This window comes from Sphingomonas sp. GW821-FHT02B09 (assembly GCF_059421875.1).
This window is the reverse complement of the sequence record NZ_JBWKVV010000001.1, coordinates 115,344-228,109: the sequence shown is the minus strand read 5'-3', so window position 1 is coordinate 228,109 and position 112,766 is coordinate 115,344. Positions and strand designations below refer to the sequence as shown.

General features: G+C 65.5%; 111 protein-coding genes, 2 tRNA genes, 1 pseudogene and 1 riboswitch (2 of these 115 cut by a window edge). Of the genes and pseudogenes, 49 read left to right on the top strand and 65 right to left on the bottom strand.

Going from position 1 to position 112,766, the window contains the following annotated elements; all coding sequences use genetic code 11:
- Positions 1–480: the 3' end of a DUF3772 domain-containing protein gene (locus tag AC07U4_RS01025; RefSeq protein WP_495194127.1), read on the top strand. The gene continues 1,914 nt to the left of window position 1, outside the view; 480 of the gene's 2,394 nt are visible here — the last part of the coding sequence; the start codon falls outside the window, past its left edge; its stop codon occupies positions 478–480.
- A 229-nt stretch (positions 481–709) separates the two neighbouring features.
- Here AC07U4_RS01025 and AC07U4_RS01020 read toward each other — a convergent pair whose 3' ends face one another.
- Together AC07U4_RS01020 and AC07U4_RS01015 are read right to left on the bottom strand one after the other, a co-directional pair.
- A complete protein-coding gene (locus AC07U4_RS01020) occupies positions 710–1,312 on the bottom strand; it encodes an RNA polymerase sigma factor (protein ID WP_495194126.1) in 603 nt (200 codons plus the stop codon).
- Between the two features lie 119 nt (positions 1,313–1,431).
- Complete coding sequence (locus AC07U4_RS01015; RefSeq protein WP_081974294.1) at positions 1,432–2,133, bottom strand: TetR/AcrR family transcriptional regulator; 702 nt, start codon at positions 2,131–2,133, stop codon at positions 1,432–1,434.
- Positions 2,134–2,267: 134 nt separating this feature from the next.
- Here AC07U4_RS01015 and AC07U4_RS01010 point away from each other — a divergent pair, with 134 nt between their 5' ends.
- Entirely contained in the window at positions 2,268–3,659 is a 1,392-nt protein-coding gene (locus AC07U4_RS01010; protein ID WP_495194125.1) for an FAD/NAD(P)-binding protein, read from the top strand.
- A 17-nt stretch (positions 3,660–3,676) separates the two neighbouring features.
- On the opposite strand, the gene AC07U4_RS01005 is transcribed toward AC07U4_RS01010, so the two are convergent.
- The 3 genes from AC07U4_RS01005 to AC07U4_RS00995 form a co-directional block, all read right to left on the bottom strand.
- Entirely contained in the window at positions 3,677–6,187 is a 2,511-nt protein-coding gene (locus AC07U4_RS01005; protein ID WP_495194124.1) for a TonB-dependent receptor plug domain-containing protein, read from the bottom strand.
- 618 nt (positions 6,188–6,805) lie between these two features.
- The gene (locus AC07U4_RS01000; protein ID WP_495194123.1) at positions 6,806–7,504 is read right to left on the bottom strand and encodes a M24 family metallopeptidase; all 699 of its coding nucleotides are present in this window, start codon (positions 7,502–7,504) and stop codon (positions 6,806–6,808) included.
- A gap of 34 nt (positions 7,505–7,538) precedes the next feature.
- Complete coding sequence (locus tag AC07U4_RS00995) at positions 7,539–8,411, bottom strand: EamA family transporter (protein WP_495194122.1); 873 nt, start codon at positions 8,409–8,411, stop codon at positions 7,539–7,541.
- 83 nt (positions 8,412–8,494) lie between these two features.
- Here AC07U4_RS00995 and AC07U4_RS00990 point away from each other — a divergent pair, with 83 nt between their 5' ends.
- Positions 8,495–8,977 carry an Lrp/AsnC family transcriptional regulator gene (locus AC07U4_RS00990; RefSeq protein ID WP_495194121.1) on the top strand — a complete coding sequence of 161 codons (483 nt, stop codon included), beginning with the start codon at positions 8,495–8,497 and terminating at the stop codon, positions 8,975–8,977.
- A gap of 4 nt (positions 8,978–8,981) precedes the next feature.
- Here the strand turns inward: AC07U4_RS00990 and AC07U4_RS00985 are convergent, their stop codons facing one another.
- The 6 genes from AC07U4_RS00985 to AC07U4_RS00960 form a co-directional block, all read right to left on the bottom strand.
- Entirely contained in the window at positions 8,982–9,311 is a 330-nt protein-coding gene (locus tag AC07U4_RS00985) for a DUF423 domain-containing protein (protein WP_495180443.1), read from the bottom strand.
- Entirely contained in the window at positions 9,308–11,074 is a 1,767-nt protein-coding gene (locus AC07U4_RS00980) for a cation:proton antiporter domain-containing protein (protein WP_038666208.1), read from the bottom strand. The genes AC07U4_RS00985 and AC07U4_RS00980 overlap by 4 nt, the downstream gene beginning before the upstream one ends.
- A complete protein-coding gene (locus tag AC07U4_RS00975) occupies positions 11,067–11,504 on the bottom strand; it encodes an iron-sulfur cluster assembly scaffold protein (RefSeq protein ID WP_038658722.1) in 438 nt (145 codons plus the stop codon). The genes AC07U4_RS00980 and AC07U4_RS00975 overlap by 8 nt, the downstream gene beginning before the upstream one ends.
- Entirely contained in the window at positions 11,501–12,070 is a 570-nt protein-coding gene (locus tag AC07U4_RS00970; RefSeq protein ID WP_495194120.1) for a CvpA family protein, read from the bottom strand. Before AC07U4_RS00970 ends, AC07U4_RS00975 begins: the two co-directional genes overlap by 4 nt.
- A gap of 446 nt (positions 12,071–12,516) precedes the next feature.
- Positions 12,517–13,887 carry a DNA repair protein RadA gene (radA, locus tag AC07U4_RS00965; RefSeq protein ID WP_038658717.1) on the bottom strand — a complete coding sequence of 457 codons (1,371 nt, stop codon included), beginning with the start codon at positions 13,885–13,887 and terminating at the stop codon, positions 12,517–12,519.
- 366 nt (positions 13,888–14,253) lie between these two features.
- Complete coding sequence (locus AC07U4_RS00960; protein ID WP_495194119.1) at positions 14,254–14,952, bottom strand: glutathione S-transferase N-terminal domain-containing protein; 699 nt, start codon at positions 14,950–14,952, stop codon at positions 14,254–14,256.
- Positions 14,953–15,023: 71 nt separating this feature from the next.
- Between AC07U4_RS00960 and AC07U4_RS00955 the strand changes: the two genes are divergently transcribed.
- Positions 15,024–16,166, top strand: coding sequence for a glycosyltransferase family 4 protein (locus AC07U4_RS00955; RefSeq protein ID WP_495194118.1), 1,143 nt, complete (start codon positions 15,024–15,026; stop codon positions 16,164–16,166).
- A 432-nt stretch (positions 16,167–16,598) separates the two neighbouring features.
- Here the strand turns inward: AC07U4_RS00955 and AC07U4_RS00950 are convergent, their stop codons facing one another.
- Both AC07U4_RS00950 and AC07U4_RS00945 read right to left on the bottom strand, forming a co-directional pair.
- Positions 16,599–16,889, bottom strand: coding sequence for a DUF2218 domain-containing protein (locus AC07U4_RS00950; protein ID WP_495180447.1), 291 nt, complete (start codon positions 16,887–16,889; stop codon positions 16,599–16,601).
- A complete protein-coding gene (locus tag AC07U4_RS00945; protein ID WP_495194117.1) occupies positions 16,886–17,485 on the bottom strand; it encodes a PadR family transcriptional regulator in 600 nt (199 codons plus the stop codon). Before AC07U4_RS00945 ends, AC07U4_RS00950 begins: the two co-directional genes overlap by 4 nt.
- A gap of 165 nt (positions 17,486–17,650) precedes the next feature.
- On the opposite strand from AC07U4_RS00945, the gene AC07U4_RS00940 reads away from it, so the two are divergent.
- Together AC07U4_RS00940 and AC07U4_RS00935 are read left to right on the top strand one after the other, a co-directional pair.
- A complete protein-coding gene (locus tag AC07U4_RS00940; protein ID WP_495194116.1) occupies positions 17,651–18,979 on the top strand; it encodes a replication-associated recombination protein A in 1,329 nt (442 codons plus the stop codon).
- Positions 18,980–19,011: 32 nt separating this feature from the next.
- A tRNA-Thr gene (locus tag AC07U4_RS00935) sits at positions 19,012–19,087 on the top strand.
- Positions 19,088–19,183: 96 nt separating this feature from the next.
- On the opposite strand, the gene AC07U4_RS00930 is transcribed toward AC07U4_RS00935, so the two are convergent.
- Positions 19,184–19,810, bottom strand: coding sequence for a hypothetical protein (locus tag AC07U4_RS00930; protein WP_495194115.1), 627 nt, complete (start codon positions 19,808–19,810; stop codon positions 19,184–19,186).
- 315 nt (positions 19,811–20,125) lie between these two features.
- Here AC07U4_RS00930 and AC07U4_RS00925 point away from each other — a divergent pair.
- Positions 20,126–20,202: transfer RNA gene (locus AC07U4_RS00925), tRNA-Pro, on the top strand.
- Between the two features lie 97 nt (positions 20,203–20,299).
- On the top strand, positions 20,300–20,992 hold the full coding sequence (locus tag AC07U4_RS00920) for a hypothetical protein (protein WP_495194114.1): 693 nt from the start codon (positions 20,300–20,302) through the stop codon (positions 20,990–20,992).
- 106 nt (positions 20,993–21,098) lie between these two features.
- On the opposite strand, the gene AC07U4_RS00915 is transcribed toward AC07U4_RS00920, so the two are convergent.
- Positions 21,099–22,208 (bottom strand): alkene reductase, encoded by a 1,110-nt coding sequence (locus AC07U4_RS00915; RefSeq protein ID WP_495194113.1) that lies wholly within the window; start codon positions 22,206–22,208, stop codon positions 21,099–21,101.
- A gap of 356 nt (positions 22,209–22,564) precedes the next feature.
- Between AC07U4_RS00915 and AC07U4_RS00910 the strand changes: the two genes are divergently transcribed.
- The gene (locus AC07U4_RS00910; protein WP_495194112.1) at positions 22,565–23,671 is read left to right on the top strand and encodes a helix-turn-helix transcriptional regulator; all 1,107 of its coding nucleotides are present in this window, start codon (positions 22,565–22,567) and stop codon (positions 23,669–23,671) included.
- Positions 23,672–24,017: 346 nt separating this feature from the next.
- On the opposite strand, the gene AC07U4_RS00905 is transcribed toward AC07U4_RS00910, so the two are convergent.
- Positions 24,018–24,938: an alpha/beta fold hydrolase gene (locus tag AC07U4_RS00905; protein WP_495194111.1), complete on the bottom strand. Its 921-nt coding sequence runs from the start codon at positions 24,936–24,938 to the stop codon at positions 24,018–24,020.
- A 4-nt stretch (positions 24,939–24,942) separates the two neighbouring features.
- A pseudogene (locus tag AC07U4_RS00900) lies at positions 24,943–25,074 on the bottom strand (helix-turn-helix transcriptional regulator); the annotation flags it as partial.
- Between the two features lie 161 nt (positions 25,075–25,235).
- On the opposite strand from AC07U4_RS00900, the gene AC07U4_RS00895 reads away from it, so the two are divergent.
- The gene (locus AC07U4_RS00895) at positions 25,236–25,739 is read left to right on the top strand and encodes a homogentisate 1,2-dioxygenase (RefSeq protein WP_495194110.1); all 504 of its coding nucleotides are present in this window, start codon (positions 25,236–25,238) and stop codon (positions 25,737–25,739) included.
- 39 nt (positions 25,740–25,778) lie between these two features.
- Here the strand turns inward: AC07U4_RS00895 and AC07U4_RS00890 are convergent, their stop codons facing one another.
- Positions 25,779–27,128, bottom strand: a complete 1,350-nt coding sequence (locus AC07U4_RS00890; RefSeq protein WP_495194109.1) for a sensor histidine kinase — start codon at positions 27,126–27,128, stop codon at positions 25,779–25,781.
- The gene (locus AC07U4_RS00885; protein ID WP_495194108.1) at positions 27,125–27,799 is read right to left on the bottom strand and encodes a response regulator; all 675 of its coding nucleotides are present in this window, start codon (positions 27,797–27,799) and stop codon (positions 27,125–27,127) included. Before AC07U4_RS00885 ends, AC07U4_RS00890 begins: the two co-directional genes overlap by 4 nt.
- A 152-nt stretch (positions 27,800–27,951) precedes the next feature.
- Between AC07U4_RS00885 and AC07U4_RS00880 the strand changes: the two genes are divergently transcribed.
- Positions 27,952–29,157 carry a glycosyltransferase family 4 protein gene (locus tag AC07U4_RS00880; RefSeq protein ID WP_495194107.1) on the top strand — a complete coding sequence of 402 codons (1,206 nt, stop codon included), beginning with the start codon at positions 27,952–27,954 and terminating at the stop codon, positions 29,155–29,157.
- The gene (locus AC07U4_RS00875; protein ID WP_495194106.1) at positions 29,154–29,858 is read left to right on the top strand and encodes a hypothetical protein; all 705 of its coding nucleotides are present in this window, start codon (positions 29,154–29,156) and stop codon (positions 29,856–29,858) included. Before AC07U4_RS00880 ends, AC07U4_RS00875 begins: the two co-directional genes overlap by 4 nt.
- A 262-nt stretch (positions 29,859–30,120) precedes the next feature.
- On the opposite strand, the gene AC07U4_RS00870 is transcribed toward AC07U4_RS00875, so the two are convergent.
- The 10 genes from AC07U4_RS00870 to AC07U4_RS00825 form a co-directional block, all read right to left on the bottom strand.
- The gene (locus AC07U4_RS00870) at positions 30,121–30,384 is read right to left on the bottom strand and encodes a hypothetical protein (protein WP_495194105.1); all 264 of its coding nucleotides are present in this window, start codon (positions 30,382–30,384) and stop codon (positions 30,121–30,123) included.
- Positions 30,381–30,896, bottom strand: a complete 516-nt coding sequence (locus AC07U4_RS00865; protein ID WP_495194104.1) for an SAM-dependent methyltransferase — start codon at positions 30,894–30,896, stop codon at positions 30,381–30,383. The genes AC07U4_RS00870 and AC07U4_RS00865 overlap by 4 nt, the downstream gene beginning before the upstream one ends.
- Before the next feature lie 12 nt (positions 30,897–30,908).
- On the bottom strand, positions 30,909–31,172 hold the full coding sequence (locus AC07U4_RS00860) for a hypothetical protein (protein ID WP_495194103.1): 264 nt from the start codon (positions 31,170–31,172) through the stop codon (positions 30,909–30,911).
- Between the two features lie 145 nt (positions 31,173–31,317).
- Positions 31,318–32,286 carry a magnesium and cobalt transport protein CorA gene (locus tag AC07U4_RS00855; RefSeq protein ID WP_495194102.1) on the bottom strand — a complete coding sequence of 323 codons (969 nt, stop codon included), beginning with the start codon at positions 32,284–32,286 and terminating at the stop codon, positions 31,318–31,320.
- Positions 32,287–32,617: 331 nt separating this feature from the next.
- Positions 32,618–33,166, bottom strand: a complete 549-nt coding sequence (locus AC07U4_RS00850; protein ID WP_495194101.1) for a DUF2188 domain-containing protein — start codon at positions 33,164–33,166, stop codon at positions 32,618–32,620.
- Between the two features lie 502 nt (positions 33,167–33,668).
- Positions 33,669–34,055 carry an IS5 family transposase gene (locus AC07U4_RS00845; RefSeq protein WP_495194988.1) on the bottom strand — a complete coding sequence of 129 codons (387 nt, stop codon included), beginning with the start codon at positions 34,053–34,055 and terminating at the stop codon, positions 33,669–33,671.
- A complete protein-coding gene (locus AC07U4_RS00840) occupies positions 34,016–34,318 on the bottom strand; it encodes a transposase (RefSeq protein WP_495194100.1) in 303 nt (100 codons plus the stop codon). Before AC07U4_RS00840 ends, AC07U4_RS00845 begins: the two co-directional genes overlap by 40 nt.
- A 276-nt stretch (positions 34,319–34,594) precedes the next feature.
- The gene (locus AC07U4_RS00835) at positions 34,595–34,978 is read right to left on the bottom strand and encodes a hypothetical protein (RefSeq protein ID WP_495194099.1); all 384 of its coding nucleotides are present in this window, start codon (positions 34,976–34,978) and stop codon (positions 34,595–34,597) included.
- Positions 34,979–35,033: 55 nt separating this feature from the next.
- A complete protein-coding gene (locus tag AC07U4_RS00830) occupies positions 35,034–35,948 on the bottom strand; it encodes an alpha/beta hydrolase (RefSeq protein WP_495194098.1) in 915 nt (304 codons plus the stop codon).
- 24 nt (positions 35,949–35,972) lie between these two features.
- Positions 35,973–38,051, bottom strand: a complete 2,079-nt coding sequence (locus AC07U4_RS00825) for a beta-glucosidase family protein (protein ID WP_495194097.1) — start codon at positions 38,049–38,051, stop codon at positions 35,973–35,975.
- A gap of 250 nt (positions 38,052–38,301) precedes the next feature.
- On the opposite strand from AC07U4_RS00825, the gene AC07U4_RS00820 reads away from it, so the two are divergent.
- A complete protein-coding gene (locus AC07U4_RS00820; protein ID WP_495194096.1) occupies positions 38,302–40,650 on the top strand; it encodes a TonB-dependent receptor in 2,349 nt (782 codons plus the stop codon).
- Between the two features lie 57 nt (positions 40,651–40,707).
- Positions 40,708–41,346: a TetR/AcrR family transcriptional regulator gene (locus AC07U4_RS00815; RefSeq protein WP_495194095.1), complete on the top strand. Its 639-nt coding sequence runs from the start codon at positions 40,708–40,710 to the stop codon at positions 41,344–41,346.
- A gap of 7 nt (positions 41,347–41,353) precedes the next feature.
- On the opposite strand, the gene AC07U4_RS00810 is transcribed toward AC07U4_RS00815, so the two are convergent.
- Both AC07U4_RS00810 and AC07U4_RS00805 read right to left on the bottom strand, forming a co-directional pair.
- A complete protein-coding gene (locus tag AC07U4_RS00810; RefSeq protein ID WP_495194094.1) occupies positions 41,354–42,160 on the bottom strand; it encodes an SDR family NAD(P)-dependent oxidoreductase in 807 nt (268 codons plus the stop codon).
- An 11-nt stretch (positions 42,161–42,171) separates the two neighbouring features.
- Positions 42,172–43,647 (bottom strand): flavin-containing monooxygenase, encoded by a 1,476-nt coding sequence (locus AC07U4_RS00805; protein ID WP_495194093.1) that lies wholly within the window; start codon positions 43,645–43,647, stop codon positions 42,172–42,174.
- Positions 43,648–43,722: 75 nt separating this feature from the next.
- On the opposite strand from AC07U4_RS00805, the gene AC07U4_RS00800 reads away from it, so the two are divergent.
- Positions 43,723–44,361: a TetR/AcrR family transcriptional regulator gene (locus tag AC07U4_RS00800; RefSeq protein ID WP_495194092.1), complete on the top strand. Its 639-nt coding sequence runs from the start codon at positions 43,723–43,725 to the stop codon at positions 44,359–44,361.
- Positions 44,362–44,548: 187 nt separating this feature from the next.
- On the opposite strand, the gene AC07U4_RS00795 is transcribed toward AC07U4_RS00800, so the two are convergent.
- The 6 genes from AC07U4_RS00795 to AC07U4_RS00770 all read right to left on the bottom strand — a co-directional run bounded on the left by AC07U4_RS00795 (position 44,549) and on the right by AC07U4_RS00770 (position 51,305).
- Complete coding sequence (locus tag AC07U4_RS00795) at positions 44,549–45,802, bottom strand: TolC family outer membrane protein (protein ID WP_495194091.1); 1,254 nt, start codon at positions 45,800–45,802, stop codon at positions 44,549–44,551.
- Positions 45,795–48,233: an FtsX-like permease family protein gene (locus AC07U4_RS00790; RefSeq protein WP_495194090.1), complete on the bottom strand. Its 2,439-nt coding sequence runs from the start codon at positions 48,231–48,233 to the stop codon at positions 45,795–45,797. Before AC07U4_RS00790 ends, AC07U4_RS00795 begins: the two co-directional genes overlap by 8 nt.
- A gap of 16 nt (positions 48,234–48,249) precedes the next feature.
- A complete protein-coding gene (locus AC07U4_RS00785) occupies positions 48,250–48,936 on the bottom strand; it encodes a head GIN domain-containing protein (protein ID WP_495194089.1) in 687 nt (228 codons plus the stop codon).
- 12 nt (positions 48,937–48,948) lie between these two features.
- Positions 48,949–49,629, bottom strand: coding sequence for an ABC transporter ATP-binding protein (locus AC07U4_RS00780; protein ID WP_495180946.1), 681 nt, complete (start codon positions 49,627–49,629; stop codon positions 48,949–48,951).
- Between the two features lie 11 nt (positions 49,630–49,640).
- Positions 49,641–50,924 carry an efflux RND transporter periplasmic adaptor subunit gene (locus AC07U4_RS00775; protein ID WP_495194088.1) on the bottom strand — a complete coding sequence of 428 codons (1,284 nt, stop codon included), beginning with the start codon at positions 50,922–50,924 and terminating at the stop codon, positions 49,641–49,643.
- Positions 50,925–50,993: 69 nt separating this feature from the next.
- Entirely contained in the window at positions 50,994–51,305 is a 312-nt protein-coding gene (locus AC07U4_RS00770) for a UrcA family protein (RefSeq protein ID WP_495194087.1), read from the bottom strand.
- A 210-nt stretch (positions 51,306–51,515) separates the two neighbouring features.
- Between AC07U4_RS00770 and AC07U4_RS00765 the strand changes: the two genes are divergently transcribed.
- Positions 51,516–52,886 carry a sigma-54-dependent transcriptional regulator gene (locus AC07U4_RS00765; protein ID WP_495194086.1) on the top strand — a complete coding sequence of 457 codons (1,371 nt, stop codon included), beginning with the start codon at positions 51,516–51,518 and terminating at the stop codon, positions 52,884–52,886.
- A gap of 2 nt (positions 52,887–52,888) precedes the next feature.
- Positions 52,889–54,268: a sensor histidine kinase gene (locus tag AC07U4_RS00760; RefSeq protein WP_495194085.1), complete on the top strand. Its 1,380-nt coding sequence runs from the start codon at positions 52,889–52,891 to the stop codon at positions 54,266–54,268.
- A 155-nt stretch (positions 54,269–54,423) separates the two neighbouring features.
- Here AC07U4_RS00760 and AC07U4_RS00755 read toward each other — a convergent pair whose 3' ends face one another.
- Entirely contained in the window at positions 54,424–55,536 is a 1,113-nt protein-coding gene (locus AC07U4_RS00755; RefSeq protein ID WP_495194084.1) for a hypothetical protein, read from the bottom strand.
- 557 nt (positions 55,537–56,093) lie between these two features.
- A riboswitch (cobalamin riboswitch) is annotated at positions 56,094–56,329 on the top strand.
- A 167-nt stretch (positions 56,330–56,496) separates the two neighbouring features.
- Here AC07U4_RS00755 and AC07U4_RS00750 point away from each other — a divergent pair.
- Positions 56,497–58,668, top strand: coding sequence for a TonB-dependent receptor (locus AC07U4_RS00750; protein WP_495194083.1), 2,172 nt, complete (start codon positions 56,497–56,499; stop codon positions 58,666–58,668).
- 52 nt (positions 58,669–58,720) lie between these two features.
- Positions 58,721–60,112, top strand: coding sequence for a PepSY domain-containing protein (locus AC07U4_RS00745; protein ID WP_495194082.1), 1,392 nt, complete (start codon positions 58,721–58,723; stop codon positions 60,110–60,112).
- Between the two features lie 133 nt (positions 60,113–60,245).
- On the opposite strand, the gene AC07U4_RS00740 is transcribed toward AC07U4_RS00745, so the two are convergent.
- From AC07U4_RS00740 to glsA, 4 genes are all read right to left on the bottom strand, one after another.
- Positions 60,246–61,049 (bottom strand): hypothetical protein, encoded by an 804-nt coding sequence (locus tag AC07U4_RS00740; protein ID WP_495194081.1) that lies wholly within the window; start codon positions 61,047–61,049, stop codon positions 60,246–60,248.
- On the bottom strand, positions 61,046–61,495 hold the full coding sequence (locus tag AC07U4_RS00735) for a DUF2306 domain-containing protein (protein WP_495194080.1): 450 nt from the start codon (positions 61,493–61,495) through the stop codon (positions 61,046–61,048). The genes AC07U4_RS00740 and AC07U4_RS00735 overlap by 4 nt, the downstream gene beginning before the upstream one ends.
- Before the next feature lie 155 nt (positions 61,496–61,650).
- Positions 61,651–62,394, bottom strand: coding sequence for a LytTR family transcriptional regulator DNA-binding domain-containing protein (locus AC07U4_RS00730; protein WP_495194079.1), 744 nt, complete (start codon positions 62,392–62,394; stop codon positions 61,651–61,653).
- Between the two features lie 244 nt (positions 62,395–62,638).
- Positions 62,639–63,568 (bottom strand): glutaminase A, encoded by a 930-nt coding sequence (glsA, locus tag AC07U4_RS00725; protein ID WP_495194078.1) that lies wholly within the window; start codon positions 63,566–63,568, stop codon positions 62,639–62,641.
- Positions 63,569–64,006: 438 nt separating this feature from the next.
- Here glsA and AC07U4_RS00720 point away from each other — a divergent pair, with 438 nt between their 5' ends.
- The 3 genes from AC07U4_RS00720 to AC07U4_RS00710 all read left to right on the top strand — a co-directional run bounded on the left by AC07U4_RS00720 (position 64,007) and on the right by AC07U4_RS00710 (position 67,641).
- Entirely contained in the window at positions 64,007–65,500 is a 1,494-nt protein-coding gene (locus AC07U4_RS00720; protein WP_495194077.1) for a serine hydrolase domain-containing protein, read from the top strand.
- A gap of 175 nt (positions 65,501–65,675) precedes the next feature.
- Positions 65,676–67,127 (top strand): hypothetical protein, encoded by a 1,452-nt coding sequence (locus AC07U4_RS00715; RefSeq protein WP_495194076.1) that lies wholly within the window; start codon positions 65,676–65,678, stop codon positions 67,125–67,127.
- Positions 67,128–67,359: 232 nt separating this feature from the next.
- Positions 67,360–67,641, top strand: a complete 282-nt coding sequence (locus AC07U4_RS00710) for a hypothetical protein (protein ID WP_495194075.1) — start codon at positions 67,360–67,362, stop codon at positions 67,639–67,641.
- A 305-nt stretch (positions 67,642–67,946) separates the two neighbouring features.
- Here the strand turns inward: AC07U4_RS00710 and AC07U4_RS00705 are convergent, their stop codons facing one another.
- Positions 67,947–68,213 carry an antitoxin gene (locus tag AC07U4_RS00705; RefSeq protein WP_495194074.1) on the bottom strand — a complete coding sequence of 89 codons (267 nt, stop codon included), beginning with the start codon at positions 68,211–68,213 and terminating at the stop codon, positions 67,947–67,949.
- 183 nt (positions 68,214–68,396) lie between these two features.
- On the opposite strand from AC07U4_RS00705, the gene AC07U4_RS00700 reads away from it, so the two are divergent.
- The gene (locus AC07U4_RS00700; protein ID WP_495194073.1) at positions 68,397–68,684 is read left to right on the top strand and encodes a hypothetical protein; all 288 of its coding nucleotides are present in this window, start codon (positions 68,397–68,399) and stop codon (positions 68,682–68,684) included.
- 81 nt (positions 68,685–68,765) lie between these two features.
- Here the strand turns inward: AC07U4_RS00700 and AC07U4_RS00695 are convergent, their stop codons facing one another.
- Genes AC07U4_RS00695 through AC07U4_RS00685 form a run of 3 tightly spaced genes read right to left on the bottom strand, consistent with a single transcriptional unit; the run spans position 68,766 to position 70,766 of the window.
- Positions 68,766–69,746, bottom strand: coding sequence for an MBL fold metallo-hydrolase (locus AC07U4_RS00695; RefSeq protein ID WP_495194072.1), 981 nt, complete (start codon positions 69,744–69,746; stop codon positions 68,766–68,768).
- Positions 69,747–69,749: 3 nt separating this feature from the next.
- Positions 69,750–70,376 carry an SOS response-associated peptidase family protein gene (locus AC07U4_RS00690; RefSeq protein WP_495194071.1) on the bottom strand — a complete coding sequence of 209 codons (627 nt, stop codon included), beginning with the start codon at positions 70,374–70,376 and terminating at the stop codon, positions 69,750–69,752.
- A 12-nt stretch (positions 70,377–70,388) separates the two neighbouring features.
- Positions 70,389–70,766 carry a hypothetical protein gene (locus AC07U4_RS00685; RefSeq protein WP_495194070.1) on the bottom strand — a complete coding sequence of 126 codons (378 nt, stop codon included), beginning with the start codon at positions 70,764–70,766 and terminating at the stop codon, positions 70,389–70,391.
- A 115-nt stretch (positions 70,767–70,881) separates the two neighbouring features.
- On the opposite strand from AC07U4_RS00685, the gene AC07U4_RS00680 reads away from it, so the two are divergent.
- From AC07U4_RS00680 to AC07U4_RS00665, 4 genes are read left to right on the top strand one after another with little or no spacing between them, the layout of a single operon-like run.
- On the top strand, positions 70,882–71,604 hold the full coding sequence (locus AC07U4_RS00680; protein ID WP_495194069.1) for an ImuA family protein: 723 nt from the start codon (positions 70,882–70,884) through the stop codon (positions 71,602–71,604).
- The gene (locus tag AC07U4_RS00675; RefSeq protein WP_495194068.1) at positions 71,522–73,312 is read left to right on the top strand and encodes a Y-family DNA polymerase; all 1,791 of its coding nucleotides are present in this window, start codon (positions 71,522–71,524) and stop codon (positions 73,310–73,312) included. The genes AC07U4_RS00680 and AC07U4_RS00675 overlap by 83 nt, the downstream gene beginning before the upstream one ends.
- The gene (locus AC07U4_RS00670) at positions 73,312–76,584 is read left to right on the top strand and encodes an error-prone DNA polymerase (protein ID WP_495194067.1); all 3,273 of its coding nucleotides are present in this window, start codon (positions 73,312–73,314) and stop codon (positions 76,582–76,584) included. The genes AC07U4_RS00675 and AC07U4_RS00670 overlap by 1 nt, the downstream gene beginning before the upstream one ends.
- A 3-nt stretch (positions 76,585–76,587) precedes the next feature.
- Positions 76,588–76,851, top strand: a complete 264-nt coding sequence (locus tag AC07U4_RS00665; protein ID WP_137898897.1) for a hypothetical protein — start codon at positions 76,588–76,590, stop codon at positions 76,849–76,851.
- 23 nt (positions 76,852–76,874) lie between these two features.
- Here AC07U4_RS00665 and AC07U4_RS00660 read toward each other — a convergent pair whose 3' ends face one another.
- Positions 76,875–77,951 carry an aldo/keto reductase gene (locus tag AC07U4_RS00660; RefSeq protein WP_495194066.1) on the bottom strand — a complete coding sequence of 359 codons (1,077 nt, stop codon included), beginning with the start codon at positions 77,949–77,951 and terminating at the stop codon, positions 76,875–76,877.
- Between the two features lie 94 nt (positions 77,952–78,045).
- On the opposite strand from AC07U4_RS00660, the gene AC07U4_RS00655 reads away from it, so the two are divergent.
- The 3 genes from AC07U4_RS00655 (at position 78,046) to AC07U4_RS00645 (ending at position 80,937) form a co-directional block, all read left to right on the top strand.
- Positions 78,046–78,939, top strand: coding sequence for a LysR family transcriptional regulator (locus tag AC07U4_RS00655; protein WP_495194065.1), 894 nt, complete (start codon positions 78,046–78,048; stop codon positions 78,937–78,939).
- Positions 78,940–79,297: 358 nt separating this feature from the next.
- The gene (locus AC07U4_RS00650; RefSeq protein WP_495194064.1) at positions 79,298–79,588 is read left to right on the top strand and encodes a hypothetical protein; all 291 of its coding nucleotides are present in this window, start codon (positions 79,298–79,300) and stop codon (positions 79,586–79,588) included.
- Positions 79,589–80,607: 1,019 nt separating this feature from the next.
- Entirely contained in the window at positions 80,608–80,937 is a 330-nt protein-coding gene (locus AC07U4_RS00645; protein ID WP_495194063.1) for a hypothetical protein, read from the top strand.
- Between the two features lie 103 nt (positions 80,938–81,040).
- Here the strand turns inward: AC07U4_RS00645 and AC07U4_RS00640 are convergent, their stop codons facing one another.
- From AC07U4_RS00640 to AC07U4_RS00625, 4 genes are all read right to left on the bottom strand, one after another.
- The gene (locus AC07U4_RS00640; RefSeq protein ID WP_495194062.1) at positions 81,041–81,391 is read right to left on the bottom strand and encodes an XRE family transcriptional regulator; all 351 of its coding nucleotides are present in this window, start codon (positions 81,389–81,391) and stop codon (positions 81,041–81,043) included.
- A 64-nt stretch (positions 81,392–81,455) separates the two neighbouring features.
- Positions 81,456–82,907: a tetratricopeptide repeat-containing sulfotransferase family protein gene (locus tag AC07U4_RS00635; protein ID WP_495194061.1), complete on the bottom strand. Its 1,452-nt coding sequence runs from the start codon at positions 82,905–82,907 to the stop codon at positions 81,456–81,458.
- Positions 82,908–82,958: 51 nt separating this feature from the next.
- Complete coding sequence (locus AC07U4_RS00630) at positions 82,959–86,171, bottom strand: TonB-dependent receptor (RefSeq protein WP_495194060.1); 3,213 nt, start codon at positions 86,169–86,171, stop codon at positions 82,959–82,961.
- Positions 86,172–86,576: 405 nt separating this feature from the next.
- Positions 86,577–86,732, bottom strand: coding sequence for a hypothetical protein (locus tag AC07U4_RS00625; RefSeq protein ID WP_495195031.1), 156 nt, complete (start codon positions 86,730–86,732; stop codon positions 86,577–86,579).
- A 146-nt stretch (positions 86,733–86,878) separates the two neighbouring features.
- Here AC07U4_RS00625 and AC07U4_RS00620 point away from each other — a divergent pair, with 146 nt between their 5' ends.
- The 4 genes from AC07U4_RS00620 (at position 86,879) to AC07U4_RS00605 (ending at position 88,011) form a co-directional block, all read left to right on the top strand.
- Entirely contained in the window at positions 86,879–87,154 is a 276-nt protein-coding gene (locus AC07U4_RS00620; protein ID WP_495194059.1) for a hypothetical protein, read from the top strand.
- A gap of 201 nt (positions 87,155–87,355) precedes the next feature.
- Complete coding sequence (locus AC07U4_RS00615; protein ID WP_495194058.1) at positions 87,356–87,574, top strand: type II toxin-antitoxin system RelE/ParE family toxin; 219 nt, start codon at positions 87,356–87,358, stop codon at positions 87,572–87,574.
- Positions 87,574–87,867, top strand: a complete 294-nt coding sequence (locus tag AC07U4_RS00610) for a helix-turn-helix domain-containing protein (protein ID WP_495194057.1) — start codon at positions 87,574–87,576, stop codon at positions 87,865–87,867. The genes AC07U4_RS00615 and AC07U4_RS00610 overlap by 1 nt, the downstream gene beginning before the upstream one ends.
- 18 nt (positions 87,868–87,885) lie before the next feature.
- Positions 87,886–88,011, top strand: a complete 126-nt coding sequence (locus tag AC07U4_RS00605) for a hypothetical protein (protein ID WP_495194056.1) — start codon at positions 87,886–87,888, stop codon at positions 88,009–88,011.
- 565 nt (positions 88,012–88,576) lie between these two features.
- Here AC07U4_RS00605 and AC07U4_RS00600 read toward each other — a convergent pair.
- Positions 88,577–89,989, bottom strand: coding sequence for a glucuronyl esterase domain-containing protein (locus tag AC07U4_RS00600; protein ID WP_495194055.1), 1,413 nt, complete (start codon positions 89,987–89,989; stop codon positions 88,577–88,579).
- Positions 89,990–90,274: 285 nt separating this feature from the next.
- Between AC07U4_RS00600 and msrB the strand changes: the two genes are divergently transcribed.
- Positions 90,275–90,709, top strand: coding sequence for a peptide-methionine (R)-S-oxide reductase MsrB (msrB, locus tag AC07U4_RS00595; RefSeq protein WP_495194054.1), 435 nt, complete (start codon positions 90,275–90,277; stop codon positions 90,707–90,709).
- Positions 90,706–91,236, top strand: coding sequence for a peptide-methionine (S)-S-oxide reductase MsrA (gene msrA / locus AC07U4_RS00590; RefSeq protein ID WP_495194053.1), 531 nt, complete (start codon positions 90,706–90,708; stop codon positions 91,234–91,236). Before msrB ends, msrA begins: the two co-directional genes overlap by 4 nt.
- Before the next feature lie 264 nt (positions 91,237–91,500).
- Here the strand turns inward: msrA and AC07U4_RS00585 are convergent, their stop codons facing one another.
- Positions 91,501–91,812, bottom strand: a complete 312-nt coding sequence (locus AC07U4_RS00585; protein ID WP_038658507.1) for an ArsR/SmtB family transcription factor — start codon at positions 91,810–91,812, stop codon at positions 91,501–91,503.
- A 132-nt stretch (positions 91,813–91,944) separates the two neighbouring features.
- Between AC07U4_RS00585 and AC07U4_RS00580 the strand changes: the two genes are divergently transcribed.
- Positions 91,945–92,679: a 3-oxoacyl-ACP reductase family protein gene (locus AC07U4_RS00580; RefSeq protein WP_038658504.1), complete on the top strand. Its 735-nt coding sequence runs from the start codon at positions 91,945–91,947 to the stop codon at positions 92,677–92,679.
- Between the two features lie 212 nt (positions 92,680–92,891).
- Positions 92,892–93,437 carry an EF-hand domain-containing protein gene (locus AC07U4_RS00575; RefSeq protein ID WP_495194052.1) on the top strand — a complete coding sequence of 182 codons (546 nt, stop codon included), beginning with the start codon at positions 92,892–92,894 and terminating at the stop codon, positions 93,435–93,437.
- Between the two features lie 137 nt (positions 93,438–93,574).
- Here the strand turns inward: AC07U4_RS00575 and AC07U4_RS00570 are convergent, their stop codons facing one another.
- Positions 93,575–94,495 (bottom strand): VOC family protein, encoded by a 921-nt coding sequence (locus AC07U4_RS00570; protein ID WP_495194051.1) that lies wholly within the window; start codon positions 94,493–94,495, stop codon positions 93,575–93,577.
- Between the two features lie 385 nt (positions 94,496–94,880).
- Between AC07U4_RS00570 and AC07U4_RS00565 the strand changes: the two genes are divergently transcribed.
- Both AC07U4_RS00565 and AC07U4_RS00560 read left to right on the top strand, forming a co-directional pair.
- Positions 94,881–95,513, top strand: a complete 633-nt coding sequence (locus AC07U4_RS00565) for a tyrosine-type recombinase/integrase (protein WP_495194050.1) — start codon at positions 94,881–94,883, stop codon at positions 95,511–95,513.
- A 256-nt stretch (positions 95,514–95,769) separates the two neighbouring features.
- Positions 95,770–96,549: an SDR family oxidoreductase gene (locus AC07U4_RS00560; RefSeq protein ID WP_495194049.1), complete on the top strand. Its 780-nt coding sequence runs from the start codon at positions 95,770–95,772 to the stop codon at positions 96,547–96,549.
- A gap of 112 nt (positions 96,550–96,661) precedes the next feature.
- Here AC07U4_RS00560 and AC07U4_RS00555 read toward each other — a convergent pair whose 3' ends face one another.
- From AC07U4_RS00555 to AC07U4_RS00545, 3 genes are read right to left on the bottom strand one after another with little or no spacing between them, the layout of a single operon-like run.
- Positions 96,662–98,140, bottom strand: coding sequence for a deoxyribodipyrimidine photo-lyase (locus AC07U4_RS00555; RefSeq protein WP_495194048.1), 1,479 nt, complete (start codon positions 98,138–98,140; stop codon positions 96,662–96,664).
- Positions 98,134–98,628 (bottom strand): DUF427 domain-containing protein, encoded by a 495-nt coding sequence (locus AC07U4_RS00550; protein WP_495194047.1) that lies wholly within the window; start codon positions 98,626–98,628, stop codon positions 98,134–98,136. The genes AC07U4_RS00555 and AC07U4_RS00550 overlap by 7 nt, the downstream gene beginning before the upstream one ends.
- A complete protein-coding gene (locus tag AC07U4_RS00545) occupies positions 98,625–99,257 on the bottom strand; it encodes a hypothetical protein (protein WP_495194046.1) in 633 nt (210 codons plus the stop codon). Before AC07U4_RS00545 ends, AC07U4_RS00550 begins: the two co-directional genes overlap by 4 nt.
- A gap of 246 nt (positions 99,258–99,503) precedes the next feature.
- On the opposite strand from AC07U4_RS00545, the gene AC07U4_RS00540 reads away from it, so the two are divergent.
- Positions 99,504–100,082 carry a hypothetical protein gene (locus AC07U4_RS00540; protein ID WP_495194045.1) on the top strand — a complete coding sequence of 193 codons (579 nt, stop codon included), beginning with the start codon at positions 99,504–99,506 and terminating at the stop codon, positions 100,080–100,082.
- A gap of 308 nt (positions 100,083–100,390) precedes the next feature.
- Here AC07U4_RS00540 and AC07U4_RS00535 read toward each other — a convergent pair whose 3' ends face one another.
- Both AC07U4_RS00535 and AC07U4_RS00530 read right to left on the bottom strand, forming a co-directional pair.
- Positions 100,391–100,699 (bottom strand): hypothetical protein, encoded by a 309-nt coding sequence (locus AC07U4_RS00535; protein WP_495194044.1) that lies wholly within the window; start codon positions 100,697–100,699, stop codon positions 100,391–100,393.
- Positions 100,700–100,704: 5 nt separating this feature from the next.
- Positions 100,705–101,622, bottom strand: coding sequence for a DUF2254 domain-containing protein (locus AC07U4_RS00530; protein ID WP_495194043.1), 918 nt, complete (start codon positions 101,620–101,622; stop codon positions 100,705–100,707).
- Between the two features lie 160 nt (positions 101,623–101,782).
- On the opposite strand from AC07U4_RS00530, the gene AC07U4_RS00525 reads away from it, so the two are divergent.
- The 3 genes from AC07U4_RS00525 to AC07U4_RS00515 are packed head-to-tail and all read left to right on the top strand — an operon-like array spanning position 101,783 to position 103,643.
- Positions 101,783–102,634 (top strand): YihY/virulence factor BrkB family protein, encoded by an 852-nt coding sequence (locus AC07U4_RS00525; protein ID WP_495194042.1) that lies wholly within the window; start codon positions 101,783–101,785, stop codon positions 102,632–102,634.
- Entirely contained in the window at positions 102,631–102,828 is a 198-nt protein-coding gene (locus tag AC07U4_RS00520) for a hypothetical protein (protein ID WP_495194041.1), read from the top strand. The genes AC07U4_RS00525 and AC07U4_RS00520 overlap by 4 nt, the downstream gene beginning before the upstream one ends.
- A complete protein-coding gene (locus AC07U4_RS00515) occupies positions 102,822–103,643 on the top strand; it encodes an AI-2E family transporter (protein WP_495194040.1) in 822 nt (273 codons plus the stop codon). Before AC07U4_RS00520 ends, AC07U4_RS00515 begins: the two co-directional genes overlap by 7 nt.
- A 153-nt stretch (positions 103,644–103,796) precedes the next feature.
- On the opposite strand, the gene AC07U4_RS00510 is transcribed toward AC07U4_RS00515, so the two are convergent.
- Positions 103,797–104,180, bottom strand: coding sequence for a calcium:cation antiporter family protein (locus AC07U4_RS00510; RefSeq protein WP_495194987.1), 384 nt, complete (start codon positions 104,178–104,180; stop codon positions 103,797–103,799).
- On the bottom strand, positions 104,087–104,875 hold the full coding sequence (locus AC07U4_RS00505; protein WP_495194039.1) for a calcium:cation antiporter family protein: 789 nt from the start codon (positions 104,873–104,875) through the stop codon (positions 104,087–104,089). Before AC07U4_RS00505 ends, AC07U4_RS00510 begins: the two co-directional genes overlap by 94 nt.
- Before the next feature lie 300 nt (positions 104,876–105,175).
- Here AC07U4_RS00505 and AC07U4_RS00500 point away from each other — a divergent pair, with 300 nt between their 5' ends.
- Both AC07U4_RS00500 and AC07U4_RS00495 read left to right on the top strand, forming a co-directional pair.
- On the top strand, positions 105,176–105,889 hold the full coding sequence (locus tag AC07U4_RS00500; protein WP_038658594.1) for a bacteriorhodopsin: 714 nt from the start codon (positions 105,176–105,178) through the stop codon (positions 105,887–105,889).
- Complete coding sequence (locus AC07U4_RS00495) at positions 105,886–106,734, top strand: Brp/Blh family beta-carotene 15,15'-dioxygenase (RefSeq protein ID WP_081974282.1); 849 nt, start codon at positions 105,886–105,888, stop codon at positions 106,732–106,734. Before AC07U4_RS00500 ends, AC07U4_RS00495 begins: the two co-directional genes overlap by 4 nt.
- A 133-nt stretch (positions 106,735–106,867) precedes the next feature.
- On the opposite strand, the gene AC07U4_RS00490 is transcribed toward AC07U4_RS00495, so the two are convergent.
- From AC07U4_RS00490 to AC07U4_RS00475, 4 genes are all read right to left on the bottom strand, one after another.
- Positions 106,868–107,521, bottom strand: a complete 654-nt coding sequence (locus AC07U4_RS00490; RefSeq protein ID WP_495194038.1) for an OmpA family protein — start codon at positions 107,519–107,521, stop codon at positions 106,868–106,870.
- Positions 107,518–109,353, bottom strand: coding sequence for a cation:proton antiporter (locus AC07U4_RS00485; protein WP_495194037.1), 1,836 nt, complete (start codon positions 109,351–109,353; stop codon positions 107,518–107,520). Before AC07U4_RS00485 ends, AC07U4_RS00490 begins: the two co-directional genes overlap by 4 nt.
- 435 nt (positions 109,354–109,788) lie before the next feature.
- Positions 109,789–110,211, bottom strand: coding sequence for a hypothetical protein (locus tag AC07U4_RS00480; protein ID WP_495194036.1), 423 nt, complete (start codon positions 110,209–110,211; stop codon positions 109,789–109,791).
- A gap of 16 nt (positions 110,212–110,227) precedes the next feature.
- Positions 110,228–111,169 carry a methyl-accepting chemotaxis protein gene (locus tag AC07U4_RS00475; RefSeq protein WP_495194035.1) on the bottom strand — a complete coding sequence of 314 codons (942 nt, stop codon included), beginning with the start codon at positions 111,167–111,169 and terminating at the stop codon, positions 110,228–110,230.
- Positions 111,170–111,475: 306 nt separating this feature from the next.
- Between AC07U4_RS00475 and AC07U4_RS00470 the strand changes: the two genes are divergently transcribed.
- The 3 genes from AC07U4_RS00470 to AC07U4_RS00460 form a co-directional block, all read left to right on the top strand.
- Positions 111,476–111,637 (top strand): hypothetical protein, encoded by a 162-nt coding sequence (locus tag AC07U4_RS00470; RefSeq protein WP_495194034.1) that lies wholly within the window; start codon positions 111,476–111,478, stop codon positions 111,635–111,637.
- A 264-nt stretch (positions 111,638–111,901) separates the two neighbouring features.
- Positions 111,902–112,024, top strand: coding sequence for a hypothetical protein (locus AC07U4_RS00465; protein ID WP_495194033.1), 123 nt, complete (start codon positions 111,902–111,904; stop codon positions 112,022–112,024).
- 51 nt (positions 112,025–112,075) lie between these two features.
- Positions 112,076–112,766: the 5' portion of an aminotransferase class I/II-fold pyridoxal phosphate-dependent enzyme gene (locus tag AC07U4_RS00460; RefSeq protein ID WP_495194032.1), read on the top strand. 503 nt of this gene lie beyond the right edge of the window; only the first 691 of its 1,194 coding nucleotides appear in the window; it begins with the start codon at positions 112,076–112,078; the stop codon falls past the right edge of the window.

Below are 112,766 nucleotides of genomic sequence, written 5' to 3'. Positions count from 1 at the left end.
GACCTGATCCGCGTCGGCACCGACGAGGGCGACGTCAAGCGGATCAGCGTGCGCTCGACCGAGATCGAGCTGGCGGATCATTCGACGCTGATCGTGCCCAATTCGGAGCTGATCACCAAATCGGTGCTCAACAAGACGCTCGCCGGGCCGATGGGGCGGATCCAGATCCATTTCTCGGTGCCGATCGCCAGCGATGCCGACCGGGTGCGGGCGATCGTGCTCGAGACGTTCGTCGCCGAGCCGATGGTGCTCGACGCGCCGGCGCCGGCGGTGCTGATCGACGGGATCGGCGACGGCCGCATCCTGTTCAACTGCCTCGCGCACGTCGCCAGCCCGCGCAGCACCGGCGAGGCGCGCAGCAACGTGCTGCTGACGCTGCTACGGCGGATGCGCGACGAGGGGATCGAGCTGGGGACGGTGCCGCAGCGGGTCGAATGGGTGACGGTGCCGCCGCAGCTCGGCGATGCCGCGGCGGGTTGAGGACAACGCGCGACGCGCGTTCCGATGGCGCTTCCACGGCCCTTCTCACCGGCACCCAACATTCGCGGTTATTCGAAAATTCCTTCCCCGCCAGGGGGAGGTGGCGCGGCGAAGCCGTGACGGAGGGGGAGGACACGGAACAGACGTGTCACTTACCTCCCCCTCCGTCATGCCTGCGGCATGCCACCTCCCCCTGGCGGGGGAGGAATTTTGCTAATGTCGTCCGGTCCTAGCCGATCATGCCGGTGCCGGCGTGCTTCCAGCGGCGGTAGCCCTCGCCCATCGCCGGCGGCGGCGGGAGCGTCGCCGGGGTCGGCGCGGTGCCGGCGAGACGGTCGATCACCGCGGCGCGGGCGCGGAAGACGCGGCTGCGCACCGTGCCCATCGGCACGCCGAGGCGGATCGCGGCCTCCTCGTAGGACAGGCCCTCCTGTGCGACGAGCACCAGCGCTTCGGCCTGACCCGGGGTGATGCTGTCGAGCGCGGCGTCGAGGTCGGCGAGCATGACGCCCGATTCCTGATCGGCCGGGGTCACCAGACGGTCGTCGTCGATATCGGGGTTCCACGACACGCTGCGGCCGCCGCGGCGGCGGTCGCTGAGGAACAGGTTGCGCAGGATGCGGAACAGCCAAGCGCGGAAATTGGTGCCCGGCTGGAAGCGGGTCCGCGCCGCCCAGGCGCGCGCCATCGTCTCCTGGACGAGGTCGTCGCCGTCACCCTGATCGCGGCTGAGATGGCGGGCGTACCGCCGGAGCGACGGCAGCACCGCGTCGATCGCGGCGACGAAGCCGCGTTCGGTGAGCACGTCGGACGGCAGAGCGGCGGTGGTCATGCGGTTCATCACTCGACACGAGACAGACTGGACGGGCGCGGCGACGAACGGTGTCGGCGCGGGCGTCGCGAGCCCATAGAGGCAGGTATCGAACGATTACAATACTGACCGGTTCCTTTTTATTTTGCGGTGCAGCATGCCGGCAACACCGGCGCGTAGAGGCGCAGGAAGACGTCGAAGCGCGCGGCGAACGCCTGATCCTCGCACAATCCCTCCAGCGCGACGTCGGGCGCGACGCTGTAGCGCATGCGATTGACCGGACCGGCGAGCAGGTCGAACAGCATGTTGACCTTCCCCTCGACGTCGCCCGCGTCGAGCAGGCCCTGCGCCTGCGCGGTGGCGATCGCGCTCTTCATCGGCGCCATCAGCATGACGTGCCATTGCTGGCGGCGGCGCGCGAAGGCGGCGTCGGTCAGCGAGGCGTGGTCGATGAAGATCGCCAGCCCGACGTTTTCGGGCTTGAGCATCATGTCGAACATGTGGCGGGCGAAGGTGCGCAGGCTGGCGATCGGTTCGGCGACGCTGTCGGCGGTGTCGCGGGCGAAGGCGTGGATCTGGTCCATCTTGTGGCGGATCGCGGCGTCGATCAGCGCGTCCTTGCTGGGAAAGCGGCGGTAGATCGTCTGCTTGGTGACGCCGATGTCCTGCGCCAGCGCATCGATCGACAATGTCGCATAGCGGGCGTCGCGCATCGCCGCGATCGTACCGTCGAGGATCAGCGCCTCGATCGCCTGCGCCTCCTTACGGCTCGGCCGGCCGGCGCGACGCTGCACGGCGCCGCCTGCGCCCGCCCGCACCCCGTCATCCGTCGTCACCGTCATCCGCGCGAGTCCTGCTCCGTTTCCTTCGTCCCTACCGCCGCCACCATGGCCACCGTCCCCGGCGATGTCCACCGCCCGCCCGTTGCCGCGATGGCACACAAGGATTAGGGGGCGGGCTTGCAGGAGACAGGCCAGTGCCAGTGACAGTGACGGCGACGACCGACGCGGCCAGAGCCGGCGATCACGTCGCGATCATCGGCGGCGGCTTTTCGGGGACGCTGCTCGCGATCAACCTGATGCGCCACGACGGACCGCGCGCTACGCTGATCGAACGCCGCCCGGCACAGATGGCGCGCGGCGTCGCCTATAGCGCGGCGCACGAGGAGCATCTGCTCAACGTCCGCGCCGGCAACATGAGCGCGCTGCCCGACGATCCAGGCCATTTCGTCCGCTGGCTGGAGGGCAAGGCGCTGGGCGATGCCAAGACCTTCGTGTCGCGGCGGATCTATGGCGCCTATCTGCGCGAGATGCTCGACGCGGCGGTGGCGGCGAACCCCGGGCGGCTGGCCTTGGTCGAGGGCGCGGTGGTGGCGCTGGCACGCGGGGCGGAGGAGGTGACGCTGACGCTCGACGCCGGCGCTGCGATCGCCGCCGACGTGGCGGTGCTGGCGATCGGCAACCTGCCGCCGCATACCCCGCCGGGCCTCGATCCGGCGGTGCTGCCGGCGGGCTGTTATCGCGCCGATCCGTGGGCGGGCGACATCACCGAGGGGCTGGGGCCGGACGACGCGGTGGTGCTGATCGGCACCGGGCTGACCGCGATCGACGCGGCGCTGCTGCTGGAGGCGGCGGGGTTCGGCGGGCGCGTGGTCGCGATCTCGCGGCGCGGGCTGGTGCCGCGGCCGCATGCCGATACGCCGCCGCAGCCGGGCCTGCGCGAGCGACCGGCGGGGACGCTGTCGCGGCTGGTGCGCCATGTCCGGGACCGCGCCGCGACCGTCGGCTGGCGCGCCGCGGTCGACGAGCTGCGGCCGATCACGCAGATGATGTGGGGAGCGGCGGACGCCGCGACGCGGGCGCGGTTCCTGCGCCACCTGCGGCCCTATTGGGACGTGCATCGCCATCGGCTCGCGCCGGCGGTGGCGGCGCGGGTCGACGCTTTGTGTACGGCCGGACGGCTCGGCTTCACCGCGGGCAAGCTGGTCGGGGCGAGCGCGGACGGCAGCGGCGCGCGCTTGTGCTGGCGGCCGCGCGGGTCCGACGATCGGGTCGAGACGCGGGTGGCGCGGATCGTCAATTGCACCGGGCCGCAGGGCGATCTGATGCGCTCCGACGAGCCGCTGCTGCGCGACCTGCTCGACCACGGGCTGATCCGGCCCGACCCGCTGCGGATCGGGCTCGACGTCGATGCGCAGTCGCAGGTGATCGGCCGCGACGGGATCGCCGATCCGCGCCTGTTCTGCATCGGCCCGATGACGCGCGGCGGACTGTGGGAGGTGGTCGCGGTGCCCGACATCCGCCAGCAGAACTGGACGCTCGCGCGGCGGCTGGCCAATGCGCAATGGGTGGGGGGCGAGGGCCTGTAGCCCCGCCCCCCTGCCCTCTACCAGTTGAGGCCGGCGCGCGCGTAGAGATAGCGGCCGTTGAAGCCGAACGGCGAATAGGACGGAAAGCCGAGCACGCCGGTCGAATTGTTCGCCGCGATCGTCCGGTCGGGGTAGACGTCGAACAGGTTGCTGACGCCGAGCCCGATCTGCGCGCCCTTGGGCGTGGCGTAGCGCAATTCGAAATCGGTGATCGCGTGCTTGCCGGTGTGGACGTCGCCGCTGACCAGCGTCCCCGGCTGGTTGACGTCGCCATAATAGGTCACGCGGGCGAGCGCGCCGAGCCGGTCGAGCGACCAGTCGATCTGCCCCGTCACCTTCTCGCCCGGCGTGCCCTGTTCCAGCGTCAGGATGCGGCTGCGCGCGAACAGCGTCGGCGCCGGGTTGAGCGTCGCGGTCGAGGTCGGCACGCGCGTCACGTCGACCTTGTTGACGTTGCCCGCCAGCGTCAGGTCGAACGCGCCAACGGTGTCGGTCGCCAGCCGGTAATGCGCGACCGCGTCGATGCCCTTGGTGGTCGAGGCGAGGCCGTTGATGAAGAAGCGCGCCGCCGCGGCGCCGGTATTCGTCGCCGCGAGCAGGCGGGCGATCTCGGCGTTGACGGCAGGCGACGGGCTGGAGGACGTCGTGATGTTCTCCGACAGGCCGATCTGGTTGCGGATATGGATGCGATAGGCATCGATTGTCAGGTCGAAGCCGCCTGCGCGGATCACCGTGCCGGCCGAGAGGTTGGTCGACTTCTCGGGTTCGAGCGGCAGGCCGCCGAGCGCGGTGCCGACGGGGCTGGTCGACGGATAGGTGCCGGTCAGCACCGGCACGCCGTTGGTGACGACCGAGGCGATCTGGGTGAAATATTGCTGCTGGAGCGACGGCGCGCGGAAACCGGTCGAGGCGGTGCCGCGCAGCGCGAACCACGGCGTGATGTCGTAGCGTGCCGAGGCCTTGCCCGTCGCGGTCGAGCCGAAGTCCGAATAATCCTCGAACCGGCCGGCGAGACCGACGAGGAACTGGTCGGTGACCTGCGCCTCGAGGTCGAGATAGGCGCTGCCGTTGCGGCGGCTGCGCTCGGTCCGGTTGAGCGGCGAGAAGCCGCCGAAGCCTTGCGCGCCCGGCGTCGCATTGGTCGTCGTGGTGGGGATGCCGGTGAAGGTACCGTCCACCGGATAATCATAGGAGGCGCGCTCACCGGCGAGGATCTTATAGCCCTCGCGGCGTACCTCGACGCCGAAGGCGACGTTGAGCGACTGCAAGACGTCGAACTGGCGGGTGACGTCGAGTCCGGCGACATATTGATCGTAGATCGTCGCGCCGTCGTAGAAGTTGCGCGGCGTCGCAGTGCCATAGGCATAGTTCGCCGAGTTCAGCGTACGATAGTCGATCCGGTTGCGGCCGTAGCTCAGAGAGAGGTCGATATTGAAACCGCCGACGTCACCGCGGATGCCGGCGGCCGAATTGATATCTTTCGACTTGGTGTTGATGATCGGCAGGAACCCATCGGGATAGCCCGCGCGGGTAAGCAGCGCGAGCGCGGCGGCCGACGCAGCGGGGGTGACCGACACCACGCGCGGGAAGGCCGCGCTGCGGCTGTCGCGATCCTGATAGCCGCCGAAGGCGTAGAGCTTGAGACTGTCGGTCAGCGAGGTGCCGGCGTTGACGAAGCCGGTATATTGCTCGACCTCGGGATCGCCGTAGCGACCGGTGACGCGGCGCGGCGAGACGCGGGTGTCGATGTCGGCGCGATTGGTCGGCTGGCGCTTGGTATATTCGCCCGATACGGTGATGAAGCCGTCGTCGCCGAAGCCGATCCCCTGCCACGCCGTGGCGGTGACCGCGTGCTCGCCCTTCACCTCGCGGCGGTTGTTGGCGGTGTCGACCTGCGTGTCGTAGAAGCCGTAGGTGACCGAGCCGCCACCGCCGCTGCGCGCCTCGCGCAGGCGCAGGTTGATGACGCCGGCGATCGCATCCGAGCCATATTGCGCCGAGGCGCCGTCGCGCAGCACCTCGATCCGGTCGAGCGCGACGGTCGGCACGGTGTTGAGATCGACCGCCGCCGAACCGCGGCCGACGCTGCCGTTGGTGTTGACCAGCGACGAGGCATGCGCGCGGATGCCGTTGATCAGCACCAGCGTCTGGTCGGGCGACAGGCCGCGCAGCGTCGCCGGGCGGATCGCATCGGTGCCGTCGGTCGCCGACGGCCGCGGGAAGTCGATCGACGGTGCGATCGCGGCGAGCGCGCTCGCCAGTTCGGTCGTCCCCTGCCGCTGCAGGCTGGCGCCGCTCAGCACGTCGACCGGCGCGACGCTGTCGAGGCGACTGCGCCCGGCGCTGCGGGTGCCGGTTACGATGATGTCGTCGCCCTCGTTGGACTGCGCCGCGGCGTCGGCGACGGGCGCAGCTTGCGCCGGTTCGGCGACCGCGGGGGGCTGGTCCTGCTGGGCGGGCGCGGGAGCGGCTTGCGCCGCGAGCGCGGCGGAACTCGCCGCGAGCAGAAGTTCGCTGATAATCGTCACGATCGACCCCCTATACTGGTCCGTATTCGGTGCGCTGTTGCGCGTGCAGCGCAGCATAGCCGAATAAGCCCATGACGACGGGCGAAGAAAAACTTTGCGGTGGGTGAGGCCGGCGTGGGGGATGCGATGTCTCGCGCCGACGTTCGCCGCCTGCCGCCGTTCGGCAACACGCCACATGCACCCCGGCGAAGGCCGGGGCCCAGTTGGGAAAGCCGCCGTAAGTGACGACGAACGTCACCCAACTGGGCCCCGGCCTCCGCCGGGGTACGGCCCTGATACGGCTCGCATCGCCGCCGACGCGGCGTGTCCATGGGTCCCGGCGTTCGCCGGGATGACGATCTCTCCCGAGTGCGAAGGCGATCCCCGTCAGCGCGGCCACGACGTGATCGGGTTTCGCGCAGAGGCGCAGAGACGCAGAGATGTTGCGTTCGACGTCGCGACCCGCGCCCCGCGAGCCGTTGAGATCGCAGGTGAGATTGCCTCACGGGCTACCCCTCCGCGCCTCCGCGCCTCCGCGCGAAACATTCCTTCTTCGAAGGATCGACGGCGATCCGGCGGGCGAGGCAAGGCAAGGCAGCAGATCTTCACCCGCGTCCGCATCTCAGCCCCCCCCACCGCTCACCCGCGCGCCAGCCGCTCGTAGAAGCCGCCGAACGTGCCGTCGGGGGTGACCAGATGGACCTCGATGATCCAGTGGCGCCGCCGTCCGAAGGCGTCGGGATCGCTCAGCGGCAACGGATTGGCCGGGCTGATATGATGCGCCTGCCGCTCGCCGGGCAGCCGCGCGTGCGGGAATTCGGCGACGATATGTCCGGCGATCCGCCCGCCGAAGCGATAGCCCGCCGCCGCCGCGCCGGCGCAGGCATATGCGTAGAGCGCCGCGCCGGTGATGTCCGGCTCGGCCGCCAGCCGCTGCGCGATCGCGGCGAACTGGCGCGGCAGTTCGGCGACGAGCGCCTGCTTGGCGGGATCGTCGCCGACCGCATAGCTCTGCCCGACATCCGCCTCCCAGGTGCCGAACACCGGGCCGAGATCGACGAAGACGATATCGTCCGGCTGCACCGTCACGATCGGCGGATTGTCCGCGGCGATCGCCAGCGTGTTCGGCCCGGCGCGGACGATGCGCTTGTGCCAGTCGCGCTCGACGCCGAACGCGTCGCGCGCGATGCCGCGGATATCCTGCTCGATCTCGCGCTCGCTGCGTCCCGGCCGGATCAGCCCGCGCGCCTCGATCATCTCGAGCAGCGCCAGCGCCCGGTCCTCCGCCGCCAGCAACGCGGCGAGGCGCGTGTCCTCGGCTTCATTCATCTCGTCCATCGCTTCACCCCCCAGTTGAAAATCCGGAACCGGTTCACCGCGCGGGCGCATCGCTCGCCGCGATCATGCCGATCGATGCGGTCATCACCATCGCGATCGCGCCCCATTGCGCCGGCGTCAGCGTCTCGCCGAGCAGCGCCACGCCCGCCACCGCCCCCACCGCCGGCTCCAGACTCAGCAGCACGCCGAGGCTGTGCGCCGGAATGTGTTTGAGCGCGATCATCTCCAGCGAATAGGGGATGGCGCTCGACAGCAGCGCGGCGATCAGCCCCAGCCCGAGCCACGCCGGGGTGAGCAGCGCCGTCCCCGCCTGCGCGACGCCGATCGGCACGACCAGCAGCGCCGCGCTCGCCATGCCGAACGCCACCGCCTGTCCCGCGGGCAGATGCGCGGTCCGCTTGCCGAAGACGATGTAGCAGGCCCAGCCGGTCGCCGCGCCGAGTGCGAACAGGATGCCGACCGGATCGAGCGCCTGCGTGCCGACGCGCAGCGGCAGCAGCAGCGCCAGCCCCGCGACCGCCAGCGCCGCCATCGCGACATGCACCGCCCGGCGCGCGTGGATTAGCGATACCGCCAGCGGCCCGAGAAACTCGATCGCGATCGTCGGGCCGAGCGGCAGCGTGCGCAAAGCCATGTAGAAGCACAGGTTCATCGATCCGAGCGCGACGCCGTAGCGGACGATCCGCGCCGCATCCGCCCGCGCGAGTCCGAATCGCCACGGCCGCACCACCACGAGCAGGACGATCGCCGAAAAGCCGACGCGATACGCGCTCGTCCCCTCGGCGCCGACCAACGGGAACAGCCGCTTGGCGAAGGACGTGCCGACGCAGAAGGTCATGATCGACGTGATGAGCGCCGCATAGGGCAGCAGGCGGTGCCGCGCGCCGGGTGGATATCGGGTCTCCATAGCGACCTTCTAGCGGCGGTCGGGCGACGGCGGTCGTCCTAATCTGGCATCGCGCGGCGGATCGCGGCATAATCTGACCGAACATGACCGAAACCGTCGCCCTTGATCCCTTCGACCATCGGCTGCTCGACCTCGTCCGGCGCGACAATCTGCTGCCGGCGCGGGTGCTAGCCGACCGCGTCGGACTATCCGAAAGCGCCGTCCTGCGGCGGCTGCGACGGCTGCGCAGCACCGGGGTGATCGTCGCCGATGTCGCGGTGATCGATCCCGCCCGGCTTACCCCGTCGATCACGATCCACGTCCTCGTCCAGCTCCACCAGAGCAACCTGCGCGCCGAAACCGCCTTCGCGCAGCGGATGCAGGCGCGATCCGAGGTGGTCGGCGCCTGGAACGTCACCGGCCGCACCGACTTCCTGCTGATCGTCGCGGTGCCGACGATCGCGGCCTATCAGCATTTCGCCGATACGATGCTGGCGGCGGACGACGCCGTGCTGCAGTTCGAGACGTTGGTCACGCTGCGCGAGATCGTCCGCTACGACCCGGCGCGCGGCCGGCCGCTGCTCTGACGGGTCAGGCGCCGCGCAGCGTCCAGGCCAGCCACAGCCAGCCGCCGATCAGCAAGGCGCCGCCGACCGGCGTGATCGCGCCGAACCAGCGCGGCGCGCCCAGCGCCATTAGATACAGCGTCCCCGCGAAGATCGCGCCACCGACGACGAACAGCCACGCCGGCCCGCGCGCCTCGAAGCGCAACGCGACCAGCGCCGCTACCGCATGGATCAATTGGTAATGGCTGCCGGTCTTGAGCCAATCGACCGCCGGGCCGCTCGCGCCATGCGCACCGAACGCGCCCGCCGCCACCGCGATCGCGCCCGACAGCGCCGCCAGTATCGCCACGATCATCGCGGATCATTCCCCCATGGCTGTTGCTCGGCGACCATCGACCGCGCCGCGCGGATATCCCCCGCCTCGATCTGGATGCGCAGCCGCTCCTTGTCGCGCGCACGATAGGCCTCTTCGGCACGATCGATCTCGGCGCCGGCGATGCCGAGGTCGCGCATCGCGACGCGCGCCATCTTCACCGCCGATTCGAGCACCTCGCGCACGACGAACACGCCCGAGGACTTCTTGAGCTTGACCAGCGCGCGCCGGTCGAACGCGCGGACGTAGATGGCGGCATCGGGAAACGCCTCGTGCACCCCCTCCAGCGTATCGGGCTCGATCTGGTCGCCATCGATGCAGAACAGGATCAGCTCCGCCTCCGCTGCGCCCGCCTGACGGAGCAGGTCGAGCCGCGTGCCGTCGCCGTAATAGACCTTGGCGCCGAATTCGCCGGCGATGTCGATCATCTCGATATCGCGGTCGATCAGCGTCACCGGGATCTTCTGCGCGAGCAGCATCTGCCCCACCGTCTGGCCGAATCGGCCATAGCCGACGATGATCGCATTGGCGCCGTCGGCCTTGGGTCCGTCGCGCGCCTGGTCCTTGGCGACCGGCTCCTCGCGGAAGCGGCGGGTGGCGCCCATCAGGAACGGCGTCGTCGCCATCGACACGGTGATGATCGCGCCGAACAGGCTCGCCGCCTCGGGCGCGACGAGCAGCCCCTGCTGCGCCTGCGCGAACAGCACGAAGCCGAATTCGCCGCCCTGGCTGAGCAGCACGCCGAGCGCCAGCGCGCTGCGCCACGTCATCCTGAAGGCGAGGCCGATCCCCATGATGACCGCGGTCTTGGTCGCGATCAGCGCCAGCGCCATGCTCGCCACGAACAGTGGCCGTTCGGAAATCGCATGCAGGTCGAGCATCATGCCGACCGCGAGGAAGAACAGGCCGAGCAGGATCGAGCGGAACGGCTCGACATCCGCCTCCAGCTCGTGCCGATAGGGGCTGTCGGCGAGCATCACGCCGGCGATGAACGCGCCCAATGCGGTCGACAGCCCCAGCGCCTCCATCACCGCCGCGCTGGCGATGACGGTGAACAGCGCGGCGAAGACGAACATCTCGCGCTCGCCGAGATTGCCGATCAGCCGGAACAGCGGCCGCAGCACGAACCGGCCGACCAGGATCAGCCCGGCCACCGCGCCCACGGTATAGAGCGCGAGCAGCCAGCCCGGCGGTCCGCCCGCATCGGCGGGGTTGCGGCTCATCGCCGCGACGATCGTGATCAGCGGCACGATCGACAAATCCTGGAACAGCAGGATCGAGAACGCCCGCTCGCCGAACGGCGTGCGCAACCGCCCCGACGATTGCAGCAGCGGCAGCACCTGCGCGGTCGACGACAGCGCCAAGGGCAGCCCGAGCGCCAGCGCCGCGGTCGGCGAGAAATGTGCGGCGCCCCAGACGACCGCGGTGATCGCCAGCCCGCACACCACCACCTGGATCAGCCCGAGCCCGAAGATCTCCTGCTTCATCCGCCACAGCCGCGTCGGGTTGAGCTCGAGCCCGACGATGAACAGCAGCAGCGTGATGCCGAGCTCGGCGACCCCGATCTTCGCCTCGGCATCGCCGACGAGGCCGAGCAGATGCGGCCCGACCACCGCGCCGGCGACGAGGAAGCCCAGCGTCGCACCCAGCCCGAGTCGCCGGAACAGCAACACGAAGCCCAGCCCGAACCCCAGCAGGATCACCCCGTCGCGCAGCATCGACGCGCCGCCGGCCGCCTCATGCATCGGCATGCGCCTCGCGCGCCGCGAACGCCGCCTCGGCCGCCGCCTCGAACGCCAGCCGGATCGACGGATGCCGCGCGGTATAATCGAGCGCCGGCGCGAACACGTCGAGCCCCGGCCAGTCCGGCATGTCGCCCTCGCGCGCCAGCCAGGCGGTCAGCGCATCGCGCGCCGCCGCCAGCTCCTCGGGCGTCTTGCCGAGGATGTCGCGCGCGAGCAGCGACGCGGACGCCTGCCCCAGCGCGCAGGCGCGCACCAGCAGCCCGACCTCGCTCACCCGGCCGTCGTCGCCGACGCCGACGTCCACCGTCACCCGGCTGCCGCAGATCGGCGAGCGTTTCTCCGCGGTGGCCTGCGCATGGTCGAGCCGCGCATGATGCGGGATCGACGCCGCGAGCCGCAGGATCTCGGCATTGTAGAGGGGCGCATTCATCGTGGACTGCTCGCATTGTCGGAGGCATCGGACCGGAGGCTCTGGCGCGCGCCGAACACCGGCAGGCCGCGCCGTCGCCGGTCGACGAAATCGGCGATCCCCGCGCTGGTCGCGTTGAGGAGGTTGTAGCAGCGCGACTGCGTCATCCAGTCGGGCCGCTGCGCCGGGCCGCCGCGCGCGGTATCGACCAGCAGCGCCGCGACGAGGAAACCGAGGCTGGCGATGATCAGCCCCTTGAGCGCGCCGAAGCCGAAGCCGAGTGCGCGGTCGACGGGGCCGAGGATCGACTGCCGCGTCCGCTTGCCGATCGCATTGGCGACGAGCTTGCCGCCGACATAGGTGCCGCCGGCGATCACCACGAACGCCGCCACCGCCGCGCCCGACGCGGTGCCGATCGTGCCGGCGAGCTTGGCGGCGAGCGCGACATGGAACAGCTTGAGCATCGCGACGATCGCCACCCAGGCGAACAGCGACAGCACTTCGGTGACGAAGCCACGCTTGAGCCCGAGCAGCGCCGCGCCCAGCACGGCGACGAGTACGATGATGTCGAGAGCGGTCAGCGCCATGCCCAAGGGAATAGGGATGCGCGGGCGGGGGCGCTAGTCCTTGGTGGTCGTGGACCGCCCTTCCCCCTTGCTGTCAGCCCGCCCCCGACTTCGTCATCCCGGCGAAAAGACAAGTTCAGGATCGATCGACATTCAGGGTCCAGCAGAATTCTTCCCCCGCCAGGGCAGGGCTGTCGCATATGGCTGCGGTGATGAGGCTCGATCGGTTTCCTGATAAGATTCGTCACCCCGGACTTGTTCCGGGGTCCACCGGGCCGCGAGAGAATGGTTCCGGATCAAGCCTTTCTCCTCGCCGCAGGGTGGACCCCGGAACAAGTCCGGGGTGACGGGGTGGGCTTGGACGACGACAGGTTCGCACGAGCGTCCATATGCGATAGCCCTGCTCTGGCGGGAGGAATTCGCTAGACTCCTGAATGTCGATTGGCTTGAGGACGAAGCCCCCCCGATCACCGCCCCAGCATATGATCCACGAACTCGCCCAGCGTCCGGAATCCCGTCATCCGCAGCGTGCTCTCCTCCTTCGCCACCGCCGCCGGCACCAGCGCGCGCTCGAACCCCAGCTTGCCCGCCTCCTTCAGCCGCAGCGCGCCATGCGCCACCGGCCGGATCTCGCCCGACAGCGCGACCTCGCCGAACGCGACCGCGTCGATCGCCACCGGCCGCTCGGACAGCGCCGAGACCAGCGCCGCCGCCACCGCCATGTCCGCCGCCGGGTCCTGCACGCGATAGCCGCCGGCGATGTTGAGATAGACCTCGGCATTGGAGAAGCTCAGCCCGCAGCGCGCCTCGAGCACCGCGAGGATCATCGCCAGCCGCCCGCTGTCCCAGCCGACCACCGCGCGGCGCGGCGTCGCCCCGCTCGCCAGCCGCACCACCAGCGCCTGGATCTCGACCAGCACCGGCCGCGTCCCCTCCAGCGCGGGGAACACCGTCGTCCCCGTCACCCCCTCGTCGCGCTGCGTCAGGAACAGCGCGGAGGGATTGGACACCTCCGCCAGCCCCTCGCTCTGCATCGCGAACACGCCGATCTCGTCGGTCCCGCCGAAGCGGTTCTTGATCGCGCGCAGGATGCGATATTGGTGGCTGCGCTCGCCCTCGAAGGCGAGCACGGTGTCGACCATATGTTCGAGCACGCGCGGGCCGGCGATCGATCCGTCCTTGGTGACGTGGCCGACCAGCACCAGCGCGGTGCCGCGCTCCTTGGCGAAGCGGATCAGCTCCTGCGACGAGGCGCGCACCTGGCTCACCGTGCCGGGCGCACCCTCGATCAGGTCGGAATGCATCGTCTGGATCGAATCGATCACGAGCAAGGCCGGCGGCGGCCCCATCGACAGCGTCGTCAGGATATCGCGCGTCGAGGTCGCCGCGGCGAGCTGTACCGGCGCATGGCCGATGCCCAGCCGCCGCGCGCGCAGCCGCACCTGATCGGTCGCCTCCTCGCCCGAGACATAGGCGACGCTCTTGCCGGCGAGCGCCAGCTTGGCGGCCGCCTGCAGCAGCAGCGTCGACTTGCCGATGCCGGGATCGCCGCCGATCAGCGTCGCCGACCCTTCGACGAAGCCGCCGCCGAGCGCGCGATCGAGTTCGGCGATGCCCGTCGCCATCCGCTCGGGCAGGACGATATCGGCGTCGAGCCCGACCAGTTCGAACGATCGCCCGCCGGTGCGCAGGTCGTGCTTGGCCTGGAACGGCGTGACCACCGCGCTCGCCTCTTCGACCAGCGTGTTCCACTCGGAGCAATCGGCACATTGTCCTGCCCAGCGATGCGACACTGATCCGCACGCCTGGCACACATATCGTTTCTGCGGTTTCGCCATGCCGCGCGATATAGGCAAAGGAGAACGGGAAGGGAACAGATTTCGGGTTGCGTCGCGCGGACCGCGGTAGGGAGGAACGAGCCCAAGTCCTCACCCGCCATGGGAAGGCTATGTTATATGGACGCTCGTGCGGGCCGGTCGTCTTCCATGCTTGTTCCGTCACCCCGGACTTGTTCCGGGGTCCACCCTGCGGCGAGGAGAAAGGCTTGATTTGACACCGTTCCCCTGCGTCTCGGTGGACCCCGGAACCAGTCCGGGGTGACGCATCTGATGAGGAAACGGATCGAACCTCATCACCGCAATCATATGCGATACCCCTCCCCGCAAGGGGGAGGATTTGGGCGCGGTCATGCGGCGCACTCGAGATCACCCCGGAATCGCCAACCCCCGCTGCACTGCCGGCCGCGCCAGCCCGCGCGCGAGCCACGCCGCCACGTTCGCGAACCGCTCGAACCCGACCAGCTCGCCCGCGTCGTAGAAGCCGACCAAAGCATTCACCCAGCCGAGATGCGCGATGTCCGCCACCGAATAGTCCGCCCCCAGCAGCCAGTCCCTGCCCGCCAGCGCCGCGTCGAGCACCCCCAGCAACCGCACCACCTCGGCGACGTAGCGGTCGCGCGGCCGTTTGTCTTCGAAGTCGCGTCCGGCGAATTTGTGGAAGAAGCCGAGCTGCCCGAACATCGGGCCGACGCCGCCCATCTGGAACATCAGCCACTGGATCGCCTGCCACCGCCCGGCCGGGTCGGTGGGCAGGAACCGTCCGCTCTTCTCCGCCAGATAGAGCAGGATCGCACCGCTCTCGAACAGGCCGAACGGCGCTCCGCCCGGCCCGTCGGGATCGATGATCGCCGGTATCTTGCCATTGGGGTTGAGCGAGACGAACGCCGCCGACTTCTGCTCGTCCTGGCCGAAGTCGATCCGGTGCGCCTCGTATGGCAGCCCCGTCTCCTCCAGCATGATCGACACTTTGACGCCGTTGGGCGTCGGCAGCGAATAGAGCTGGATACGCTCGGGATGCTGCGCCGGCCAGCGCTGCGTGATCGGAAAGGCGGACAGATCGGTCATCGGCGACACCCTTGGCTGTTGAACCGCCGACATAGTCACGCCGCAATCGCGCCGCTATGGCCGGCGGCAGCATGCAACCCTCCGATCTTCGTGTCGCGCTGTTCAGCGGCAATTACAATTACACGCGCGATGGTGCCAATCAGGCGCTGAACCTGCTCGTCGCCCATCTGCTGGCGCAGGGCGTTACGGTCCGCATCTATTCGCCGACGATCGATCCGCCCGCCTTCCCGCCGACCGGCGACCTCGTCTCGGTGCCGGCGATCCCGATGCCGGGCGGCCGCGCCGAATATCTGCTCGGCCGCTATCTGCCCGCCAGGACCCGCGCCGATCTCGAAGCCTTCGCCCCCAATCTCGTCCACGTCTCCGCGCCCGACCTGCTCAACCATGGCGCGGTGAGCTGGGCGCGGCGCAACGGCATCCCCAGCCTCGCCTCCTTCCACACCCGGTTCGAGACCTATTTCCGCTATTACCGGATCGGCTTCGTCGAACCGTGGATCAAGGCGCTGATGCGGCGCTTCTACAATCGCGTCGACCGGGTGATGCCGCCGAGCCCCAGCATGGGCGCGCTGCTGCGCGAATGGGGGGTGACGACGCCGATCACGATCTGGTCGCGCGGCATCGACCACGATCGCTTCGTGCCCGAACGGCGCAGCCTCGCCTGGCGGCGCGCGCTCGGCATCGGCGACGACGAGATCGCGGTCGGCTTCCTCGGCCGGCTGGTCAAGGAAAAGGGGCTCGACGTCTTCGCGGAGGTGATCAAGGACCTCACCCGGCGCGGCGTGCCGCACAAGGTGCTGGTGATCGGCAAGGGGCCGGCGCAGGACTGGTTCGCGCAACAGGCGCCGGGCGCGATCTTCGCCGGCTTCCAGTCGGGCGACGACCTCGGCCGCGCGGTCGCGTCGATGGACGTGTTCTTCAATCCCTCGGTGACCGAAACGTTCGGCAACGTCACCACCGAGGCGATGGCCGCCGGCGTGCCGGTGGTGGCGGCGCGGGCGACGGGTGCGGTCGATCTCGTCGAGCATGGCGTGACCGGATTTCTGGTCGAGCCGACCGATATCGCCGGCTATGCGGATGCGATCGAGCGGATCGTCACCGAACCGGGGCTCAAGGCGCGAATGGGCGCGGCCGGTCTGGCGCGCGCCGCGACCTATCGCTGGGACACCGCCAACCAGACCGTGCTCGACACCTATCTGGAACTGGTCGACCGCTAAGGTTTCCCACCGCCCGGGGGATGGCAGTGAGGATCGAGCCGCTTCCACATTTTCTCCGTCACCCCGGACTGGTTCCGGGGTCCACCGGGCTGCAAGAGGATGGTCTCACCTCAAGCCGCTTTCCTCGCCGCGGGGTGGACCCCGGAACCAGTCCGGGGTGACGGGGATGGTTTGGCGAGCGACGGACTCACTTGGAGGTTCATATGCGGCGTCCCCCATGCGGGGCAGCGCTATCGCATATGGCCGTCTGAATGCTTCGGATGACAGTCCAAAACCCGCTCCGTCACCCCGGGCTCGACCCGGGGTCCCGCTTCTTCCGACACGAAGAAGCGGGATGCCGGATCAAGTCCGGCATGACGGGGATATAACGGTCATCGCAATACCCCGATCGATTACATCCGGTCCCCCTCCCCCTTGCGGGGAAGGACGCCCCTACCCCGCCCGCCAGTCGAAGGTCAGCGGCGCCTCGCGGAAGGCGAAACGGTCGAGATGGCTCGCCACCACCTCGCGCATCCGGCTCTCGTCCTCGCCCTCCGGCACGGTCAGCACCAGATCGAGGCTGTCGCTGTCCGCCTTCATCGCCAGCAGCGATCCGTTGGGAAAGGCGATACTGCCCTCCTCGGCGGTGAAGCTGACCGCCATCTTGTGGCTCCAATGCTTCGCCAGTTGCTGGAGATAGCGGCTCGCCGACCCCGTCGGCACACGCGCGACCGAGACGCTCACTTGAGCCGCTCGATCTTCTGAGCGGCGTCATCGAGGATCGCGGCGATCTCGAACAGGGCCTCGTCGTCGTCGCTACCCTTGGGGAGGCGATGCTGGATCGCGTGGCGCAGATTGCCCATCGCGCGCTGGATCGGCGCCCGCATCCAGCCGACCCGGTTGCGTTCGGTGCCCGCCTCGGCCAGCCGCGCCATCAGCATCGCGACCTGCTCTTCATGCTCGGCGAGATGCGCCTCGCCCGCCGCGGTGACGACGAAGCGCTTGCGCGCCGTCTCCAACGGCTGTTCGGCGATCATCTCCATCTCGGCGAGCATCGTCAGCGCCGGATAGACCATCCCCGGCGAGGGCGCATAGGCGCCGCCGGTCAGTTCCTCGACCGCCTTGATCAATTCATAGCCGTGGCGCGGCTCGTCGGCGATCATCCGCAGCAGCACCAGCCGCAGTTCCCCACCGTCGAACATCCGTCGCCGGCCGCCGCCGCCGCCACGTCCTTCGTGGCGAAAGCCCTCGAACCGTCCCTCGGCCTGCGCCGCCCACCGATCCCAGCCGCCGCGCGGCCCGCAGCCGCGTCCACCGCGGCCATGCATATGTCCAAACATCGTCATTCCTTCTGCTATCACGATGCACCAAAGATATATCTTGAGAAGACGAGCGCAAGAGCCTTCCAAGATATATTTTGGCTGCGGAAGGGTAGCGCCTCAGCGTCAGGTTAGCGAAGTTAGCAGGGGGGTGACGCGCCCGCCCCGCCCGCCTATCTCGGCGCGATGGCAGACCTGCTCACCGGCCTCGAACCGGAGCCGACCCCCCACCTCCCGGGCGCCGACGCCCCCCTCGCCGACCGGCTGCGCCCGCGGACGCTCGCCGACGTCGTCGGGCAGGAGCATCTCACCGGCCCCGACGGCGCGATCGGCCGGATGGTCGCGGCGGGGCGCCTGTCCTCGATGATCCTGTGGGGCCCGCCCGGCACCGGCAAGACGACGATCGCGCGGCTGCTCGCCGCCGCGGTCGACCTGCGCTTCGTCGCCATCTCCGCGGTCTTCTCGGGCGTCGCCGACCTCAAGAAGGCGTTCGCCGAGGCCCGCGAGCACGCCCGCATCGGCAAGCGCACCTTGCTGTTCGTCGACGAGATCCACCGCTTCAACCGCGCCCAGCAGGACGGCTTCCTGCCCTTCGTCGAGGACGGCACCGTCATCCTCGTCGGCGCGACCACCGAAAACCCGTCGTTCGAGCTCAACGCCGCGGTGCTCAGCCGCGCGCAGGTGCTCATCCTCCACCGCCTCGACGCCACCGCGCTCGCCAGATTGCTCGACCGTGCCGAGGCCGCCGAGGGTCGCCCGCTGCCCCTCACCCCGCCGGCACGCGACGCCTTGCTCGCCAGCGCCGACGGCGACGGCCGCTTCCTGCTCAACCAGGCGGAGACGCTTTTTTCGGTCGCGATCGACGCGCCGCTCGACCCCGCCGGCCTGTCGAGCTTCCTCCAGCGCCGCGTCGCGGTTTACGACAAGGATCGCGAGGGTCATTACAACCTCATCAGCGCGCTCCACAAAAGCATCCGCGGCTCGGACCCGCAGGCAGCGCTCTATTATCTCGCGCGGATGCTTACCGCCGGCGAAGAGCCGCTCTACCTGCTCCGCCGCCTGACCCGCGCCGCGGTCGAGGACATCGGCCTCGCCGATCCGCAGGCTTTGGTCCAATGTATCGCCGCCAAGGACACCTACGACTTCCTCGGCTCGCCCGAGGGCGAATTGGCGATCGCGCAGGCCTGCCTCTATCTCGCCACCGCCCCCAAATCGAACGCCGCCTATATGGCGCAGAAGAAGGCGTGGCGCAGCGCGAAGGAGACGGGCTCGCTGATGCCGCCCGCCAACATCCTCAACGCGCCGACCAAGTTGATGAAGCAGATCGGCTATGGCGCCAATTACGCCTATGACCACGACACCGACGACGCCTTTTCGGGCGCCAATTACTGGCCCGACGAATTGCCGCCGCAGACCTATTACGAACCGAGCGGTCGCGGCTTCGAGGCGCGGCTGCAGGAACGGCTGGCGCATTGGGACGCGCTGCGCCGGCAACGGCAAAGCCCTCTGGACTAGCCGCATCGCTTGATCCATGGAGTGCGCCGATTGCCGGTTTAGCTCAGCTGGTAGAGCAGCGGTTTTGTAAACCGAAGGTCGCGGGTTCGATTCCTGCAACCGGCACCATCGTCATCCCCGCAGGATCTGCCGTCCGAAGCGACCCGGTACGTCGCGCAACGCTCTTAGGCGGCGATCCCGACGCGCGGGATCGCCCTCCCGGCGTTATTTCCCCGCGGGCGCCGGTGCCGCCGGCGAGACCTTGATCGGCGCCACCACCGCGGCCGGAGCCGCTGGTGCGACTACCATCGCCGCTGGCGCGCCACCGGCAAAGGCGACCGGCACGTCCTCATCGATGAACCCAGTCGCTGGCGCGCCGAGCGGAATGTTGGCGCTCGTACCGGTGACGAAGAAGCCTGCGACCGGGATGACGGCGATCGCCCCGACCACGCCCACCGTTCCGGTCGTGCCCTTGTCGTCCAACTGGCCGGACATGCGGATCTGGCGACCGTTCGCCCGCACGAACAGCACGCGAGCGTTAATGCGGCCGGACTTGCCCCACATGCCCTTGTTGCGCACCTCGGTGACCTCGCCGGTCACCGGGCTGCCCGCCGGGATGACGGTCATGCCGTTGATCGCGACCGGCTCGGCGGTCTGCAACTGAAAGCGCTGCCCGACCTTGAGCTTCTTGCCGTTGGTGGTCAACGCTTCCGCCATCTTCAGCGGCACGCTGGTTCCCGCGCGCAGAACCGCCGCGTCCGGTGCGCCGGCGATGATCGGCATCGCCGTCTGCGCCGTCGCAGGCGCGCAAACAAGAAGCGCGCCCGACAGCGCGCACATCAACATCTTCATGATCACTCCCCTCGATTCGACTTTCCCCGGTCGATCAACAAATTAGAGGATGGATGCAGCACGCCGTCAAGTCGGCCGTCATTGGTATGCGAACTATATCCGTGCCATTTGCAGACGGATCATCGTCTGTCGGACGCGCCATTAACTTCTACTCAATCAACCAAAATGGTTGCATATGCTTCGATGGCGCGCTCGGCCGCGGCTTGGTGGACGACCATCGGCAAACAGGGGGGTCGCTGCGATACGGGATCGTCGCCGGAAGATCGGATTGCCGCTTGCGTCCCGCCTCGCCCCGCGCCTAAGGGAGCCACGCGTCGGGGAGTGGCGCAGTCCGGTAGCGCGCCTGCTTTGGGAGCAGGATGTCGCAGGTTCGAATCCTGTCTCCCCGACCATCCGCTTACGTGCCTTTGATTTCGCGTCTTAACGACGGCGATCAGGGACGGTTGTACCCCCAACTTTACCCCTCGCTGTACCCCTTGGGGTGGCGAAATGGGCTTTGCTAACGTGGCGCTGCGCGGCAGCCGCTATTGGTGGCGGAGGAAAATGACGGTTGCGGGCGTGCGGTTAACGCTGGCGTTACCGTTGGGCGCAATGAGCTTCGCAGACGCGCGGGTCATTGCCTTGCATCTCGGTTCTGCGACGGAAGCATTGCGCATGGGTTACGGTCAGTCGTCGTCGGGGGTGAACCCCGAGCTCAAAAAGGTGTTCAGCGACGCGCTGCGCTGGCAGTTGCAGCGTATTCTTCAGGATCAGGTCGCCAGCAGCAGCCCCGCCATCGATCATGCCAGCCTCGACTATCGCTATGCCGAGGCGTGGACCTTTCTGTCGAAGCGTGGCGTCGATGCGAAATGGTCGCTCGATGATCACGAGCGCCTGATCGACAACGGCTGGAACAGTCGCGAGGCGAAGGCCGTCGCCGATACGGTCTTCGACCTTCAAGGTGGTAGCCCCGTCTCCGGGCAGCAGATCGAAAGCTGTGTCGCTACCTTCGGGATCGCCCCGACGACCATAGCCGTCGGCCGCGGTGCGGGACTTGCCGGCGCCGCCTTGCGGGGTATCGGGGATACGCCGATCGGCAGGTCTTCGGCATGGGCCGGTTCACGCCGAGGGTGGTTTCGAGAAGCCAGCGTCAACGTCTGCCCGGTCGGCGTGAACGCCGTTTTCGCGACCGATCAAGCGTAAACTGCCGCCGCAGCCCCGATTTCGCACTTCAACCTCCAAAATCCCCGCCGACGATCGAGCCTTCGAATGGGCTCGATCCTACAGCGGCTTCAGAAGCTGGGTCGGTTCAGCCGCGATCCCGTTCGCCGCGCATCGTCGGCCAGTCGGAATAGCCGACCGAGCCGCCGCCATACCAATATTCCTTGGGTGCCTCCGCGAGCGGCGCGCCGGTGCGCAGGCGATCAACGAGGTCGGGATTGGCAATGAACGGTCGCCCCATGCTGAACAGGTCGGCATCGCCCCGCGCCAGAACCTCCTCGGCCAGCGCAAGCGTGTACTGGTTGTTCGCGATGTACGTCCCGTCGAAGCGCTTGCGCAGCGCGGCGAAATCGACGCCGTCCGCGTCACGCGTCTGCTGCGTTACGCCCTCGATGTCGTGGACATAGAGCAGCTCGCGCTGCGACAGCGCATCGACATAGGTGCCGAAGGTTTCCATCACCATGCTGTCGAGGGGCGTCTCGCCGGGCATCGTCGTCGCCGGCGACAGCCGGATGCCGACACGCCCCGCGCCCCACACGCCGATCACCGCGTCAACGACTTCAAGCGGGAAGCGCAGACGGTTCTCGATCGATCCGCCATAGCGGTCTGTGCGCTGGTTGGTGCTGTCGCGGACGAACTGTTCAAGCAGATAGTTGTTCGCCGAATGGACCTCGACCCCATCGAAGCCAGCCGCCTTGGCGTTGCTGGCGGCGCGGCGGTAGTCCTCGACGATGCCTGGAATCTCGTCGGTCTCGAGCGCGCGTGGCGTGACGTGGTCCTTCATCCCGTCCTTGGTGAACGCCTGGCCGACCGGCTTGATCGCCGACGGCGCAACCGGCAGTTCCCCACCCTGCAAGTCCGGATGGGAGATGCGCCCGGTGTGCCACAACTGAAGGAAGATCACGCCACCGCGATCATGGACAGCCTGCACGATCGGGCGCCATGCCTCGACTTGCTCATCGTTCCAGATCCCCGGTGTCAGCGCATAGCCGACCGCCTGCGGCGAGACGTTGGTCGCCTCGCTTATGATGATCCCGGCGTCAGCACGCTGCGCGTAATAGTCGGCGGCGAAAGCGGGCGGGATCCCGTCGTCGTCGGACCGGCTGCGCGTCAGCGGCGCCATGACGATGCGGTTGCGCAGCGACAAGTCGCCGATCTGGACGGGCTGCAATATGGGCGATGCGGAATGGTCAGGCATGGTCGGTGATGTCCAGCAAGCGGTAGCAGATGAGGAGCGCTGAACGGACAAGCTGCCATTACGGTCCGGAATTCGGCCGAAATTACTAATGGCTCTCTCGATCACGACACGACGCAGCTGTCGCGTCGGCGATCGTCTATCGCCCCCTATGCCACCGTGACCTGCGTTTGGTCGCTCACCGGTGGTTCATCGCCCACCAATCCCCGAAGTTCATCAGCGCCCGCAGGCCGGCCCGACCATGGCCTCTTCGGCGATCTCCGCATGCCGCCGGAACAGACTGGTACCCTGTCAGAGTGCTAGCGCGGCACCATAATGTTAGAGTTGGTACTTCGCCCATAGGCGTTACCATAAGCTGCATGAAGACAGACGGGATAGACGACAACATGCGGGCTGCAATCCGGCGCCTGACGGACGGCGAGCGGGAGTGTTTGAGGCGTTGTCTGACCCATCAGACAGCTAAGGAAATGGCGATCGATCTGGGCGTTTCTCCACACGCTGTCGAAAAGCGCCTGAAGATGGCGCGTGCCAAGCTGGGCCTGTCGTCTTCGCTCGAGGCTGCCAGGCTGGTGGCCGCGGACGACGAGTCCAACCGCCTGGTACCCGAGACGTCCGGCCTGTCCCGAGCCACTGCGATCGGGGAGGAGGTTCCCGCGGCCTTCTCTCCCCCGTCGAGCACAAGGGGGGAGCGGCGCAACTCCATCTACATCACTCCGGGAGCGATCCTTATGATCTTAGTCGCGGCAGCCGCCCTTCTCGTCTGGCTTCAAGCATCTGGCCATGCCGGCCAACAGGCACTTCAGCCCGGTGCCGGCGATGCGCCGTCTGCAGTATCAACAACCGCAGCGCCGCTACCAGGCACTGAAGATGCGCTCCGGCAGCTTGTCGCCGGTCTCGCGAGTGGCTCACCGAATTACGAGAAACTGTCGCCGGAATTCGCCGCGATTGTTCGCCGAGATCTTCCCATGACACGCCCCATGTTCCAGGCTCTCGGCGAGCTGAAATCTGTAACGTTTCGCTCGCGCGGCATGAAGAACGATGACGTCTACAATCTCGTTTTCACCAATGGCGAGGTCTTGATGTCGGCCGCACTCGATGCGGAGGGCAGAATGGCCGGCGGCATATTGCAACCGGGCAACCGCATTCCTTCTGCGACGACGCCATCACCGGGCACTGAGGCTGCGCTAAGACGCTTGGTCGCCGGCTTGGCAAGCGGCTCGCCGGACTACGACAGGCTTGCCCCCAAATTCGGTGATCTGGTGCGCCGAGATATGCCGATGTCACACCCCATGTTCAAATCCATGGGGGAGCTCAAGTCGATTACCTATCGGGGCAAGGGCAAGATGGGGGATGACGTTTACGATCTTGTATTTGCCAATGGTGGCGTGTTGATGTCTGCGGTTATCGACGCGAATGGCCGTATGGCCGGAGGATTTATCGCTCCACCTGGCACACCTCTTCCTTAAGCCTACGAAATTACGCAGCGGCAGCTCTCATAGATCTGACCGCTCACGCATCCGGGGCGAGGTCGCGTCTCATAAATGGGCCTCGACCTCGCTTGTTCGCTCAAGGATCGGATATCATAGGCTGCGAGATGCCCGTCACCGCCCGCGTAGCACATGCGATGACAGCAATAGCGTCGAATATCGATCGAACGCGCCAGAAGCGGGGGCGGTAGTCAGAAATACGGGTCCGCGGTCGTCCGCTGCGACACCCACCAGATGTTGCCCGCGGGGTCGCGAACCCCGCCCTGTCGATCGCCGTAGGGCATGTCATCGGAAAGACCATGATCGATCCGTATACGTCGGCAGCCTATCTGGCGTTCGCGAACGCCGTCACCGCCGCCTGAAACGCGGCGGGCTGGTCGAGCATCACGAAGTGCGCAGCGTCGCCAATGTCGATGAAGGTCACCTGTGGCGCATCGGCGTAAGCGCCCTTGTACATTGCTTCGGCCAAAGGCTTGGTCTGCCCGCCGGCGCCCCATGGATAGACCATCGTGATCGGCGCCGTAATGTCCTTCATGACGGGACGAAGGTCGGTGGTCAGATCCTCGTACATCGCCTGTCCAGACACACGTGGGTCGGCGGCCTTGGCCCAGGCGGCAACCTTGGCGCGCGATTCCGGCTTGGCGGCGAGCCGGTCGGCGATCGCGGCCGCCGCCGCCTCGTTCACAGGCTTGCCGTAGCTCGCGACCTGCGCTTCGCGCATGGCGCGCGCCTGCGGCTCGATCAGCGTGGTGGTCGCGGCGGGGGAGTAGAGCGTGCCGATGAACGGCAGCGAATCGACGATCATCAGCTTGCCCGCGTCGGTCGGATGCGCTTTGGCCAGCATCAGCGCGGCGAGCCCGCCCATCGAGTGCCCGACCACTGCGGCGCCGGCGATCTTCTCCTTGGCGATGAAGGCGTGGAGGTCGGCGACGATTCCGTCGAGCACTCCCGGTGTCAGGTTCGCGCCCGGCGCGTCGCCACCGAAGCCGTTGACTTGGACGACGAAGACGCGGTGGCTCTTCGCGAGCCCCGGCACGACGCCGTCCCATACGGCGCGTGGGGAGGACAGCCCCGGGATCAGGATCACCGGGCTGCCCCCGCCGGTGGCTACGATGGAGATGTGGTCCATCCGGACCTCGGACAATCGAGCGGGTGCAGCGGGCGAGGCATGGCTTGGCGATGGCTGGAGGACGACGCCGAGCGTGAAGGCGACGGCGGCAAGGCGAAGGCCGAATATGCGGTTCATGGATTTACTCCTTCGACGGACTGATGAAGATGGTTTCGATGGGAAACGCGAAGAGTTCGGCGATGCGGAAGGCGAGCGGGAGCGAGGGGTCGTAGCGCCCGGTCTCGATCGCGTTGACGCTCTGCCGACTGACCTCAGGCATTACGAAGCTCCTTCGAATCGCTGTGAAGGACGCTTTACATGGCAAGCATGCTTTACGTCAAGCGTGCTTGACGAACCTTGCGAACGAAGAGACCGTATCTGGTCAGATACTAAGCTCGCTCGTATGCATCGCCATCGCCCAACGGAGAAGACGCCATGCCGCTCGCTCTCGCCCTCCTGCTCGCCACACCACAGTCGATGGCCATGCCGATGCAGACCACACCCTGTACCGGGGGTCCCACAGCGTTGCCGGCAGGTATGGGAGGATGGGCGCAAGCGCAGCCAGCAAAAGCGGCCGCACGTGGCGAGGCAGCACCGGCGCTGACGCTCGGCACTGGTATAACCGCGACGCTGCTGCCGATGTCGAAAATTACTTTTGCCATTCGTCCGGAGAAGCCCGGTGACTCGACTAGTAACGGCGGGATCTTTGCGTTCGTGGTGCCGACCGCCGGTCGCTACCGCATAGCCCTCGGGGCCGCTGCCTGGATCGACGTTCTGCGCGGGATCACGCCGGCCACATCGGTTGCCCATGGCCATGGTCCTGCCTGCTCGACAGTTCGCAAGATGGTCGACTTCGATCTGCAACCAGGACGGTATCTGTTGCAGGTTGCTGGAAGTGATGCGGCGTCGTTGCGGCTGATGGTGTCGCGCCTTTCCTAAGCGTTGTCACACTGTCGCGAAGCGGCCTGAGCGCACGTATCACGCCTGTTTCTTGAATTGGATCGTGAATCGTGTCTGCCCTGGCTGCGAGTCCAGAACGACCCTCCCGCCGTGGATTTCCGCGACGCGCTGCACGATCGCCAATCCGAGTCCGGCGCCTACCGCCGAGCTGCGATCACGTCGCCAAAATCGCCGAAAGACTTCATCCTGTTCGGCCTGCGGAATACCGGGACCGTCGTCGGTGACGGAGAGGCTGGTGGGACCAAGACGGACATCGATCCGCGTGCCCGCAGGCGTATGCTTGACCGCATTTTCGAGCAGCGCCCCCAGGGCGCGGGCGATGAATTGCGGTTGCGCGAGGATGACGACCGGCTCGTCGGCATCGTGCAACGCGATCGACTTGCCGCCGCGAAAAACCAAAGGTGCAATCCCGGCGATGCTCTCCCGTGCGAGTTGCGACAGGTCGACCCTTTCCAGCGGCAGTGTATCGACCGAGTCCATCTCGGCGATATCGAGCAGATAGCCGACGGTCCGTGTCAGCGAGTCGAGATCGCCGATCAATGCATCGCGCAGCGCCGCATCGGCGATTTCACCGGCGCGGACGCGCGCGACGGTGATCGGCGTGCGCAGCTCATGCGCAGCGTCGGCGGTGAAATCGCGCTGCATCCGCAGGCTGTCGGTCAGGCGGTCGAGCGCAACGTTGACCGCCTCGGCGAGCGGGCGGACCTCGAGCGGGAGGCGAGGATCGGTCAGCCGCACGTCGAGCCGCGTCGGCGCGATGGTGCGAACCAGTGCCGAGGCGCGGCGTACCGGGCGCAGTGCCTGCCGCACGATCAGCGCGTCGATCGCGAGCAGGATCAGCAGCAGCGGCAGCACGATCAGCACGCCATAGAACAGGAACTGTCGCACGATATCATCGACGATATTGGCGGGATGGTCGAGATTTTGCGTCGCTACCAGCCACATCGACCGCCCCCTCACGACGACCGGTACGCTCAACCCCGAATAGACGCTGTGACGCGAGCGACGGGAGAAATAGGCGGCCTCCGCCTCGCGCGGTATGTGGCGGAACATGATCGGCGGCGCGGGGGACGAGGCCAGCAGCGCGCGGCCGCTACGATCGACCACGACATAGCCCATCCCCGCCGCCGTGCCGGGCGCGATCGCATCGCGCGGTATCGCGATGCCCGGCCTGCCGGTGCCGTCGATAACGAGCGCGCGCTGCACCGCCAGCGCCTGGGAGCGCAACGTCTGCCGTTCGAGATGGTCCGCGGTGGCTTCGAGAAACAGGTAGACGCCGAGCGATACGGCGAGCGCGGTGACGATCACCGCCACCCCGTGCCACAACAGGATGCGCGACAGCAGCGAGCGGGGGCCGACGATCCTCACGCCGATGCGACCAGCATATAGCCAACTCCGCGGACCGTGACGATCTGCGCGCTCGCCGCCGCCTCGGCCAATCGGCGGCGCAGGCGGTGGACATACACCTCAAGCGCGTTCGAGCCGAGTTCGTCGCCCATGCCGAACAATTGCGCTTCGAGCTGGCTCTTGGCGACGACGCGGTCGTGGCGGTGAATGAGCGCTTCCAGTACGCTGAGCTCGCGCGCCGACAGCACCGTCACGACGCCGGCGATGCGGACGTCGCGTGATGCCGGGTCGAAAACGATATTGCCGCAGACGATCTCGCGATGCGCGACCATCCCGCTCCGCCGCAGCAGCGCCTGGACGCGTGCGACCAGTTCCTCCGGCGCGAACGGCTTGACGAGATAGTCATCGCCACCGGCATCGAAGCCGGACACGCGGTCGGCGACGCTGCCGCGTGCGGTCAGCAGGAGGACCGGGGTCGGATCGTCGCGCATCCGCATCGCCCGCGCCACCTCGCGCCCGTCGCGATCGGGCAGACCGATGTCGAGGATGACCGCGGCATAATGACCGACATCGAGCATCAGCAGGCCGTCCTCCGCGGTGCCGGCATGATCGAGTGCGAGCCCCGCGCCTTCAAACACGCGGCGCAGCATCCGCACCAGATCGGCACTGTCTTCGATGATCAACAAGCGCATCGTTGCTCCGGCTAGCCCAGTTGCCCCGCCCTGTCTTCGTCGGCGCGACGTAAGGTTCACGTAATCCAGCGGATTTAGCCGATCTCCAGCACCCGCGCCGCCATCGCTGCGGCGACGGCCGATCCTTCGCTTTCGAGATGGAGTTTTCGACAATGGCGATCGCCGCCCCCCGCGCGCGTCCGATTCCGCTTGATCCAATGCCCGGCGCGCAGACCCGGCCCGCCATCCGCATCGCGCTGTTCTCGGGCAATTACAATTATGTCCGCGACGGCGCCAATCGCGCGCTCAACCGGCTTGTCGACGACCTCGAACAGCGAGGCGCACAGGTTCGCGTCTATTCACCCACCGTCCCCGATCCCGCCTTCGCGCCTAGCGGCACACTGGTCTCCGTGCCATCGATCCGTCTTCCCGGACGCGGCGACTATCGCCTCGGCCTTGGCCTGTCCTCCCGGCTGCGGAACGACATCCACAGCTTCAAACCGGACCTGATCCACGTTTCGGCGCCCGACTGGACAGGGCTCGCCGCGCAGCGCCTCGCGCGCGCACTGCACGTGCCACTCGTCGCCAGCCTGCACACCCGGTTCGAAACCTACGCCCGATTTTATGGTGCAGGCCTCGTCCGTCCGGCGATCGAACGCCATCTCCGGCGCTTCTATCGCAAGTGCGACTGTGTTCTTGTGCCGACCTACCCGATCCTTGACGAATTCGCCGCCGAAGGTCTCGGCGAGGTGGCGCGACTGTGGAGCCGCGGCGTCGACCGTCATCAGTTCGATCCCGCCCGCCGTGACCTATCGTGGCGGCGCGTCAACGATATCACCGGCGACGACTGTGCCGTCCTGTTCTTCGGCCGCCTCGTCCGGGAAAAGGGGCTGGCGGACTATGTCGAGGTCATCGACCGGCTGGCCGGTGCCGGCGTCGCGGTCAAACCGCTCGTCATCGGCGATGGACCGGAGCGCGAATGGCTGCGGCAGCGGCTGCCGGCCGCGCGACTGACCGGCCATCTTGACGGCGCCGCGCTCGGCCGCGCTGTCGCCAGCGCCGATATCTTCTTCAATCCAAGCGTCACCGAGGCGTTCGGCAACGTCACGCTGGAAGCCATGGCGAGCGGCCTACCGACCGTCAGCGTCGATGCGCCGAGCGCCGCGGCCTTGCTCGATCACGGCGGCGGTCTCCTTTATCCGGCGGGCGATCTCGATGCCGCGACCGAAGCGCTCGCCCGTCTCGTCATGTTTCCCGAGCGGCGCCGAGCGATCGGCCGGCGGGCGCGCGAGGCAAGCGCCGGCTATAGCTGGGATCGCGCCTCCGCCATGGTATGGGACGCCTATACCGAATTGCTTGCGCGCGGGGCGACGCGATGACCCGGCTGTGGTTCGGTCTCCTGCTGCTCGCGGCTTTCCCCGCCGATGCCGAAGCACAGGACGCGCCGGTGATCGCCGAGCCGATGGTCTTCGACCTCGTTCGCCCGCTCGGCGCCCGGCGCGGCGAACTGGAGGTCAACGCCTTGGCGCAGCGCAGCCTGTCCGGTCCGCATCGGACGGTCGAATGGGCGCCCGAAATCGAATATGCCTTTGCCGATAATATGGCGATCGAGCTCGAGCTGCCGTTCGAGGATCGCCGCGTCACCGACTATAAGCTCGGCCTGCAAGGGACGTTCGGCCAGTTCAATCGGGGCCGCGGCATCCACGGCGTCCAATATCTCGGCCTGTGGAACCGCGAGCATCGTCGCTTCCAGAGTTCGGTGCTGTACGTGGTCGGCAATCGGTTCGGACGCAGGACCAGCACGCTGACGATGGTCGGCATCGGCGATGTCGGCGCGGCAGGCGCCGAGACCCGCGCGTTGCTGATCAACCATACCAGTTTCTACGATATCGCCGCCGCGAGTACCGCGGGGGTCGAGGTCAACCTGAGGATCGGCCGCGCGCGTTCGACGCTGGTGATGCCGCAGCTGCAACAGGGCCTGAGCCGGCGGATTCAGCTGCAGTTCGGCCTCGGGGCGGCACGCGACGAGGACAGCGCGTGGCGGCCCCGCGCCGGGCTTCGGATGGTGCACCAGCTATGAGCATGCCTGCCGGCTATGCCGCCCGACCGGCCCGGCTTGCGATGACGCTCTGTCGTCTTGCGGCGCTCATCGGCACGGGTTGCGCGGTTCAACCTGCCTCGGCAGCGCTGCCGGGCGATGGCCGTTGCGTCGCCGGCGCGGGGCCGTTCGTCACGGTCCGGGTCGAGGGCCTCCATGGCGCCAAAGGGCGGTTGAAGCTCGAACTGTATCCGGCGGACGATGCTGATTTCCTGCGCAACGACGGCGATCTGCTCCGCGAGGATCATAAGTCGGAATCGCCGTCACGCTTGAGGCGTCGGCGAAGTCGGGCGGCGTGCAGCACGTCGGCGGTGTGATAATGCCCACCTCGTTCGGCACGGAGTGCCTGGCCCACCCGCTTGCCGTGGATCATCAGCGGCAAGCCGACGAAGGCCAGGAAGAAGAAGCCAATCATGAGCGGCGAACCGTCGAGCGCGAGCGACATCGTACAGGAACCTGTCGTCAGGACGAAGCCAACCGCCTTCCATTGCAGGTCGCGACGGGTCATGCCGCCGCCTTCACGAACGTACCAGGCGCCGGATCACCGATGATGAGGTCGCCTGCAGCAGTCACCGCCTCGCGGATGCCGGCTTGCAAACCGCCTGATGATTGGTCGTGCCATAAAACGATGTCCGCCGGGAAGTCGGCCTCTTCGGCGAGCGCCTCCACCGTATCGGCGACCTCGAAGCGAAAGCCTATCGCCGGATCACACAGACGGTTGGCCGCCGCCCGCGCCCGCCCGATGCGAGCCGGCGAGTGGTCGATCCCACGCGCCTCGATGCCCGTGAAGCCCATTGCGTGAGCGTGGCGCGCCGCCACGATAAGAAGCGTACCGCAGGCGCACTGGGCATCGACGATACGCACCGCATGGCGGCCGCGCTCCCGCAGTTCTCCGAGGGCTGCAGCGATCTGCGGCCAACGTCGGTCGGCGCAAACGGTTCGGCAGCCGGGTGCCTGGGAGGCGCGACGATACGCGCGGAAACACGTCGGCATGGTGCCGACCGTCATCTCGTGTGTCATGATCGGATCCTGTCAGGCGGCGCGAAGGAGCATATGCTCTTCGGCCGCGACGGGACCGAAGGGGATGAGCGGCACCATGGGCAGCGCGCGCAGCTCAAGGCGTGCATGATAGATGTCGCGTTCGGCATGTGCGAAACTCAGCGCCGTACTCCGGGAGACGAAACGGCCCTCCAGCTTCCTGCAATTGTCCTGCACCAGCCAGTGACCCGCCACATCTTGACCGACGTAGATGACGAGCCCGCGTTCGTCGGGCTCCGTAATGGGTTCAGACGACATGTCGCCTCGATTGCCTCTATGATCGGGCGTCCTGCGCCCGCCCGGCATAGCTACGCAGCCGCGCATAGCCATTCGAGGTCGATTTGCGGAGACGGCATAGCGCGCGCATAGCATTGCAAACGGTTCGTCGCATTCCAGCCGTCGGCTAGAGCCAGCGTGCCTTCCTGAATTGCCAGTATAGGGACACGCAGACGGTCAGAATGACGCCCAACGTCACCGGATAACCGTAGGGACTATGCAGTTCAGGCATATGCTCGAAGTTCATGCCATAGATGCCGGCGATGGCGGTCGGCACCGCGAGAATTGCCGCCCACGCGGCGAGCTGGCGCGTAATCGTGCCGGTGCGCTGTTGCTCGATCAGGTTGCTGAACTCGAACACCGACGTCAGGACTTCGCGCAAGCCGCTGGCCATCGCTTCGACCCGGCGGACATGGTCAAGCACATCGCGGAAATAATGGCGCGCTTCCTCATCGATGCACGGCAGGTCGTTCTTGGCGAGCTTGCGGGCGACCTCCTCCATCGGCACCAGGATACGGTCGAAGCGCATCAGCTCGCGCCGCAGCGCGAAAATGCGCGCGATCTCGGCGCGGTCGAGGAACGTGTCGAGCATCCGCTGCTCCATCGCGGCGACCTCGTCTTCGAGCGCCGTCACCAACGGCAGATAGCCGTCGACGATGAAATCGAGGATCGCGTGCAGAACGTAATCGCAGCCCTGGCCGAGCAGATCGGGCGATGCTTCCAGATGTGCTCGCAGCGGCTTGTGCGAGCGGACCGAGCCCTGCCGCACGGTGATGATGTGGCTATGCCCCAAAAAGACGGCGGTCTGGCCATAGACGATATGTCCGCCGTTGAGATAGGCCGTGCGGCCGATGGCGAAGAGCTGGTCGCCGTAGACGTCGACCTTGGGCAGCTGCCCGTCCTTCAGCGAATCCTCCACCGCAAGAGGATGGAGACCGTAGAGCTGCCGGAGATGATCCACCTCCTGCGCGCACGGATCGGTCAGCCCGATCCAGACGAACTCAGACCGATCGATTGGGCAGTCGACGCGCTCGTCGATGGCGATCTCGCGTACCCGGCGGCCATGCCGGTATAGATAGGCAGCAATGACAGGCATTGATGTCGTTTAACGCCGCGGCCGGATGGTGACAGCGCTTTGATGTCGCGGGCAACCCGTCCCTTCGCTGGCGTGCCGGCCGGCCGATGCCTGCCGTGAAGCCGCCGCGTGCCGCGTCTTCATCGCCAAGGCACCATATCGCGTATCGTAGGCGCGCCCGGCTGGTGTGATCGGCGCTATCAGTCTCGAGCGGAAGCTGGGATATGGCGCGCGTCCTGCTAAACCCGCTGACCGATCTCCACGCCTGGACAGCGCCCTGCCGTGGATGACGAGCAGCAATCCGAGACACCCCAACACGAACGTGGCGAGACCGCAGAGGCGGTGGCCCATGTCACGCATTGCCGGCATATCTGTTGGACCGCTGCACGCTTGGCAGGCTGAGACGCCCCTCAAGCCGGCGAGGATGGGCCGATGACGACGCGATCGAAATGGCCTGACGCTGCCGCGGCTGGTCGCGCGCGTAATGCTGGGCCGCTTGTCTTGTGGGAAAACGTCCGACCAGCCGCCTATCGCCGCCTCGCACCGTCCAGTCGCCGTCGGCATCCATATCGACGACCAGCATCTCGACATCCGACCTGTCCATCGCAGTTGCAAACTCCGGTTGAAGATACGATTGCGTTATGGCTTGAGGCCGGTGCTGCCACCGCTGGCTCACCTCGATTGCATCGAAGAGATGACGACCGAGAACGGTCATGGCGCTGCCCGCACTCGCACCCAAAAAGCCGGCCGTGGCCAGGCCGTAGGCGAGCGCTCCTGCCGATCGAGGCCGGATGTGCATGGCTGTGAGATGCGCGATCGCAACGTAGGCGATGCAACAGAGAAGTGCGCCGACAGCACGGAGACCAAGATCGACGGGTTGCTGACTATGTGGAGCAGGCATGCCACAATCCTTGTTGTGGCAGTTCAGCTATCGCGCGCGACGTAGCATCTCGAGAGTGATTTTAAATTTCTTCATAGTGCCGGCATAGCAATTGCTGTCTCGCTTGCGCTTCGAGCGGCCATTCAGCACGACGTACCCGGCCGGCCGTCGATAGCATTCCGAAATATTCTTGCACATTTACGGCATCCACCGACCTCATTGGCGCATAGATCGACGGCAGGCATCGATGATAGCGGTATTCGGCAGGCCATAGCCGTTCAGACCCAGAAGCGGTCGTTCCGCGTACGCTGCACGCCTCCGTATTTCTGCCATTCGTTCATGTCTGAGTTGCAAAGGCATGCACGGCCACGTTGGCGTTTGTCTACGATTGGGAGCGAACCACCTGGTTCGCTTCCAAACATTCGTTCGATGACAGAGGACGGCGCTTATCGATAGAGGAGCAGTGTGGATGCGGCCAATCCCGTATCAGACAGTAAGCGCATTCTTTGGGCATTTTACGCAGCTAGACAGCCTGGACAAATTTGGGCCAGTATCTGGCGGTGGCGAGTTGGACCATGCCGAGGAAGCTGCTGGCCAGTTGGTAGTAGCGTGTGGCGATGGCGCGATTGATCTTGAGGTGGCCGACCATGCGCTCAATGCGGTTGCGCTGCTTGTAGAGGTTCCGGTGATACTCGATCTGCACCCGGCGGTTTGAGCGACCGGGGATGACAGGAGCGATACTGCGTTTCGCAGGGTCGGCACGGATCGCGTCGGCATCATAGCCCTTGTCGGCAAGCAAGGCATCAGGCGTGCGCTCAGTTAGGTCGATCAGGACATCATACGCCTTGCAGTCGGCCGCCTCGCCGCCCGTCAGATGGAAGGCCATTGGTCGCCTGAGGGCATCAGCCAGGCAGTGAAGCTAACTGGTGAACCCGCCCCGCGAGCGGCCAAGAGCGCGTCGATGAGCCCCCCTTTCCAGCCCGCTGCCGAAACCTGGGCGCGTACTATGGTGCTGTCGATGCTGTAGTGGCCGGTGTCCGACATTATCTCGGCCAACGTCGATGCCACGATCTCCCAGACCCCGGCTTCGCTCCATCGCCGGAAGCGGCGATAGATGGTGTTCCAGCTTCCGTATTTTGCCGGCACGTCGCGCCACGGCGCACCACATCCCAACCGCCAGAGTATGCCGTTGATGATCGAACGGTTCTGTTCCGGGGGGCCTGCCTCGACCCCGATTCCTGCGCTTGATCGGCAGCAAGTCCTTTAGAATGCGCCATTCCGCGTCGGTAAGATCGCCCCGGCTCAAGCCTGACTCCAAAAGATAGCTTTGAGTCAGCCAGTGGGCACGACGTCAATCATCTATGAAACGGAGGCTGATTATGGTGTGCCTTGCCATTTCGCAGTAGGCTGCGCTGTATGAGGAAGCTGAACCAACGAGACTGGCTCGCGCTATCTGTCCTGGCAGGGGCGAGCATCCTCGTAGCATATCTCCGCGGTAGAAATGCAGATTGGGTTACCGGTTTGATTGCTGGAGGGCTGATGCTCGCCTTCTCCGTATGGATATGGCGGCGACAAATTATCAAGCATCCAAACACACATGGAAAGTGCGGCTTTAGCCGCCAATTTGTCCACGCCGCCTAGAGTTGATGGATACCAGATGTCGCAGACGTTGCCCTCACGGTCGCACGCACTGTTCGACACGGTGGTTGTCGTCGCCCATGGACCATCCGCGGCGTAGCGCCGCTCAATCGGCCCGTTCGGCTGGTACGTCGCCGCTGTGACCGGCTGGATCATGGCCACCGCAATCAACGCACCTATCAATGACCAACGCATTGTCCCGTCTCCTTGTCAGGGAGTTATCCTCTCAGCCAGCCTCTCCGGGCCGTTCCTATTGTTTCGTGAGCCAGCCGTGCGCGCCGAGCCAGCCGAGCAGCGCCTGGTTCCAGCCGACGCTGGTCGTGCCGGCCTTGCCGTCGAAGCCGAAGCCGTGGCCGCCATGTTCGTAGACGTGCAACTCGACCGGGCGTCCGGCACGGCGCCAGCTGTCGGGCAGGCCGTAACCCTGCTTGCCGAAAAGCTCGTCGTCGCTCGCCACCGCAACGAACAGCGGCGGTGCGTTCGGGGATACGGTGGTCGGCGCCATGGAGGGATAGACGACGGCGAACAGGTCCGGAGCCGTCCCGGGGGCAGCGGCCCTTACCAGATCCACGCCCATGATCGCTCCCGCCGAAAAGCCAACATACGCGACGCGCTTGGGGTCGATGCCCCATTGCGCGGCGCGGGTTCGCACCAGTCGCATCGCCGCCTGTGCATCGGCGAGTGCCGGCGCGGGCGCGGGGATGTCCGCCCCCCCTTTCGCGCCCGCCATAGCGGCGGCCGCGAAACGGGCGAGTGCCGCCTGCTTGAACGCCTCCATCGCCGCGGGCGTGGGATCCAGCCGATATTTGAGGACGAAAGCGGCAATACCGTGATCCGCGAACCAGCGCGCGGGCTTCATCGCTTCCGCTTCCATCGACTCCATCACGAAGCCGCCACCAGGCGCGATAACGACCGCGGCGCCCGTCGCCTTGTCCTTGGCGGGCAGAACGGGCAGCAGCGTCGCGGTCGACACGTTGCGCACGGTCGGACGGCCGGCGAGCGTGAACCAGCTTTCCGCCGGCATGCCGGGCACCCCGCCGGTGCCGAGCGGAATAGCGCCGGACTGCGCCGGTGTCGCCATCGGCGCGACCGGAATGCCCTGCGCAGAGGCGGACATCGGACAAACGAGCGCGACCAAAGCGCTGACGATGCGGTTACACAACATCGGATAATCCTTTGCTAAAGAGGGTTAGCGCCACTGCCGCGCTGGAAGGGTCACGGTGACGGCAGGGCCGAGATCCGTGGCGGACCGGCCAAGCGCGAAGCGATAGGTTCCCGCGGCCATACTCCAGCGGCCGCCCTTACTATCGGCGAGCAGGCGCAGTTCGATGGGGATGGTTGCAGTTGCGATCGCGCCTGACCCGACAGCCACCTTGGCAAACCCGGCAAGGCGCAGCGTACGTCCGGCGGGCGTGGAAACGAGGTAGAGCTGGGCCACGTCGCTGCCTGCGCGCATCCCCGTATTGCGGATCGTCGCGGTCGCTCGGGGGTTCGCACCACCGACGATCTTTACCGCGCCGTGCTCGAAGGTCGTATAGCCGAGGCCAAACCCGAACGGGAACAGCGGCACCGCCCCCTTGCGTGCGAACCAGCGATAGCCGACGTCCGCGCCCTCGATGTTGTAATCGATCGGATAGCTCTTGCCCGCCGCTAACCCGGCGGCAAAATCGCGGTCGATCATCCCCGCATAAGGTAGCGCCGGCCGCGGCAGCTGCTCGATCGAGGCCGGGAACGTTACCGGCAACCGACCCGACGGGTTCACGTCGCCGAACAGCGTCGCCGCGATCGCATCGCCGCCCTTCGCGCCGCCATACCACGCCTCGAGCACTGCCCCCGTCCGCTCGAGCCAAGGCATCAACACCGGGCCGCCGGTTTCCAGCACGACGATCGTCTTGGGATTGGCAGCGGCGACCGCGGCGATCGTCGTGTCCTGCCCCCCAGGCAGCGACAGATCGGGCACGTCGGCACCCTCGCTCATCCACTGCGTTGCGAAGACGATGGCGACGTCGGCGCGGCGCGCGGCCGCGGCGGCCTCAGCAGGATAACGCCCATCGACGAACGTCACCTTCGCCTTGGGCGCCAGCGCACGGATCGCCGCGAGCGGCGCGGTGCCGTGAAAGGTCTGGTTGTTGTATTTGGCGAGGGGGCCTTCGCCGCCCATCGGCAATGATACCGCCGGCCCTCCGACGGGCTGGACCTGCGTCGATCCGCCGCCTGACAGAACGCCGGCATCGGCATAGCCACCGATCACCACGATCGAGCCCACGTCCTTCGACAGCGGCAACAGCGCGTTCCGGTTGCGCAGCAGCACGATGCCCTCGTCCTCGACCGCACGGGCGATCGCGGCGTTTGCGGCAAAATCGATCGGCGCCTTCACCGGCGGGTTGGCATCCAGGCCGATCGCATAAATCGAGCGCAGGATGCGCCTGTTCATGTCGGCGACGCGACCGGCGTAGGCGGGATCGCGCGCCGCGGCCGCCGCCAGCGGCGCGCCGAAGAACACCTGCTTGTCGATTTGCGCACCCGATTGCTGGTCGAGCCCGGCGAGCGCGAAATCGGTGGCGCCGACGGCGCCCCAGTCCGACATCACGAAGCCAGGATAGCGCCAATCCCGCTTCAGCACGCGGTTGAGCAGATAGTCGCTGCCGCACGCCGGCGCGCCCTCAACGCGGTTGTAGGCGCACATGACCGCTCCGGGCTTACCCTGGTCAATCGCGATCTCGAAGGCGAGCAGGTCGCTCATGCGAAAGGCATCGTCGGCGATCCTGCCGTCCACCGCATGCCGCCCGGTCTCCTGCGCGTTGAGGGCGAAATGCTTGACCGTGGAAAGGACGTGCTGCGACTGCACGCCGGCAATCGCTGCGCCGCCCAGCACGCCGGAATGCAGCGGATCCTCACCGAAATATTCGAACGTCCGCCCGTTGCGCGGATCGCGCATCAGGTTAATCCCGCCGCCCAGCAGAACGTTGAAGCCCTTCGCACGCGCCTCGCCCGCGATCATCGCGCCGCCACGACGGATCAGACCGGGGTTCCACGTAGACCCCATCGCCGTCGCCGACGGCAATGCCGTCGCGCCGTCCTTGCGCAGTCCCGCGATGTACGACACGCCCAGGCTCGCATCGGTTTCAACCAGTGCCGGCACGTCGAGCCGCGGGATGCCGGTGACATAGCCCGCGCCCAGCACTGCCTCGGCTGGTATCGTCACGTTCGGGATCAGCGGGATTGCCCACAGGCCGCGGGTCAGCACCGTCCGTTCATCGGGCTGCATGCGTCGTTCGGTTTCGGCTGCACGTCGATCGGCGTTCGCTTCGCTGGTTTGCGGGGACCGGGCGGTTTGCGCGCCTGCCGATCCGGCGGAGCCCAGCAGGACGGCAAGCGCCACTGCGCGGGTGTACCGAAATGTCATCATGCTTACTCCCGATCGCGCGGTAACTTGCATACGCGCTTGACAGTATGTTTCAGACAGACAATGCTTGTTGTCAAGCGGCACGGACCGCGAATTGGGTGAGGAAAAGACGATGCGTGGATTGGCGCTGCTGATTGGTTCAAGCGTGCTGGCATGGGCCGGTAGTGCGCAAGCACAGACCGTTACGAAGACCGATGCTCAGGCTACGACTCCGCAGGTCGACGCGAGCTCTGCCGACGGCGACATCGTCGTCACTGCACAGCGTCGCGCGGAAAACCTGCGCGACGTCCCCATCGCAATCACCGTCGTCAACGGCCAATCGCTGCGCGAAACCGGTGCGAACCAGCTGGCCGACATCACGCAGCGCGCCCCTAGCCTCAACTTCACCGCCACCCCTGGCGTGCCCAATTTCGCGATCCGCGGCGTCGGCACCAACTCTTTCGACTATGGCATCGAGTCTGCGGTCGGTATCGCCGTCGACGACGTCAACATCACGCTGCCGCGCTACGTCCCGCTCAATTCGCTGGCGGATGTCGAGCGCGTCGAGGTGCTGCGCGGGCCGCAGGGGCTGCTGTTTGGAAAGAACACCACCGCCGGCCTCATTTCGATCACCACCGCGCGGCCAGAGCTCGGCACGTGGAGCAGCAGCGGCCGCGTGCAGGCCGGCAGTCGCGACCAGGTTCAGTCGCAGGCAGTGGTGAACGTGCCGATCGGCGATACCATGGCGTTGCGCGTTGTCGGCGGGTATCAGTTTCAAAAGCCGTCGACGCAATTGGTCGGCCCTGGCCGGCTCGACCCGGTGCGGCGCTGGTTTGGCACCGGCAAATTGCTGTGGAAGCCGACCGACCGACTGACTCTTTATGCGATCGTCGACAACCAGAACAACAGCGGGATCGAAGCCTATTCGACGATCCGCAAGTTCGGCGGCAACGACCCGACGCCAATTCCCGCCGCGTTCCGCCCGCTGGCGCCTGCCAATTTCGTCTTCGCGCAGAACACTGCGCTAGGCGTCGTCGCCTCCCCTACAAACAACAAGACCGCGATCGGCAGCACCAACGTCGTGCGCGACGAGAAGAGCTTTGGCGCGCAGCTGTCGGTCAATTACGATGCGGGTCCAGTGGCGATCACGTCGGTCACCGCCTATCGAAACCTGAAGGCGCGTGCGAACAACGATGTCGACCAGACGCCGGTGCCTTTCTTCGACACCAACATCGCCAATTCGCAGTCCTATCAGCTGTCGGAGGAGCTCCGCCTTTCCAATGCGGGCCATGGGTTCGTCGACTATACCGCAGGCCTTTATTTCTTCCGCCAGCATATCGACGCGCAGATTTTGCAGGATGGTACGTTCGGCGTTTTCCCCGCCAGCTTCCCCGTGCGCCTGTCGCCGGTCAATGGGCAATCGAACTTCAACTACACGACTAAAAGCTATGCCGGCTTCGCGCAGCTGACCTTCAACCTGACCTCGCAGCTCCGTCTGATTGCCGGCGGTCGCTACACGCGCGACGAGATCGACTCGACGACCACCGTCACCGCGGTACCGGGCGTGTGTAACCTCGTCACCTTCCTGCTCAGCGGCGGCCGGCGCTGCATCGGCGCCCTCGCCGCGCCCATTTTGGCGGGTCGCAACGCCAACGGCTTCTCAGGGCGCGCGGGCATCGAATATGCGATAGCGCCAACGGCCAATCTCTACGCCACCTACACGCGCGGCTATAAGGGGCCGGCAATCAGCTCTGCGGCAGGGGTCGCATTCAACGTCGACCCGGAAAAGGTCGACGCTTACGAGTTCGGCGGGAAATTCGACCTGCTCGACCGCAAGCTGAGCCTCAACGTCGCCGGCTTCATTAACAACTTTCGCGATTTTCAAGCGCAAGTCTTTGATCCTACGCTGAATGGCGGCCTGGGCTCATTCCGCACCGGCAACGCGAGCGAACTGAAGACCCGCGGCGTCGAGGCGGAGGCGATCGTCCGACCCGCGCGCGGCATCAGCTTCAACGGCGGCATCACCTATCTTGACGCGCAATACGGCAATTATAACGTCGCCTGCTTCTCCGGACAGACCGCCGCGCAAGGCTGCACACTCGCTGGCCCCAGTTTCAATGCCGCGGGCACGCCACTGGTCGGCGCCTCGAAGTGGACAACAAGCCTCGCCGCCAACATCGATCAGCCGATCGGAAACGACCTGAAGGTCTTTGTGACCGCCGACTGGCGGTATCGCAGCCGCTTCTTCTACGCCATCAACGATCCCAATACGATCCAGTCGGGCTATTCACTGGTCAACGGGACGATCGGTATCGGCGACATCGGCGATCACGCCCGCTTCAGTGTGTTCGTCCGGAACCTGTTCGACAAGCGCTACGCCGCTGCCATCTTCCCCGGCAACTTCTCCGCCGGACAATATGTACAGACTTTGCCTGACAATGCCTTCCGCCGGATCGGTGGCGCATTCGGGTGGCGCTTCTGATACGTAAGGCCTTGTCTCGTGCAGCGTGACCGGCTCATGCTTTTATGAAATGAGACGATGATGATGAGCGAAACGAGGCCTAAGCGACGGACGCAGGAACAGCGAACGGCGGAAACCCGCGCGGCGCTCTTCGAGGCAGCAGTGCGCGCGATCAGCCGGCTAGGATACACGCGCGCCAGCAACGCGATCATTGCCGACGAGGCTGGGATTAGCCGCGGCGCAATAACCCATCATTTCGCGTCCCGCGCCGCTTTCATCGCCGAGGTGGTGCGTTGGGTCTTTGACGCAGAGGTGGTCGCCTATCGAGAACTGCAACGCGAGCGGCAGATCGGATCGCGCGTTTCGGATTGGCCGCGCATTTCCTGGGAGGTGTTGTCGCGGCCATCGGGCATGGCGGTCCTCGAGATCTTCGTCGCCTCGCGCAGCGACCCCGATTTGGCGACGCTCATCAAGCCCGTGCAAAGCGCGATTGAAGAGTTGGCAGCAAAGGCATTCCGCGACCGGCTCGGAACCACCGTCGTTGATAATTCGGCGATCCGCCTAGTCGTCTGGGCGATGCGCGGGATGTCACTGGGGCGCGAGTTCATCGATGATCCCCAGGCAATGCAGGAGTCGGTAGACTTGCTCGCGTCGCTGCTGGAGCGAGCGGCCCCCAACGGCACGCTGGAGGAGCTGCTGCCGTTGCCAAGGGGCTGACGCTGGATCAACCGCGACGGCGACCAATGATGTGCCAATAGCCCACCGGCATGAGACGTTCGATCACAGCGACCAATTTGGCATCCTGCCCGACCAGAATACGTGGCTGGCGCCGTTCGATACCGCGCACGATGATCTCTCCCGCCTGATCTGCGTTGAGTCGCAACACCTTCTGGAAATGCGCCTGTTGCCTGGCGGCCTCGGCCGCATCTACCGCCGCGGCCGCACGGGCATTCGTCGCGATGCCGGTCCGCACGCCACCGGGATGAACGACGCTCACCCCGACCGGCGACCCCGCCGCCTCCAATTCATGGCGCAGCGCCTCCGAAAATCCGCGTACCGCAAATTTTGCTGCAGCATAGGCGCTTTGACCCGGGGGTGCGATCAGGCCGAACAGGCTCGACAGGTTGACGATCTGGGCCTGCGGCCGCCGCTCGAGCACAGGCAGGAACGCCCGGGTCATCCGCACCACACCCTGCAGATTGATTTCGAGCAGCCAGTCGAACTCCGCCTCGGTCAACTGGGCAAACGTCCCTGCCAACGCTACGCCGGCGTTATTGATTACGACATCGACCACGCCATGCGCTGCCGCAACCTCGTCGGGAAAGCGCGCGACGGCGCTCCGATCTGCCACGTCGATCCGATGGCAGGTCACGCGAACGGCGTCGCCGATCAGCCCCGCAGTTTCGGCAAGGCCGGCCTCGTTGACATCTGCGATGGCAACATCGCAGCCCCGAGCCGCCATTGATCGCGCGATCGCACGCCCGATCCCGCTTGCCGCACCGGTGACGACCGCGACCTTGCCGTCCAGCATCAGTCGAGCGCTCACACCGCCACCCCCGTTGGCGTCGTTCGCGCATAGCTAAAGCGCAACACGCCATCGTCCATTTGCCCCGTCCGCAGCGCCCAAAGATCTTGCACGTAGTTCTGCTGCACCCGCCAGGGCGCACGAGCGCCCTGGCGCGGAAGCAGCGCGGCGGCACGCTGGACGTAGCCGGAAGTCAGGTCGAGGATCGGCGGCTCTTCGGTTGGCGCTGCGGGCGCAACTGGTACCACGCTCGTCGCACCGCGGGCCGCCATATGGTCCAGTAGACGGCGGACGAACTGCGAAGTCAGGTCGCACTTCAGCGTCCATGATGCGTTGGTATAACCGATTGCGAAGGCAAGGTTCGGCACCCCGTCCAGCATCGCGCCCTTATAGAGCAGCCGACGTCCCGGATCGACGACCTCGCCATCGACCGTGATCCGCGCCCCTCCCATGAGCTGCACCTTCAAGCCGGTGGCGGTGACGACGATGTCCGCCTCCACCGCCCCGCCCGACGCGAGGCGCAGGCCGCCCGGTTCGAACGCCGCGACCTCGTCGGTCACGATCGACGCTTGCCCCTTGCGGAGCACCTTGAACAGATCCCCATCCGGCACCAGGCACAGCCGCTGATCCCAGGGATCGTAGCGTGGTGTCAGATGCGTCTCTATGTCGAAATCGGGACCCAGCATCGCGCGCTGATGCTGCGCGATCTTCTGCTTCACCACATGCGGCTTGCGACGCGCCATCGTGTAGACGAAGCTGCCGTAGAGGATATTCTTCCAGCGGATTGCCGCCCCCGCCGCGCGTGCGGGCAGCCAACGTCGCATCGTTTGCGCATGCATGTCTCGCGACGGGCGCGAGACGATATATGTCGGCGACCGCTGTACCATGGTGACGTGCGCGGCCCCCATTTCTGCAAGCGCCGGCACCAGCGTAACCGCGGTTGCACCAGATCCGATCACGACGATGCGGCGATCTGCGATGGTGAGCGCGTTGGGCCAGAATTGCGGATGAACGATCTGTCCCGCAAACGTCGCCATACCCGGCCACGTCGGCGCATGTCCGGCGGCATAATCGTAATAGCCTGAACACAAGAACAGGAACCGGCAGGCAACCTGCCGCACGTCGCCCGCCGCTTCGTACGTCACCGTCCATACAGCGTCCGCCGACGACCAGTCGGCTGCGGTAACGCGATGCTTCAGGCGGATGCCCCGATCTATGCCGTACTCGGCGGCAGTATCGCAGATATAATCGCGGATGTCGGCGCCGGCAGCGATCGTGCGGTCGCCCGTCCATGGCCGAAACGGAAACCCCAGCGTCGCCATGTCTGAGTCAGATCTCAGGCCGGGATAACGGAACAGATCCCAAGTGCCACCGATCGCATCACGCGCTTCAAAGATCGCCCAGCGACGATGCGCTTTGCCCTTCGAGATCCAATAAGCGGCGTCGATGCCGGACAGTCCCGCCCCTACGATCAGAACGTCAAGTCGCTCCATATCCGTCTCCGCTTATCCTCGCGGCATATAAGTGACAATGCTGGTTGTCATTGTCAATTGGACTATGGAAGGAGCATGACGACAACGACTGTAAAACGCTGGACCGGCAGATCGCTTGATGCGCGCCGGGCCGAACGACGCGAAATGTTGATCGCGGCAGGTGTGCGCCTCTACGGAACGCAAGGGTTCCACGGTACCGGTGTCCGGGCGATCTGCCGAGAGGCCGGCCTGACCGAGCGTTATTTCTACGAAAGCTTTGCGAATGGCGAGGAACTACTGCTGGCGGCTTTCAACGAAGTCATCCAGGCGCTCCTCACCCAAATAGTTGAAGCCGACGAACCGGGCAAATCTGCCAAGCATCGCGTCCGGCGGATGCTAGGCGCCTATTATGCCGCCCTGCGCGCGCATCCGGCGGCCGCGCGGGTGTTTCTGATCGAGATTGTCGGGGTGTCGCCTGAAATCGACGATGCGATCCGCCAGTCCATGCATGATCTGTCGTCCCCCCTGTTCGCTGCGCTGGCCTCAGATCAGAACGGCCATTGGCGTGGGGACCCCTTATTACGGCGTGGAATTGAGGGCGGTCTTCTCCATATCGCGTTGGACTGGGGAGCTAACAACTATATTCACTCCGTAGATACCGTGATCAACGCCGCTTGGCCACTTTGTCTGGCCGCTATGTCTAGGCTCGACGACGACGCAGATATGTCTGGGTGACCCAAAAACGGTCATCAAGAGGCGCCGATGCGCTTCCCGGGACCAGACGTCCGTTCATGAGGAGGCTGGCTCGACCGCTACGTCAAGCTTGCGCGGCGATCGCCGCGCCCGAAAAGAGCGCGATGATCGATTGAGCGGCATCGATCCAATTGTCCGTGCACCCGATCATCGGTAAGCCGACGCCTTGCTATCCAGCGAAGGCGTTCGCGTCGAGTGAGCCCGCCGCGCGTAGCAGTGTCGCCTCGTACACCAGCAGATCGCTGCGACTGGCGGCGAGCGACAGCTGGGCGGCGCGGAGGCTCTGGTCGGCGATGACGATGTCGAGTGTGTTGCGCAGGCCGTAGGCGTATTCGGCCTTGATGCCGGCGAGCGCCTTCTCGGCGGCGGTGACCGCGGAGGCGTCCGCAGTGACGCGCGTGCGGGCGGCGGCGAGGTTCGCCCAGGCGGTGTCGACATCGCGCGTCGCGTCGCGGCCGGAGGCGTCGACGTCGTAGCCGGCGGCCCGCGCGCTCGCCCGCGCTTGACGGACCTGCGATGCAACGAGCCCGCCGGTGAGGAGCGGCACGCGCAACGACACGCCGGCCGCCGCGCTCCGCGCATAGCCGTCGCCGAATCCGCGCCGTGAGCCGAGCCCATAGGAATAGCCACCGACGAGGTCGACGCTGGGCGCGCCGTTCGCCCGCGCCACGCCGATCCGGGCGTCGGCCGCCTCGCGCGCGGCGACTGCCTGTCGGTATAGCGGGTTGCGTGCGAGGGCGGCGGTACGCGCCTCGTCGCGCGAGGCGGGAAGATGCAGGAGATCGGCGGCCGGCATCGCCAGATCACCCGCGTCACGGCCCACCACCGCGCGGTAGCGGGCCGCCGCCGCCTCGCGCGATGCTTCGGCGGACGCCTGCGTCGAACGGGCCGAGTCGGCCTGCGCCTCGAGCCGCGCGACGTCGGTCAGCGTGCCGGTGCCGAGGCGGAAGCGCGCGTTCGCCTCCGCGACCTGATCGTCGAGCAGCTTGATCTGCGCCCGGGCGATGGCGAGCGCCTGCTGCTGAAGCAGCAGGTCGGCATAAGCCTCGACGACATCGGATAGGACCAGCGCCAGCGTATCGCGCAAACCCTCCTCGCCCGCGCGCACGTCGGCGCTGGTCGCGCGCACCGCGCTCCGCACGCGACCGCCGGTCCAGATCGGCAGCGTCGCTGCGGCCGAGCCGGTGCCGCCGCGGCCGTAGTCGAAGCGATCGTAGCCCAGGCTGGCGTCCGCCGTGGCGGTCAGCCGGCCGAGCGAGCGCGCCTGCTCGGGCGTTTCGGCTAGCGCCTCCTGGCGGGCGGCGGCACCCGCCAGCGTCGGATTGCCCGCCATCGTCGCGCGCACCGCCTCCGCCAGCGTCTCCGCCGCCGCCGGCGTCGCCGCGACGAGGGAGGCGGCGGCGAACAGCCAGGCCCTAGTCATGGCGCAGGGCCCAGGCGGGGGTGGCGCGCGAGGCGCGGACCGACTGACCGAGCACGGTCGCCACCGCGATGATCGTCGCGAGCAGCGTCGCGCCCAGGAAGTAGAGCGGCGACAGTGCGATCCGGTCGTCGAAGCCCGCGAGCCACGTCCGCATCGCGAACCAGGCGAGCGGCCAGGCGAACAGATTGGCAATCAGCACGGGTTTGAGGAACTGGCCGACGAGCAATCTCACCACGTCGATTGACGACGCGCCCAGCGTCTTCCTGATCCCGATCTCGCGCACCCGCCGTGACGTGGTGAACGAGGCGAGCCCCCACAGACCGACGCAGCCGATCGCCACCGCGAGGACCGATCCGATCCCGAACAGGTTCGCCATCTGGTCGTCCGACTTGTAGAGCAGGTCGAGCGACTGGATCACCGTGCGCGCGTCGAACGGCACCGCCGGCGCCTCCGCGCGCCACGCGGTGCGCGCCGCCTCCAGCATCGCCTTGGCGTCACCGTGGAAGCGGACGATCGCCACGCCCGATTCCACCGGCTTCAGCTGGAAGACGTAGACGGTCGGCGAGACCGGCTCGCGGGGGGAGTCGACGCGCATGTCCTCGACGACGCCGATGATCGTGCGCGGCGTGTCGCCGCCGATCGTCTTGCCGATCGCGGACTGCGGCGAAGCAAAGTGGAAAGCGCGCGCCGCGCTGCGGTTGATGACGATCGCCGCGATCCTTGTGTCGACGGACGGGTCGAAGATGTACGACGCCGGATCGACATCGGCGGGTCGCGCCGGGTCGAAGAGCCGACCAGCGAGCAACCGGGCACCCAGCACGTCGAAATAGCCGGGCATGACGTGGTAGCGTTCGGCGGAGACGCCGTTCCCTGGAATGCCGGGAATGGCGAAGTTGGTGGTCGAGACGAAGAGGCCCCGACCTGGCACCGACTCGCCGGCGCCGACCGCGCGCGTGCCGGGAAGCGCGGCGAAACGATGGAGCAGGCTTGTACGCTGACCGGCATCGAGGCCGTCCCTGCCGAACGAGCGTACGAGCAGCAGTTGCTGCCGGTCGTAGCCGACATCGGCGCTCCGGACATGGCGCGTCTGCGCGGCCAGGACCATCGTCCCAACGATCAGCGCGATGGTGATGGTGAACTGGAACACGACCAGCCCCTCGCGGATGCGCGAACCAGCCGTGCCGCCGCCGGGCGAGCGCGACGCAGCGAGCACCGCCGCCGCAGGCACCCGCGCCAGGATCACCGCCGGGTAGAGGCCGGCGACGATGCCGACAATTAACGCGAGAACGAGGAGCGGCAGCAGCACGCCGTTCCAGCCGACGTAGTCGATCGACAGCGTCAGACCCGTCGCGGCGTTGATGAGCGGCACGCCCAACTCGGCTAGGCCGAGGCCGATCACCGCCGCGATCAGGGCGGTCGCGACCGCTTCTCCCAGGAAGTGCCGCATCAGCGTCGCGCGATCGGCGCCCAGCACCTTGCGCATCGCCACCTCGCGGGCGCGCAGACCCGCCCGCGCGGTCGCCAGGTTGACGTAGTTGACCACGGCGATGACGAGCGTCAGCAGCCCGATGATGCCGAGCGTGGCGACCATCAGCGTCGCGCCCGGAGTCTCGAAGCGGGTCTCGGCGAAGGGCTTCGCCCACATCGACAGCGTGAAGTTGTCGCTGTCGGGCGTCTCGTTGGTGACATGCCGGTCAGTGACGGCCTTCATGGCGCCGTTGAACCGCTCGGCCGCCGCCGCGTCGGGCAGCCGCACGAGGGTGAGCGGGCCACCATAGTTCCACTGGAAGAATTCGGCGTTATCCGGCTTCGTTCGGTCGGCGGGCAGCACCAGCGGCGCCAGCAGGTCGAAGCGCAGTGCCGTGTTCGCCGGCAGGTCGTCGATTACCGCGATGACGCGGTAGGCGTGGCGCTCGGTGCCGATCGTCACGGGGAGCATCGCCCCGATCGGCGACGACGAGCCGAAGTATTTGGTCGCAGTGCGCTGGGTGATGACGACCGAGCTCGGGTCGCGGAAGCGGACCGGCAGGGCACCCTCGACCGTGTTGAGGCGCAGCACGTCGAACACGGCCGGGTCGACCAGCGCCAGCCGCTCGCTGACGCCGACGCCGTTCCTGACCACAGTGGCGTTGCGGCCGAGCACGCGCGTGCCGACCGAGCCTGGCAGGTCGGCGGCAATCGCCGACCAGGCGGCGACCGGCGTCGACTGGCGCCCGCGCACGTTCTCCAGCGTGTCGCCGGTTTTCGACTCGATCAGGTAGACGTGCTGATAGTCGGGCAGCCACGTCTCGAAGCTGGTCTCGAAGCGCACGTAGAGACCCAGCACCAGAAAAACGGCGATGCCGAGCGCGAGGCCGCCGATGTTGAGCGCGGCGTAGAGCTTGTGGCGGACGAGCGAGCGCCAGAAGCTGACGAAGGCGAAGCGGTTCATGGGTAGGCGCTCCCGACTACGACCGCGGACTGCAGCGGACCGAGCCGCTGCCGCTCTTCGACACGCGGCAGTCGGCCGTGCCCTCGACGCGCACAGAGCCGCTGCCCGAGGCGTTGATCGTCGCGTGGCGCGACGCGCGGGCGCGGACCGACGACGAGCCGGACGCGTCGATGTCGAGGTCGCCCACCCCGACGCGCGTGGTGTCGACCGAGCCGGAACCCGACGCGTCGATCCACAACTGCGGCGCGCTGCCCGACGCGGTGACCGATCCCGATCCGGTAAGCGACAGCCTCGCTTCGGTGGCGCGGAGCCCTTCGATCACGATGTCACCCGAGCCATTCTCCTCGGCGGCGAAGCGCGGGCCGACCGCGGCTGTCGCGCGGATCGACCCGGAGCCGTCGAGCGTCACCGCGACGAGGCGCGGCAGCGTCACGGTGACCGTTGCACCACGATCGTGCCAGGAGCCCGGCAGCCGCCCGACGTGGAGCGTGTTCCCCCGCGTCTCTACGCGGAGCGCGGCGATGGCCGCGGGATCGCCGGTGGCGACGACCGAGGCGGCGGCGCCGGCAGTGACGATCACGCGGTCGCTGCTCGAGAGCGTCACCGCGTCGAAGCCCAAGGCAGCGAAGCGGCGCTCCTCCGGATCGGCGGCGGCGAGCAGCATGGGGACGAGGACGAGCGGGGCGAGGACGATCTTGCGCATGGGAGTTCCTGTTCAGATCTGACGGGCGACGGAGGCGACGACGCGGCCGTCGAGCATGTCGATGCGCCGGCCGACCATGTCGGCGTGGGCGGGGCTGTGGGTGACCATGACGACCGTGGCGCCGGCCTGGTTGAGGCTCTCCAGAATGCCCATCACCTGCGCGCCGTTCTCTGTGTCGAGATTGCCGGTCGGCTCGTCGGCGAGGATCAGCTTGGGGTCGCCGACGATCGCGCGGGCGATCGCGGCGCGCTGCTGCTGGCCGCCCGACAATTGGTGGGGATAGTGGCGCGCGCGGTGCGAGATGCCGACGCGGTCCATCGCCGCCTCGATTCGGCCGCGCCGATCTCCCTTCCCGTCAGTACGGTAGGCAAGGCCGAGCTCGACGTTCTCGGCGATCGTCAGCTCGTCGATCAGGTTGAAGCTCTGGAACACGAAGCCGAGCGTGCGGGCGCGGAACTGCGCCAGTGCCTTCTCGTCCTCCACCGCGAGGTCGCGGCCGTCGAACAGGTAGCGGCCACCGGTCGGCCGATCGACGGTGCCAAGCGTGTTGAGCAACGTCGACTTGCCGCAGCCCGACGGCCCCATGATCGCGACGAACTCGCCGGCGGCGACCTCCAGGTTGATGTCGGCGAGCGCGGTGGTCTCGACCTCGTCGGAGACGTAGCGGCGCTGGATGCCTTGCAAGGTGATCATCGGCGTTGCTTTCACTTGAGGTTGATCGAGGCGGACTTGTTGAAGCCGCTGGTGTCGGAGGTGACGATGCGCTCGGCGGGCGCGAGGCCGGACAGGATCTCGACCTGCTCGGCGTTGCGACGGCCGATCCTGATCGGGCGACGGACAGCGCGGCGGCCGCCGTCGTCGAGGACGTAGGCCGCTGCGCCGCCATCGCTGTCGAGCCAGCCGCCAACGGGGGCGACGATCGCCGGCCGCGCCGCGCCGAGCGTGATCCTGGCGTCGAGCGCCTGGCCGCGATTGAGCCCGGCGGGTGGGATACCGCGGAAGCCGAGCTCGACGCGGAAGCGGCCGTCGGTAACGGCGGGCAGCACCTTGATGACGAAAAGCTTCAGTCCGTCTTCCGCACTCGCCGGCTGACCCACCGCGACACGGCCGAGGAAATATTGGTCGACATCGGCGACGAGCTTCCACTGACCCTCGCTGTCGACCTGCCCTGCCGGATCGCCAGGCTTCAGGGCCTGACCGGGCTGGATGGTGAAATTTGTCAGCCGCCCCGTCGCGGGCGCGCGCAGCGTCAGCGCGTCTAGGCTGTCGCGGACCGCGGCAAGGTTGCTCGACAGCCGCGCGCGCGTCTCGGCGAGGCGGCCGGCCTGGAGACGCGAGATGCCGCGCTCGGCGCCTTCGGCGGCGTGGAGTTGCGCGGATCGCTTCTGCTGATAAATCGCCTCCTCCTGGTAGCTTTTAAGCCCGGCATCGGAGACGAAGCCCTGATCGTGGAGCTGCTGGCGGATCTGCAGGTCGCGGCGCGCCTTGATGAGGTCGTAGTCGGCGCCTGCTACCTGCGTATCACGGTCGCGCGCGCCGCGCTCGAGGCTCAGGTCCTCTCCCGACACGGTGCCGAGCTGCGACGCGATCGCCGCCTCGCGGGTCAGGATGTCGAGCTTCAGCTGCGGGTTGGCAAGCGTCGCCAGCGGCTGCCCGGCGACCACCGCCGCGCCGTCCTGGACCAGCAGCCGCTCGACTTGGCCACCAGAGATCACGCCGACGAAGGTCGAGACGCTCGGCGCGACGGTGGCGCGGACGGGAACGATGTCGTCGAACGGCACGCGGGCGACGGCGCCGGTCTCGACGTCGGCGGTGGCCACGTCGGTCGAATTCGCTGACGGCAGCAGCCACCACAGCGCGGCGAGCGCGAGGACGAGGAGCATGCCGCCGCCGACGAGCTTCTGTCGGCGACCGAGGCCGCGGCGTCGCTCGACGCGGCGGTCCATGTCGGCACCGCTCGCCGGAGCGGAGGGAGAGGAGACGATCAAGGCCGATGATCCATGCCGGTGTCCGGATATGGACGGGCGCTGTCCGGTTCCGGACGACGCCCGCCCCGCTCAGTTGCTCTCGACATCGGCGATCCCGGCGTCGCGGCGTGCCTGCGCCAGTACGTCGCGGCGGCAGGCCGTCTCGTTGCTCTCGATCGTGCGGGTCGGCTGGCTGCAGACTCGGTCGGCGGCGGCGGCGACGCGACGATCGAAGGTCGCCCGCCCGGCGGCGGCGGCGAGATTGAGGTCGGCGGTGACGACCGTGGCCTGGCGCGCCTCGCCGATCGAGGCGGCCGATGAGGGGTCGGAGAACGACATCAAGCCGGCAGTGCCCGCGAGGCTGAGGCAGGCGAAGACGATGCGGTTGCGGAACGTGGTCATGCGATGATCCTTTCCGTCGACGTTTGCGGTCGACGGTGACCATAGAGCATGGAGCGTGCCAACCTTGCCGAAGCACCAACAACTCGTACCTTCCTTGATCCTACCCGGGCGGCGGTCACGCTGGCGCGTCCGGTTCCGCACGATCGCTGTCCGGAACTGGCCACTGGCACGCATCTTGATTGTTGGCGCGACATGACCACAGCTGCGCCGATGAACGCTTCCCGCTACGATCTCTGCCTCGTCGTCGACGATGACGAGGACATCCTGCTCTCCGCCCGCCTCCTCCTGGCGCCATTGTTCGCCGAGGTCGCGACGATGACCAGTCCGGCCGATGCGGTCGCGGCGCTGCGGCGGCGCCACGCCGACGTCGTGCTGCTCGACGCCAACTACGCCCGCGGCGCGACCGACGGAGCGGAGGGGTTCCGCTGGCTCGCCGAGATGCAGACGGTCGACCCCGCCACGGCGATCGTCATGATCACCGCGCACGGCAGCGTCGCGGTCGCGGTCGCGGCGATGAAGCATGGCGCCACCGACTTCGTGTCCAAGCCGTGGAACAACGATCGGCTCCTCGCCACCGTCCGCAATGCCGCTTCGCTCGGTCGATCGCGGCGGAACGGCGGCGAGGCGGCGCCGACGACGGCAGGAACGTCGCCGCTCCTCGGCACTTCGGCCGCCATGGCGCGCGTCCACTCGCTGATCGAAAAGGCGGCGCCGACCGAGGCGAACATCCTGATCCTGGGTGAGAACGGGACCGGCAAGGAACTGGTTGCGCGCGAGATCCACCGGCTGTCGCGCCGCGCCGACCGCGACCTCGTCACCGTCGACTTGGGCGCGGTGTCGGAGACACTGTTCGATTCGGAGCTGTTCGGCCACGTCAAGGGCGCCTTCACCGACGCGCGCACCGACCGGATGGGGCGCTTGCAGGCGGCGAACGGCGGCACCTTGTTCCTCGACGAGATCGGTAACCTGCCGCTCCATCTCCAGCCCAAGCTCCTGTCCGCGCTCGAGCAGCGCCGCGTCACGCCGGTCGGCGCCAACCGCGCGATCGACATCGACGTGCGCGTCGTCTCGGCGACCAATGCCGACCTCGCCGACGACCGCCGCTTTCGTCCCGATCTTCTCTTCCGGCTCAACACCGTTGAGATCGAGCTGCCGCCGCTGCGCGAGCGGCACGAGGACGTGCCCATCCTCCTCGCGACCTTCCTCGCGGACTATGCCCGGCGATACGGCAAGCCCGAGCGTGCGCTGCCTACCGACGTGCTCGCCGCGCTGGCCGCGCATGACTGGCCGGGCAACGTCCGCGCGCTGCGCCACGCCGCGGAGCGCGCCGTCATACTGGCGGAGGGCAGCGCCTACGCGCTCGCCGACTTCCCGCTCGGTCGCACCGCCCCCAATACGATGCCGGCGGCGGCCGAGCCGATCGTGCTCCCCGCGGCCGACGACCTCAACCTCGACCGCGCCGAGCGCCAATTGATCGAGCAGGCGCTCAAGAAACACGCCTTCAACATCTCGACCGCCGCGGCGGAGCTCGGCCTGTCGCGCGGCGCGCTCTACCGCCGCATGGAGAAGCATGGCCTCTGACCATGACCTCTAGGCGCCGCTTCGCGACCCGGCTGGTGTGGCGCACCGCTGCGCTGTTCGTGGCCGTCGTGCTGACGGCGTTGCTCGCCGTCTGGGGCCGCGCGCCCGTCGCGGCGCTCCTCGCCGGGCTCGCCGCGGTGGCGGCGCTCGTCTCGCTGTGGCAGCTGGTCGACCAGGGCAACGCCGACCTTGCCCGCTTCGTCGGCGCTCTCGCGCGCGGCGACCTGACCCAGTCGTTCCTGCGCCCGCGGCGCGGCTCGCATTTCGACCGGGTCGGCATTGCCTACGAGCGCGCGCTGGCACGGCTCCGCGACGAGCGCGCGGCGAGCGCCGCGTCGACGCGCTTTGCCGAGTCGTTGGCCGACGGCGCACCCGTCGCGATGCTGGTGCTCGGCGAAGACGATCGCGTCACGCTCGCCAATCAGGCGGCACGACGACTATTCCGTCGGAGCGGCGACGTGCCGCTCGCCGGGCTGGCGCCGTCCGGCCCCGCCTTCCTCGCCGATCTCGCCGCCGTTGCGCCGGGGAGCAGCCGGCTGTCGGTGCTCGCGGGCGGCGGCATGCCGCAGCGGGTGTCGCTCGATGCGACGCTGATGGAGGCGGGCGGCATCCGCCGCCGGATCGTCGCCGTCCGCGTCGTCCAGCCCGAGCTCGACCGCGCCGAGCTTGACGCGCAGGTCAACCTCGTTCGCGTGCTGACGCACGAGATCATGAATTCGCTGACTCCGGTCGTGTCGCTCGCCGCCACCGCCGATCGGCTGATTGCGGGCGTGGCACCCGACCTCGCCCCGGGGATCGCCGACGCGCGGCTCGCCGTCGCCGCGCTCGCCCGTCGCGCCGCCGAGCTCGAGCAATTCGTCGAGAGCTACAAGGGGTTCAGCGAGGCGCCGACGCTCGTCCGTACCCCCATTGTGGTGGACGAATGGCTTGGCCGCGTCATCCACCTATTCCGCGCGACGCCGCACGGTGAGACCGCGCGCGTCGACATCTCGGTCGCGCCCGAGATGCCTGCGATCGACGGCGACGCGGCACTCCTCACCCAGGTCTTCCTCAACCTCCTAAAGAACGCCGCCGAAGCGGCCCCGGCCGGTGACGGTGTCGCCATCCGCGTCACCGCCGCGCTTGGGTCCGACGGCGAGATCACGCTCAGCGTGTCGGACGGGGGACCGGGCGTGCCCGCGCATTTGCTCCACGACGTCTTCCTCCCCTTCTTCACGACCAAGCGCACAGGCACCGGCATCGGCCTCAGCTTCGCCCGACAGGTGATTTTGCTTCACGGCGGACAGATCGGCATCGGCGAACAACAACCCAGTCGAATCGAAATTCGGCTACCCCCGCACGCGCGAGACCGGGGTGCAGGCTTGATCGACAAGATGGCATGAACCACATTCGGAGAGACGACCCAGTTACGGAAATTCTCGAACAGTTTTCGGCTTCCTACCTTCGGCCGCTCGTTCGTCTCCCCGGTCTGACCGCTTCTGAAGACTGACTTTATGGCTTCGAACGTCAGGACGTGGGCGCGAACAGAAGCCCACCGCTACGGTGTCACCTTATCCTTCGCGCCGGACAGGGTTTCTCTTTTGGCCTCTTGCTGGACATCGATGGCCCGTAATCGGTAGCGGCCCGGCGGCAGCATGAGGGCAATGTCCTCGCCGGGGCGGATCGCTACCCGGTCCATCGGCACGGCGGAGGTTTGTTCGTCCTCGGGCCTGGCTTCGATCACGCGCCAGCCTTTCATCGGGTAGAGTTCCGCAGGGATGCTGACCAGCATGTCGCCCGCCGCGATCCGCCAGACGGGGCGGCCGCGAGCGAAACGGGCGGAAGGGTGATCGATGACGAGGTCGAACGTGCCGGCGGGTTCGTCGGCCGGGAGGACGGCAAGCCGGCGAACCTTGCCGCCACCGCGGCAGGTCGTCTGCGAGATGGTGAGCGGATCGATCCCGGTCTTGGCTTTGAGGCGCGTCGCCATCCAGCGGTCGCCCTTGGCTGTAGGTACTTCCGTCGCGTGGTGATACCCGACATGGACGATCATCTTGACGCCTGGATGGGCATCGATCCAGGCGGCGAGAGCGGTCGCCTGCGCCTCTTCACGCCGGGCGATGCTCTCCGACGGGGACATCTTGGCGTCCTGATCATTATGCGGAGCTTCGTAGGGAACGAGACTGTAATCCAGTCGCTTCGCCATCCGTCCCAAGCGGCCGAACTCCGCTTCGCCGAGATAATAGCCATCTTCATCTTCGAGTTGTGCCGGGCTCGGCTTACGCATGAAGGAGGGATAGTATTCTGGCGGAGTGCCCGGTTCCGGGTTGGAAAGCGCTTCGATCGCCAGCGCGGAATAACCCTCGGCACGCAAGGGAGCAAGCAACTCCGTTGTGAAGCCGCGGTGCTCGGAACGTTCGTGGCTTTCGTTGATAATGACCAGCGACGTCTTGCGGGCCTGCTTCACTATCTCGTCTCTCGCGTCCCCGGCGCCCATTGCTGGAGCACAGGTGGTCGGTTGATAGTCGTCGCTGGTCGCGGCAATCAGATCCTCGCGTCCAAACAGGCTGAGGGTCTGCAGATTGGGGTCACCCGTCAGCGGGTGTTCCGCATCGACGCTGGCGAGTGCCTTGAGCCTGAAGTCGTTCAGGGTTCCCTCCTTCGGCGTCACCGTCGCGTAAGGCTTGATTAGAACGACGCCGCTTGCCTTCGGCGCAGGATCAGCCGCCCTGACGGTAGCGAGCGGAACTTAGGCCGTTGCGACGGTGGCGCACAAGGCGGTAGCGGACAGTAGCGTCTTGCGACTAACCATCTGGCAACGAAACATGATGCGATGATCTCCCAGCGATGCGTCCTCGTTCTTGAAAGCCGCAAGGTGGAGGGTAACAGGGCTGATCGGACCGTCAATCAAGGTGAACACTGGGCAACTGCTGCCCGGATGCCTGTAGGCGCTCGCCTTCAGATAGCTGTCGTCTTACTGCGAGAAGTTGGTGCTTTTCGATGACACTGCGATCTAGACTCGAACGACCAGAGAATCCGAAAAGTGGCACTGTTACCGGGTAGACCCAAGCGCGGTCATTCCCGCCCCCTTCGGTGGCTCCCGAACTTCCGACAGTCATAAAGGGGGCCGTCTCTCCGTCTGGACCTTTGCGATCGTAGCGTCGTCCGGTTGCACGACGGTTTCCGCCGATATACACAGTCATCGTCGACCTGTTCCATGCGAGCGGGCCGGCATGATCGCGTCGGTGCCCCGAGAGGGGCTTAATAGGGAACGCGGTGAAGGTGGTTCGCTGCCTGAATCCGAGGCTGTCCCTGCAACTGTAAGCGGCGAGCGCGATGCATATCGCTTCTTCCTGCACGGAAGGGGCAGCCACTGGGCCGGACGTAAGTCAGCGGGCCTGGGAAGGCCGTGCATCGTGTGATGACCCGTGAGCCAGGAGACCTGCCGGCGTCTGGTCGCTCTTGCCTGGCCCAGGGGGTGGCCGCGGCACGGTACTCCGTCGAGCGACGACGTGTGCGGTGGGGACCGCACGGGCATGCGTGCCGGTCGCGATGGCGTCCGGCCGGCGCGGATGTCGGCCGTTCGCGGAAGGTCCCTGCCGGGTTCGCTCGACGCCCGGGGATTATCGTAATGCCGTTCCTGTCATCCCGCCTCGCGTTCGCGGGCGCTTTGCTGTCGCCCGTCTTCGCAGGTCCGCTCGACGCCCAGTCCACGGCCACCGCCGGCGACGAGGACATCCTGATCGTCGGCCAGAATAGCCGTGACGCGCTCACCGAACCGAATACCACCGCGAGCCGCCTGGGCCTCACGCCGCTCGAGACCCCGGCAACGATCACGGTCATCGACGGCGCGACGATCCGCGCGCGTGGCGACATGTCCGTGGTCGATGCGGAAAGCCGGGCGCCCGGCATCAGCAACGCCGGCAATCCGGGTAACGGCGGCACCGCGCTCGCCGCGCGTGGCTTCAACGGTCAGGGATCGGTGTTGCAGCTCATCGACGGCGTACGGCTGTTTCCGGCCGCCGGCACGATCACCTTTCCGACCGATCCGTGGATGGTCGAGCGCATCGACATCCTGAGCGGTCCGGCCTCCGTGCTGTACGGCCAGGGCGCGCTTGGCGGTGCGGTCAATGTCCTGATGCGCAAACCCGATACGCAGCGGACCCAGGTGGAAGGCGAGCTCGGCCATGGCTCGCAGGACAGCTTCCATGTCGCAGCGGGCGCTGGCGGACCAGCCACCGAGCGCCTCTCCTATCGCATCGATGGCAGCTATCGCCGATCGGACGGCTATGTCGATCGCGGCCGGTCGCGCAGCTATGCCGTGTCGGGTACGTTGCGCTGGGCGCCGACCGACACGCTCGTCGTCACCGCGCGCGACGACTACGGCGACCAAAAGCCGATGCGCTATTTCGGCACGCCGCTGATCGACGGCCGGCTCGTCCACGGGCTCCGGGAACGGAACTACAACACACGCGACGGCGTCATCCGCTACCGTGACAACCGTACCAGTCTGCAGGTCGACTGGACGGCGAGCGATGCGCTTACCGTCAGCAACCAGGCCTATCGCCTGACGTCCAGACGCTCGTGGCTAAACCTCGAGAGCTATTGCTGGATCGCCGCGGACGGCGCGTGCCCCAACGGCAGCGGAAACGTCGGCACCCCCGGCCGCATCCTGCGCACCGACATGACCGGGATCGTCCACGATCAGACGCAGTGGGGCGATCAGGGCAGCGTGACGCTCAAGACGGGCATCGCCGAAGGCGTCGGCAACGCGCTTGTCGTGGGTTTCGACGTCAACCTCATCAAGCTGACCTATTCGCACAATTTCGGTTCGGCCCCGCAGATTTCCGAGGTCGATCCCTTGGCTTTCGATCCCGGCCGCATCATCGATACACAGGGCATCGCGCCACGCTATCGCACGCGGACCAACGAATATGCCGTCTTTGCCGAGGATCGGCTGACGCTCGGCAGGCACGTCTCGATCGTCGCCGGCCTGCGCTACGAGCGGGACACGATACGCCGCTGGTCGATCGACTATCCGGGAGGCGTCGCTACCGAGACATTCGCGCTCGCCAAGCATCTGCACCATGCGACCTGGCGGGTGGGAAGCGTCCACCAACCGACCTCGACCGTTTCGCTCTATGCGCAATATGCCACCGGCGTGGACCCGCTGGGGACGCTGACGACCTATTCGACCGGGCAGGTGCAGTTCAGCAACGCGGTGGGCGACCAGGTCGAAGTCGGCGCCAAGGCTGTGTTCCTTGACGGCCGCGGCACCGCAACGCTGGCCGCCTACCGCATCGTCAAGAAACGCCTGCTGGCGCAACTGACCCCATCGAGCCCGATCGAGCAGGTCGGCCAGCGATCGGCCAAGGGCATCGAAGCCGCGGTGTCGCTCGATCTGCCTTACGGTATCGGCATCGATGCCAACGGCAGCGTGCTCGACGCGACGTTCGACGATTTCCTCTCGGGCGGCACGCGCTTCGATGGCAATACCCCGCCGGACGTACCCGAGACGCTCGCCAATCTCTGGCTGCGCTGGACCGCCACGCGCGCGCTGCAGGCGCGCGTCGGGTTGCGCTACGTCGGGCGCCGCTATTCGGACAACGCCAACCGCTTCCGCGTTCCCGGCTACATCACGCTCGATGCCACGCTGTCCTATGCGGTGACGCCGCACCTCGCGGTCGATATCCACGCCTATAACCTGATCGACCGGGACTATGCGATCAGCACGTACAACAACCAGCAATGGGTGCTTGGCCGTCCCCGCTCGGTCGACGTCTCGCTTCGTGCGATCTTTTAACGCCGTCAGGTGGCCGGCACCTGGCAAGATTGCCCGGCGCTGGCTCTACCTCGTGCATCGCTGGATCGGCATCGCCAGCTGCCTGTTCTTCGCCATGTGGTTCCTGTCCGGGCTGGTGATGCTCTACGTGCCCTATCCCTCCCTCTCGCCAGCCGAAAGGCTGGCTGGGGGCGAGGCGATCGACTGGGCAGCGGTAGACGTCCCGCCCCCGCTTGAGCGAGGGCGATTGCCGCAGGAGCTGCTGCTCGACATGCGCGACGGCATGCCTGTCTGGCGCGTGACGGGGTGGAACGGCACGCACACCACGGTCTCGGCGCATCGCGGTGCCGTCTTGCGACCAGTCGATGTTCGTTACGCCAGTCGGGTTGCCGGTCGCTTCGGAAACGCGCCGACGACGCACGTCGAACGACTCACTCGCGATCAGTGGACAGTCGCCGGCGGCTTTGATCGACATCGACCGCTCTGGAAGGTCGCGCTCGCGGACGCGTCCGGAACGGAGGTCTATGTGTCCTCGAGCACGGGCGCCGTAGTGCAGGCAACGACACGCCGCGAGCGTTTCTGGAACTGGATCGGTTCGGTGCCGCACTGGCTTTATCCGACGGTGCTGCGGCAGGATCAAACGGCCTGGCGTCAGGTCGTGCTGTGGGTGTCCGGCCCCTGCATCGCCGCAGCCGTCGCGGGGATATGGATTGGCATTCTGCGCACCCGTGTCGGCGCACGCCGCTTCAAGGGCGGACGCATGACGCCCTACAACGGCTGGATGCTCTGGCATCATGTCGCGGGGATGGTGGGTGGCGTCTTCCTGATCGCGTGGATATTCAGCGGGTGGCTATCGGTCGACCCCGGCCATCTGTTTGCTGGGACGGAACCGGACGGGGCGGCGATGCGTGTCTATAAAGCCTCCGATCAGATGCCGGTCGTATCGCTCGACCGGCTGCGTGCCGTCGGGGCCGGCGCGGTGACAGCGCAACTTATCGACAACGCCAGGACGCCGCTCGTGGTGCTCTCCTATCGCGATGGCCGACGATTGGCATTGGGTGCCGTAACGCTCACGCCATCGCGCCCGACCGGACAAGCCATCATCGCTGGGGCTCGTCGACTAGCAGGACCCACGCCATCGCTTACCGTTGATCGCCTGACGGCGCCCGATGCATATTGGTATGCGGTCGCGACCCTGCCACGACTGCCGGTGTTGCGGCTGCGTCTCGCTGATCCGGCACAGACCTGGTTTTACATCGATCCCGCTACCGGCGAAATTCTGAAGAGCGTCGATGCGCGGCAGCGAGCATATCGTTGGGCATTCGATCTCCTCCACAAATGGGATCTCACCGCGCTCACTCTGCACCGACCGGTTTGGGACGTACTGATCTGGCTGGCTTCCGTCATCGGCACGATCACCTCGATAAGCGGCATCTGGCTGGGATGGAAACGGCTCCGGCGATGACAGGTCCGATCCATTCCCGGCCATTCGAGTGCCCTCCCCCGCTTCTCAACTCCAGACACTGGTCCATGTCCAAGGGGGAGGCAGTGCCGCAGGCAGTTCCGCGACCAATCGGCGAAGTCTCTGGTCCGTTGCGCTACAAGGCGATCCCCGGCCCCAGGATCGCGACAAACGCTACCGTCCCGAGGATGGCAGCCACGCGCAGCAGCCAATTCGGCGGAAGGGTGGTTGTCGATGCGGCAGCCGTTGGCTTAATGAACCGACCCATGCTCAACAGGCCGGCATTACCGCCGAGTGCGACCCCAATCGACGCGCCGATCGTAGAGCGCCAGTCGCTGCCCGCAGCGAGCGCAGCAGCCGCCGAGATCACCCCTGTCGTCATCCACGCGATGACTGCATACCGCCGTGCCTGCGCAGCGACATCTGCACCGTTGAGCATGGGCGACAGCATTCCTGCGGCGACGCGAACAACGGCATAGTAACCGGCGATGCCAATAACCGCGGGCGCGACACGGGCGAGAACAGGATCGGCCACCCCGGTCATCACTCCGCGCCCGTTCCAATCGCCGATCCCGAAGACTGCGGAGAAGACGAGATAGCCGAAGGTGGTCAATCCGTTGAGCGCGAACACGATCCAACCTGCAAGCCGCCCCCTCAGCACGCCGCTCCCTCGCCAGACGAGCCAGCCAAGCGCGACGAGGATGACGTTGACCGCGGTTCCCGCTCCTGCGACGATCCGCCGGTCCCACAGCGACATGGGTTGTGGGTCGCAGCCGAAGTGGAAGGTGCTCCAGTTCGACGGATGCCCCCCCAACGCGGTGCAGGCGAGGCCATGCCCCACGCCCTCGTGCAGCGCGGCCGCTGCTACCCAGGCCAGCGCCGTCAGCGCGACGACGTCGGCGGGCGGCAGGCGCAGACCCGCGGATGACCTCGGCGTCATGCCCGCACCGTCGTAACGGTCAGGCGCGTCAGCGCCAGCCAGCCACCAGCGACGAAAAGCGCGAGGTTCAGTGCGATCATCAATGGCCAGTGGCTGCGCGGGTCGCTCATTCGGCTGACGCCCATCATAGGATTGACCAGCAGTTCGGTGACGAAGGCCATCCACACGCCGACATAGCTCATCGCCATCCGTCGCTGATGGGTGACGAGGTCGCCGGGTTCATGCGTTCGACGCCACCGACGTAGCGCCAGCAGTCCCATTGCCAGCGTAGCGAGATTGACGAGCGCGATGACGTGAAAGACGTTGGGTCGCCCTGTAAGGTCGTACATCGACAGAGCGGTGCCATTGATCGCGAGGATCGCGGCGGCATAGACTCTGCCAACGCGCCCGTGCCGCGCTGTCCCCTTGGCCAACATCAACACGGCGGCGGCGCTGACCAGCGCCACGCTTCCCATCCAAACATGCGCCGCACCGATTGTCGATATTCCTCCCATCGCCCGTCCCCTTTCCCCAATACGGGAGCGGTGATGGTCGGCGGATCGCGGTTCGGTAAGGTGTGATTGCGCCGGATAGATACAAATTTCGCGAAACCGGTTTGGCGTTACGCCCGTCCGCCGCGCTCCAGCCAGCCACGCGCACGACACAGTGCAATGCTGGTCTCGCTGACCGGCACGCGCGACCCGTCGACGAGCTGCAGCGACCAGCGCCGCCCGGTGCGCTCGCTGCCCGTGACGGCGCGATCGGCGACCCATGCCCCGCGGTGGACCTGAGCACCTTGCACGTCGGCAAGATCGCCGACCGCATCGCGGAAGCGATAATGGACCAGCAGCGTCCCCCCACCGCGTACCGCGAGGCGGCAGTAATGGTCTTCGGCCCGAACCGAGAGGAGGTCGGCCGGATCAATGCCGGCGCGGGCGAGAATGCCGAAACTCGTTGCCGGCATCGCTGGCGAGCGAGCAGTGTCGGCCACCTCGTCGTCCTGCCCGGCCGGCGTATGCCGCGCGCGCGTGGCGCGGAGCAGGACCGTGACGAAGCCCGTCACCAGCAGACCATAGGCGAACGGTTTCCAATCAACTGAGGCGTCTCCCCGCCCCATCAGGCGATAGAGCAGCAGCACCTCGATCGGGAGCAGCAAATTAAGGACGAGGGCCCCAAGCGCCGTACGGCCGGCGCTGTCACGCTTCCCCGGCAGTGATCGTCGCCAAGCGGACCAGCCGAGCATGTTTACGGCGACCAGTGCGCCCCAAAAAACCAGCGCGAGCATTAATCCGAACGCCGTAGCGACGCCAAAGGCGTCGACGATCGTGAGAATGATTGTGATACCTAACCAGATCACCGGTGGCATTGCGCCCGGCGCCGCGACGGTCGCAAGTCGTATCCTGGCGGACCCTGTCACTATAATCCTGCACCCCGGCTGGCTATAAAGGCCGCTTAGGCGCCCCATTCGCTTACGTCGATGGCCCCGCCACCATTGTGGTCACAGCCCCCGCATCGCCGGGGTGACGACCCGATTTCGGTCACTAGGGGATCGATGCTCGCGTGCCCAGCTTCGGACGATCGTTCAGGGCGATGGGCGTCAACTTCTTGCGCTAGGAAGGTCGGCCATTTGAGCTGAGCGGCGGTCCAAACACCGACCAACCGGTGCGCGCCGCCAGCATCTCGAGCGCGCGAATTCCAAGTATCGAGTTGCCGTGCTGGTCTAGATTTGGCGACCATACGGCAATGGATGCGACCTCGGGAGCGACCGCCAAAATGCCGCCGCCTACGCCGCTCTTGGCCGGCAGCCCCACCCGCACCGCGAAGTCGCCCGAGCCGTCGTAGTGCCCGCAGGTCATCATCAGTGCGAGAACCGTGCGCATGCGTTTCGCCTCAACCTGACCGGCGTCGTCCTTTCCGGCGAGCCGAGTATGAGCTAAGAAGTGACCGGCCCTCGCCAGTCCTTCGCAGTCGACCATAATCGCGCACTGCCGCACATAGGCGTCCATTACCGACTCGCTGTCCGAGCGGACGTTGCCGTGGTGGCGCATGAAGCTGAGCATTGCCCGATTGAGGTCGCCGCCTTCGTGCAACACATCGTCATCGAGCGGGACCGTATTGCCGTCGAGTTGCTCGTTGACGAAGTTGACCACCGAGTCGGGGCCGCCGCTTTGCTCTACCAGCATATCGGCGATGACGAGCGCGCCGGCGTTGATGAAGGGGTTGCGCGGTAGGCCGCTTGTTCGCTCTAAATCCACGATCGAGTTAAAGGGATCGCCGGACGGCTCGCGTCCCACCCGCTCGAATACGGCATCCCCCCGCTCGCATAGAGCAAGGTTGAGCGCTAGCACCTTCGAGATGCTCTGGATCGGGAAGGTGTCGATCGCACCCACTTGAACGACGGGGCCGTCGACGAGCACGATCGCCATGCCAAAGCCGCCCGGCTCCGCGTCGGGGTTCTTCGCGTCGGCCGAGCCCTCGATCTCCAGCGCCCTTACGTCAATCTCGTCGGCGATGGCAGTCACGATGCCGGTCAGGTCCATACGGTCACTCCAGAATGTCGTCGGCCGAACGAGCATCGCGCGAAATCGGGTGCGTTATGCGACCTTGAACTGGCGTAGCGTCAGACGCTCCCTACGGAGTAGAGCTCAATCGCTCTCGGGAACGAGGTGCAGCGGCTTACCCTACGCCGTATTCCCGATGCCTGAGTAGCACCGCCGATGATCGGTCGCTCCGCGATCGCAAAGACCCACAACCGGCCATTAAGGTAGCGCTCGCTCCTTTCCGCGACCCGCCATCAATTCATGTTTGTCGCACGTCCCTTTTCCAAGAGGATCAAAGGCAAGCAGGGTCGTTTGGGCGCAGGTGCTCGGACCCGATCGGATCCGCTGATGTAGCCTGGTTCGACAGCTAGTCATCCGTCCGGGACCATGTCCGAATGGCGAATTGACCCAAATCGATTACGTTTGTAGTCATTCGCTATGAACAAGCTTTGGTCAGCACTCGGGGGCTTCGCCCTGCTTCTTCCGGGCGCAGCGCCGGCGCAGCTTCATCCGATCAAAACCGCTAGCGCGCTGCAGTCGGCTCCCGCCCGCTTTGCGGCGGGCATCGACACCGTGGTCGCCGATCAGATGCGCCGTCGGGCGATCCCCGGCATGCAGGTCGCCGTCGTCCGCAATGGCCGCATCATCTACGACAAGGTGTTCGGAGTCGCCGATGTCGAGACGAAGACGATGGTGACACCCGCGACCGCCTTCACCCTCAACTCTGCGACCAAGAGCTTTACCGGGGTTGCAATTATGCAGTTGGTCCAGGACGGAAAGGTCTCGCTTGACGCGCCGATCGGGCGCTACCTCGACGACCTTCCCTTCGCATGGCAGCCAATTACTGTGTCGCAGCTGCTCTCGCACCTATCGGGACTGCCCGACGTGCTGATCCAGCCTAAGGGTCAGGGCACGGGCTCGCTGGTCGGCGACGGAGACGAGGCGTCCGCCTGGACGGCGGTGAAGGCGATGCCCTTCCAGTCGGCGATGGGCACACGCTTCAGCTACAATCAGACCAACTACGTGCTGCTAGGTAAGATCATCGACCGGGTGTCGGGCATGCCGTTTACGCGGTTCATCCAGCGACGCCAGTTTGCGCTCGCTGGGATGCGCTACGCGGCGTTCGGCGATGGGCGCGACGTAATGCCGGGTCGGGCGCGCACCTACCGCTATCGCGGCGGCGCGGTGCAAAAGCAGACGCGAGCGATCGAACATGGCTGGGACGAGTTCTCTCCCTTCATGCGTACCGCGGGCGGGCTCAACGCAAGTGCCGGCGATGTCGCACGCTGGCTGATCGCACTGCGTAACGGCACGCTGCTGTCACCTGCGAACCGACAGGCATTGTGGAACCCCGGTCGCCTCAACGACGGCCACCCCGGCCCGTGGGCGATGGGCTGGCCCGTGTCCGACCATGGCGGCCATCCGGTCGCGGCGGGCATCGGTGGCCGCCGCTCGGCCATCTTCGTCTATTCGCGCGACGACTTGGCGATAGTTGTGCTCACCAACCTCGCGGGCGCCAACCCGGAAGAGTTCATCGACGAGATCGCGGGGCAGTTCCTGCCCGACCTGCTGGCGTCGAACGGCGGCGGCCTTCCGCTGCCCGTGAAACGTCTCAGGACCGCCCTGATCGCCGACGGCTTCACCAATCCGATGCGAATCTACGATCGTCTCAAGCGGAAGCCGGACTTCCGAGTGAGCGAGGACGATCTCAACGTCTGGGGCGGTATGCTGCTCGATGCCGGCGACGCGAGGCAGGCGGTCGCGGTGTTCGGCCTCAACGCCACGCTTCACCCGGACAGCGCCAACGCGCTCGACAGCCTCGCGATGGGATATGAGGCCGCGACCGACCGCCCGCACGCGATCGCCAACTACGAGGCGTCTCTGAGGCGCGATCCCGACAACGACCACGCGGCTGCCCGATTGCAGTATTGAAGGAACAGGCGAAATGAGACGTCCAACCGGGCTATCGGCGTTTGCCGCGCTAGGTCTCGAACGCAGCACGGCAAGCCGTTCATCGAGGCGTATCTGCCCCAGCTTACCGAAATCGAGATCGTTTCCTCCGCCGCGACACTCGACGCGACGCCGGAGGGCTATTGAGGACATGACCATGCACAAGGGCTTGATCGCACTCACCATTCCGTTGCTAGCCGCCGCAGCTGAGCCGCTCCGCGACTGGTCGGCAACGCTGCGGGCCGATGCGACCGCGTTCCACGACGCGATAGCGGCGAACCATCCGGGCCCGGTCAATCGCCTCGACCCCCGTTTCACCGAGCGCAATGATGCCGGGCTCGCACTGGCGCTGCGCCGGGCGGCGAACGCACGCGACTATCTTGCCTATCTGTGGGCGATGCGCGCTTATGTCGCTGGCTTCGACGACGGCCATGTCGCGTTCGATGTCAACCAGCCGGTGCCGCTGCCGCTGCGCTGGCCGGGCTTCCTGACCACGCTCGACGGTGCCGAGCGGGCGGTGGTTGTCACCCGTGCCGACGACGTTGCCCTGCCGCTTGGCGCCGAGCTGGTAAGCTGCGACGGCATCCCCGCGAAGACCCTCGCCATGCGGAACGTCGGCGATTTCCGCGGCCGCTGGAGTCTTTTCAGCCAGCGGGCCTCAACCGCGGGCCGCCTGTTCATCGACGCGGGCAACCCGTACGTACGTCGCCCCGCACGCTGCCGCTTCACGGTAGACGGCAGATCGCGCGAGGTCGTGTTGCAATGGCGCGACCTGCCCGACGCCGAGTTGGACACCCGCTTCGCGGCGGCGAGCCCGCGCGCGCATCCCGAGATCGGCGGGACGACGCTGCCCGATGGCACTCGCTGGTTCACGCTCTCGGGTTTTGACAGCGACCCTATGGGTAAGGATGCCAAAGCTCTGGTGCCGCTGATCGCGAGCATGAAGGCCGATGCCGCAGGGCTCGCGGCGGCGCCGCGCATCGTGCTCGACCTGCGCGGCAACAATGGCGGCTCGTCCGACTGGTCGAGACAGGTTGCGACGATCCTATGGGGCGCCGCTGCGATTCGGAGGCTGCCATCGGATAGCGAGGCGGTCGACTGGCGCGTGTCGCCAGGCAATCTTGCGACGATCGACGGCTATCGCTCCGCCTGGCGAGCGGCGCCGGACGCTTCGCCCGAGGCGATGCGCTGGGGTGATCGTGTCTCTGCGGGGCTCAAAGGCGCGCTCGCGCGGGGCGACACGCTGTGGCGGGAGGCCGATGACGGGGGCGCGGCGCCGGCCACCGATATTGGGGCTCCCGTGCTGCCGCCGAAGGGCCGGGTGTACGTGCTGACCGACCTCGGCTGCGCGTCCGCCTGCCTCGACGCGGTTGACCTGTGGACTGCGCTCGGCGCGGTGCAGATCGGGCAGGAGACGGGCGCCGACTCGCTCTATATGGACATCCGCCGCGTCCCCTTGCCGAGCGGCTTCGCGCAGGCGATCGTGCCGATGAAGGTCTATCGCGGCCGCAAGCGCGGATCGAACGTCCCTGCGGTGCCGGTTCACCGTTACACCGGCGACATGCGCGACACTCCCGCGCTGCAACGATGGGTCGCGAGCCTCTCGTGAGTGCGCCGGACTGGGGCGCCACGGAAACGCGGGTCCGAACGCCGCGAATGCCACAATTTTCCCGAGCGAGGTAGCGCGCGGTCGACGGATCGGTGGGCCATCACCTGGTGGGGCCGAGCTGGAGCGTTCGGTCGCTCTCTACGCAGTCGGGCCCAACGGGAATGGCCGCCCGACGAGCGGTAAAGCGAGGGCTGCTCTCCCGCATCCGCCGCCACTGCGCTATCGCTCGGCAATGGCTAGGAAGAAGCGCTACCTGACCGCGACGATGGCCGACGGCTATGTGAAAACGATCGGCCCCACGGCTGCGCCTTTCACCCATTACTGGCGTATCGTCGCGCATCTTCACAATGGCAGGACCGAGGTGTTCTGGGGTCACACAGCATCCGCAAAGGAGGCGGCCAGCAAGAAGGCCTTACTGGAAGAAGCGGCGAAGCGGCACGGATGGAGAAGCTTCGACTTTGAGGTCGTCGAACTTGAGGAACATTCCCGCTTCCTCAGCAACGAACCTATTTAGCGCTAGTCGGCCGTTCGGGATCTCACCTGACCGAGCGCATCAGCCAATTAGATGGGCGGCTTCGATCCGCAAGCGGACACTCTTGGGGCATTTCCCTCTGCCCAGCTTCGGACGTCCGTTCACGTAATGCTATGACAACGGTTGTCCGACTACCGGCGTTCTAAGGCAGCTAGCGCTCAAGGTATTGGCTGGCGACACCATGTGCGCCAGCCAGTTACCATTGTCAGAGTTCTCGTCATTCGCATTGGTGCGCTTCCGCACAAGATCGGCCACGGTGTCTGTGTCGAGCATGTAGCGGGTACGGCTTACAGATCGATTTTCTTAAGCGGCAGCAGCGCGTTGTCGAGATCGTCGGGAAGGCCATCGGCAGGATCGAGGGAGGATAACGATCGAAGCGTATCGAGCAGATTGGGTCGAGGTTCCGGCGCAATGATGAGGCGATCACCTTCCTTGTGGATCAGGACGCGACTGCCGGAAAATTCGAACTCCGCCGGTATGCGAACAGCCTGGCTCCGGTTGTTGCGAAATAGCGTCGCTTCGCGGATGTCGCGGTGCAGAGCGGGCTCGGCCATCTCGAAACCTCCGTAGTACATGCCATGTATATACCACGAATGAAGGCGTTTCCAAACGCTGCGATCATTCCCCTTAGGGAGCTCCGCGCAGCATTCAGCGTTTGCATATTAGGAATGCCAAACGAAACTGCCGGGACTTTCCCATCAAGATCGAATTTGGGTGCCAGACAGGTAGACGAGACAGTGCGCGTCAAGACGCCGCAACGACAAATTCGCGAGGTAACCGCGGACTTGCTCAGGCTGATCGCTCGCCGTCGGCATGTTCTCGAGCGCGAGCATACGGCCCTAGAGCCGAACGAGGACGTCAAGGTTGCCGACCCTCGGGATCGTGATCGTCGGCGCCTTCAGTATCACCAGCGCGTCGTCGAGATCGCGGCGCCATTCTTCGTCAAGCTCAAGCCACCGCATGAACCCGTCGAGGAATGCCCTGCCCTGCTCGTGCGATCCTTGCGAGTTGAGGAGCCATACTAGAATTCGTGACAATCCCCCTTCTCTGGTGGTGTCCAATTTGGCGCGGCTCTGCTCCCGCCCCCTGACAGTCGGTTACGTGGCTCAGCGAAAGTGGAAGACCCCGCCTGCTTCGGCCGCGACAAACCGTTCGGGCGCAACGCCTGCGTCGTTTAACGCCGCGGCCAATTCCTCCACTGGCGCCTCACGCGCCTCGTCGGTAAGGTGGAACGTCCCCCAATGGATACCGAGCGCGCGATCTGCGCCGACATCCGAGAAGATCCGCACCGCCTCGGCCGGATTGACGTGCTGGGCCGCCATGAACCAGCGCGGCGCATAGGCACCGATCGGGATCAGCGCGACATCGGGTGCCCCGAGGCGTATTTGAACCTCGCCGAAGATGCGACCATCGCCATAGCCCGTGTCGCCGACGAACCAGATCGCGCCGGCGGGTGTCTCGAGGTAATGGCCGCCCCACAGCATCATCCGCGTGTCGCTCGGCCAGCGGTTCGACCAGTGATAGGCGGGAGTCACCGTCGTCGCGATGCCGTCGCCAAGCGCCAGCCGGCCCCACCAGTCGCCGGTGATGCAACGGGCTGCCGGCACAGCCGTCCGCACGATCGCATCGTTGCCGAGCGGCATCACCATCAGCGGGTCGTGGAGCGCGTGCAGCCGCTGCAGTGTCGCGACATCGAGATGATCGTAATGGCCGTGGCTGAGCAGCACGACGTCGATCGGCGGCAGGTCATCGAAAGCGATCCCCGGCGCCGTCACCCGCTTCGGTCCGACCCGGCGGAACGGGCTTGCCCGCTCCGACCAGACCGGATCGGTCAGGATGTTGCAGCCTGCGGCCTGAATGAGCAGCGAGGCATGGCCGACCATCGTGATCCGGAGCCCGGCGACGCGTGCCTTGGGTTTGGCCGGGACGATCGGCACCGAGGCTGGCCATTTTGCCGCACGGCCGCCGAGCTTCCAGCGCAGCATGTCGGAGATACCGCGATCGGTGCTTGCCTGACCGGGATTGAAGAAGCGGATGCCGTCGAAATGATCGCTCGGCGGGCCGTCGTAATAGCGATTGCGGGCCATCGGTCAGGCGACTTGCATCAATTGCGAAGGATAGGCGGTGAGCAGCGTCACGGCCTCTTCGACCGGCGCGGTCAGCCAGCGTTCCTGATCCTCGGCGAGCAGGATCACCGGCATCGCCTTGGGGTGTTTCGGCGCGACGAGCGGATTGGGCTCGGTGGTGCAAAAGGCATAGACGCGGTCGTGGTCGGCATCGACCTTCCACAGGCCGGCGAAGCACGGCACCGGCTGGTCCTCGACGGTGAACCACCAGTTGGTGTCGCCCGGCCCCTGCCGGTCGGACACAGCCTTGGGTTCGGCGAAGCGGGTGAAGGGCACGAGGCAGCGATGCTCTGACCGCAGCAGCCAGGGCTTCCATAAATTGTTGTGCAGATTGCGGGCGTTGGTCCACCAGTCGTAGAGGAACGGCAGTTCCCCCTCGCGCGCGGCACGCTTGCGGGGTTTCCGCGTCGGGAAGCCCCAGCGCATCGTGCTCAGCACGCGCCGGCCCTCTTCGTAGCGCACGACGTAGCCGGGCTTGCCGGGGGCGGCATAGTCCTTCTCGATACCCAGCACATTGGCCGCGTCGTCGACCGCGGCGAGCGCATCGAAATAGCCGCGCGGATCGACCTTCAAGTTATAGAGATTGCACATCTCCGTCTTCGATCACGAGCGATGGCGCGAGACAAGCTTCTTCCACGTTGCCTTGTCCGGATAGGGCAGCGGCGCGCCGGTCGGCGGTTCGCGACCGACCGTGACGCGCGGTCGCGCTGTTGCTTTCTGCTCACGGCAGCCGGCGCAGCACAGGCGGGCTGCCACTGCGGGCAGGCCATCGTCCCAGCCGCGCCGGATGAACATCCACCACAGGCACACCGCATCCAGCACCCGGACATGACCGCAGCGCGGGCACGTCAGGCGCAACGTCCGCTTGTACAGCGCGCATTGCTCGAGCGTGCGCAGGCGGCGCCCGACATGGTCGTAGTCCGCGTGCGCTGACCCCGTCGGAGCTGCGGCCCCGGCAGCGTCGATCCCGTTTCGGTTCACCGAATCCCTCCCGTAACGCCTTGACCCTTCGTCAACAATTCTGGAACATATAGCGAACAGATGAGTCGCAACAGTCATGTCCGCTAACCCCCAATCCGATGAGGCCCTGGCCCGCTTGCGCGAAGAGCTGGGTGCCGTGCGCGGGCCGAAGCTGGCGGTTCTGCCCTTCGACATCGATGCGATCGACAGGCGACTCGCCGAGGGCGGACTCGTGCTGGGTGGCCTGCACGAGGTGTCGCCGGCGACGCCGACGCTCACCGACGATGCCGCGGCGACGCTCTTTTCCGTCGGCATCGCTGCCCGCGCTGCGGCGCGGTCCGGCAAGCGCGTGCTCTGGGCGCTGACCCGCTTCGACCTCTACGCCCCCGGTCTGGAGCAGGCCGGGCTCGACCCGGCGACGCTGCTGTTCGTCGAGGCGCACGACGACAAACACGTGCTCGCCGTCATGGAAGACGGCCTGCGCCACGGCGGCCTCGCCGCGGTCGTCGGCGAGGTCAAGCGGGCCGATATGGTCGCGACGCGGCGGCTGCAGCTTGCTGCGATGAGCGGCCACGCTCCGGCGCTGCTCGCGCGCCGCTGGCGCAAGGCGGGCGTCGAGCCCCTGTCCGACCTCTCCGCGGCGATGACGCGCTGGCGGATCGCCTGCGCGCCGTCCGAGCGGCTGCCGGCCCCCGGCGTCGGCCGGGCACGCTGGACCGTCGACCTCGCGCGCCAACGCGGCGGTCCCCCCTTCACCCTGCAACTGGAGGCATGCGATGACACGGGTCGCCTCGCTCTACCTGCCGCACCTCGCCATCGAGCGACTGCGCCGGCTCGAGCGACCGCGCGCGCTGCCTGAACCGCAGCCTGCGCCATTGCTGCCGATCGACGACGACCCTGGTGCCTGTTCGGTGCCGCGGGGCGGCGGCTGGCGCCCGGGCGCACGCTGGGCGCGCGACGACGGCGCACGTGCAGCGATCGAAGATCAGACTGCGGCGCTGCCGCGCCACCAGCAGCCGACGATGCGCGAACTCGGTCGGCGCTCCGAGGCGGCGGATCATCCGTTCAAGCGACCGGTGCCGGCAGGCGGCACGCGCAGCCCCTTGCCGGTGGCCGTGCCGGTCGCGCATGCGGTGCCGCTGGTCCTCGCGGAGCAGGCCGGTCAACGCCACGTCATCACCGCCGCCTGTCCCGTCGCGCTTTCACTCGGCCTGATACCCGGCATGGCGGTGACGCAGGCGCGCGCGCTGGTCGCCGAGGTCGACGTGCGTGCCGCCGATCCCGCCGCCGATCGCGCCGTGCTCAACAGCCTCGCGCTGCATGCGGTGCGGCATTGGACGCCCACCGCCGCGGCGAGTGGCGCGGACGGGCTGTGGATCGAGCTGACCGGTACGGCGCACCTTCATGGCGGCGAGGCGCGCTTCTGCCGGCGGCTGGTCCGCTTCTGCCGGCGCTTCGGCTATACTGCACGCGTTGCGGTGGCGGGAACGCCGGGCGCCGCGCACGCGCTCGCACGGTTCGGGCGCGACGCGATCAGCGCCATCCCGAACGGCGGCGAGGCGCAGGCGCTCGCCGGCCTGCCGCCCGCCGCGCTGCGCCTGACGCCCGAGGCGCTGACCGCCGCGGCGCGGTTCGGGCTCGACCGGATCGCCGATCTGCTGCCGCTGCCGCGCGGTCCCCTCGCGCGCCGGCTGGGGCTCGCCAGCGTGCGCCGTCTCGACGAGGCGCTCGGCCGGGTGGCGGAACCGATCGTGCCGGTCGTCCCGGAGGAGACGCCGCTGGCCCGCCGCCGCCTGCTCGAGCCGATCGGCACCGCCGAGGCGATCGAACACGTCATCCGCGATCTTCTCGCCGATATGATCGGGCTGCTGCAGGAGCGCGGCGCCGGCGCCCGCACGTTGCTGCTCGTCATCGAGCGGATCGACGGCAGCGAGCAGCGGCTCGCCATCGGCACGTCGCGACCGACGCGCGACGCGAGCCATCTCGCCCGTCTTTTCCACCTCAGAATCGAGACGATCGATCCGGGTGACGGGATCGAGACGATGCGGCTCGCCGCCACCCGTACCGATCCGCTCGGCGCGACCGCGCTCGCCGCGAGCCTCGCCGGCGACGATGCGCCGCCGGATGTCACGACGCTGGTAGACCAGATCGCAGGCCGCTTGGGTGATGCGGCTCTGTTTACCGCCGCACCGGTGGAGAGCGACGTGCCCGAGCGCGCCGTCCGTCGCACCGCACCGCTCGCTGCCCCGACCGGCTGGCCCGCGTGGCGGCGGCCGGTGCGGCTCCTCAACCGGCCCGAACCCCTGGTCGGCGTGCTGGCCTTGCTGCCGGACGCACCGCCCCGGCGCTTCACATGGCGTGGCCAAGTCCATGCCGTCGTCGCCGGCGACGGCCCCGAGCGCATCCACGGCGAATGGTGGCGGCGCGACGGCGAGCTATGGGCGGTGCGCGACTATTTCCGCGTCGAGGACGATACCGGCGCGCGCTTCTGGCTGTTCCGCCGCGGCGATGGCGTCGATGGCGCGACCGGCGACCTGAGCTGGTATCTGCATGGGCTGTTCGGCTGATGGCGACCCAGACGACCTATGTCGAACTCCAGGTCACCAGCCATTTCTCGTTCCTGCGTGGTGCCTCCAGCCCCGACGAACTGTTCGCGGCCGCGGCGCTGCTCGGTCATGCCGCGCTCGGGCTGACCGATCTCGGCAGCGTCGCCGGGCTGGTCCGTGGCTGGGAGGCACAGAAAGCGACCGGCGTGCGGATGATCGCGGGCGCGCGGGTGCGGCTCGACGACGGGCGCATGCTGCTGCTCTACCCGACCGACAAGCCCGCCTGGTCACGCCTCACCCGTCTGCTCACGCTCGGCAAGTCGCGCGCCGGCAAGGGCGGCTGCGCGCTGGCGTGGGAGGATGTCGTCACCTGGAACGCGGGGCTGATCGCCATCCTGCTTCCCGATCTGCCCGGTGACGCCACCCGTAGCGATCTCGGCGACCTGCACGAGGTATTCGGGGACCGTGGCTATTGTGCGCTTACCTTCCGGCGACGGCCCGACGATGCGATGCGCCTGCACGACCTCGCCCGGCAGGCGTCCGACGCAGGGGTCGCAACTGTCGCGGTCGGCGACATCCTCTATCATGCGCCCGACGCACGGCTGCTGCAGGACGTCGTCACCGCGATCCGCGAGAAATGTACCGTCGATACGCTGGGTTACCGCCGCGAACGCCACGCCGACCGGCACCTCAAATCCCCGGAAGAGATGGAGCGTCGCTTCGCCGCCTTCCCCGACGCGATCCGCGCCACCGCCGAGATCGCGCGCCGCTGCACCTTCGACCTTGGTGAGCTGAGCTACCAATATCCCGACGAGCGCGTCGTCGACGGGCTGACCGCGCAGCAGGCGCTCGAACAGCTCACCGAGGCCGCCGTGGAACGCCGGTTTCCCGACGGCGTGCCCGCCCAATACCGGACGCAGATCGATCACGAACTGCGGCTGATCGCAGAACTCGCTTATGCGCCCTACTTCCTGACCGTGAACAGCATCGTCGCCGAAAGCCGACGCCGCGGCATCCTGTGCCAGGGCCGGGGCTCCGCGGCGAACAGCTGCGTCTGCTTCATGCTCGGCATCACCTCGATCGACCCGATCAAGCACGAGCTGTTGTTCGAGCGCTTCATCTCGGGCGAGCGCCGCGAGCCGCCCGACATCGACGTCGACTTCGAGCATGAGCGCCGCGAGGAGATCATCCAGTGGATCTATGAGACCTATGGCCGCACCCATGCCGCACTGACTGCGGTCGTCACCCGCTATCGCGCGCGTGGCGCGGTGCGCGAGGTCGGCAAGGCGCTGGGACTGCCCGAAGATCTCACCAAGGCATTGGCCGGACTGGTGTGGGGCTGGAGCCAGGAAGGCGTCGGCGAGAAACAGGTCCAGCAGCTCAACCTCAACATGGAGGATCGCCGGCTCAGGCTGGCGCTCGACCTCGCCCGCAAGCTGATCGGCACGCCGCGGCATTTGTCCCAGCATCCCGGCGGCTTCGTGCTGACGCACGACCGGCTCGACGATCTCGTGCCCATCGAACCCGCCGCGATGATCGACCGGCAGGTGATCGAATGGGACAAGGACGACATCGATGCGCTCAAGTTCATGAAGGTCGACGTGCTCGGCCTCGGCATGCTCGGCTGCATGAACCGCGCCTTCAATATGCTGGAGGAGGCCAAGGGCATCCGCGTCGGCATGGCCGACCTGCAGGACGACGATCCCGACGTCTATGCGATGATCCAGAAGGCCGACACGCTCGGGACCTTCCAGATCGAGTCCCGCGCGCAGATGAGCATGTTGCCGCGGATGAAGCCGGCGCGCTTCTACGATCTCGTCATTGAGGTGGCGATCGTCCGGCCGGGGCCGATCCAGGGCGACATGGTCCACCCCTATTTGCGTCGCCGCGAAGGGCGCGAGAAACCGGACTATCCGCGGCCCGAGCTGCGCGCAGTGCTCGAGAAAACGCTCGGCGTACCGCTCTTCCAGGAGCAGGCGATGAAGGTCGCGATCGTCGGGGCGGGCTTCACCCCGGCCGAGGCGGATCAGCTGCGCCGTGCGATGGCGACGTTCAAGTTCACTGGCGGGGTCAGCCACTTCTTCGACAAGCTGGTCGGCGGGATGGTCGAGCGCGGTTACCCCCGCGACTTCGCCGAACGCACGTTCAAGCAGATCGAGGGGTTCGGCAGCTATGGCTTCCCCGAGAGCCACGCGGCCAGCTTCGCCAAGATCGCCTATGCGAGCTGCTGGATGAAGCATCATCATCCCGACGTGTTCTGCGCTGCGCTGCTCAACGCGCAGCCGATGGGCTTCTATGCGCCGGCACAGGTCGTTCGTGACGCTCGAGATCACGGTGTCGAGGTTCGCCCGGCCTGCATCAACGCCAGCCGCTGGGATTGCACGCTGGAGCCGGGCCGTGGCCGCTATCTCGCCGTGCGCCTCGGGTTGCGGCAGGTCCGTGGCCTCGCCAACGCGCACGGCGCGGCGATCGTCACCGCACGTGGGCAGATGCCGTTCGGCTCGGTCGAGGAGGTCTGGCGCCGCGCCGGCGTGCCGCGCGCGGCGATCGAACGGCTGGCCGAGGCGGACGCCTTTCATGCGCTGGGCGAGGACCGGCGGCAGGGCCTATGGAAGGTGAAGGGACTCGGCGACGCGCCCTTGCCCCTGTTCGCCGCCGCCGACGCGCGGGAGTCGCTGTTCAGCCCGGAAGGGCTTGAGCCTGACGTCAGCCTGCGGCCCCTGTCCGACGGCCGCGAGGTCGTCGAGGATTACCGCGCCTTGCAACTGTCGCTGCGCGCGCACCCGCTGGCTTTCCTGCGGCGGGATCTGATCCGGCGTGGCATTACGCGCTGCGCCGACCTTGCGAACATCAAGGATGGCCGTCACGTCGAGGTGGCCGGGATCATCCTCGTCCGTCAGAAGCCGGGATCGGCCAAGGGCGTGCTGTTCATCACCATCGAGGACGAGACGGGAATCGCCAACGGCATCCTGTGGCCCGACCGCTTCGAGGCGCAGCGTCGCACCGTGATGTCGGCGGCGATGATCGGGATGAAGGGGCGCGTGCAGAAGGAGGGACAGGTGATCCACGTCATCTGTGACCGGATCATCGACCATGGACCGCTGCTCGCGCAGGTCGGACAGATGGATTTCCCGCATGCGACCGGACGTGGTGACGGCGCGCGGCATGCGGGCTCGCCGGACCGCGGCGATGCCGGCTGGAAGCCCGGCCCTCGCGACAGCTATTGGCCGCCGCATAGCACGGGCATGGATCCGGAGGACGTGGTGCGGGTGAAGTCGCGCGACTTCCACTGATCGGTGTCGCGCCATCAACGGATCATCATCGACCTGTCGCTCCATATCCTTCGCGCCGCTGCCGCGCGGTCGGACAAGGGGAAAGTCGACACGATCGAGGTGCGGCTCGCGTTGCGCTGCCTTGTCACGCATTGCCCCGAACGCTGGCCACTCGACATGTTCTGGAATTCGGCCGGAACGGATCACGATATCGGCAGAGCACAAGGGTGTACGGCGGCGCTCAACGGCATCGTGCGGCAGATCGAAGGCGCGGCTCACACGAATTGACCCACAACCAGACATTCACGCCCCTACTCGCCCCAGCCACGAACATCGCGACCTCCAAATACCATGCGCCGGATGGTGAGCGACGCCAGCCCGGCGCTGAAGCCGGGCGGAGGAGCGCTTACCTCATCCAAGCGGGCCATCTGTTCGTGGTCGAGCGTCAGCGAGGCAGCGGCCAAGTTGCCGGTCAGTTGCTCGACGGTCCGCGCGCCGATCAGTGGCGCGGTGACGCCCGGCTTCGCCATTGTCCAGGCAAGCGCCACCTGCGCGGGGGTGCAGCCGACCTCCGCCGCGATCGTCTTCACCACGTCGAGCACGTCCCAGTTGCGATCGGCGAACTTGCTGTCGCCGAACGGATTGGCACCGCTGAGCCTGCCCGTGCCGGCGGTGTCGCCGCGGCGGTACTTGCCCGACAGGAAACCGCCGGCGAGCGGGCTCCACGGCTGCACGCCCATGCCTGCATCCCGCGCTGCCGGAACGTGCTCGGCCTCGACATCGCGTGCGACCAGCGAATATTCGACCTGCATCGCGATCGGACCGGGGATGCCGCGCACCGCGGCGATCGTCGCCGCCTTCATCGCCAGCCAGGCCGGCATGTCCGAAAAGGCGTAGTAGCGGATCTTGCCGGCACGCACGAGCGCGCCGAGCGTCTCGACCAGTTCCTCGGCCGGCGTCACGCCGTCCCAGATGTGCATCCAGTAAAGATCGATATAGTCGGTACCGAGCCGCCGCAGCGACGCGTCGAGCGCACGGTGGATATTCTTGGCACCCGCGCCGCCCGCATTGGGATTGCCGCCGCCGGCCTGCGTCGCCGTCAAAGGGCTGGCCGCGCCGTTGAAGCCGAACTTCGTCGCCAACACCAGCTCGTCGCGCGCGCCGGTCTCCTTGATGAAGCGGCCGACCAGCGCTTCGCTCCCCCCGCCCGAGTAGATGTCGGCGGTGTCGATGAAATTGCCGCCGGCGTCGCGATAGGCGTCGAAGACGGCACGCGCGGTCGCGTCGTCCGCGTTCCACGCGCCAGGGCCGAAGGTCATCGTGCCGAGGGCCAGCGGACTGACGACGAGGCCGGAGCGGCCAAGCGTGCGAGAATGGGTCAGGCTCAAGATGATGCTCCTTGCTTGAGCACCGCAAATGGCACCTCGATGCCACCCGGATTAGGCGTTGCCGCCGGCAAGGGCTTGTGAGCATGATGCAGCAATGCGACGCGGCGACCTCGATGATCTGGCAGCGTTCGCGACCGTCGCGCGCACGCGCAGCTTCACGCGCGCAGGCGCCGAACTCGGGCTCTCGCCGTCAGCGCTGAGCCATGCGATGAAATCATTGGAACTGCGGCTCGGCGTGCGCCTGCTGGCCCGGACGACACGCTCGGTCGCGCCGACGTCAGCCGGCGAGCAACTGCTCCGCTCGCTTGATCCCGCGCTGACCGAGGTCGCCCGCGGGCTTTCACGGCTGGCCGACTGGCGCGACACGCCGGCGGGCGCGGTCCGGCTGGCGACGTTCGGATGGGCCGCGCGCACGATCCTGGCGCCGCACCTGCCCGCCTTCCTGCTCGACCATCCCGATATCTCTGTCGAGGTGATCGTCGAGGATCGCCTGATCGACCTCGTCGCGGGCGGCTTCGACGCCGGGATCCGCCTCGCGCAGGCCGTGGAGGGCGACATGATCGCCGTGCCCGTCGGCCCCGACCTGCGCACGGTCGTGGTCGGCACGCCAGGCTATTTCGCGCGGCACGATCCGCCCGCGACCCCCGCCGCTCTCGAGCGCCACATCTGCGTCAACTACAGGCAGCTCGGCGGCGGCGGGCTTCTCCCGTGGGAGTTCGAGGAGGACGGACGCGACATCAAGGTCCGCGTTGCCGGCCAAATGATCGTCAACGACGAGGCGCTTTCTGCGGCAGCGGTGCGGGCGGGAGCGGGATTGGGCTATATGATGGAGGAGGACGTGGCGGACGAGATCCGGGACGGGCGTCTGGTCCAAGTCCTCGGCCCATGGTGTCCGGCCTATCCCGGCTGCAGGCTCTACTACCCGGATCGTCGGGTCAGCCCGGCGATGCGAGCGCTGGTCGATGCGCTTCGTTGGCAACCGGACTGAATTTTGTAGCCCATCTTACTAGCTCGAAGGATTATTTGAGCTAGAATACATGCCGCGCACATACCAAAATCCTGTCCCAATAAGCCTGTCGATACTTTAGCCCGGCGATAGCGGCTGGCCGGCGGCCATAGTCATGCCAATGCCAGAGGTCGAAGGCTTGTGCTGAAAACGCGGCGAAGACCGGGCGAACTGAAACCAACAAAACGCCCCTTCGTGCGAATTGTCAGCCGAGGCCGCCACCAATTAGCAAAATTCACCTGCTCTGTTCGCTTGCCCAAGGTGTGTTGTGCATGTGGCACGGTTCTCGCATAGCACCGGCAGCAGCGCAAAGCTGCCCGACGGTGGAAAGGAAACCGACATGAAGATCGCTCGCCAGATCATAACGGCATGCACCCTTACCCTAGTTAGCATCGGCGCAAACAGTGTCGCCGCCCAATTGCTGCCGGCTGATCAACCGGCTTATCGCGTTACCTATAATGTCGCATCGAACCATTACTGCATTCGTGCATATAAAAACGGTTCCTCCGGTGAGACAAAGGCTCTTGGCAATGGCTTGAACTGTCGCAGCAAACGCGCCTGGGAACGAGCTGGTCTCAAATTCGTCCGCGTTCCGCACGATCCAGTTCAAGTGGCTCGGCGCGACGATTGAGGTGCCATGCGGTGCCTGCGGGGAAGGGGCCGAATGCCCGGACGCTGCCGCCGCAGATATCGGGCGTAATCTTGGGCTATCTGGCCTGTAGAGCAACGTCCGAGCAGTTGTCGTTCGCCGCCTCGCCCGTCCGGCCGCCGGCGCCTATTCCGACGACCGGCAACTCGACATCTTCTCCGTACGCGACCGCTGGTGCGTGGGAGCAAACTCACCCCTTGCGACTTAGCTCGATCGCTTCGAACCGGGAAAGCCAAATGACCGCTGCCAAAGCTTGAGAAAGAAGGAAGCAACGACCTTGCCTTCACGCCGACGAGCCGAGGCGGGCGTTCAGAGCGAATTCTTATCCGCGGGACTGCGCCACCAGCGCAGATTGATCAAAAAGAAAGACATCCGACTGTGGCTACGGAGCAATGTTTAGCAACCATTTTTGACGATGACATCCAAATGAGCATACATTACCATCCGCCCACACCCGAGCAAACATATCAGGCAACAACGGGGTTAAACCATGGCATATGCTGTTTACGTCATGCTGCAGATTCTCGCAGGTGCCGTATCCCCGGGTGAGCAGCATAGATCTACGCCGACCACTGACCAATCTTCCGGCGACACATCGATCGTCGTCACCGCCAATCCGGCTATGCCAGTCAATCCCCGGACGATCGTGGAGCCACCGCCGTCGCTGCCGGGTAGAAACGCCGAGGCCTCAGCCTATTATACGGATGCGGCCCGGCGCGCGGCACAATGCGCGACGCGAGGGAAGCTCGCAACGCTCTCCCTACTTCGCGAAGTCGTCGAAGGCGTCGTACCGTCCCGAGCACAGGAACGAGCCATGGACTGGCTGACACGCCAGACCGCCACCTGCGGCGAGGGCGCGGCGATCTTTCAGGTTGGTTCACAGATCACGCCGAGTGACAGTTACCTCGGCACACTTCGCCGGGGCGCCTTTGTCGCCGAGGCGTTGAAGGCGTTTGCTCCGGACCTTGCACTCACCAGGCAGCAACTCAAACAGCGCGCCCGTGATCGAACGCTTTGTTGCGCGGGAAGAACCACAAGCGGCGAACCGGCGCCCCAGCGAACGGACCTATCTGAAGGTGGCGATATGCCTCGTCCGCGAGCAGCCGAACCTTGCGACCCGGCTGGTGTGGGCGGATCCGGTCACGACTTCGACATCGGCCATCCAGGCGACCATGGTTGAAAACGCCCGCCACTGCGTTGGCAACGTCAGGCGGGTTGTCGTCGATCGGTATGAATTCCGGACCTATATCGCCGATGCCCTGTATCGCTGGACGCTGGCGGCGCGTGGCGTCGCCACGCTGATACCCGACGATCGGTCCGAAGCCGGATAAGACCGGGGGCGTAAGTTGGCCTGGTCGGAGTGTTGGGTAGCGTTGGGGGCCGGCACGGTTACGCCCTGCCCGCCATGTCCTGCCGGATGAGTGGCCCGTATGCCTAGCCGGCGCGCAGATCGTGCCGACGGTCGGCACCACTGCAAACCCGGTCAGTCTGGACGTTCGACAGACTGCCGCCGTGCGATGATCGCCAGCGCTCGTCCCCGTTCGAGATGGTCAGTGACACATCGACATCGACCCGCAGCAGCATCGCGAGAAGAGTACCAACCGAGACATTTCGGGTGTCACCGTTCAGGACGTCGTTGAGGTACGTCCGCCCTACCCCGAACCGTTCCGCCGCGGCCGACTGTGAGATTGCCATCTCCGCAAACGTCTCGGCGATGGCCCCCTTCAGCTGTGTGCGGATCTCCTCATAGCGCGCACCCTTTGAACGACCGATAGCCCTCTTCATCTCATACCCCCGTCGATGATCACCTTCCAAGCCGAATGTCGAGTATCCTGTCCGGCTATCGCCATCAGAAGTAATGCCGTGCGAATGGCTCAAGGTGTTTGCGGTAAGGCCCGGCGCCGCCGATCCCGTCGCGATTTATCGGGCGGCGCACCTGCGCCACGCTGGAGGTCGTAACGGCCCGATGCTTCAGATGAGGCTGGTAAGGGTCCCGCTCATCTGCAAGGCCGCAATGGCTCAGGATCGTCCTGGTCCAATATGCCGGATCGTCAACGAGCGCCTCATACTGCACTTGCAGGATACGCCCGCCCAACTTCGTCAGCCAGTGGTGATGGAGCTGATCTTCGAGTCTGAAGTGCCTTGCCATATCGGGCAACGTCAGACTCCACTCCGCGCCGACGACAAAGTGGCTCCTGAAGCAGGACCAGGCGCAATCCAGTGGATCGCGACGCACCCAGACGATGGGGATGTCGGCCGACATCGTGGCGGCAAGACCGATGAATCTGCTAAGGTTGAGCGACTTGTCGATGATCCTGCCATCGCTGCCGAAACGTTCGACAAGGAGATGCCGATAAAGGTCGGTCATCGCGCGGGACCGATCGGCCGGCGCGAGCGGGGCCAGCTCACGGCGGTCCTGCGCGACCAGACGCAGGACGTTGACTTCGCCCCCACCTGCCACGGCACTGTGGCTCGCAAGGATCTGCTCGACCAGCGTCGTTCCGGATCGAGGAAGGCCGGCCACGAGGATCGGGACCATGCCCCCGTCGGTTGGCGCGGCAACCTCCTGCACCATCTCCGCAGCGGCTTGGCGGGCGTTCTCGCGATCGGCGGCATGATCGTAGGGGAGGACGGTCCTCCGCAGATTCGCGCCCGTCGTGAAGGCCTCGAAAGCCTTGTCGACGTCGCCCTGCTCGGCAAGGACACGCCCCACGGCATATTGCCAGGCAACCTTGTCGGTCACGCCGCTGGACGAGACGTGCGCTACCGCATCGAACAGCGCGCGGCGGCGATCAGGGGCGGCAAGCGCGCCAATCGTCGCCAATGACAGCCACGCCGTCCCGGCGGATGGCCGGCGGAGGACGACGTCCTCCAACAATTCGCTCGCCTGGACGAAGTCTCCGAGATCCAGCGCGACCGTCGCTCGCGCGAAGGTCAGGCCGATCGGATCCGATGAGCCGGTGATCGCGCCGAGGATCTGCGATGCTTCGACCAGCCGCCCGGCTCTCGCGTACAGAATGCCCTGCTCCAGACGCGCGGCCGGGCTATTGCCGGCCGCCTCGACGAAGTGCTGGAAGGCTGCCAGCGCCATGGCAATCTCACCGTTGTGCATCAGCACGGCAGCCACGCTCCGCCACTGCGCACCGAGCGCCGGACGCGCTTCCAAGAGCCTGGCGGCGCTGGCATTCACGTCGCCACGGCTGCCGCGTGCCAGCGCCGCCTTGAACGCCGAAAGCATCTGATCTGTGGCGGACGCCGACGTCATATGCGGGTTCTTCTGCTGGCGGATGGAGGGGGACATCACCCCTCCATCCGCATGCTGGCTCATCGGATTACGGAACCAGCCGGACCATCAATTGCGCTGCGGTTCGCCAAAGCGCAGGCCGATCGTGAAGCGAAGGTAACGTGGCGTCTGGTAGCCGATCGGCAGCCCGTAGCGCTGGTTGATCGAACCGTCCGCATTGTCGCCAAACTCCTGATAGTCCAGCTTCGACTTGAAGTTGAAGATGTTGAACGCGTCGATGCTGATGAAACTGCCGGGCAGCGACGCGATGTCATATTGCACGTTCAAATCGATCTGCTTGCGCCATTGGCTGTTGAACGCCGTGCCGCGTGGGACGAGATAGGACGTCGGATTGCCATCGATGAACTGGTTGGCCGCGGCAGTATTGCCGGCGAATTGGGGCTGACGGCAGTAGAAGCTCGATGCACCATATTGCGAGGCGAACTCATCCGTCGGGTGGATGCCGATGCACGAGAACTTGCGCGGAGACTCGAACAACAGGTTCGCACCGAACCGCAAGCCGTCGCGCACCTCGTAGGTGCCGAACAACTTGAACTGATGCGACCGCTGGTTGGCCAGCGTGCCATAAGCACCATCGAGCAGCCCAGGCTGATCGAAATCCTGCGTCAGGCCGGCATCGTCCTGGCCGTTGTCGGACTTGACCGCGCCCTCATAGTTTCCGCGAACCTTCGTGAACGAATAGGATCCGCCCAGCGCCCAGCCATCACGATAGGGTTTGTTGAACGCAAATTGCACCGAGTCGTATTTCCGGATCGCCTTGGGGTAGCGCAGATCCGCAGCCGACAGGGTCGCGACCTGGCATTGCCGCGCATCCGCCTCGCAGTCGCCGTTGAGGCGCACGGTGATGTCGGAGCCGGGATTGGCGAGCACATATTGGTGGAAGCCGGTGAATACGTCACCGCATCCCTGGATACCGCTTTGGTCGCAATAAGCGAGCACCGCGGCGTCGATCGCAACGTCGTCCAGGGTGCGGCCGAGCCTGCGGTTGATGTAGGTCAGCGAGAAGTCCCAGTCGCCGATGCGATGCTGCAGGCCAACGGTCCATTCGTCCTGATAGCTCGGCTGCAGGTTCTGCGAGACGAGCGTGTCGGTCGGACCGGCAAGACCATTTGCGGTGATCGAATAGCAGGTGTTCTCGCCGGCGTTGGGTCCAACGGTCGGGCATGGGCCCTGGCTGGTGGCAATCGGCGTCGTCAGCCCGTTGATGTTGCCCGCACCGTCGAGCGTCAGGCCCGACACCAGACCATTGTTGTCGAAGATCTGCGGATTTGCGCCGACCGGATAGGCGAAGCGCTGCTGATAATAGAGCTCGGCGCCGCCCAGGCGGATGTTGGTGTTGGTCGCGACCGGGAAGAAATAGCGGCCCCACGATCCGCGGATAGTGGTGCGCTTGTCGCCGAACACGTCGAACGCCGCACCCAGTCGGGGGCCCCATTGGTTGCCCGATTTGAAATAGGTTTCGCCGCTCAGCGAATTGTTATTGAAGCGATCGTTACGCACGCCAAGCTGGAGATTGAGGCGATCGTTGACCAGCGACCAGCTGTCCTGAAGGTAATAGGATTCGTTGACGCTCTTCCAGGTTCCGACATTCTCGTAATAAAAGCGCTGGATGGATGACGTGCCCAAGACATAGCGATAGTCGCCGGCGTAACGGGTGTCCGTCGTGGAGGTCAGCTCCTCGCGCTCATACCCGCCTCGGAAATGGTGGGTGCCGAGCAGGTTGACGAACACATCCGCATCGCCCCGGTAGAATTTGCGGACGTCGGTGTCAGAGTTGTTCCTGGTATCAAAGCCGCTGGCCGTCGTCGTCGTGCCGGTGCGTGTGCTCTGGACCAGCGAGACGATCGGGCTTGGCACCACCGACTGATCGTCATGGCTCTCGCCGTAGGAGCCCGACAGGGTGAGCCAGTTGGTCCACTGCCCGGTGTAGGTGCCGACGAAATTGTCGCCACCAGATTTCTCGACCAGCGTGCCCAACGGCGCGCCGACGACGTTGGTGACGCCGTTGAATGCGTCGTAGCGGGTCACCCGCGTTTGCGCGTTACGAAAATACGTGCCTTCGAGGCGATGTCCGTCGGCGATGATGAAGTCGAGCTTGCCGCCGAAGAATGGCGATTTGTTCGTCTCCGTCAGGCGCTGACCAAGGGTGATGCTGCTATCACCAATCTTGGAGTAATTCGGGTTATAAAGCGCGTAGAAGAACAACCGGTCCTTGATAATTGGTCCGCTGAGATAGAAGTTACTCTCGATATTCTCGTTGATATCGGTGCGGTTGTACGCGGCATAGGTGTTGGGCGAATAGTCGCGCAGCGCATCGGGCGCGTAAGATACCAGGGCGCCAGCCTTGAAGGTGTTCGACCCGGACTTGGTGACGGCAGTGACGAAACCGCCGAGGGCACGGCCGAATTCGGCGGAATAGCCGAACGTCTTGACGTCGAGCGACTGATAGAATTCGATCGGCGGGTTGTTCGAGCCGACGAAAGTCCGGAAGTTGGTGACGTTGAGGCCGTTCACGTAATATGCGTTCTCGGCCACCGTCGAACCGCCGATCGACGCCAGATTGCCGAACGTCGTATCGCCGGCACTCGCGCCCGGCGACAGCAGGATCAGCGCCGTCTGATTGCGGGCGATCGGGGTCGTATTGAGCAGTTCGGACACGTTGCCGATGGTCAGGCCGCCGGTACTGCTGGCAAAGTCGTTCACCCGCTGGACGCTGCCCGTGACGACGATGTCGTCGCCGCCCTCCGTCGCTGCGGCCCCATCGGCGACATCGGCTGCGCCGCCCGCCCGGAAGGTATAGGCCGTGTTGCCGCTGGGATTGACGGTCACCGGCTGCGTCACGATCGTTTCGCCCGCCGCGTCGACGACGGTCACCACATAGGCGCCGGGCGGCAGCGACTGGACGCGGAATGAGCCGTTGCTGTTGGTCGTGGCGGTCCGCGTAAATCCTTGCGCGTTGGAGCGGACGGTGACGGTTGCGCCGGCAGCAGGCTGACCGCTTGCATCAAGCACATTGCCGACGAGGGCACCATTCGTAAAATCTTGTGCAGCAGCGGGAGCGCTTAATGACGCAATCCCTAGACCTGCTCCCAAGAGAGCAAGTGCATGGAGCGCCGAACCAGAGCGCAAAGACTTGCGCGCGCGTTGAAGCGTTTCGATCATGTCATATCCCTGTTTTGCGCCCCGTCGCCCGTTATGACGGTACTGACGTGGCGTTGACCGCCTTGGGGATCTTCTTTCGGATCCCGGTGCTGACGACAAAGGAACCGCTAGGTGGTGCAATGTAAACCGGGAATGACAAAAATTTCATAATCAGCGCATTTGTGTAACAAATTGGCAACGGGTTTTACCAATTTTTGTTGCTCGCACATTTCCAATGCCTAATAATGTTGCGTGGACGCTGCGGGTGTAAATTTAAAAGGCAGTCGTGCGACTTGGTGTGGTATTACGGTAACACGCTTGCAGCGATGTGTGCGGATCGCTTTGATTCGGCTCGACGCACTGTTTTTGTCGCACCTCTTACAAACGGCACTGCATACCGGCTGGAGGATCATGGAACGGGTTGAGCGTGACGGGGACCCCAGTTCGGTTCTCACCAAACGAGACTCGCTGATCGCACCCCATACCGACAACGATGACCAGAAACAGTCACCGATGCGCTTGCTCTCACCTGTCGAAAACGAGTGCTTGTAGTTCCTCGCGGATGTCTGACAGGTCCACGAACCGGTCGATCGACCGCAGCAGATTGTCCGCCGGCACGTGCCGCTCCAGGCTGAAGCTGTAGAACAGCGCCTCCTGCGCCACCGTGCGCTCGCCCACCATCGGCCCGTCTCCGCTTACCTCGCGGATTTTGAGTTAAACCATCAGCACAACTGCAAGCCTGCTTTTTTCAACACAATCGGGAGAATAGCGGACGCTCCCGCTTACATCTCGAACCGAGCTGCCGTATGTCCTCGATTTCCTTCGCGATGAGCATGGCGATCGCAAGTGCCCAGCGTGACACGCCGCCGTCGACGTTCCTGCTCGATCTATTCTTGAAGCCGGACGAGGCAAAAGACGCCGCCGCCAATCTCGAGGGTTACTATCCGATGTGGGTGGCGAAGCACGGCGCGCACCGGGCCGCGCGTATCTTCCGTTTCCAGGCGGGTCGCATTATCGTCGGCTATTGGTGGGGCCGGATCATGACGCAGGTCGAGCGTGTCGTAACGACGGTCGGCGTTTTCATCCGGCCGGGCGGAAACTGACGAACGGACAGCAACCGGCAGGTACGGCATTGCCTTACTTTTCCCCTTGCCGTCTATACGGCATTGCCGTATAGATGCGACATGCAGGCGGTCATCGAACCACTGCCTACCTCCGCGCCGCGAAGCTGGCCGGGATCGATGCTGACGAACAAGCCGCGATCGGCGCGCTGATCGCGGCCAACCCCGGAAGCGGGCGAAATCATGCCTGGATGTGGCGGTGCGCGGAAGCTTCGCGTTGCCCGCCCCGGTGGCGGCAAGTCGGGCGGATACCGGGTCGTCACCTACTACGCTGGCGAGGCGTTCCCGGTGTTCCTGCTCACCGTCTTCCCAAAGAACGTGAAGACCAACCTGACCAAGGCGGAGCAGAATGCGTTTGCCGCCGCCTGTAAACAGCTGACCGATGGACTTGGAGGACGATAATGGCCCGCACAGCGGCTAACATGATGATGGAAGGCATCGGCGATGCCATCGCCTACGCGGAAGGCGACACGACGCGAGCACGGGTCATCGTGCCCGTCGACGCAAAGGCGGTCCGCGCTGGCACCAAGAAATCCCAGGCGGAGTTCGCCAAGACCTATCATCTCCCCCTCGGCACGGTTCGGGATTGGGAGCAAAAGAGGCGCACACCGGATGCCCCCGCGCGCGTTCTACTCGCCATGATCGCCGCTGAACCGGAAACGGTTGAGCGGCTGGTCGCCAAGATCGAGGGCTAAATCTCGAAGAATCTCGCCGTGACGCTCTACTTGGCCGCCGACGTATTGACCCAATGCAAACTCGGCACCCTCGGGCCGGGCGTGGTGGCCTACGGTCCGGACGAAGGGGTCTGGCTGCCCACGGTCGCCACCGCCGACGAATAGCGTTCAGGTGAGGATGATGGCATTCACGGCGGCCCCAGGCCTGGGGTGCAGATCGTGCGTTTGACGACCTGTTTCGCGAGCTTCATCGAGATACAGACAAATAGACGCCGTATTTCGAGCGACATTTCCAAGATGGCTTAACACCCATGACATTGCGGGATCGCCGGGGTCAATAGCGCAAGCCGGCGCTAACCAATACCACTGTGGTCGCCACACAGACACTTTCTGAACAGAGGCGACAATTTGCGACACCCCACTGAGATCGCTCGTTTGCAGCACGTGAACGCAACCAGTGCTCAGTAAACGTTACAATATCGAACGACAACCTTCTCCGGTAAGCAGCGCACAACTAACAAATGCTTGCAACTTGGCTAAGCCTTTGACAGCCGCCGACGTGAGGACCCATTTTCGGTCATTCCGGCACCGCAACCGCTGCCCAACTTCAGTCGCTCGTTCATACCCTCACCTGACGATTCGGAGCGTTCTGCAGAGGCGTCCGGTGGGCATTTTTGAGCGATTTAGCGACGTTCCAAGGTACTGCTTGTGGACGCTAGCGGGCGCAAGGTCACCGCCGCCCGATCTTTTTGTCAGCCCATCGCAGGAAGGTCTCCATGTTTGGTGCGTCCGTATGACCACCCTCGTGCTGACGCCAAGCGAGTTCGCCATCAAGAAGGTCGGTGGTCGGAGGTGGGACAACGGTCGTCCTGTAGTCATTGCCGCGACCGAGATCCCGCTTGTCGAGCAGGGTCCAGGCACGTCCAGCAGCGATCGTCGCCATGTAGCTGCCTTGCTGGTCGAGCCACGCTGCGTCGCCTTGCGCTGGGATGCCGTAACTCACGAACGCCAAACGCGGCGCGACAAGCGCCAGCAATTCGTGTGCGTCGATCGGTATGTCCGCCGCCGTCTTGCGGCCTAGCTGTCCCCGCTCCGTGCCGTACTTGAGGAAATTGCCGGCCATCCAGTGGTAGCTGCCGGCGCCAGTCAGATTCTCGACCTGCTCGCCCAAGTTGCGGCGGTATGGCTTCACGCCACCCTCACCCGACGAGCCGATCAAGACCATCGCGAACCGCTCGTCGAAGGCTGCGGCGACCAGCGCTGCTTTACCCCAACGCGACACACCCTCGACGCCGACGTGCGCCGCGTCGATCTCCGTGCGCGTCGCCAGATAATCAAGAAGCCGGCTCGCGCCCCAGCCCCAAGCCCGCAATGCGCCCCATTGCTCCGGTGTACGTGCCCGCCCCTGATTGGTGAGGCCGATCACCCCCTGTCGCAGGCCGGCGTCGTCGTCGGCCTGGATGCTCGCGGTGTCGAGCAGCGCCACACCCCAACCGTCCGCAATGAGTTTGGTCACCCGATCGTCGCGGGGTGGCGTCGGCGGAAAACTGCCGGGCTCCACGAACGCTAGCCCGGGATGCGCGGCGAAGATCGATCCAAGCGACGGATCGCGCTGAAGCAGCAGCGCCTTCATCGCCCCGTCCAGGCGAGCGGCCTCGCGCGCGTCGGGCTGCGAGGGCGCGGGGTAACGAGCCGGCGCGAACATGATGAGCAAGGGTACGGGTCCCTTCGCGTTGGCTGGCAGGACGAGCGTGGCCTTCATCTCAACCGCGATCTGTGGCGCGCCCCGATTATCGAGATGCCCGATCAGCTGTTGCGCGAGCGCTGGCCGCCCCCCGATAAACTCACGATCCGAGTTGTCGACGCGCCAGGTGACCGTCGGCGCGGCGGCAGGAACGCGACCGTAGATCTCGCGCTCGAACAATTCCACCAACTCAGGCCGGCGCTCCCGCTTCCACATGGCCGCGTTGGTCACCCGGCGCCCATCCGCCATGGTCAGGAGATCGGGCCAGACCGGATAAGGGTTCGCCTTGGCAGGATCGTAGTTGGCCGCGTTCGGCGCTTCCGGATCACCGCTGGGGCCCGGGCGCAGTTGCACGATGCCCAATTGCCGCATCATGTCGTCATGGTCCTGTTCGGCCATCCCAGGCACTTCACCTGCGGCCGAAAGGAGCAAGGCCGCAAGCAGAAGCCCGCGCGTTCGACAACCACCTAGCCGCATCAACTACTCTCCTGGAACGCTCGTTCTCGCTGAGCGGCAAGGTACTACCCGCCTGTAGGGCTGCAAGCCCGCCTGACGTTCTACAAAGCCTTCCCGGTCGAGCGCGTCCGCCTGCGCTCCGTAAGCGAAGGACGCGAGTGGGATGCGCCTAGCGTCGACCTCAAACCATGTCCGTCTGTCACCTCGACACTGGCGGGACAACGCACCGTGGCGACGGCCCAGTTTTGGACGCTCACGCCCGAGCAGTTCCGTGTCACTCAGCAGAATAGAACCGAGCGACCTGGCACCGGCCCGTTGCTGAAGAACAAGCAGGCGGGCATCTATGTCGACATCGTCTCAGGCGAGCCGCTGTTCGCCAGCACGGACAAGTATGAGTCCGGCTGCGGATGGACGAGCTTTACCAAGCCCATCGATGCCGCCAGCGTAACGGCAAAGCGCGACTGGTCGATGCTCATCCCGCGGACGGAAGTGCGCTCCGCGCGGGCCGACAGCCATTTGGGCCACGTCTTCAAGGATGGACCGCGAGACCGTGGTGGCTTGCGCTACTGCATCAACTCGGCCGCGCTCCGCTTCGTGGCACGTGCCGACATGGCCTCGCAGGGTTATGGCGGCTATCTGGACCAGATCGGGGACCACCTGTGACCACAGAGCGTGCAGTGCTGGCTGGCGGCTGTTTTTGGGGCATGCAGGACCTGATCCGCAAGCTGCCAGGCGTCGTCTCCACGCGCGTCGGCTATTCGGGCGGCGAGTTGCCAAACGCGACATACCGCCACCACGGCAACCACGCCGAGGCGATCGAGATTGTCTTTGACCCCGCCCGCACGAATTTCCGCGCGCTGCTCGAATTCTTCTTTCAGATTCACGATCCGACGACGGTGAACCGGCAGGGCAACGATCGTGGCGCGAGCTACCGCTCGGCGATCTTCTACACCGACGGTGTCCAGAAGGCCGTTGCTGAGGATACAATCGCGGACGTCGAGGCGTCGGGGCTCTGGCCGGGCAAGGTCGTCACCGAGCTATCCCCGGCAGACGATTTCTGGGAGGCCGAGCCGGAACATCAGGATTATCTCGAGCGGAGACCCAACGGATACACGTGTCACTTCGTCCGGCCGAAGTGGAAATTGTTACAGCGTACGCCTGCCGCCGGAGGTGAGGTCGCTACGGCCTGACTGCCGGCAGACCAGAGCAAGACTCAATGCGGCGGTGGGGACCCAGTCCCGGCGGTTCGCACGTCCCCTCTCGCAGCCCGAAACCTGCCGCCCATTCATGTGAGCGAATAAACCGCTTAGTCACGCAGCACCGCTTCCAGTTCGCCGCTGTCCAGCGCCGGCCGGAGCCAATCCTTGATTAGAGATATAATTCCACCACCCGCGACCGCCTCGTTCAAGAGCTGATCCGCCGCGCCAAACGAGCTTGACGCGTTTGACCGACAATTAGGCGGGCCGGTTGGCGAGGACCGCGTCGAGCAGGCCGGGAAAGCGCTTATCGAAGTCGTCGCGCCGCAGAGTGTTGATCATCTCGCGCCCGGCCTGCGTCGTTTCTATCAGCCCTGCGGCGCGCAGCAGTTTGAGGTGGTTCGACAGCGTGCTTTTGGGGATCGTCTCGCATGGCGCGGCGTCCGTGCAGCTCAGCCGCTCGGTCTCCGCAAGCCGTGCCACCATGCCAAGCCGATTGGTATCTGCCAGCGCATGCAGCGCCAGATCGAGCGGAACGTCCTCCAGCCGGGGGTGGGTGAAGCGGGCCATGCATGGGAATATAGGGCACCGCCGTGAATTTAATAGTTCGGGAATATTGAACCGTTGGAACGGCACGCCATCTTCCTGCCTGCCGGCAGCACACGACATCGCAATCGCCGGCGACACTTTTGGAGAAAGCACATGTCACTTCAGGGCAAGAAGGCGCTGGTCACGGGCGGATCGCGCGGCATCGGTGCGGCGATCGCCAAGCGACTGGCAGCGGATGGCGCGAGCGTCGCGATCACCTATGCCGGCAACAAGGCCGCCGCAGACGCCACCGTAGCGCAGATCGAAAGCGTCGGCGGCACGGCGTTCGCCTTCCAGGCCAATGCCGCCGATCCAGTATCGCAGCGCGCGGGCGTCGAGCAGGCCGCTGCTGCCCTTGGCGGGATCGACATCCTCGTCCACAATGCCGGCGTGGCCGAATTTTCCATCGTTACCGACGATACCGACGAGACCTATGATCGCCAGTTCGACGTCAATGTGAAGGGTTTGCATGTCGGCACGCGCGCTGCGCTGCCGCATCTCAGCGATGGCGGCCGGATCATTCTGATCGGCAGCATCTCGGGCGAAATGGCCTTCCCCGCGACCACGGTCTACAGTGCTACCAAGGCGGCGGTCGCGGCGCTGGCACGGGGCTGGGCGAAGGATCTCGCTCCGCGCAGCATCCTGGTCAACACCGTGCAGCCGGGACCGATCGACACCGACATGAACCCCGCCGACAGCGAGTTCGCGGGGCAGGTGCTGCAAGCCATCCCGCTCGGCCGCTACGGCAAGGTCGAGGAGATCGCGGGCGCGGTCGCATTCCTCGCCGGACCGGATGCAAGCTATATCACCGGTACCACGATCAACATTGATGGCGGCGCAACCGCTTGAATGATGCCCATCGCTCTCCGCTGCGAAGCTCAGGGAGAGCGATGGCACTCGGCAGCATGATACGGAGAGACCAGAACCGGTCGTTCCGAGCGGCCCGCCGGCGTTCTAGCTCCTGCCATTGGTTCATATCGTAAGTTGCAGATCATCGAGGGTTAAATCGGGCGATTGATTGGCCTTTTTTGGCGGTAGCGGATGGTGGCTTGCCGGCAAGGATGAGAGCGACAATCTCCATATACCGGTCATCATCTTGTCACTCTCGGTGGCCCACACCATCCCATATGGTCCTGCTTTGCTTATTCATCGGCATGTCCGCGGCCGTCGGTCAAATTCGTGTACAGAACAGATCGGCTGCAATCGTGCTTCACGAGAGAATGGACGCCAATCACGATGGCTACGTCACCTTTCAAGAGCTTAGCACGACAGCACGTTCAATGGTGGTCCCAAAGGGGGCCCTCCCCGCCCCATCCGTCGAGAGCCGGGTTGCTCGCCGGCAGTTTGACTTGGCGGATGCCGACCATGACGGACGGATATCGCTCAAAGAAGCCGTTGAAGCCGCAGATCGATCGTTCGCCGACGCCGATACGGATCATGACGGCATTCTGAGCCAAGAGGAGCGCGGCGCCTACGCCGCTCAAATCCTATTGGCCCTGCAAGCCGAAATGTCAGGGTGGAAGGCTCCGCCCTGCCAACCAGGTGCAGCCTGCGGGACCGCCCTGCCCCGCTCCCGACAAGACAGCGGTGGATCTAAACGTCCGTAGCTTTCAAGTAACGGCTTACGAGGCTCGTTGATCGGCGCCACTGGTGGCCCCGCAGTCCTTCGAATGACCCAGATGCGGTCACTCGAACCTCGTTTCCTCGCTCCGTCTTTCTGCCGTCCGTTCAACGTCGCCAGCACCTACCCGATCGGGCTCTCGGCCGTGAAGGATGAGCAGCACGGCTTGGTTACAGGCTGGAACTCCATGAGCTCGATCCGCGTGCCGTCGGGGTCGTAGAGGTTGGCCTGCCACTTGCCGTCCAGGCCCATTTGTGGACCGTCGTGACGCGGGCTCAGGCGATCTTCCCGGTGCAGCGTCGTGACGGCGGCCTGCATATTGGGAACGCCCAAGGATAAGTGGTTAAGTACGCCCAGCTGGCGGGCGTCGACCTTGGTCAGCGGCACGTCCGAACGCGGACCGATCATCATGTATTCCAGCCAGTCCCGACCGTCGGGCGTCTGCTGCGACACCCAGTCGACCTTGTCGGGCTCGAATGCGCCATACCAATACGGCCGGAAGCCGAGCAGGCGGCGGTACATCCCGTCCTGCTTGGCCCGGTCGTGGACGGCGTAGCCGACGTGGATGATGCGCCCGCTAATCGCGCCGGGAACGGCGTTGGCGTCAGCGCTCGCAGATTGCACGAACTGGATCCCGTTGCCTTCTGGATCGCGCAGGGCGAACCAACGATCCCCTTCGGGAGAGCGCTGCATCGCGCCGAGGCCAGAGACGCCTGACGCGGCCAGCCAGGCGCGCAGCGTCGCCGCGTCCGTTGTCGCGTAGGCGACGTGCGCCAGCATGCTGGGGCCCTGTCCGGCGGGGGCGGGTAGCACCTCCACGAACTGGCGCGAGCTCAGATAGTAGCGGACGCCGGCCGGGTTCTCGGGGTCCGTGCCCTTCCGGGCGCCCAGCACATGCGTGTAAAAGTGCTCGGACTTTGCCATGTCCCGAGCATAAACAGCCAGGTGCGAGATGCCGGTGATGCCTGGACGCGGACCCGGCGGCGCCTTGGCCCCGAGCAGAGCGGCAGCTGCACAGGCAAGAACTGTGATACGACGGGCCATGTCAGCCTCTCCTCACCCGGCCGCGTTTCGGGCCGTTGCTGGCAGCCTAGGCAGCGATGTAGGCACTGTCACGTGCTCACGTGTTGGTTCTCGTCAATACCGATGCCGAGGAGTGTGATGCCTTCATCTGCTACGGCGCCGCGTAGGAACAAGAAGCGGTCTCAGTGCCAAACACTGACCCACACCGCCGCTCTTTGGCCCACATGCGGTCATCGGCAGGTCGCTTTCGGTTCCCCACTTTCGGCCGCTCGAAGACTACGAAGCGCCGCGCGAAACCGGCCGCTCGTTCAGCATCACCGACGGCCGATCAACCACATTTCCGAACCGTCGATTTACCGCGGCTGCATACGCTCGATTGGCCGATCCGACCCGATGGAGATGATCGATGGGGCACTCGCCGATGGACCCCGCCTTTGACGAACTTCGACCCTGGAACGAGGGCCGGCTTATCGGTGCGAAGCGGGCGCTGAAACAGCAACAGGTCTGGGCCATTCGCTTCTGGCTCGACCAGCATAGACGACTGCGCGACCGAGCATTGTTCGACTTCGCCATCGACAGCAAGCTGCGCGGCTGTGATGTGGTCAGGGTGCGGATCGGCGACGTAGTTTCCGGCGGGCGCGTCCGTGACCGCGCCGTCGTGGTTCAGCAGAAAACCAAAAAACCGGTGCAGTTCGAGCTGATGGACACCGCAAGAAAAACGATGCGGGCTTGGTTGGAGCGACGCGGCGGGACACTGAACAACTTCGTCTTTCCGAGCCGAAACGACTACATGGCTCACATGAGCACGCGCCAATATGCCCGCCTCGTGCACGAGTGGGTTGTCGGCATCGGCCTTCCGGCTCAGGATTACGGGACGCGCTCGCTTCGGCGCACGAAAACATCGATCATCTACAAGGCAACTGGCAATCTCCGCGCCGTTCAGATCCTTCTCGGCCATGCTAAGATCGACAGCACGGTCCGATACTTGGGCGTTGATGTGGAGGACGCTTTGGAACTGGCCGAACGCACTGAGGTCTGACCTAGCCCAGAAGCAGACTGCCAAAGCAATTTGTGCGCTCACCATCTTCGGACACCCGTCCATTATGCTGTCACGGGCGATTGGTGGGTATCGCTTCCGCTTTCGCCCAGTTGCAGTCATTCAGGACAGGTTGAGGCTCTACCGAACTCGGTCGCTCGTTCAGGTATGTCGACGCGCCGGCTCAGGCATCAATGAACGATCCGGTGCGGCGATCATTCTGAGCCGACGACCTTTCCCCGATGCGGAGCGACCAACCATGAAGATTAGCGGCAACACAATCCTGATGACGGGTGGAGGAAGCGGTATCGGCGAAGCGCTGGCGCACCGCTTCCATGATCGCGGTGACACGGTCATAATCGCCGGGCGACGCCAAGAGGCGCTTCAGCGGGCGGCAGATGGGCGTGATCGCATCCATACAATAACGCTGGATGTCGAAGACGCTGCGCAAGTCGACGATTTCGCCAAGCAGGTCGTTGCCGACTTTCCGGCGCTGAACGTGCTGTTCAACAATGCCGGCATCATGAAGTTTGAGGATCTGACGGGTCGGCGCGACCTGGCCGACGCCGAAGCGACGCTGGCGATCAACATACTCGGCACGATCCGGCTGACGAACGCGCTGATCGACCATCTTATGGGTCAACCCGATGCCGCGATCGTCACGGTCACCTCGGGCCTTGCATATGTGCCGCTGGTGGCGGCGCCGACCTACTCGGCGACCAAGGCAGCTATCCACTCCTACTCAGTCTCGCTCCGGACCCAGTTGGCGGGCAAGATCGAGGTGATCGAGCTGGCCCCGCCGGGCGTGCAGACCGACCTCACGCCAGGCCAGGCGAACCGACCAGGCTACATGCCGCTCGACGCGTTCGCCGATGCTGTCGCCATGCAATTCGCCCAGCAACCTACGCCAGCCGAAATCCTTGTCGACGAGGTCCAGTTCCTGCGTCAGGCCGAACGCGAGGGCCGCTTCGACGAGACGTTGAAAACGCTGACGGAGCGCGCCGCCAAGCAGCGTGAAGCGGGTAACCAACCGCGCTGAACGTGCTGCCCGTCAGGTGGTCGGCCACAGGCCTCCTGACGTGCGTGAGGACCTGTCGCCGCAGCGACCTTAAAGCAAAATCGAACGCCCTGAAAACCGATTCCATAATGCTTTAGATCGTCAGCTCGCCGGTGAGATACGGATCGACGGGCACCTCCACGGGAGTCGATACCTGCGGGACAGGCCTTGACGCGGCGGCCGTTAGCCATGCATCGCCGCCCGCCCTGCGGCGGGTAGAGCCGTCGCCGCGGGTCGCGACGCGGCCGTAGATCGGCCGCTCGCGGTCTGATGGGGAGCTGGCGAACATGGCGGCGATATTGCCGTAGGTCGACGGATCGCGACCATCGAGGCTCAGTCGATCGTTGAGATAGCAGGCGGTCGCCCATGCCGCCTCGGGACTGGGCGTCATCGCCAGGAGGCGCTTGCCCCAGTACATCCGCAGGTTGTTGTGCATCCACCCGTCGGCCAGAAACTGCCTCTGGCAGGCGTTCCAAGTTTCGTCGCGCGTCTCGCCATGAAGCAGCGCCTCCAGCGTCTCCAGCTCGGGCCTTGGATCTCCGGCATGAGCTGAGAGCGCCTGCAACGCCCATGCTGGTATGCGATCGTAGCGTTCCGGTGCGGCGAGCGCCCGCGCCTGGAAGTGGAACCATTCGCGCCAGCCGAGCAGCTCATCGGCAAATTTGCGCTTGTGTTGGCTGCCTGCGTCAGCGGCAGCGACGGCGGCCATCACCTCCCTAGGACCGAGCACGCCAAAGTGCAGATAGGGCGACAGCCCGCTCGCGCCGTCGGGCCGGGTAGCGTCGTTGCGGGTCGAGGCGTAGCCGGGTAGCACCTGAGTTGTCAGGCGACGCAGCCGGTCGGCCGCCGCACCCCGCCCGGCCGGATGCATGGCGCTGACCGGCAGCGTGTGATCGATCGCGAGCCCGGCGACCAGGCCGTCGAGATCGCATGCGTCCAACGCATCCCGGACGAACGGCAGCGGTCCCGTATAGACCGGCAGCTGCGGCACCACGTCTTGCGTTTTCATCCAGCCGTCACGCTCGGGCTCGTGGCGGCGCAGAAAGGCCGACCGGCCGCCGATGCCGTCACCCAGCACCGCCGGCGGCACCAGGCAGGCGGCATCGACCGCGTAGACGGGCACGGCGGTGCGGATTGCGACCCGCCCGGCCTGCCAGCGCGCGACGAAGGTCGGCTGATCCTCCAGCACGATCGCCGCCGCCTCGGCCCCGAGGCGATGGACGAGGCCTTTTTCCCGGTGGCCGGCCCTGTCGACGTGCTGAACACAGGCGAGGCCGCGGTCGCGGCATTCGGTCCCCAAATCGCGGCTGGCTCCCAGGATGAAGCGATGCAGCCGGTCGGAGGCGTAAGGATAATCCTCGCGTACGCCATGATAGACCAGCACCGGGAGCCCAAGTGCGTTACCGAGCCGGATGCTCGCATCGATCACGGGATTATCGCGCGCGCGCAGCGCCTGCTGGAGCCAGCAGAGAACGTAGCGACCGTCAGGCTTCCCTACGCGCTCGTTCAACGCCCGCACGCGCGGTGCCTCCCACCAGTCGTGAAGGCCGGGGGGCAGAGGGGGCGTCACCATGCCATGCTGCCCGGCGCGCCCTTGAATGGCCCGGCGAGGTCGGAGGTGATCCACCCGCCGTAGAAGCCGCCCGGCTGGGGACGGACCTGTTCACCGTCGACCGTGCAGTGATCGAGCGGACCGGCGTAGAAGGCGACATGGTCGCGCATCACGGCGAAGCCCGGCGTCGGATCGGGATAGCTCCACGCCACGTCGCGCAAGAGCTCGCCGCCGATCATCAGGTGCCAGTAGACCGCATGGCCCTTCCACTCGCAGAACGATTGTCGCTCCGACCGTCGCAGGAGGCCGGGCGTCAGATCGACCGGCGGCAGATACCAGGTCGGCGGATGGCTGGTTTCCAGCGTCCGGACGGCCGCATGGGTGTCCGCAACGAGGACGCCGTGATGTTCGATGCGGATGTGCCGATCGCTGGGCGCGGCGATGGCGGGTCGGGGATAGCGCCACACGCTTTCCTGACCGGACGCGACCGGATCTGGACGCGGCCTCATGTCCGCGCCTCGAGCCGGGCCGGCAACCGCTGCAGGTGCGGCCGGAACCGGTAGGGCGCATGCTCGCGTGCCGGTTCGTAGAGCAGCCGAACGAGGTCGCCACGCAAGATCTCCACCTCTGCGGTAGGACCGTCGGCACCCGTATCGTTGGTTAGAAACTCCGCCGCGACATTGCGGTTCTTGTTCAAACAGGCGGTGCCCTCTTCGTCCGTACTCAGGTCCAGTGCCGCCTGCTCCAGCGCCATGCGGCGCAACACCTCGCAGCCGACACCGCGCACGTCGATGTTTTGGCCGCCACTGCGAAACCTGGGCTTGCCTTCGACCACGGTGACGCCGAAGCCAGCGCCCCCCAGCCACCAGGCAGCGGCGTTGCCGGCGACGCTCGCGCCGGTGATAAGAATGCGACGGGTCATCGGCATGTTACTCCTTACCCGCCCAACGAACGGGAGCGAATAAGTCGCACAGCCGAGATGTTGTTGGCTGATCACGAGCGGAAGGCAATGATTGGTACGTTGACGACTATCATCGATTACTGTGCCCGCTTTCAGATGGGCGCTTTGGCTGATCGAGACCCAAAAGTGGACGTTTAGCCCGCCCTTCCAGATCCTCATTTCCGGACGCTCGTTCATCGTCGCGAACGATCAGTTCGCCACCTCGAAAATTCACTAAGAGCGTCACGCTCTGCTGGAAAGCGGCTCCATCGCTAGGAAAACAGACGGCTTTAGCGGAGCTCTGCTCACGCCGCGGCCCTTCCAAAAAGTGGGGGGGATAGACTGGGAAAGCGGTGTTCATGGCCGTGTGCATGCTGACTACACCCTTATTGCGCCCTACCCTTGTATGTGTATTACACATACAACACAGATTAGAGGTGCAATATGATGTCCGTCAACGACGCCGATCTAGACCACCGGGTTGCCCGTCTCAAACGTAAGTACCGCATCGCCCTTATCACCGCAGCTATCACCTCGGTCTGTGGCGTCCTCACGATTACGGGAGCAGTGGGCAGCCGTGCTGGTGCAGCGACAACTACCCAGACTGATAACAAGGTCGTAGATGTGCTGCGCGTCCGAGAATTGAATGTCGTTGATGGGAATGGTGTCACCCGCGTCAAGATCGGAGCGCCGCTCGCGCACGCTGTCGTCAACGGCCACCAAAACAACTCACGGGGCGGTCGTCCCAAGGATACGATTTCTGGCATTTTGCTGTTTGATGCCGAAGGTAACGAGCGAAGTGGATATGCAACGGTCGACCACGGGTACTCGAACGTCATGCTGACATTAGACGATCATAATAAACAACATGCAATGTTTATCGCCGAACCAACAGGCGCGACAACGCTGCGCTTGTTCAATGCTGACACCAACGACCGAGTAGATGTTGCCATCAACAAAGATGGCCCGTCAATCTCAATGATGAACCGAGGTAAGGAAATTTATCGCTTCCCAACCGAGTGACGTGCATGCCCGGCGTCACGACCTTTTTCGATTAGGAACCGAAGGTGGGAAGTCTATTGGCGTGGACCACGCTGTTTCCCTCTTCAAGTTCGTTTTCCCAAAACCCGTTCTTAAACGCCCACTCCTAAAATCGCACCACATCGACGAAGTTATGGGAACGTTGAGCGTCGGCAAACGGCGGCTTTCCGGAAAACCTGGCTCAACAGACCCACATTCGGTCATTCGCGGCATAGAATGGGCTTCTCGGTTTCTGCCGCTCGTTCACATTCGTAATGGGCAAACCACCCGGGCTCCCTGCCTTGTCGACGTCAGCTGCTATAGATGGTTAGCGTTCGGGCGGCGGAAGCCTTGTCGAGTATCACCCGCTCAACGTTGTCCTTAAGCTCGCCAGCCAGCGCCGGTGCGACCTCACGAGCATGGGGCATCGCTTCCCCCAAAGCAGCCAGCACCTTGAAAGCCCGTATCGCAACCTCTTCCTCACCTGCCCCTTCGCGGACGATCGGAGCAAAGCCGGCTCGGATCAACTCATCGGTGGAGGGGCGTGGCACACAGACAGACGGTAGGTCGGCATGTGCAAGAGAGTCCTGCGCCGGCAACTCACTCAAAGTACGAAGCAACGCGTTCAGTACCTCGACTGCGGTGCCCGGGTCATTCGTGGCGGGCGCGAGTGCTCGCCTGCGATCTCGCCAAGCGCGATCAGGCCTAAGCGTGGATCATGATCGAAGTCTCGGTGCCGCTCGATTGTGAACGCCTGAGCCAGTACGCCATCATTTGGCTCGTCGCTCCCGATCACGTGGAGCAACGGACGGCCTTTGTGCACCAGCGTTCCCGGAATGGCCGCCACATGCACAGCGATGCCGTGGCGTCGCGCTTGAGCCAATAGGCGATCGAAGTCGATGTGGGTGACATAGCCGATCGTGTCGGACACGATCGGTCGTGCGTCGGCGGGTAGTGCTATTGGCGCCCTCCCCCCACCATAAGGGTCTTTAGCAAAGTCCTGCATGGCGGATCTCGCGGCATCCTCCACCCGGTCGATCACGTCCGACATACGCCCGAAGGCTGCGAGATGCGCGATCCAGCGCAGCAACGTGATAACAACCAGCGCTACGAGGAGGATTGTGGCGATCAAGAGCAGCACGCGTCCTTGTCCGCCGTACAGCCGGGTCTGCAAACCGATGATGCCGACGATTGCAAAGATGAACGCGCCTAAGAACGTCGAAAGTGCGTTCTGCGACATCCGGTCTGATATCAGCAATTGCGTTGCACGAGGCGTCGCCAGTTGTGTGGCTGACGAATAGGCGCTGACCATTGCCGTCAAAGAGAAGGTGGTGACGGCCAGCATTGACGAGGCGATGATCTCCAACACCGTGCCGACGGCGTCCTGCCCGATGTCGCCGGTTAAATGATACGGTACGGCCCGAGCGACGATGCCGGCAAAGGCGGCAACCACCACGCTGGCGGTGCTGATAAGCGCTGCGCGAAACCAAATTTTTCGATTGATACGCCGGACGAGCCAGCCGATGCGAGCCTTGGAGATCATTTGGGCTTTTCATCCTTTTCACAGCCGCTGTCACCTAAGTCGAAGATGAACGTTACGACCTCATCACCCCATGCATGGGCAATATGGCCGATTGGGGTAAGGGGCGATGCTGCGGGCGATGGGCGAGACTACAATTACGCGAAGTCCGACGTGGTTGACGATGACCCGGCGCTTGTTTGTGCTGTCGTGGCGAACGGTCCGCAGCGGTATGCGCGACGATTTCGGCATCGCGGCAAGCTCGATTGCTTTTGCCGCCTTTCTCGCGATCATCCCGCTCATTGGCCTGATCGCCGGTGCGTACGGCTTCTTCGTGCCAGCCCATACAGTTACGCGAAACCTCGAAACATTGACTGCGATCATGCCGGTCGACACGAGGCCGATTGTCTCCAGAGGATTGCACAATACGCTGGCAACCGATCGGGCCTCCGCTGCAGCGCTCCTCGTATCGGTTGCGATCGCGCTGTTCAGCGCGCGGCGTGCCGGTCGATCGCTGCTCCACGGCATCAATCTCGCCTACCGGATCGAGCGGGAGCGTCGTGGGCTGCGCCGGCAATTCGTCTCGACCGCGCTGGTGCTCGGCTGTGCCGCGCTCGTATTGACGGCCTTGGCGTCGCTATCGATCCTGGCGTTTCTCCAGAGCTATGTTCCTGACGGCTTCCCTGGCGCGCGACTTGCCTCCACCCTCACCTTGTTCGGATCGCTGACGCTCGGCGCTGGCGCCGGCCTGATCCTGATCTACCGCTACGCCCCCGCCTCAGAACGGGCGATCGGGTGGCGCGAAGCCTTGCCGGGAACAGTCGGGGGCGTGACGATGTGGCTCATCGCGACGATCCTATTTCGTACTTACGTCGCGCACGTCGCGCGGTTCGACGACACCTATGGCTCGCTTGCCGCAGTGGTTGTGCTGATGCTGTGGCTGATGGTGTCCGCCTGGGCGCTACTGCTCGGCGCGCGCCTCAATGCTGAGGTCATGGCTGATGCGGGCACCAAGATTGAGGAGCGACAGGAATGACCCAGAGTCAGGTTCAGGGCCGCTACCACAACCGCGTGCTGACGATCATTGCCGCGATCATGTTGATTGCCGCACTGCGCAACGCGTTCGCGGTGATTATGCCGATCGCCTTCGCAGCGATCATCGTCGCCGCCCTGTGGCCGCTCAGCGCTTGCTCGGCCGGTATATGCCCTCGTGGCTTGCCTACATGCTGACCTTGTTGTCGCTTGTTGGGATCCTCGCCGCCTTTGCCGCTGCGGTGTATCTGTCGATCGGGCAGGTGATCGGCGCAATGTCCTCGCAATGGGCGGGGCTTGAGAAGGCATATACGCGGCTTGCCAGTTGGGCTGCCAATCGCGGCGTGCCGATCGCCGGAACGATCAACCGGCAACGAATCATGGCGTTGTTGCAGATGCTCGCGAGTGGCGCTTACGCCTTTGTCACGTACGTGGGGTTCATCGGGATCGTCGTGATGCTCGGCCTGCCCGAGGTACCGCGCCTCAGGCGTCGCTTGTACGAGATGTTCGACGGCGGCGCGCGTCGTGACATGCTGGATGTCGGCGAGGAGATATCGAGTCAGGTCCGACGCTATCTTGGTACGACGCTCGCGACCAGCATCCTGACCGGCGTCGCCTCCGCCCTCTGGTCATGGATGACCGGGCTAGAACTGGCGCTCGTCTGGGGTATCCTGAACTTCCTACTCAATTTCATACCCGTGATTGGCAACATCGTCGGGATCGTGCCACCCGTATTGTTTGCCCTGATCCAATTCGGTGGGTGGCAGATGCCCGCGTTAGTGTTCGTCGGCTTCGTCGTCCTGCAAATGACGATCAGCAACGTCGTCTATCCTCTGCTGCAAGGGAAGCAACTGTCGCTTTCGCCGCTGGCGATCATCGTCGCGATGACGTTTTGGAGCTGGGTTTGGGGCATCGCTGGCGCACTTATCGCGGTGCCACTTACCGCCGCAATCGTGATCATTTGCGGCCAATTCGATCGCAGTCGGTGGATCGCTAAATTACTGTCGTCCTAAATTCCGCTACAATCGTTTAACGGCAACGACGACCTATAATCTGCCATTCGCACGCACCTTATTTTCTCTCAACTTCGGTCGCCTGTTTATGTTCAACGCGGCTAGTTTTCCATCCCGCTTCCACCTGAAAGGTCGCGTTTTGAAGTAAGCGGCTCAACTGCCGTGACCGCTAAATATTGCGAACAGGCCACCCACGCCGACGGCATAAAGGGTAAGTACGGCGAAGGAATCGATGCCCATGCGCCAAACTCGACGCTTGGGTCGGAAAATAAGGCCTGCGGCGTAAATGCAGGTCAGCAACACTCCAAGGCCCGCAAGGTAGATGTCGCTCGCCTGAGCATCAGGCAGCACCGCCTTGCCTGAGATGAAGACGGCTAGGAGAAAGAGCACGGGCAAAAAGGCGTTTCCGCCGAAGATGTCGCTGACGGCCAGCTGATAGTCCTTCATGCGCACCGAGGTGATGCCGGTCGAGAGCTCGGGCAGCGACGTGGCGGCTGCAAGTACCGTTGCCCCGAAGAGGACCCCGCTGAGGCCGATATGATCGGCAATGGCGTCGCCGCTTCGTTCCAGGAGACGCCGGCTGCCAAGGTCGCGAGCGCCGCAGCGCCGAAGACCAATGCGACGTGAACCGTGCTCTCTCCCCGCTTTCCGGAGTCGTCATCCTTCTTTACCTTTGAGTGCCCCTTGGGTTCTTCCTGACCGTCGGGAGCGGTGCCGCTCGCATCTTGCCAAGGCAGCCCCTTGCTGGCTTTGCTGGAAAGCCACACGCCGATCACCCACAAAACGCCGATCAACACCGCCCCAGGAGTCAGGCGGGCCGCGATGAGCGTGCCGGGCAACTGCGTCGCCATGATCGACACGATCAAGACCACTATGACCAGCACCGCCTCCACGACCAGCGTGAGGCTGGCGGCGCGGTAGGTCAGAGGCACCTTCTCCTTCATGGCGATGTCCATCGCTACGAGAACGACCGTCTGGATGGCGATGCCGCCCAGGATATTGCCGACCGCCACCCCTAGATTGCCTGCCAGCGCCGCACTGACGGTGATCGCGACCTCGGGCAGGTTGGTGGCTATGGCGAGTACGATGATACCGCCGAGCGCCTTGCCCAGATGAAGTCGCGAGGACAGAATGTCCGTCGTATCAGCTAGCTTCACGCCAGCGACCCAGATTACACCCGCGCAGGCGGCAAAGATCGCGAGCAAAACCGGCAGGCCGAGTCCGTTGAACATGCGGAACTTTCAGTTTGTTGGTGAGCGACAGGCGGTCCGTCTCAGCGATTCAGGCGACGGCGCGTTCCACAATCAGCTAGGCTCCAGTATCATGCTGCAAAAGCTGTGCAGCTCAGTTCGCCGGAGCCGTGGAGAACGACGGCTGTTCCCCGTTTACCAAGCTGGTGTCCGCTCCTCTCCTATCAATCGCGCTTTGTGACAAGCCGATGGACTTCGCTCCGGCATGGACACAAAACGATACAATCCATGTTATGCATTTTGGGTCGGCATCGGGTCGCCCCCTTGTGCTGGGGATCCCGCATGGATCAGACTGCCTTCCTGCTTGGGTTCACAATCATGTCGCTGGGTTCGCTAGCGATCTATGCGACGGGGAAGAAAAGTCACCCGTCCGGCCACCATACGCTGCTGCATGCCAGCGTGCCGTTCATTGCAGCTACGGCCTATCTGGCAATGGCCTTCGGCATCGGCACGCTGTTCAAGCTCGACGGCTCGGTCACCTATCTCGCGAGATACCTTGATTGGTCGGTGACAACGCCGATCCTGCTATCGAGCCTCGTTCTTCTGGCTTTCCATGAGCATGGCAAGACTGGCGAGGTCGGTGGCCACCTCACCGCCATCATCGTCCTCGACGTGCTGATGATAGTGACAGGCCTGGTGTCGTCGCTGGCCGGTCCCTCTTTCGCAAAGTGGGTCTGGTATGCCTGGTCATGCGTCGCCTTTCTCGGCGTTCTGTACCTCTTGTGGGGGCCGCTACGGACGCTGGCGCAAAGCCGGGGCATGGCTTTGGGCACGGCATACAACAAGAACGTCGCCTTCCTGACGGTTATCTGGTTCCTCTATCCGGTCGTCTTCCTAATCGGTCCCGAAGGGATGAAGATCATCACGGATCCGGCATCGGTGTGGGCGATCCTGATCATGGATGTCGTCGCCAAGATCGTTTACGCCTTCTATGCGGCAAGCAACCTGGACAAGGCGCTGGAGCAGCACAACACCGAACGCGGTCACCAGTCATGATCGCCCGCGCTCCAGCCTGGGGCTGGGGCCTGCTTCTGGGGGCGGCGGCTGCCGCCTCCTTCGGTTCGTTGGCCGTACAATTGACGTTTGCGGTCGTGGCGATTGGCGTCATCGGCATGGCACATGGCGCCAGCGACCTGGCAATCGTCGAGCCGCGGCAACGCACTATGTTCGTCGCCCTATACGTCCTTGTGGGCGCGGCTTGCCTCTGGTGGTGGATCGTCGATCCGGCGGTCGCACTTCCCGCTTTTCTCATCGCGTCGGCAATTCATTTCGGCGTTGAAGATGCACCAGCAGATCGGCCGCTGGAAAGAATTGCGCGAGGGACGAGCCTTGTCGCCACCCCCGCCACTTTCCATGCGACGAACCTTGCGGATCTCCTTAGTCTTGGCGGCATCTCGACAAACGTACTGCCCGCAATGGTGTCGGCAATGGCGCTGTTCGGCGCGATAGCGGCAGCATATCTGATTGTAATAGCATCTCAGCGCCACGACCTGCGCCTTCTGATCGGGACGGCGGCCCTTATCGTTTTGCCGCCACTAGTGGGATTTTCCGTTGGATTTCTCGTTCTGCATGCCGAACCCCAGACGGTCGAACGGCGTACGCGGATCGGTTGTGCAACGACGGGCAGCTATCTTCGAGCCACTGCTCCGATACTCGTCGCCGCGATACTGCTCGCCGCCGTAACAGGCACGGTCTTGTTGCGCTTTGACCCTTCCGGGGTCCGCCCCCTATTCGCAGGGATTGCGGCTCTCGCTGTACCGCATCTGATCGTAACGCCATTGTTCGGGCATCTACAGGGGCGTGTCGATCCGACGAGCAGCCGGCTTCGATGCTCAGGCTGACCGCCGGGTGGCTCCCTCCAACGGATGGCCAAGGAGCGCATCGACCACGTCAAGGTTGCCTCCCTTGTCCCGGATCTACCGACGAAAAGATCAGGCTGGGTATGATGCCCCAGTCATGCAACACGAGCATCGGCTACCGTGATGGCGTTGCGTCACGTGGTTGATCCGTTGATGCGCCGGCGTTCGGTAGACCGACCTCGATCTCGACACGCCTGTTCTTGGCACGCCCCTCTGGATCGTCGGATCCATCAAGATTGCGGTTCGGCGCGACCGGACGGGCTTCGCCCAGCGCGACGACCGATATCCGCTCGGCGGCAATGCCTCTCTTCAGCAAATAAGCACGTATGGCCTCAGCACGTCGCCGCGACGCGATCAAATTGGCCGCATCCGAACCGCTGGAGTCGCTGTGACCCCAGAGGGTTATCGGGCCACCCAGGCGCAGAACGGGATTGGCCATCAAGTCGTCGAGAAGGGCCATGTTAGCCGGATCTGCTTCGAACCCCTTGGCGGGAAACGGAATAGTCAGCTCGACGGGCTTCGCAGGCGGGGTTGGCGTCGGTGTCGGTACGATATCCGGACGAATGATCGACTTGGTCGTTTCCCCCGTATTCCGGTCGACATGATCCCTATCCGGGGCCACCTCTTCCCCGAGGACTTGGGCATTTGCCGGCACTTGCGCAGTGTCGTTCGTCGGCATGCCTCCGGGCTGACAGGCGGCGATGCCAAGGCAGAGCAAGGTCGTCGCACCGACACGCCGCGCCCGGTTGTTCCACTGAGATACCCTCATGCGACACTCACTCCAGCTTGAATGGATGGACTAGCGTTTGGGTCGCCGTGTCGCGAGGGTCCATAGGACACCACGACGTCACCGCTTTGCGGCGTGGGGCGGGCGGCATGGGTGAAGAAGCGGATGCGACCGTCCTTGCGAAGGACGAACAGCATGTCCGCCTCATCCGGCAAGATCGAGCGGGCGTCGTCAAACTTGAATTGCTCGCTGATCCGAGTCTTGCGGAAGGTCCATCCGGCCGTCTCGCGTCGCAGGATATCGTCCACCCCATGGCCAGCGGTGAACATCGCCCGTCCACGCAGGGCTTCCGGTAGACTACGACGATCCTCGTCGTCACCGCTCGCCCCCAATTGGTAAACGGAATCCCGCCCTATTTCGTGCGCGAACTCACTGCACACGAGCGCATTGTACGCTTCATTCTCCGTCGTGGCGGCCAAGACCTGAAATTGCGTGAGGTCGAGCCGCTCGTCGGTCGCTTCCGCCAGGATCTCCCCATGATAGGTGTCGATCGCCGCCTGACGTGCACCGCCCAAACGTTGCCAGCTCGTATCGGCGATCATCACCGGCAAGCCCAAGGACTGGATTTGTCGAGCCAGCGAGACGCTCCACGGTGTGCTGCCGACGATCAGGAGCCCCTTTTGGGTTGCACCGGTGACCTTCAGCCAGCGCGCGACATGCCGGATACTGAAGCCATGCGCGATGATCGTCGCAACCACGACGGCGAAGGAGAGCGTGACCAGAATGTTGCCGTTGCCATAGCCGAGCTCGTCGAGTCGCAGCGCGAAAAGCCCCGAGACGGCGACTGCGACGACGCCCCGTGGAGCGATCCAGGCGATCAGCAGCCGCTCGTTCCATGGGATCTTGCTGAAGACCAGGGCAAGCAAGACGGTGGCGGGGCGGACGAAGAGCAGCAGTACAAGGAGGAATGCCGCAAAGCGCCACTCGAACGAGCGCAGGGCGCTGAAATCGAGCGATGCCGAGAGCAGGACGAAGACACCGGAGATCAGCAGAACGGTCACGTTCTCCTTGAAGGGGTGGATATCGCGCAACGAGTCGAGACGCATGTTGGCGACTGCCACGCCCATCACGGTCACCGCGAGCAGTCCGGTCTCCTGTTGAATGACGTTTGACAAGGTGAAGGTGCCGATCACGGCAACGAGCAGGACCGGCGCCTTGAGATACTCGGGCACATGGCCGCGCGGAAATGCCCACGCGATGGCGCGCACCATGCCGTAACCGATCAAGCCCGAAACCACCGCCGCGGCAAGCAGAGAAGCGACCACCGACAGCAAGGTGCCACCTTCATCGACCCGTCTTAGATATTCGTAGGTGATGACGGCACAGAGCGCGCCGAACGGATCGTTGACGATCGCCTCCCACTTCAGGATGGCGCGCGGCCGCGGTGCGATATTGCTCTGACGTAGCAAGGGAATAACCACCGTCGGGCCCGTTACCACGAGGATGCCGGCGAACAGGATCGCGACCGGCCAGACGAGCCCGGCGACGTAGTAACAGGCCAGTGCGCCAAGGCACCAGCCGACCGGTATGCCGATCGCCATCAAGCGGATCACAGCTCCTTCGGTCTTGCGCAACTCACGGAAATTGAGGCTCAGCCCGCCTTCGAAGAGGATCAACGCCACGGCGACGGAGATCATCGGTTCGAGCAAGGCGCCGAAGGTAGTTTTAGGTATGATCAGCCCGGCGACGGGACCAGCGACCACACCCGCGGCCAGCATCAGCGCGATGGCTGGCCACCCCGTCCGCCAAGCCACCCACTGCGCCCCGATCCCCAAGGCGCCGATCAGCGCAATAACGAGAGCCTGTTGTTCCATAGGGTCGCTTAACCGGAGAGCGCGCGGAAGGTAACCGACAACCGGTTTTAAGCGGCCTCGTTCGTGACTCGGTCCGCATATCCACATTCAGGGATGGAGATAAGGAAGCGCGTTAAAGCAGCAATCTTCGAGCTTGTAGTGTCGTTGGGCGGCGGCAACGAAGGTGCAGGCCACCGCTCAAGCTAGCGGGCACGGCGACCCAATAATGCTATTTGATGAACTTAATTTGCCCTCCGAGCCCGGTCATCCGTTCATATCGAACCGGCGGCTAAACCTCGCCTGTCTGCCTAGGTGCTGGTGAGAGCATCAATAAGCTGCTCGTGACGGCCCGGACAGCGCAGCCGCCAGTCCCGCGTTGCAGTGTTGTCGATCCGCCGCGTAGCCGCAAGGCCTGCTCTAGATCGCCTCGCCCGCCGTGCGATCAGTTGCTAGGTATCAGCCTTGATTTTCGTAAGCGAGCTGAAGAACGCCCCAATGCGCTCCGGCGACGAAGATCGAGGCAATGACCTGTTTCAGCAGGATTACGCCAGCGCCGGTAACTGGCCGTCGGTAAGCCTTAAGGCAGAACGGCGTCTCCGTTCGTACCTGGGTGGCGGTTTCGGGGTAATCGAAGATCATCCCGGCGCGGGCGTGCTCGCTGTTCCAAGCCGGCTCCCCCGGACGCTGAGGATGAGAGCGTTCGGGCATCGCTACCGCGCCGAAGCAGTTCCGGTCGGTAAAACTCATGCCGAAGAAGCCGGGCAGCGTGCGGGCGAGTTCCTGGTGTGGCCGGGCTAGCCTGGTCAGCAACGGCATTGCAGAATGCGTGAAGAGCGGCGGATCGCTTCCGATAACGGGATCGTAGTTTTGCGACAGCACCGCAGCCTGCGTTATCTCACCACTTATTACGGCCTGAGTAAGAGCTTCGGATACGCTTCGTGCGACGTCCAGGCCGAAACGGATGTAGGGCCGGTCGGGGATTTCCGCGTCGCTTTCGGCCAGCATCTGAAGAAGGCCATTGGTGTCGTCGCTTACCCCCGACACCCGCTCCGAAAGGCGCTTGAGCGACCGCGTTATCCGACGACGTGCTCGAAAGCGCCCCCAGACCACTCTTGACCTCGTCGACGGCCAATACCATCGAGCCGACCCGCTCGGCCACGGCGTCGCTGTTGGCAGAAAGGTCAATCATCAGGATGCGAAGCCGCTCGACGAGCGTTTCGATGTCCTTGGTACCACCGTGTGCGGACCGAGCTTTACCAACGCCGATGTCGACCTGGCCGAGCATGACGTCGGCTTCCCCCGCCAGCGCCGCAATGGATGCATTGATGCGTGTCGTTGCCGACGCCGTTTCGGTCGCGAGCTTTTTCACTTCAGACGCGACGACGGCGAAACCGCGGCCAGCCTCGCCCGCCCGTGCGGCCTCGATCGTGGCGTTGAGCGCCAGCATATTGGTCTGCTTGGCGATGTCGTTGATGGTCGCTGTGACCTTGGCGACGTCGGCCAAGGCCGACGTGAACGAGCCGAGACCCTCGTGAATGCGGCTGACCTGGGTGATCAGCTCGACCACATCACTCGTCGCAGCGTTGATCTGAACATTGGAGTCGTCAATGACGGCTCGCGCGCCCGCCGAATTCACCCTGGCGCCCTGCGCTGCGTCGGCGACCTCGTCGACGTCCTGCGCAAGCCGACTTGCCTGCGTCCCGACGTTCACGATGGTCGTGGCCTGCTCGGTTACCCGATCAGACAATTCGGCAATGTCCGCTTGCAGATCAAGCGTCTTGATGCCCAGCTCACCCGACAGGCGAGCTGCGTGAGCCACGGTTCGATCTAGCGCCATTTTTCTTCCTGAGAACCCGGGTTCCCATTTAGCGGCCACTAGTTAACGCGTCGTTGGCTGCCTTTTTGCCGACCCTACGTCCCGGCGAGGTACGCTTATCGCGCCACGTCGGTGCCTTCGCGGCGGGGCTGGTGCTTAATCCGATGACCGCCCGAAACCAGTATCTCGGCGGCATGGCCTGAGACCTGAGTTCTGCGCTGATCGAGAAGACCAAGCTGGATCCGCGCACCGGCATCTACATGAACCGCGATCTCGCCCGAGTATCTCGTCTCGACCTCCGCCGATATTGTCGAACAGACGGTGATCATGGTGGCCGATGAAGACGCCGCCGTGAACGCCCACAGGATCAAGGGGCTTGGCGAGATCGGCATTATCGGCGTCGCGGCGGCCGTGGCCAATGCCGTTTCCAACGCGATTGAAACGCGCATACGCGACCTGCCAATTCGGGCTGAGGCGACCTTGGACTGAACGTTTTGTTTGGTGACCAGACGCAGCTGCGAACTCTCCACGTCGCGTCGTGGGCTCGTGGGTTGGACGCTGGTCCATGTGAGAAATCTAAACAGCGATGCGGGCGAATGACGTCATGTCGGGTCGTTCGGCACTGTCGCGCGTTCGACACGGCATGGATCAGAAGCAAACCCCCATCCTTGAAGCATTGTCAAAGATGGAGCGACGGCCGGTTCGCGGCTTTGGAGCGCCAGCCAAAATTTGGGTCGAGGCGCCGCGCGCGACGTGCGCAAGCTGCTCGGCTCGCGCGTTTTCGAGGCGGACATTATCACTCCGAAGGGTCTCGACGACCGGACCGAGGGCGGCCAAGTTCTGCAGCACGCGCACGAGATCGCTGCAGAGGCCTAGAATGCCGACTTCTGCAGGTTCGTCACCGGCGGGTCGACGCTGAGCCTCCACATGGCTCTGGCCGCCGTAGCCCGTGCTGGCGATACGGTGCTGTTTGCCGCCAACGTTCACAAGGCGGAGCGTGCCCATGCGCTAGCGGCGGGGCTGGAGGCGCGCATAGTGCCCGTGATCGTCGACGACCGCTGGGACGTGGAACATGGCGTCGACCCGGCCGCACTCGGCGCCGCGCTCGACGCGAACCCTGGTGCCAAGGCGTTCGTCGTGGTGTCGCCGACCTACTACGGCGTGACCAGCGATATCGCCGCCTTGGCCGACCTTTGCCATGAGCGCGGCGTGCTCCTGATCTGCGATGCCGCGTGGGGCGGCGCCTTCGCATTCTGCGAGGCATTGCCGCACGACGCCCTCACAAAAGGTGCGGACGTCGCCGTTTACACCATGCACAAGACAATGGGCGCGCTGACGCAAGGGTCGGCGCTGCTCGCGCGCGGCGATCTGGTCGACCGGCAGCGGCTGTGGATGGCCTATGAGCTCTACGAGACGACCAGCCCCTCGGTGCCGATTCTTGCGAGCCTCGACGCCGCGCGCCGCGACCATGCCGTGGATGGCGAGGCGACGTGGCACAAGACGGTCGCGAGGGCCACAGATCTACGTGCGCGGCTGACCGCCATTGATGGTATCCGCGTCCTGGATGAGCCGGACATCCCGCCGGGATCGCAACTCGACCCCACGAAGGTGTTGATCG

Bases quoted from the DNA above. Each gene is read 5' to 3' on its own strand.
- AC07U4_RS00505 (WP_495194039.1), bottom strand. From the start codon at position 104,875: ATGTTCAACGGACTCGGCCTGCCGGTTTTGCTCGCGATCTTTGCCGCC.
- AC07U4_RS00625 (WP_495195031.1), bottom strand. From the start codon at position 86,732: ATGGTGGGCGAGCGCACGGTGGCGCAGGAGGCGCTGTTCTACAGCTTC.
- AC07U4_RS00740 (WP_495194081.1), bottom strand. From the start codon at position 61,049: ATGACGCCGAGGTCATCCGCGGGTCTGCGCCTGCCGCCCGCCGACGTC.
- AC07U4_RS00765 (WP_495194086.1), top strand. From the start codon at position 51,516: ATGAACGCTTCCCGCTACGATCTCTGCCTCGTCGTCGACGATGACGAG.
- AC07U4_RS00610 (WP_495194057.1), top strand. From the start codon at position 87,574: ATGGCCCGCACAGCGGCTAACATGATGATGGAAGGCATCGGCGATGCC.
- radA (WP_038658717.1), bottom strand. From the start codon at position 13,887: ATGGCGAAACCGCAGAAACGATATGTGTGCCAGGCGTGCGGATCAGTG.
- AC07U4_RS00790 (WP_495194090.1), bottom strand. From the start codon at position 48,233: ATGAACCGCTTCGCCTTCGTCAGCTTCTGGCGCTCGCTCGTCCGCCAC.
- AC07U4_RS00475 (WP_495194035.1), bottom strand. From the start codon at position 111,169: ATGGCGCTAGATCGAACCGTGGCTCACGCAGCTCGCCTGTCGGGTGAG.
- AC07U4_RS00730 (WP_495194079.1), bottom strand. From the start codon at position 62,394: ATGCCACCGGTGATCTGGTTAGGTATCACAATCATTCTCACGATCGTC.
- AC07U4_RS00540 (WP_495194045.1), top strand. From the start codon at position 99,504: ATGATGTCCGTCAACGACGCCGATCTAGACCACCGGGTTGCCCGTCTC.
- AC07U4_RS01000 (WP_495194123.1), bottom strand. From the start codon at position 7,504: ATGGACGAGATGAATGAAGCCGAGGACACGCGCCTCGCCGCGTTGCTG.
- AC07U4_RS00620 (WP_495194059.1), top strand. From the start codon at position 86,879: ATGAGCATGGCGATCGCAAGTGCCCAGCGTGACACGCCGCCGTCGACG.
- AC07U4_RS00545 (WP_495194046.1), bottom strand. From the start codon at position 99,257: ATGAACGAGCGTCCGGAAATGAGGATCTGGAAGGGCGGGCTAAACGTC.
- AC07U4_RS00835 (WP_495194099.1), bottom strand. From the start codon at position 34,978: ATGCGTTGGTCATTGATAGGTGCGTTGATTGCGGTGGCCATGATCCAG.
- AC07U4_RS00895 (WP_495194110.1), top strand. From the start codon at position 25,236: ATGCCGCTCGCTCTCGCCCTCCTGCTCGCCACACCACAGTCGATGGCC.
- AC07U4_RS00955 (WP_495194118.1), top strand. From the start codon at position 15,024: ATGCAACCCTCCGATCTTCGTGTCGCGCTGTTCAGCGGCAATTACAAT.
- AC07U4_RS00970 (WP_495194120.1), bottom strand. From the start codon at position 12,070: ATGGCGCTGACCGCTCTCGACATCATCGTACTCGTCGCCGTGCTGGGC.
- AC07U4_RS00815 (WP_495194095.1), top strand. From the start codon at position 40,708: ATGATGATGAGCGAAACGAGGCCTAAGCGACGGACGCAGGAACAGCGA.
- AC07U4_RS00675 (WP_495194068.1), top strand. From the start codon at position 71,522: ATGACACGGGTCGCCTCGCTCTACCTGCCGCACCTCGCCATCGAGCGA.
- AC07U4_RS00860 (WP_495194103.1), bottom strand. From the start codon at position 31,172: ATGTCGTCTGAACCCATTACGGAGCCCGACGAACGCGGGCTCGTCATC.
- AC07U4_RS00715 (WP_495194076.1), top strand. From the start codon at position 65,676: ATGCACAAGGGCTTGATCGCACTCACCATTCCGTTGCTAGCCGCCGCA.
- AC07U4_RS00995 (WP_495194122.1), bottom strand. From the start codon at position 8,411: ATGGAGACCCGATATCCACCCGGCGCGCGGCACCGCCTGCTGCCCTAT.
- AC07U4_RS00990 (WP_495194121.1), top strand. From the start codon at position 8,495: ATGACCGAAACCGTCGCCCTTGATCCCTTCGACCATCGGCTGCTCGAC.
- AC07U4_RS00940 (WP_495194116.1), top strand. From the start codon at position 17,651: ATGGCAGACCTGCTCACCGGCCTCGAACCGGAGCCGACCCCCCACCTC.
- AC07U4_RS00515 (WP_495194040.1), top strand. From the start codon at position 102,822: ATGCTGACCTTGTTGTCGCTTGTTGGGATCCTCGCCGCCTTTGCCGCT.
- AC07U4_RS00500 (WP_038658594.1), top strand. From the start codon at position 105,176: ATGGATCAGACTGCCTTCCTGCTTGGGTTCACAATCATGTCGCTGGGT.
- AC07U4_RS00905 (WP_495194111.1), bottom strand. From the start codon at position 24,938: ATGAACCGCATATTCGGCCTTCGCCTTGCCGCCGTCGCCTTCACGCTC.
- AC07U4_RS00910 (WP_495194112.1), top strand. From the start codon at position 22,565: ATGAAGACAGACGGGATAGACGACAACATGCGGGCTGCAATCCGGCGC.
- AC07U4_RS00980 (WP_038666208.1), bottom strand. From the start codon at position 11,074: ATGCATGAGGCGGCCGGCGGCGCGTCGATGCTGCGCGACGGGGTGATC.
- AC07U4_RS00655 (WP_495194065.1), top strand. From the start codon at position 78,046: ATGCGACGCGGCGACCTCGATGATCTGGCAGCGTTCGCGACCGTCGCG.
- AC07U4_RS00750 (WP_495194083.1), top strand. From the start codon at position 56,497: ATGCCGTTCCTGTCATCCCGCCTCGCGTTCGCGGGCGCTTTGCTGTCG.
- AC07U4_RS00635 (WP_495194061.1), bottom strand. From the start codon at position 82,907: ATGTCCCCCTCCATCCGCCAGCAGAAGAACCCGCATATGACGTCGGCG.
- AC07U4_RS00490 (WP_495194038.1), bottom strand. From the start codon at position 107,521: ATGAGGGTATCTCAGTGGAACAACCGGGCGCGGCGTGTCGGTGCGACG.
- AC07U4_RS00865 (WP_495194104.1), bottom strand. From the start codon at position 30,896: ATGACACACGAGATGACGGTCGGCACCATGCCGACGTGTTTCCGCGCG.
- AC07U4_RS00670 (WP_495194067.1), top strand. From the start codon at position 73,312: ATGGCGACCCAGACGACCTATGTCGAACTCCAGGTCACCAGCCATTTC.
- AC07U4_RS00780 (WP_495180946.1), bottom strand. From the start codon at position 49,629: ATGATCACCTTGCAAGGCATCCAGCGCCGCTACGTCTCCGACGAGGTC.
- AC07U4_RS00945 (WP_495194117.1), bottom strand. From the start codon at position 17,485: ATGTTTGGACATATGCATGGCCGCGGTGGACGCGGCTGCGGGCCGCGC.
- AC07U4_RS00820 (WP_495194096.1), top strand. From the start codon at position 38,302: ATGCGTGGATTGGCGCTGCTGATTGGTTCAAGCGTGCTGGCATGGGCC.
- AC07U4_RS00600 (WP_495194055.1), bottom strand. From the start codon at position 89,989: ATGGCCGAACAGGACCATGACGACATGATGCGGCAATTGGGCATCGTG.
- AC07U4_RS00800 (WP_495194092.1), top strand. From the start codon at position 43,723: ATGACGACAACGACTGTAAAACGCTGGACCGGCAGATCGCTTGATGCG.
- AC07U4_RS00785 (WP_495194089.1), bottom strand. From the start codon at position 48,936: ATGCGCAAGATCGTCCTCGCCCCGCTCGTCCTCGTCCCCATGCTGCTC.
- AC07U4_RS00530 (WP_495194043.1), bottom strand. From the start codon at position 101,622: ATGATCTCCAAGGCTCGCATCGGCTGGCTCGTCCGGCGTATCAATCGA.
- AC07U4_RS00615 (WP_495194058.1), top strand. From the start codon at position 87,356: ATGCCTGGATGTGGCGGTGCGCGGAAGCTTCGCGTTGCCCGCCCCGGT.
- AC07U4_RS00695 (WP_495194072.1), bottom strand. From the start codon at position 69,746: ATGGCCCGCAATCGCTATTACGACGGCCCGCCGAGCGATCATTTCGAC.
- glsA (WP_495194078.1), bottom strand. From the start codon at position 63,568: ATGGACCTGACCGGCATCGTGACTGCCATCGCCGACGAGATTGACGTA.
- AC07U4_RS00495 (WP_081974282.1), top strand. From the start codon at position 105,886: ATGATCGCCCGCGCTCCAGCCTGGGGCTGGGGCCTGCTTCTGGGGGCG.
- AC07U4_RS00825 (WP_495194097.1), bottom strand. From the start codon at position 38,051: ATGCAGCCCGATGAACGGACGGTGCTGACCCGCGGCCTGTGGGCAATC.
- AC07U4_RS00760 (WP_495194085.1), top strand. From the start codon at position 52,889: ATGACCTCTAGGCGCCGCTTCGCGACCCGGCTGGTGTGGCGCACCGCT.
- AC07U4_RS00470 (WP_495194034.1), top strand. From the start codon at position 111,476: ATGGTGGCCGATGAAGACGCCGCCGTGAACGCCCACAGGATCAAGGGG.
- AC07U4_RS00525 (WP_495194042.1), top strand. From the start codon at position 101,783: ATGACCCGGCGCTTGTTTGTGCTGTCGTGGCGAACGGTCCGCAGCGGT.
- AC07U4_RS00710 (WP_495194075.1), top strand. From the start codon at position 67,360: ATGGCTAGGAAGAAGCGCTACCTGACCGCGACGATGGCCGACGGCTAT.
- AC07U4_RS00585 (WP_038658507.1), bottom strand. From the start codon at position 91,812: ATGGCCCGCTTCACCCACCCCCGGCTGGAGGACGTTCCGCTCGATCTG.
- AC07U4_RS00960 (WP_495194119.1), bottom strand. From the start codon at position 14,952: ATGACCGATCTGTCCGCCTTTCCGATCACGCAGCGCTGGCCGGCGCAG.
- AC07U4_RS00705 (WP_495194074.1), bottom strand. From the start codon at position 68,213: ATGGCCGAGCCCGCTCTGCACCGCGACATCCGCGAAGCGACGCTATTT.
- AC07U4_RS00885 (WP_495194108.1), bottom strand. From the start codon at position 27,799: ATGCGCTTGTTGATCATCGAAGACAGTGCCGATCTGGTGCGGATGCTG.
- AC07U4_RS00795 (WP_495194091.1), bottom strand. From the start codon at position 45,802: ATGACTAGGGCCTGGCTGTTCGCCGCCGCCTCCCTCGTCGCGGCGACG.
- AC07U4_RS00570 (WP_495194051.1), bottom strand. From the start codon at position 94,495: ATGGCCCGTCGTATCACAGTTCTTGCCTGTGCAGCTGCCGCTCTGCTC.
- AC07U4_RS00985 (WP_495180443.1), bottom strand. From the start codon at position 9,311: ATGATCGTGGCGATACTGGCGGCGCTGTCGGGCGCGATCGCGGTGGCG.
- AC07U4_RS00830 (WP_495194098.1), bottom strand. From the start codon at position 35,948: ATGTTGTGTAACCGCATCGTCAGCGCTTTGGTCGCGCTCGTTTGTCCG.
- AC07U4_RS00805 (WP_495194093.1), bottom strand. From the start codon at position 43,647: ATGGAGCGACTTGACGTTCTGATCGTAGGGGCGGGACTGTCCGGCATC.
- AC07U4_RS00640 (WP_495194062.1), bottom strand. From the start codon at position 81,391: ATGAAGAGGGCTATCGGTCGTTCAAAGGGTGCGCGCTATGAGGAGATC.
- AC07U4_RS00555 (WP_495194048.1), bottom strand. From the start codon at position 98,140: ATGGTGACGCCCCCTCTGCCCCCCGGCCTTCACGACTGGTGGGAGGCA.
- AC07U4_RS00575 (WP_495194052.1), top strand. From the start codon at position 92,892: ATGAGAGCGACAATCTCCATATACCGGTCATCATCTTGTCACTCTCGG.
- AC07U4_RS00975 (WP_038658722.1), bottom strand. From the start codon at position 11,504: ATGAATGCGCCCCTCTACAATGCCGAGATCCTGCGGCTCGCGGCGTCG.
- AC07U4_RS00870 (WP_495194105.1), bottom strand. From the start codon at position 30,384: ATGACCCGTCGCGACCTGCAATGGAAGGCGGTTGGCTTCGTCCTGACG.
- AC07U4_RS00930 (WP_495194115.1), bottom strand. From the start codon at position 19,810: ATGAAGATGTTGATGTGCGCGCTGTCGGGCGCGCTTCTTGTTTGCGCG.
- AC07U4_RS00690 (WP_495194071.1), bottom strand. From the start codon at position 70,376: ATGTGCAATCTCTATAACTTGAAGGTCGATCCGCGCGGCTATTTCGAT.
- AC07U4_RS00810 (WP_495194094.1), bottom strand. From the start codon at position 42,160: ATGCTGGACGGCAAGGTCGCGGTCGTCACCGGTGCGGCAAGCGGGATC.
- AC07U4_RS00720 (WP_495194077.1), top strand. From the start codon at position 64,007: ATGAACAAGCTTTGGTCAGCACTCGGGGGCTTCGCCCTGCTTCTTCCG.
- AC07U4_RS00855 (WP_495194102.1), bottom strand. From the start codon at position 32,286: ATGCCTGTCATTGCTGCCTATCTATACCGGCATGGCCGCCGGGTACGC.
- AC07U4_RS00560 (WP_495194049.1), top strand. From the start codon at position 95,770: ATGAAGATTAGCGGCAACACAATCCTGATGACGGGTGGAGGAAGCGGT.
- AC07U4_RS00520 (WP_495194041.1), top strand. From the start codon at position 102,631: ATGACCCAGAGTCAGGTTCAGGGCCGCTACCACAACCGCGTGCTGACG.
- AC07U4_RS00875 (WP_495194106.1), top strand. From the start codon at position 29,154: ATGACCCGGCTGTGGTTCGGTCTCCTGCTGCTCGCGGCTTTCCCCGCC.
- AC07U4_RS01015 (WP_081974294.1), bottom strand. From the start codon at position 2,133: ATGACGGTGACGACGGATGACGGGGTGCGGGCGGGCGCAGGCGGCGCC.
- AC07U4_RS00770 (WP_495194087.1), bottom strand. From the start codon at position 51,305: ATGACCACGTTCCGCAACCGCATCGTCTTCGCCTGCCTCAGCCTCGCG.
- AC07U4_RS00880 (WP_495194107.1), top strand. From the start codon at position 27,952: ATGGCGATCGCCGCCCCCCGCGCGCGTCCGATTCCGCTTGATCCAATG.
- AC07U4_RS00485 (WP_495194037.1), bottom strand. From the start codon at position 109,353: ATGGAACAACAGGCTCTCGTTATTGCGCTGATCGGCGCCTTGGGGATC.
- AC07U4_RS00920 (WP_495194114.1), top strand. From the start codon at position 20,300: ATGGGCTTTGCTAACGTGGCGCTGCGCGGCAGCCGCTATTGGTGGCGG.
- AC07U4_RS00565 (WP_495194050.1), top strand. From the start codon at position 94,881: ATGGGGCACTCGCCGATGGACCCCGCCTTTGACGAACTTCGACCCTGG.
- AC07U4_RS00580 (WP_038658504.1), top strand. From the start codon at position 91,945: ATGTCACTTCAGGGCAAGAAGGCGCTGGTCACGGGCGGATCGCGCGGC.
- AC07U4_RS00550 (WP_495194047.1), bottom strand. From the start codon at position 98,628: ATGAGGCCGCGTCCAGATCCGGTCGCGTCCGGTCAGGAAAGCGTGTGG.
- AC07U4_RS00850 (WP_495194101.1), bottom strand. From the start codon at position 33,166: ATGCCTGCTCCACATAGTCAGCAACCCGTCGATCTTGGTCTCCGTGCT.
- AC07U4_RS00915 (WP_495194113.1), bottom strand. From the start codon at position 22,208: ATGCCTGACCATTCCGCATCGCCCATATTGCAGCCCGTCCAGATCGGC.
- AC07U4_RS01020 (WP_495194126.1), bottom strand. From the start codon at position 1,312: ATGACCACCGCCGCTCTGCCGTCCGACGTGCTCACCGAACGCGGCTTC.
- AC07U4_RS00650 (WP_495194064.1), top strand. From the start codon at position 79,298: ATGAAGATCGCTCGCCAGATCATAACGGCATGCACCCTTACCCTAGTT.